Below are 115,343 nucleotides of genomic sequence, written 5' to 3'. Positions count from 1 at the left end.
GCGGACAGCAAGGCGACGGCAAGGCAGGACAGCAGGCGGCAAGCAGGCATGGGATTTTTCACAGGCATAAAGTGGGGCGCAATCGCGGCGCCCCATTCTACAAGATGGAAATTTCCCTACGCCATCAGCGCTGGTAATTCTTGAAGAAATTCCAGCTGATCACGGTGGCGTCCGGGCCCAGCTCGTCGCTGAATGGCCAGCCGGGAGGGCCGCCGCTCCACGCGTGGTTCATGCCCTCGACCGTGTACTTTTGCGCGATGACGGCGCCGTTGTGCAAATACGTATCGATGGAATAGCTGCGGCCATACGGCACGGTCTGGCGCACGATGCTGTCGGCACGGTAGCGCACGCTGTCATTGTCGAGGCCATCGTCGCCGTAATCGCTCGTTTGCAGGAATTGCTCGATGGTTTGCTCGCCGTTGATCGGGTTGACGACGATGTCGGAAGTGCCGTGGAACACCATCGTCGGCATCAATCGGCGCGGCGACCCCGAGCAGCGCCACGCATCCTTGCCGCGCACTTTCGGATCGAAGGAGCTGCCGTTGAACAGGGAATCGGCGGCCGTGACCATGCCCGTGGCGCCCTTGTACATGCCGCCCGAATGCACCATCACGGCGGCGAACACGTCCGAATAGCAGGCGGCCATGATGGACGCCATGGCGCCGCCGGCCGAGATGCCCGTCACATACACGCGGCTGTCCTGCACCGCATACTTGCTCTTGACCTTGTTCAAGATGCCCATCAGCACGGCCGGTTCGCCCGTGCCCCGCTCTTGGTTCAGCGGCAACATGAAATTCCAGCAGCGCATCGGGTTGGCCGTGACGTTCTGGCGCGGATAGACGACGATGAAGTTTTCGCTGTCGGCCAGTTCGTTGTAGCGGCTGACGGCGGCCATGCTGTTGGGCTCGGAGCCGCAGCCGTGCAGCATCAGCACGACGGGCAGCGGCGTATTCGGATTGTAGTTGCTCGGTAGCCAGACCTGGTATTCGCGCGAACCCCACAGGCTCGCGTACAGGCCGAAGTCCCACTGGCCTGCTGCGGCCGGCAGCGCGGCCAGCAAGCCGCAGGCGGCGATGAGTGCAGATAACAAGTGACGCAGTTGCTGATTCAGATGTGCCATGCCAGTCTCCTGATTATTATTAAGGACGAAAACAGCGACAACAAACCGGCTTGATGCATATCAAGCCGGCACTTCTACAAGCGCTTAAAATTTGTAGCCTGCCTTGGCGATGATCTGGCGCGGCGGGCCATAGAAACCGTCGAGGATGAACAGCGCAGGAATGTTGTAGCCATCCGTGCGGTAGCGTTTATTGCCCAGGTTGCTGCCATGCAGGCTGAAGGTCCAGTTCTTCGGCGCTTCCCAGACGACGCCAGCCGTCCAGATGCTGTAGCCGCCCTGCGCCAGGGTTTCGCTCAAGTCCGTGGTCGGATACACCTTGCTGCGGTAGCCGTAGCCGACCATGCTGCGCAAGGCGCCGCCAAACACGTCGCGGTCCGTGCGCGTCAGGTTCAGGCCCACTTGCCGGCGCGGCGTATTGCTGAACTTTTGCGTATCCGCAATGTTCTTGCCGCCGCTCATGAACTCGTCATAGCTGGCGTTCAGCAGCGCGAGGAAACCGTTGACTTCCCACTGGCGGTTCGGCCGCCATGAAAATTCGAACTCCGCGCCTTTGACTGTCGCCTTGCCCGCATTCGTGAAGTCGCCATAGAAACCGGGCAAGCCGCCCGGCTGCACGTAGCTGGTGAAGACGGACAACTGGATATCCTTGTAGCGGTTGTAGAACAGGGCGACGTTGGCGTCGAAGGTATCGTCCGGCGCCGCGTACTTCATGCCCACTTCCAGCGCATCGAGTTTTTCATCCTTGTACGGGCGCGCGGAATCGGGTACCACCAGGTTGTTGGCGCGCACGTTGTAGCCGCCCGACTTGAAGCCGCGCGACAAGTTGCTGTAGAAATTCGTCGTCTTCGACGCTTCATAGCGCACGGACAGTTTCGGCGAGGTATTGCTGACCGACAAAGATTTGTCGAAATCGGCCGCCGTCTGGATCGGGCGCGTAAAGCCCACGTCGGCAAAAGCACGGTTGAGCACGATGGCGCGCTTTTCCTCGCGCGTGTGGCGCAAGCCCGCATTGATGCTCCACGCCTTGCCCACGGGCCAGGTCCAGTCCGTGTACAGCGCCGTGCTGTCCGTCTCCACCGTGCTGACGGCGGCCTGGAACTGGCGTCCCAGGAAATTGTTGTAGATGCCGCCGCCGGCCGTGCCTTCGAAGCGGTACAGGCCGATCACACCGGCGCCATAGTCGCCGCTGTAGGACGCCTGCAATTCCAGGCTTTTCTGCTCGTCGCGCGAGTCGCCGAACACGTCGGCGATGGGTTGCGGCAAGCCGTCGAAGTCGATGGTTTGCTCGGACGTGCTGCGCCGCTTGGCACCGATCACTTTCACGGACCAGTCGTTCGACAGCGTGTAGTTGGCCACCAGCGAACCGCCCCGGTTGTGCGTGAAGTTGTTGCCCCGCATGCCGCTCTGGATATCGTAGGCGCTGGTGCTCGGTGGCCGCTTGAGCGGATCGAAAGCGCTCACGCCCATGCGCTGGAAACCGCGCACGCCCGATTTGTCGTCCGTGGCGTCCAGGCTCAGCACGACGGTCAAAGGGATGTCCTGCGGGAAGTAACCGACGGACAGGCGCGCGGCCGTGCTGTCCTGGTCGCTGACCTGTTCGCCGTTAAACGTGTTGCGGCCGAAACCGTCACGGTCCAGTTTGGCGGCCGCCAGGCGCGCGCGCCACGTGCCGTTTTCGTTGGCCACGTTGAAGGCGGCCTTGAAGTTGCGCTGGTTGTAGTTGCCGATGCCCACTTCCGCCGAAGCGCCGTTTTCCTTCGCCAGCGGACGCGAAATGTATTTGATGGCGCCGCCGATGGTGTTCTTGCCGTACAGGGTGCCTTGCGGACCGCGCAGCACCTCGATGCGCTGCACGTCGAACACGTCGAGCAGCGCGCCTTGCGGACGGGCCATGTAGACGTCGTCGAAATAAATGCCCACGCCCGGGTCCACGCCCCAGACGGGGTCGGCCTGGCCGACGCCGCGGATAAACGCCGTCAGGGTGGTATTCGTGCCGCGCGATGCGTACACGGTCAGGTTCGGCACGCGCTCCTGCAAATCGGCCAGGTTCTGGATATTCGCCCGTTCCAGGGCCTTGGCGGAAAACGCCGTGACGGCGAGCGGCACGTCCTGCAGCCGCTCTTCGCGGCGGCGGGCGGAGACCGTCACGGTTTCCATGCGTTCTTTCGCATCGCTGGCTTCCTGGGCACTGACGGCAGTTGCCGGGTTGGCTTCCTGCGCCTGGGCCTGGGTGGCAAACGCGCCGGCAACGGCGAGGGCGGCGGGCATCAATTTCAAAGCAAGTTTCATAGCGTCTCCAATGTCAGGCTTGCTTACCGCCAGGGAAAACGGCCGGATTCCGGAATCGCAAGACGTAACGGTACCCGCGCGCAAAAAGCGTGCACCTGCCCTGCGATGACTGTGTTCCGGCCCTCGGCCCGTGCGGCGAGTGGCCTGTTTATTTTGAATTTATGGTAAGGAAGGACTGCAACAAGGTATTCACACGCTGCGCCTGGTCCAGGGGCGTGGCGTGGCGCGAGTTCGCGATGATCTCGATCTCGCACTGCTGAAACTGTGCGGCAAAGGCCCGCTTGCTGGCGACGGGCGTGTAATCCTGGTCCGCCGCCATGATCAGGACGGGCATGGCCAGGGCCTGGAAATGGATGTCGATATCCCAGTGGAAAATGGCGTCCAGCGCGGCCATGTAGGCGCGCTTGTCCATGCCCGCCATCTGCGTGGCAAAGCGCTCGACCAGGGCTTGCTGTTCAGGATCGGGAAACAGTTTCTTGCCGATGATCTTGCCCATGGCTTTCAAGCCGAAGGTGGCGATCACCGTGCGGCGCAGCCAGTAGGCAAACAGCAGCGCGGCCGGTTTGCTGCCCTGGAACGGTTGGGAATTGATCAGGCACAAACTGACGACCCTGCCGGGGGCGCGGTTGGCCATTTCCAGGCCCACCATGCCGCCCAGCGAAAAGCCGACGATGTGCGCGCGCGCCACGTCGAGCTGGTCCATCAGGTTGAAGAGGTCGTTGGCGAAGTCGCCGATCTGCCAGTCGCCGTTGGGCGCGGGACTGGCGCCATGGCCGCGCAGGTCAGGCACAATCAGGCGATGGCTGCTGCCGAGGGCGTCGATTTGCGGGCGCCAGTCTTCGGCGCAGGAACCGAGGCCGTGCAACAAAAACACGGGATCGCCCTGCCCTGCCTGTGTGCCGGGACCGAGGTCGAGATAATGCAATGGAACATCGGATGTCGTGTGACGCCGCATTCTGTCTCCTTGCTGTTGAACATGCTTTGTGTTCAGGTGCAGGAATATATTTTCCTGCTGTTGGAAAACATAATACGGAATCCGAATTCCGATTTCAAGTTAAATCGGTAAATATCTCAAGTCAGGTAATTTAAAGCAACACGTACCAGCTCATCTTCCAGCGCGGCCGCCGACAGGAAGGACAGCGAACCCGACAACACGTGCTGGTTCAGGATGCCCAGCAGCACGGGCGGCACCACCATCATCGCCTGCGTGGGATTCGGATGGCGGATGCTGGCCGACTTGCTGGCCAGCACGGCGACCGTACGCTGCGAGATCAGATGGTTGATCTGGTGCACCTTGTCGCGGAACTGCGCGTCCTGCGAGCAGCGCGTGATCAGGGCGCGCAACACGCCGCGCCGGCCCATGTTGACGGCCACGAACATGGCCACCATGGCGCGGATGAAGTCTTCCAGGCTGCGCCCTTCCCACTGGCGCAGCTCCGTCAGGGTTTCGACCTTTTCCACCATGTCGGAAAAAAAGCGCTGCAGCAGCAAGCGGCTCAAGGTGTCCTTGTCGCCCAATAAACGGTAAAACGTGCCCACCGAGGTTTCCGCCAGTTTTGCCAGGTCGGCCACGCCGATTTCATCGAAACGGTTTTCCGCCAGCAACTGTTCCCCTACCAGCAGCAAGCGCTCGAAGGCCAGCTTGCTGCGCGCCTGGGTGGGCTCGGGTGGAACGATCAACTGCGGGAAGGGCATCGGGAAGGAAGGCATGCGGCGTCGGCGTCTCGGAATAGTGGAACCTAAGTTCCGTTATGGATGCGCGTATTGTAACGCGGGAGACGGCCGATGGGGAGCGCCGCGTGGCGCCCTCGCGTGCGCTAGCGGCCCTGCCACTCCATGTAGACGTCGGCGCGCTGGTAATGGGCGTCGCCGGCCGGCCGCGCCACGTGCGTAAAACCGCTGCTTTCATACAGGCGGATGGCTGGCGCCAGCTTGCTGTTCGATTCCAGGAACAGCAATTGCGCGCCGCTGGCCTCGAAGGCGTCGAAGGCCCGCTCGATCAGGCGACGCGCGATGCCCAGGCCCTGGCACTCGGGGGTGACGGCCATCTTCGACAGCTCGATGCTGGCGTCGCCGGCGCGGATCAGGGCGCAGGTGCCGACGATGCGGCCATCGAGGCGCGCGAGGAAGATCTGCCCGCCAGCGTCGAGAATCGAGCGTTGCGGATCGGACAGCACCTTGTCGTCCAGCGCCTCGACATAGAAATACCGCTCCAGCCAGGCGATGTTCAGCCGCTTGAAGTCTGCCGCGTATTGCGCGGCGTAATCGATGATTTCCACGGCCGCCCGCTCGCGCAGGCGCCGGCAGGCGGCGATCGTTTCGCCGAAACCTTGCGCCTGCAGGCGCGCTTCGGCCCGGTCCAGGCTGGCCATCAGCTGCGGCGTACCGTGCTCGAAGACGCTATCGACGGCCGCGCGCACATCGTCCCACAGGGGCGCCATGTTGCGCAGCAACGCTTGCCCGGCGTCGGACAGCGCCAGCAGCCGGCGCCGCTCATCCTTGGCGTCCGGCATCTCCGCCACCACGCCAGCGTCGAGCAGCTTGCGCCCCAGCTGCACCACCACCGGGTGCGTCTGCCCGATCTGCGCGGCCAGGGCCGTGATCGCCGTCGGGCCGTTGTCGCGCAGCAGCAATAACAAGGGGAAACAACGCGACGTCAGCTCGACGTCGGCGGCCAGATAGCTGGTATCGACGCCCGCATACAGTTGATCGGAAAGACGGCGCAGGCGGCTGGCCAGCATCAGGGAGCCGTAGGTTTGCAAGTTGGAAGACATGTTGGGCGGGATATATGTAAGTAGTTACGTATACCCTAACGTAAACGGGCTTTCCAGGTCAAGGGCAGGCTTGCTTAGTCCTCATCTTCCGCCAGCGCCTCCTGCAGCCTGGCTTGAAACACGGTCTCGACCAGCTCTTCCAGTCCCGGCCACACCTGCGTCAGCCAGCGCTTGCCCTCTGCGCTCACCGCCACATACGGCGCGTCGCGCGTGGCGCAGGCCAGGCCGATGGCGATGACTTGCCCCGCATCGTCCAGGCCGCCCGCGATCATGGCGTCGATCGGCAAGGCGATCAGCTCGGCGGTCAGATGCGGACGCAGCAGGCAGGCGGGCGCGATGATGGCGAACGATGCTTCCACGTAACTCCAGCAGTTGGTGGGCCAGTGGGCGGCTTTGACGGCGCCGAGGAAGGCCGCGTCGCCGATGGCATCCGGATGGGCTTGCGCCTGCGCATAAAAGGCGGCCAGGGCGACGAGTTGGGGCGGGGAAGTCCAGGTGGGCATGGGGTAGGAGGCAAGGTGGGCTGGCGAACGCGGAACCGAAGCCCGGCATTCGCCATATTACATCACTGGGTTACATCATTTAGTTACATCACTGAGTTACATCACTTAGTTTGACGTGAAGTCGGCGTTATAAACGAAAGACTGGCCCGTTTCCGCCACAAAGAACTTGTAGCTCAGTTTAGCCGTTGCGCCATTCGTCTTGGGCGACACCAGCGAGAAGGTGGCGCTGCTGCCGGCAGGAATGACCTGGCCCGACACCAGACCGACGATGGCCGGAACGACCTTGCCGGTACTGTCGACGGCCGTCACATTGGTAATCATGAAGCTCGTCCCGGCGGCGGCCACCTTGAAGGTATCGACCGTAAAGTTGGCCGCGCACGATCCCGAGCACGACCTCTGTACCGTCGCATTGGCGAGGTAAGGCAAGCCGGCCTTCGTCTCGACCGGACCGGCCCCATTGTCCTGCACCTGGTATAAATTGAGCAGATTCGGCGTCGCCGTTACCGTGACATTATCTTCGCCACTATTCACCGAGCCATCGTTGACGATTAATGTCGCGACATAATCACCGGCCATATCTGCGACAAATGTCGGCTGCGCGGCAGTCAATGACGACAGCACGGCCGCACTGCCAGCAGGCTTGCTCTTCAACTGCCAGCGGTATGTCAACACATCGCGGTCCGCATCCGTACTGCCAAGTCCCGTCAAACGCACGGTCGTTCCTGGAGCGACAACCTGATCTATGCCCGCATTGGCCATCGGCTCCGCATTGGTCGAGCTTGCAGTGGCAATAATGGTGGCGGTTGATGGTGCACTGTCGACCGTACCGTCATTGACGACAAGGCTGACGACATAGGTTCCCGGCACATTCGCCCAAAATCTGCTGACTGCCTGGCTGCGGTACAATTCGCCGGGAAACGGTTGCAGCATGCTATTTGGCGGCACGGAGATGAACGTCCATTTATAGCTGAGATTGTCGCCGTCCGCATCCGAACTGCCCCTGCCATCGAGGGTCACACCATACGCACCTGCCAGCACACGCTGATCCACCCCGGCATTCGCCACCGGAGCGGCATTCGTGGACGTCGCCGTAATCGTGACGCTCATTGAATCGCTCGATGTCGTTGCGTCCCACACACGCAACGTGGCGACGTACGTGCCAGCCTTGTCGGCGATAAAAGAGGGTTTCACCAGCGTTGCGGACGACAACGTGGCAGTACTCCCCGCAGGACGGTAAGTCAGGGTCCAGTAATACGTCAGGGCATCGCCATTCGCATCAGAACTTGCGCTGCCATCAAGAATGACGGTGTTCCCCTTGAGCACGTTCTGCGCCACGCCCGCATTGGCCAATGGCCGGGCATTGCCGACAACCGCCGTCGTCGTCACGAAAGCCGGCGCACTATCGACCTTGCCATCGTTGACAACCAGGCTCAGTTCATAGGCACCCGGCAAATCCACGCCGACATACGGACGCACGGAGTTTGCATCCACGATCCGTACAGTACTGCCGGCAGGCTTCGATACCAGGCTCCATTTATAGGTGAGGATATCGCCATTCGCATCGCTGCTTGCGCTACCATCCAACATGATACCCATACCCGCAACAATGGTCATTGACTGCCCCGCGTTGGCGACAGGCGGGGCATTGGCTACCGACGCGGCAACCGTCACCGACGACAGCTCGCTGCTGATCTTGCCATCGCTGACCAGTAAGGTGGCCACGTACACGCCCTCCACATCGGCGGTAAAGGTTGGTTTCACGGCGGATAAGGAATCCAGGACAGCGGCGCTGGATGCAGGTTTGGAGCTGATCACCCATTTGTAGGTCAAGGCATCGCCATTCGCATCGGAGCTGGTGCTCGCGTCCAAGGTCACGACGCTGCCGACCACCACGCTTTGGGCGGGCCCGGCCTGCGCGACGGGCGCCGTATTCGCCACCGGAATGGAAGGGGTAACGGGTAGCACGACTGCGCCGCCATTGTCCGCCGAGTTATTACTTCCGCCGCCACAGGCCGACAAGGCAGCAAAAGCCAGCGCACAAAATAAAATTCTACTATTCACGTGATATTCCGATCAGGTTAATGATATTTCACTCGACCCGAATTATTCACGATAAGTAAAAAATATGATAGGCAACTGCTGAATTGAACGGCATAAAAATATATTAATTCCAGCGCCGCCTTCTTATTATCCATTTCAAGCAGAGAAAAATATCGCACCACAACCATCTAATAAAATTCATTTGTAACGATGAGTCACCACAGGAAGCCGAATTAATAAACACGAAAACAAGGACGATGCATTTTGATCGAAGAGAAATCTGCCACCATCAATAAAATCACGGGCGGCACAGGTCATAATGGCAGCTCATCGCGATCATTTCATTCATGCCATGCCATCCTCATTCGAACACTGGAAAGCCGAACTTTTAATTTTGGGCAACATCATCCAGGACGACGACACCGCCACGCCGCCCGATGAAGCCCAGCAGCGCTTCCAGCGCTATTGCGCCATGCTCGATGCGCTGACGGGCAAGGAAGGCGCGCAATACGCACTGGCCATCTTTCAATCCGTGCAAGCCGAACACGATTACGGCGCCTACCAGATAGCCAACCGCGCCGCCTGGCGCTACGGCGAGACGGCGTATTGCATGGCACTGCTGCATGAACTGCCGCGCCTGATCACCACCTTGCCCGACTGGGCGGGCGAGTTTCTCGTCGGTATCGCCAATGGCGCCGGCACGCCCCACGCCTCGGCCATCAACTGCTTCAACTCCCTGCTGGCCGGCGCGCCGCCCGCGCCTCAAGCGCTGATCGCGGCCTTTATTGCCGAGGAAGAAGACGATGGCTGGTTCGAGCATTGCCCTGGCGTGCTGGGCGCCATTGCCGGCGAGCGCTACGCAGGCATCCTGCCTGGCCACGCTGGCGCCCCCGGCTACCAGCTGTTCCTGCTGCCCGGCGAAGCCGGCGCCCTGCCCTGGCAAGCCGCGCTCGACTGGGCCGCGGCGCGCGGCGCCTGCCTGCCCACGCGCAGCGAACTGGCCTTGCTGCACGCCAACTTGCGCGACGCCTTCCCGGATGCCTGGTACTGGTCGTCGGAAGCGGACGCCATCCTGCCCCGCCTGGCCTGGAGCCACGATTTCGATAACGGCACCCAATACAACTTTCGCAAGACCTACAGCGGCCGCGCCTGCGCCGTGCGCCGGGTCGAATTGGCGCCAGCGGCGGCCGCCCCCGTCCCCTTGCGGCAGGGCGAGCGCTATGCCGGCCTGATTCTCGGCAAGGATGGCGCGCCCGACTACCATCTGCTATTGCAGCCGGACAAGCTCGAGCCGGAGTACGACTCGTGGCAAGCCACGTCAGACTGGGCCGCCAGCCTCGGCCACAGCTTGCCGGATCGACGCGAGCAGACCTTGCTGTATGCGACATTGAAAGAGGCATTCCGGCCAAACTGGCACTGGTCGAGCGAGCCGGGCGACATCGAAGACGAAGCCTGGTGCAAGGACTTTGACACGGGCGTCGCCTATCAGACTTTGCGCGAGTTCGACGGCTACGCGCTCTGCGTGCGCCGGGTGCTTGTATAGTGCGCGTTTGCTCAGCCGAGCTGTCCCATCAAGGAAAACCATGCTGTTATCACTCGACGATCCTCTCTGGCCCACCCTGGAAGGCGGCTACCGCATGCCTTACGACGTGGCCGAGGCGCTCAAGGCCATGCAGGCGGGCGAAGACGTGTGGCATGAGCTGTGGGAAGAGCTGCACCACCAGGGCGACGTGGGCGTCGCCTCGTATGCGGCCGTACCCCAGCTCGTCGCCATGCTGGGCGGCGCGCAAGCGCGCGAAGAAGATTTCTATGCGCTCATCGCCCTGATTGAAATCGAGCGCCACCGCAAGCACAATCCGCCTCTGCCGGACTGGCTGGCCGACAGCTACCGCGATGCCTGGGCGCAATTGCCTACCATCGCCGCGCGCGACCTGCAGGGCCAGCTCGACCCCGTCATGCTGGAATCCGTGTTCGCCGTGCTGGCCCTGGCCAAGGGCAAGCTGCGGCTGGGCGCCGCCCTGATGCACATGGATAGCTCGGAAGTGGACGAGTGGCTGGAAGAGCGTCTCGGCTGGTCCGAGGTCTACGGCAAGGATGCCTGAGAGTCAGAAACGCTCGTCGCGCAGCGCGGGCATCACCAGTTCGCGCACGAACGAGGCGTTCGACAGGTTCAGCAGCATGCGCACGACGGCAACAACGTCATGCACGGGTATCAGCTCGCCTTCGCCGCGCGCGCTAGCGTCCGCCAGCGGCACGGACAAGCCATCATAGGTGTTCAGGTAACCCAGTTGCAGCGCCGTCACGGCCAGCCCCTGTTCGCGGAATCCTTCGCGCAAGGCGTCGGCGATGCCGTTCAAGGCGAATTTCGACGCGCTGAACGTCACTTCCGGGCGGCCGCTCTGGCGCAGGCCGGACGTTGACCCCGTGAGTATCAGTTGCGGCTTGTTGCTGGCCAGCAAGCGCGGCACCAGGCGCTTGAGCAGCAAGATCGTCGCCGTGATATTCGTATTGACCATGTCGACGATGGCGTCGTCCGCATCGCCGAGAAAAGCGTAGTCATCGCTGAAGGCCTTTTCTTCCCACACGCCCAGGTTGTAGATCACCGCGTCCAGCGCGGCCGGCGCCGCACGCGCGATGCATTCGACGGCCTCGGCGGGTGCGGCCAGGTCCGCTGCGATCCATTGCAGCTGCGTGCCCTGGCCGGCGGGCAAGTCGGCAGGCTGCTGGCGCGATATGCCGATGACGGCATGCCCGTCAGCGAGCAAACCGTCCACCAGCGCGCGTCCCAGGCCCCGGCTGGCGCCCACGATCATGATATGCATACTGTGTCCTTTGCAATGAAGTCAACGCTGATGATAGCGGCGTTGTATTAAGCACAGCTGAGGCGGCTCCCCCTCCCCCCGCATTTACTCACGCGGCGGAAATGCGTATGCTAGGTCTGGCAATCTCCCATAACACACAAGAACGAGACACATGCCTACCTCCGACACCGCCGCAAGCCGTCCCCTCACCCAGCAAGACTACAAGACCCTGTCGCTGGCCGCCCTGGGCGGCGCGCTGGAATTCTACGACTTCATCATCTTCGTCTTCTTTGCCAACGCCATCGGCCAGTTGTTCTTCCCGCCGGAAATGCCGGAATGGCTGCGCCTGCTGCAAACCTTCGGCATCTTCGCCGCCGGCTACGTCGTGCGTCCGCTGGGCGGCATCGTCATGGCCCACTTCGGCGACTTGCTCGGCCGCAAACGCATGTTCACCCTGTCCATCCTGATGATGGCCGTGCCGACCTTGCTGATCGGCCTGTTGCCCACGTACGCCACCATCGGCCTGGCCGCCCCGCTGCTGCTGCTGTTGATGCGCATCTTCCAGGGCGCGGCCGTGGGCGGCGAAGTGCCGGGCGCCTGGGTGTTCGTGTCCGAACACGTGCCCAGCCGTTTCACGGGCTTTGCCTGCGGCGTACTGACGGCGGGCCTGACTGTCGGTATTTTGTTGGGTTCGCTCGTGGCGACGGGCTTGAACACCGTCTACACGCCGGCGGAAATCACCGATGGCGCCTGGCGCTATCCGTTCTTGCTGGGCGGTATCTTCGGCTTCGGCGCCATGTATCTGCGCCGTTGGCTGCATGAAACCCCCGTGTTTGCGGAAATGCAGCAGCGCAAGGCGCTGGCGACGGAAATGCCCTTGAAATCCGTGCTGCGCAGCCACCGCGGCGCCGTCGTCGTATCGATGCTGCTGACGTGGATGTTGTCGGCCGGCATCGTCGTCGTCATCCTGATGACGCCTGCCCTGCTGCAAAAGATCCACCACATCGCGCCGCGCACCACCCTGGTGGCCAATACCGTGGCGACCCTGTGCCTGGCCTTCGGCTGCATCATCGCCGGCATGCTGGCCGACCGCCTGGGCGGCAAGCGCGTGATCTTCGTCGGTTCCGTGCTGCTGGCCATTTCCACGTACATTTTCTACACCACCGTCGGCACCCGCCCCGACCTGCTGCTTCCCCTGTACGCCATGACGGGCCTGTTCGTCGGCGTCGTCGGCGCCGTGCCCTACGTGCTGGTGCAAGCGTTTCCGGCCCAGGTACGCTTCTCGGGACTGTCGTTTTCCTACAACTTGTCGTACGCCATTTTCGGCGGCCTGACGCCCGTGGTCGTGACCCTGATGCTGAAGAACAACGTGCTGGGCCCCGCCTATTACGTGATCGGCGTGTGCGTGGTGGGCATGCTGACGGCGCTGTTCATCAAGGACCAGCGGCAGACGGTGGGACGCTAGCTTAGACTTGGGCAGCGCACGGGCTTGCCTCGTGCGCTGCAGCAACTGTCCCGGCAAGCGATCAAGAAAATAGCGATAGAAAGTCTTCAAAGGAGTTTGAAATCTTCCGCCAGTAATCATCGTCCCACAAGATGACGGATGGTGCGCCCCGGGCACCCCTGAAATCGAGACAGAATGGACTCCCGTCACCGGCCATGCCGAAACAGATGATTTCTGTAAAATCAACGATGTCCGGCATGGCTCCCGGGCCAGCACTGCCGCTTCCAGGCTCTCCATAGCAGCCATCGCCGACGAAATACGCCCCAAGCTGCGCTGTCCGGGCAGTCAATTCGACGGCATCCGTATGGATGTGCGCCAATTCCGTCTGCAGGACGCGACCGAAAGAATCGAGTTCCTCCTTCAGCCGCAAATTGCAGAATCCTGCTTCGTCCCGATATCTTGCCGCAAAAGCAATATACTCGACGGGTAAATCCATACCGTTAATCTGCATCGCTGACGTTACCTTTCACAAGCGGAGCATGATATTAAAACAAATGTACCGCTACGCCACCTTCGGGTGGCTCCTTTCGCCCCGATTTGTCGCGCTGCACCAAAATCTGAAAAGGCATTTCACATCGCGGGATTTCAAAAAGCAGACTCATCCATTAATGCTCTCACTTTTTGAAAATTCATTTCACATCCTGAAAAATTATAATTAAGTCGTTGAAAAAGAACGATTAAATTTAAGTTATATGTCTTATATAAGACTTGAAGATCGGCGCGAATCGGCCTACTATTTAGTCATGCAGTTTGCTTCGACAAGACGTTGTGGCGCACTCGGCGATTTTCTCAAACATAGCTTTTCTTTTTAGGAGATTCACATGTCCCAATATCAAGACGACATCAAGGCTGTTGCTGGTTTGAAAGACCAACAAGGTAGCGCCTGGAACGCCATCAATCCCGAGTCCGCCGCCCGCATGCGCGCCCAGAACAAGTTCAAGACCGGCCTGGACATCGCCAAGTACACGGCGAAGATCATGCGCAACGACATGGCCGCCTACGATGCGGACCCATCCAAGTACACCCAGTCGCTCGGCTGCTGGCACGGTTTCATCGGTCAACAGAAGATGATCTCGATCAAGAAGCACTTCAACAGCACCGACCGCCGCTACCTCTACCTGTCCGGCTGGATGGTCGCCGCCCTGCGCTCCGAGTTCGGCCCGCTGCCGGACCAGTCGATGCATGAAAAAACCGCCGTCTCGGCCCTGATCAAGGAACTGTACACCTTCCTGCGCCAGGCCGATGCCCGCGAACTGGGCGGCCTGTTCCGCCAGCTGGACGCGGCTCAAGGCGATGCCAAGCAAGCCATCCAGGCGAAGATCGACGGCCACGTGACCCACGTCGTGCCCATCATCGCCGACATCGATGCCGGTTTCGGCAATGCCGAAGCCACCTATTTGCTGGCGAAACAGTTCATCGAAGCGGGCGCCTGCTGCATCCAGATCGAAAACCAGGTATCCGACGAGAAACAATGCGGCCACCAGGACGGTAAAGTCACGGTACCGCACGAAGACTTCCTGGCCAAGATCCGCGCCATCCGCTACGCCTTCCTGGAACTGGGCGTGGACGACGGCATCATCGTCGCCCGCACGGACTCGCTGGGCGCCGGCCTGACCAAGCAGATCGCCGTCACCAATGAACCAGGCGACCTGGGCGACCAATACAACTCCTTCCTCGACTGCGAAGAAGTGTCGGCCGACGCGCTGGGCAATGGCGACGTCATCATCAAGCGCGAAGGCAAGCTGCTGCGTCCGAAACGCCTGCCGAGCAACCTGTTCCAGTTCCGCGCCGGTTCCGGCGAAGAGCGTTGCGTGCTCGACTGCATCACCTCCTTGCAAAACGGCGCCGACCTGCTGTGGATCGAAACGGAAAAACCGCATATCGCGCAAATCGGCGGCATGGTCAGCGAAATCCGCAAGGTCATCCCGAACGCCAAGCTGGTGTACAACAACAGCCCATCGTTCAACTGGACCCTGAACTTCCGCCAGCAAATCTTCGACGGCATGAAAGCGGCAGGCAAAGACGTGTCCGCCTACGACCGCGCCCAGCTGATGAGCGTGGAATACGACCAGACGGAACTGGCGATCGCCGCCGACGAGAAGATCCGCACCTTCCAGGCCGACTCGGCCCGCGAAGCCGGCATCTTCCACCACCTGATCACCCTGCCGACCTACCACACGGCAGCCTTGTCGACGGACAACCTGGCCAAGGAATACTTCGGCGACCAGGGCATGCTGGGCTACGTGGCCGGCGTGCAGCGCAAGGAAATCCGCCAGGGCATCGCCTGCGTGAAACATCAAAACATGTCCGGCTCGGACATCGGCGACGATCACAAGGATTACTTCAGCGGCGAAGCGGCGCTCAAAGCAGCTGGTAAAGACAACACGATGAACCAGTTCTGAGTTTTTGGTTTGGCTGTAGAGTGAGAAAGCCCGCTTTGGCGGGCTTTTTTGCGTCTGAACGTTGTGTAGCGTCAGATCTGGAATACACACTGATACACATTATAGGTATGCTTGCAGAGAGCAACATTTCTCCTCCGCGTTGCCGAGTTCAACAGATAGTGCATGAGGGAACAGCCATGAATATCCCCGTTGTCATTTTTAAAGATGCCGATAGTGTGTACGGCGTGAACGTCCCCGACATCAAAGGCGTCCACTCGTGGGGCGATAGCGTGGAAGATGCGCTCAACAACGTCCGGTCAGCCATCACCAGCCACATCGAGACACTGCTGGAGCTGGGCGAGCCAGTGGAAATCACGCAAAGCAAGATCGAAGCCCTCCAAGCCAATCTTGAGCATGCGGGTGGCATCTGGGCATTGGTCCACCTCGACCTTGAAAAGCTCGACAGCAAGCCCGAACGCATCAACATCAGCCTGCCGCGTTTTGTGTTGAGCAAGATCGACCGCTATGCGGCGGCGCGGCACGAGACGCGCAGCGGTCTGCTGTCGCGTGCGGCGCTCAGCTTGATCGAGGCCGAAGCCAAGGGAGGCGGTGCGCGGTGATGCCAATGACTTAACGGCAATCGATATCGATCTCGTTCTGCCCGGCCTTGCTGCCCTTCCTGTAGGTGAATTCACAAAGGCTGACACTGTCGTCCATTCTCTTCGACAGTGTCACCTCACCATGCGCGCCGTAACTGCATTGCAACCACTTGCCGTCAGGATAGGAGCCTTCCAGACGGTAGCTGAGTATCGTGCGCCCTTTCTTCTTGCGCTCCGCACTGGGCACGAGCTGCCCCCTGCGCTCCGGCGCGCCGTCGATCGGCGCTGCGGCACTGAGGTAGAGCGGGCTGCCGATATATGGCATCCAGCCAGCCGCCACGACGTTCAGGCTGATCGAAGTCGCAGGCACGCTCTCCGGGCAGGCATATGAGGCGGTCACGGCAGCATGCGTGAACACAGGGAAAATGCAGCAGGCGACGCCGGTCAACAAACGTTTATGTCGCATGGATGCTCCTCTATTCGATGACAAAAAAAGCATCAGCATTGTTGCTGGGATCGATATGCAGGCCATTCTTGTACTGGCCTTTGGAACGCAAGGTTCGCGAAGTCACGATGCCCAGGCGCTTGCCCGTCCACTGATCCATGACAATGATGCCGTCCAGCGTCTGCCCCATATACAGGGCGGCGTGATTGCCTTGTTGATGATTCGCATACTTCCCGTTGATAAATGTGGCAATGGCCGTACCCTTGCGCAGCAAGCGATTTCCCAGCACTGCTTCCCCCTGCTTCCAGGCCAACGCGGCAGGCGCACCCGCGTAGTGGCGAACCAGCGCAACGCATTGATGGTTGCCGACCATGGTGGTTTTTTCCAGGTCGTCGACTTTGCTGTAGGTGTAGGACATGAGACTCTCTCCATGGCTTTGTGGGAGATGCTTACGATACATGGGGGAAACTATGGGGGAATTGAGGAGGGACAAGGTTTGCAGGGGAATAAGGCTTACGCAAATTTGATTGCACATCTGTATTCGAATGAATACAGTTATCTCAGAAGATGATCACAAAAAGCCAAACACTTCAGCAACTGGTTGTCCGATATCAAGGACGACAAGACAAAGGCAATCATCGCTCAGCACATCGTTCGCCTGGAAAACGGATTGGGTGACGTGAAGGCAATTGGTGGCGGCGTCCGAGAACTACGCATTGATGTAGGGCCAGGCTGGCGTGTCTATTTCATTGAAGTTGAAGGGTACGTGATCGTGTTGCTCGTGGGAGGCAACAAGAGCACCCAGGCTACCGACATCAACAAGGCCAGGCAGATGGCCAAGAAGTTGAAGAAGTCTGCCGCAAAGAAAACCGTCGCAAAACCGACAAAATAATAGCGACCCGAAGCAATACAGGAGGTGCATCATGACTGAGCACAACATCAAACTGTCCGACCTTGAAGGGCTGGATCTGGAAGACTTCGACCCAGCGGAATACATCACCAGCGATGAAGCGGCTGCCGCCTACATCACGCAAGCACTGGAAACGAACGACGCCGCCATATTCGCCGCCGCCATTGGCGATATCGCGCGTGCGCGTGGCATGGCCGAGATCGCCAAGGCGGCGGGTTTGGGGCGCGAGAGTTTGTACAAGGCGCTTCGCCCGAATAGTCAGCCGCGCATGGAGACCATGACCCGTGTACTTGGTGCGCTTGGGGTGCGGCTGGTGGCGGAGGCTGTTGGGTCTGGGAAGGGGGAGGTGGTGGATGCCGCGCCCAAAAAAGCAGTGGCTGCGAAACCGCGCTCGCGGGTCAAGTCGGCGGTAGCGAAGCCAGCAGCTGCCTAGGGCTAGGGCGGTCGTTTGGGCACGGACTAATGCTTTGGGCGCCGTAGAGGCCTATTGGGGCCTTGTTGGCATAAGTTCATAGCCTAGCGGAGAAGTCGAAGGGGCGGACCTACCTGCCCTCTTCGAGTCGACCAACTGCTGCCCGCTGCGCGGGCAGCTTCGTGCGCAGAGGGTGTGTGTTCTTGGTTTTAATCAGGCTCTCGACAGAAGTGGCTTCTACCGTGTCCAATGCCTCAGTCCGTGTACGGATGGCGTACCTGAGCCCGCGTCGTGTAGCGATATGGAATGCGAGAAAGTGATTCTGTAAACTAATCTCATGTATCCTAGATGAACCGGTACGGATGCGATTCAAAAATACTATCCTGATTCAAAGCAAGTAGATCGTTGCGCGAGAATTCCTTGAGGGTGACATGAAGCAGTAGCTTAATTTGTTCCTGCGGAAGAGCTAGCTGACTAGCCCAATGAACAATTTCTCGTAGATAATCCATTGACCCCGGATATATTTTTTCATTAAGTATTGTCCCTGCGCTGTTTAATCTAGCTTTGCTTTCCTCAATCGGCTCATTTGAATTTAATGTTCTAAATAGCCTTAATGCTACTCTTCTTACCCAAGGATGATCATCAACCACGCCCCACGATAGGGCCTCAGCATTGCGGTTTGCAAGTTCCGGACTACTTTCCAGCTGCTCAAAAATTGCCATTCTGGCAGCAACAATTGGAACATGTTTCACCGCCTCAATAAATTCTGACAATTCTTTTGCGTTTAGACTATTAAACACCCAGAGAGGACTGTAAGCGCCGCGCCAGGAACCATAAAGACTTGAATGAAGCCATTTTCCAATTCCCATTTTTTGAGTGCTCCCACGTGTTGGGGTATCTCCAAAACAATCGATACCAATGGTGCCGATGAGACTTGAATCAAGCCACGCCTTCAAATCATCGTTAAGCTGATTGAAAACCTCTCGATACCTCAAATATATAAAATTTATCAAACTTGAGGTGTGCTGCTTTAATTTTCCAATGAAAATTTCGGTACGCTCTTTAGTGGATGAGATATCGCCCCCATTTTCCGCCACATTGACGCCTCGCTCCCATAACTCACATACACCCCAACTAGATTGATAAAAATTATTTAGACTAAATCTTTGAATTATTTTTTCGAATGAAGAATATCCATAAAAATCAGAAAGGTACAATAGTGCGAGCCAGCGAACATCCATGACTTCCTCTTCTGAGCTGAGTAGCTTCTCTAGCTGCAAACGAAAATCATCTTTCGAAACATCGCGTCGAACGGTCAATATTCCAATGCAGCGATTAACCCAATGATTAGAAGAAAACAACCGATTACAAAGATTCAACTGTTCATTTTTTAAAAACTTTATTTCCGATAGTGCCGAACCTGCAGCTCGACGCACTAACCATGATGGCTCAGTGTATTTATCATCATCGAAAAGAATTTTTGCTACTCCTAATAGAATATATTCTGGCTCTTCTGCCAAGGCATACCAGATAGACTCTCGTACCCCTTCAGTAGCTACACGAAGCCTATCTGAAATATCTAATTGAAGCTTTTGCGATTGCGGTACAGAAAGGGGGGCCGGTGCGATGACTAGATCGTGCATACCCTCGGGGAAAAGAATATGTGGATTCTGCTTCGGCATAACGTAGTTACCGAGTTCAATCTCCAAGTTCGCAACCGATATTTGCAAACCCTGCTGTTTAATTTTATATAAAGAGTTAGATAAACATTGAGTAAATATACTAAGGATCTCGCCGCTTTGCGATGGCTGAATCGGCTGCGATGACGCAATAAGAGTAGTCTTCTTTTTACTGAATCCTGTGTTGGCATAAGTGATTTTGTTTGCGGCTCCAGAGAAACAACAATCCAATATCAAAAGAACACGGGGATATTGGAAAATCCTAAGCATTTCACCAATCACGATGGTTGATATGCCATCTTGACCAAGCTTAGAATCAATGAAGTGCAAATCTAGCACTTCGTCGTAGGTGCTACCGTGCCCACTAAAATAAATAATCAAAAGGTCACTCGAAGGGCCATCTTTTTTTTGCTCTTTTAGAGCAGTGCGGATATGCGTCAGAAACTGATCACCTGTAATATCCAGTGCAACAATACTATGTCGGTGATCTAACGACTTCCCTAATACATCTTCAAATGTGTCATAAATTTTACGAGCATCATTTAACGATGCAGGAAGATCTTTTCGATGTGGCGCATATTCGCTGATACCAACAGATAGTAGGCGAACCTTCGGCGCTTTATTGGTCATATGAGGTGGTCTAAAACAACTTCAAGAATCTTCTCGCATTTCGTTTACTGTCCTAACTTCGTCGTCAATTTCTAACGGAGTTTCGCCATCGAGGCTATCGCCCAATCGTCTGAGTGAATATTTTAAGAAATCATAAACAGCATTTACAGCAATTCCTTCACCGAGGATAATAGCAACTTCAAGTATTAAACTGCCCTTTGTATCGTCTGATAAATTTTTTACTTTAACTTCGACTCCTTGGCTTTTTACTACCTCTACAAACTCGGATAGTGCAACTGAAAGTTCGGAACTGGCACTTAAGTTCTTTAAAATAAAAGTTTCCATAATCACCTTATATTGGAACGGAAGTCGTGGTTTGCGCTACCATTTTCTTAATTACATTAATATCATTACTAAGCAAAGATATCTTCTTGTCATCATTGCTACCATCGGTATGTTGCTGCAGAAATCCGTTCGGCTGGACATTCCAATATGTTGAATATAAAGAGTTCTCTCGTGTAATGACCTCAACATTTGATACCGCTTGACGAATTTCGCCTACTGCCAACAGAAAAGATTGATGATCCAATGCATATTCAAGATATTCATCCTTCTGGTTTGCAGGATGAGGTTGAATTAAACACCATTCGTTGACACCCATAGCATCAACTACAGGAGCCAATTTCCGGCTCCACTTATTTTCATAGTATTGTTTCGTAATAACCGTGTTGACCCTACACATTCTCTTTCGATCGCTGGAGTCTATCATGCCAACCAAGTTTACAGCATCATTCCATGCTCCAGGCTTTCTTCTTATTTCATCATGATCTTTAGCATAGCCATCAAGGCTAAATATTAATCTAGCGAACCGATTTGAATTGCCAATTAAAAACTGTTTATTTTTTTTCTTCCCCACCCCACTTGTAGTCAATGTAGTATGAATTCCCCTAGACCATAGATTAACACATACCTCTTCAAGAAAATCGTATGCAAGCGGCTCACCGCCAGAAAGGTCGACTTTCTGAACTCCTAACGCCAATAATGCATCAGATATATTTTCAATAAATTGAACAGGCAATCCAACTTCGGTTTTTGCTGCGAAACAATATGGACATGCTAGCGGGCATATATCTGTAATATGCCACATAACGTGTGGAATGCCCCCCACCACTAAGGGACCTTCTTGCGAGAGAAACTTATTGGTAACAGGGCAATATTTCATGAAAGGGAAAGGTGGTGATTGATTGCTGCGATCAAATCGGAATGTATATCTGCAACGCTCTTCATCATGCCGTCCGGATTTTGGCAAGTGACAACTATCGCATTGGCGTTATCTTTCGCCCACGACAAGTACATTAATTGGGCGCGATGCTGCAGAATTGCATCGCTCTCGTAAACGTCCTGAACTTTTTCTCCAATATATTCTCTTTCTTGTTTTTTGAAGACATTTTCTGATGCAATACGTGTACCAGTATCTAATATAATATACAAATCAGGGTGAGGCAGGCCAAGGATATCATGCTCAAGCTTCAATATCCAATCCCCAATTCCCAAATCTGCACCTGTTCGTGAACCTTGATATACAACGCTGGAAAGCGTAAACCGATTCAATAGCAGAACATCAATATCCTTGAGGGATTCTTCCAGTGATTGAAAGTCGTGCCATCTATCAAGTGCATACCACAACGACATTGATTTGGAATCAATTTTTTTAGCAGAATTTTCGTCGTCTCTACCAGCAAGAAGATTACCAATTTCTTTTCCTGTAAAGCTTGCATACTGAGGATATGAACGATTTACAACCTTCTTCCCAAGCGACAAGAAGTAATTTTCTAAAAGGTCAGTTTGTGTTTCTTTACCGCTGCCATCAATTCCTTCTACAGCAATAATAAACGTTCTATTATTGATTTTCCTCATATAGTATCACCTAAGCATTTTTCTAAGCTTAACATAGATGTTATTAGAATTTTCAGTATTTCGCCCGAGACCTGAAAACGCCGCGAAGCTCGCTCAATTGCTTCCATCCGCATTTCGTAACTAAAATCGGTAAGTGGGTCAGTACCGAACCTGCACCAGCTAGCAATATCGATACATCGTTTCAAGCTTGGGGGTGGCTCTTCCGTCAGAGCGCGTCGTTGAGCCTGCCTGAACCACTCGATGACACACTCCCCCTGCCTTTCGGTAAGTCGTTGTTTAAGTTCAGCCATATCAATGCCGCCAGCAGCGATTGATTGCCAATTTTGCAATAGTAAATTATGAGCGTTCATACATAGGCCATGTTGAGGGCAGAAGCGCATATTATGCCAGATCGACTTTTTCTTATCTCTTCGAATGTTCAGAATTCTGTATTACCATGGCTCAGGATAACATTGTGAGCAATTTTTACTTCCCGCAACTGACAATGGCTCGAAATTATCTCGCTGAGCGAGTCGCGACGCAGGAGGCAGGCCTGCCATTCAGACACAGGCTGAAGCACTGACCGCCGTAGAAGTCGGCTCAGCCGAAACCTAATTAGAACCACGAACGCGCGCCGCAGGCGCGCGGGGCTGCCGCGCAGCGGCAGCAGTTGGTCGATTCGGAGAGGGCCGGGCCGTTAGGCCCGACTCTTCGAATCCCCCGCGCAGGGCGCGCAGGCGCCCTGCTTCTCTCCGCCGGGCACAAAAACAAAAAGGCCACCCGAAGGTGGCCTTTTGCTTTTGTGTCTATGGCGGAGAGAGGGGGATTCGAACCCCCGATAGGCTATGAACCTATACACGCTTTCCAGGCGTGCGACTTCAACCACTCATCCACCTCTCCTGCAGGCAATGCGTCTACTTGCTCGCATTGCGTACTATTTCTCGCTTGTCGCGAAGCCGCAGATTATAGCAAAGATTCTACGGACTGCCAAAGTTATTTACCGTGGGGTAAAAGTTAAAGCGCACAGCGACAAGCAGCAGCCCAACAGAAGCCATGGTCGGCCCCCGCAGGGACCGACCTTCCATTACGACGCTTCCTTCAACTGCTCCAGGATGGCCGGGTTTTCCAGGGTCGACACGTCTTGCGTGATCGTCTCGCCCTTGGCCAGCACGCGCAGCAGGCGGCGCATGATTTTGCCGGAGCGGGTTTTCGGCAGGTTGTCGCCGAAACGGATTTCCTTCGGCTTCGCGATCGGGCCGATTTCCTTGCCGACCCAGTTGCGCAGCTCCAGGGCCAGCTTCTTCGCTTCCTCGCCCGTCGGACGCGCTTGCTTGAGCACGACGAAGGCGCAGATCGATTCGCCTGTCGTGTCGTCCGGACGGCCCACCACGGCCGCCTCGGCCACCAGCGGGTTGGCCACCAGGGCCGATTCGATTTCCATCGTGCCCATGCGGTGGCCAGACACGTTCAGCACGTCATCGATGCGGCCCGTGATGGTGAAGTAGCCCGTATCCTTGTTGCGGATGGCGCCGTCGCCTGCCAGGTACATCTTGCCGCCCAGCTCTTCCGGGAAATAGCTGGACTTGAAACGCTCGGGATTGTTCCAGATCGTGCGGATCATCGATGGCCATGGGCGCTTCACCACCAGGATGCCGCCCTGGCCGTTCGGCACGTCCTGGCCCGCTTCGTCGACGATGGCGGCCATGATGCCCGGCAATGGCAGGGTGCAGGAACCGGGGACCATCGGCGTGGCGCCTGGCAACGGGGTGATCATGTGGCCACCCGTTTCCGTTTGCCAGAAGGTATCGACGATCGGGCATTTCTCGCCGCCGATATGCTTGTAGTACCACATCCACGCTTCCGGATTGATCGGCTCGCCGACCGTGCCCAGCAAACGCAGGCTGGTCAGGTCGTAGTTGCCTGGATGAACTTTCGGATCCACGTCGGCTGCCTTGATCAGCGAACGGATGGCCGTTGGCGCCGTGTAGAAGATGCTGACGTTGTGTTTCTTGATGGTTTCCCAGAAACGGCCCGCGTTCGGGTAGGTCGGGATGCCTTCGAACACCACTTGCGTGGCGCCCACGGCCATCGGGCCATACGCGATGTAGCTGTGGCCCGTCACCCAGCCGATGTCGGCCGTGCACCAGAACACGTCGTCAGGCTTGATGTCGAAACTCCACTTCATCGTCAGCGCGGCCCACAGCAGGTAGCCGCCGCTCGAATGCTGCACGCCCTTCGGCGTGCCCGTCGAGCCGGAGGTGTACAAGATGAACAGTGGATGCTCGGCATCGACCCATTCTGGTTCGCATTGCGCGCTCTGGCCTGCGACCAGGTCGTGCAGCCACGTGTCGCGGCCAGCCACCATCGGCAGGTCGCTGCCCGTGCGTTTATACACGATGACGTTTTTCACGGTATCGCAGCCACCCAGCGCCAGCGCTTCGTCGACGATGGATTTCAATGGCAGCTTCTTGCCGCCGCGCAATTGCTCGTCGCCCGTGATGACGGCCACGGCGCCCGCGTCGATGATGCGTTCCTGCAGGGATTTGGCCGAGAAGCCGCCGAAGACGACGGAGTGGGTGGCGCCGATGCGCGCGCAGGCTTGCATGGCGGCAACCCCTTCGACGGACATCGACATATAGATGATGACGCGGTCGCCCTTGGCGATGCCCTTGGATTTCAGGCCGTTGGCGAACTTGCAGACTTTTTCGTGCAGTTCTTTATAGGTAGCCTTGGTAACGGTGCCGTCGTCCGCTTCGAAGATGATGGCCGTCTTGTCGCCCAGGCCATTTTCGATGTTGCGGTCCAGGCAGTTGTACGACACGTTCAGCTGTCCGTCCTCGAACCATTTGTAGAACGGGGCATTGTCTTCGTTCAGGGTGCGGGTGAATGGCTTTTTCCAGCTCAGGTTTTCGCGCGCCAGCTTGGCCCAGAAGCCTTCGTAGTCGGTTTCCGCCTCTTTCACCATGGCCTGGTACGCGGCCATGCCGGAAATGGTGGCTTGTGCGGCAAAGGCCGCCGATGGTTCAAATACGCGCGACTCTTCTGGTCCTTGCTGCTGCGTGCCCTGTCCTTGGTTTTCTGTAGCGGCCATGCTTGTCTCCAGTGTAGTAATTGTTTGCTAACACGATAAGCGCCCTGTCTTACGGACGCCTTACATTGCGCATTTTCTGCAGCGTTTTCCTCTGTCAAGACTAACCATAAGCGCCTTCGGCGATGGGCGTCAAGGGGACGCCGTACAGTATTTTCACTGGGAAAATGCCTGGCGCGCCGAAGCTTCAATACCACTTTGTGTTTCATCAAACCCAATAATACAGAGCAAGGCCATGCGCAGTAATCGACAGCAAGTGTAAAATGTCGGGCATGCCAAAAATTGGTATTTACTCCCCCAGGAACCCCTACATGATCGACCACCTACCACCGTCTGCCAAACATACCAAGCTGCATCCATTGTCCGCCTTCATCTTCATGTCGCGCTGGCTGCAGTTGCCGCTGTACCTGGGCCTGATCCTCGCACAATGCGTGTATGTCTTCCATTTCTGGGTGGAATTATCCGACCTGATCGGCGCCGTGTTCGGCAATGATGCAGCCCTGCAGCACGTACTGACGGCCGTCGCCGTGCCCGGCAGCGCCCTGCCGACCAAGCTGAACGAAGCGACCATCATGCTGGTGGTATTAGGCCTGATCGACGTGGTCATGATTTCGAACCTGTTGATCATGGTCATTATTGGCGGCTACGAAACCTTCGTTTCGCGCATGCACCTCGATGACCACCCAGACCAGCCGGAATGGTTGTCGCATGTAAATGCTTCCGTGCTGAAGACGAAATTGGCGATGGCCATCATCGGCATCTCGTCCATCCACCTGCTGAAGACTTTCATCAATGCCAACTCCTACAAGATGGAAGTGATCATCGCGCAGACGGTGATCCATATGGTCTTCATCATTTCCGCCATGGCGATCGCGTACACCGACCGCATCATGACGGTGACACAGAACCAGGCACGACCGCATTAAACCCGAAGCCCATGGCTGCCAGCAGCGGCCATGGGCTTTGTCATTCCACTGCAGTAACTAGTATTAGTAAAGAGTCTTACCCTTCTTATCTACCGCGAGAACACCATGACTGTCATAAAGCAAGAAGACCTGATCGAATCCGTCGCCGCAGCGTTGCAGTACATTAGCTACTACCACCCTGCTGATTACATCGAACACCTGGCGCGCGCCTATGCGGCCGAGCAAAGCCCGGCGGCAAAAGATGCGATCGCGCAAATCCTGACCAATTCGCGCATGTGCGCGGAAGGCAAACGTCCGATTTGCCAGGACACGGGTATCGTCAACGTCTTCCTGAAAATCGGCATGGGTGTGCGCTTCGAAGGTTTCAGCGGCACGGTTACCGACGCCGTCAACGAAGGCGTGCGCCGCGCGTACAACTTCGACGACAACAAGCTGCGCGCCTCCATCGTGGCCGACCCGCATTTCGACCGCAAGAACACCAAGGACAACACGCCAGCCGTCGTGCACATGGAATTGGTTGAAGGCAATACCGTCGACGTGAAAGTGGCTGCCAAGGGCGGCGGCTCGGAAAACAAGTCGAAGATGATCATGATGAACCCGTCCGACTCGCTGGTGGACTGGGTCATGAAGACCGTGCCGACCATGGGCGCCGGCTGGTGCCCGCCTGGCATGCTGGGCATCGGCATCGGCGGCACGGCCGAAAAAGCCATGCTGATGGCAAAAGAAGTGTTGATGGAAGACATCGACATGTTTGAGCTGAAACAACGCGGCCCGCAAAATAAACTGGAAGAATTGCGTATCGAGCTGTGCGACAAGATCAACTCGCTGGGCATCGGCGCGCAAGGCCTGGGCGGCCTGACGACCGTGCTCGATGTCAAGATCATGATGCACCCGACGCACGCCGCGTCGAAGCCCGTCGCCATGATCCCGAACTGCGCCGCCACGCGCCACGGCCACTTCGTGCTGGACGGCTCGGGCCCTGCCTACATGGAACCGCCATCGCTGTCGTCGTGGCCGGAAGTGCACTGGACGCCGGACACGGAAAAATCCAAGCGCGTCGACCTGAACACCCTGACGAAGGAAGAAGTCGCTTCGTGGACGCCGGGCCAGACCTTGCTGTTGAACGGCAAGATGCTGACGGGCCGCGACGCCGCGCACAAGCGCATCCAGGACATGCTGGCCAAGGGCGAAGAGTTGCCGGTCGACTTCAAGAACCGCGTGATCTATTACGTCGGCCCCGTCGATCCGGTACGCGACGAAGTGGTCGGCCCGGCCGGCCCGACGACCGCCACGCGCATGGACAAGTTCACCGACATGATGCTGGAACAGACGGGCCTGATTGCCATGATCGGCAAGGCCGAACGCGGTCCGGTCGCCATCGAATCGATCCAGAAACACCAGTCGGCCTACCTGATGGCCGTGGGCGGTTCCGCCTACCTGGTGTCGAAAGCCATCAAGGGCGCGAAAGTGCTGGGCTTTGCCGACATGGGCATGGAAGCCATCTACGAATTCGACGTCGTCGACATGCCGGTGACGGTGGCCGTGGACTCGAAAGGCACCTCCGTGCACAACACGGGCCCGAAAGAGTGGCAGGCGAAGATCGAGCAACTCAATAGCGTCAGCAAGATTCCCGTGACGGTCGCTTAAACAAGCACTACCATTAACGCCGCGCGGCAACACAGCGCGGCGTTTTTTTATCTTCTTCGGCTTTATATGACTTCTATTGCAAGCAATGCCCGCCCGGACGCCCCCATCGGCATTTTTGACTCCGGCGTGGGCGGCCTGTCGGTACTGCGCCATATCCGCGCGCAGCTGCCGCAGGAAGACCTGATTTACTTTGCCGATTCCGGCTATGCCCCGTATGGCGACAAGACGGAACAGCAAGTGATCGACCGTTCGCTGGCGATCACCGCCTTTTTATTGCAGCAAGGCGCGAAGGCGCTGGTCGTGGCCTGCAACACGGCCACCATCGCCGCCATCAAGGCGCTGCGCGCACGCTACCCCGACCTGCCCATCGTCGGCGTCGAACCGGGCTTGAAACCGGCGGCAGGCATCAGCCACAACGGCAAGATCGCCGTGCTGGCCACGGAACGCGCCTTGCGCGGCGACAAACTGCTGGCCTTGCGCGAGCAGGTCAGCGCCGCCACGGGCGCCACGTTCATCTTGCAGCCCTGCATCGGCCTGGCCGACCGCATCGAGCAATGCGAGCTGGGCACCGATCCGCTGGACGCCACCAGCGCCATGCTGGAACGCTACATCGCCCCCATGCTGGAACAAGGCGTCGACACCTTGGTGCTGGGCTGCACGCACTACCTGTTCGTGCAGGACGCCATCGAACGCACGGTGCGCGCCCACACGCAGGAACAGATCACCCTGGTGGACACGGGCGACGCCGTGGCGCGCCAGCTGGCCCGCCTGCTGGACGCGGCAAGTTTACGCCGCACCAACAACGACATGCCGCGACTGCAGGGCTACACGACGGCCAAGGTCGAATCCCTGGCGAAAGCCTTCGCCGGTTTGCTGGACTTACAACCTCCCGTCGAACACCTATCCGTGTGAGCGGCGTGAGCAAAAGCGACCGTTTTCATGCAATCTTTCGATTCTTTAAAAAAGACTGCATTTAGATTTGCCACTTTGCCGAGTTCTTTGTATAATTCGGCACCTGTTCAGCAAAACAGCTAAACAGGTAAGTAAGACAGTGGTGGCTGTAGCTCAGTTGGTAGAGTCCAGGATTGTGATTCCTGTTGTCGTGGGTTCGAGCCCCATCAGCCACCCCACAGAATAATGAAGAGCCCGGTTTTCGAACCGGGCTTTTTCTATTCCGGCGCCGCTTTTCTTCATTCTCCGATACCGGCCCCGGTATCGCTTCCTGCAAAAAATTCATTAGTGCAAATTTGACCATCGCCCTACTCTGGGGTGCGGCCTGGACCGCCCCATAAAAACAGTACGGAGACAACGATGAAGCAAATCCTGGCAGCACTCTGCCTGATGTTCTGCGCCCATGCGCAGGCGATCACCCTGACGGGCGTGCCGAACGCGCACGACCCCGGTACCCTGACAAAAGACGGCGACACGTATTTCAATTTCACCACGGGCGACGGCATCTGGTATTCCACCTCGACGGACCTGCTGAAATGGTCGGCCGGCCCTGCGCCCGTGTTCAGCACGCCGCCGGCCTGGATCGCCAATAAAATCCCCAACTTCAGCGGCTCGTACTGGGCGCCGGACGTGATCCACATGAATGGCTACTATTATCTGTATTACTCGGTGTCCACCTTCGGCACCTCCGTGTCGGCCATCGGCGTGGCCCGCTCGGCCTCGCTGAAAAATCCCAGCTGGACGGACCTGGGCATCGTCGTGCAATCGTATGGGGGTGGTGCGGAAATCAATGCCATCGACCCCGCCCTGTTCCGCGACTACGACGGCAAGGTCTATATGTCCTACGGCTCGTTTTTCGGCGGCATCGGCGTGACGGAAATCAACCAGGCGACAGGCAAGACGAGCGGCAACGTCACCACCATCCTCGGTGGCGGCGGCAAGGATATCGAAGCGCCCTACATCACGCGCGACGGCGAGTATTACTATCTGTTCGTCAACCGCGGCAAATGCTGCCAGGGCGCCGCCAGCACATACTATGTGGAAGTGCAGCGCGCCAGCAGCGTGACGGGACCGTACAGCGACACGCGCACGCTGCTGCCTAACCTCGATGGCAAATACAAGGGACCGGGCCATATCGGCATGCTCAAGCAGGATGGCTGCAACTACACCTCGATCCACTACTACGACGTCAATGACAATGGCGCGGCCAAGCTCGATATTTTGAAGATGACATATGACAGCGGCTGGCCCAGCCTGACGCGCAATTTCTCTGTCGCCAGCTGCGGCGGCATCTCGGACGGCCCCACGGTGCTACGCTCGCGCCTGAGCGGCAAAGCGCTGGCCGTGGCCGGCGCCGGCACGGCGAATGGCGCGCTGGTGCAGCAGCAAACCTATACGGGAGGGAAACACCAGCAATGGTATGTGGTGGGGCATGGCGACGGGTACTATAGCCTGATCAATGCGAACAGCCTGCTGGGCCTGGACGACTACAACAACTCGACCACGGCGGGCACGAATATCGCCCAATGGAGCTACTGGGGCGGACTGGGCCAGCAATGGCGCTTCGCCAGCCCCGCGTCCGGCTACCAGACAATTACCAACCGCTACAGCAACCTGACCCTGGACGTCCTGAACCTGAGCACGTTGGAAAACGCGCAAATCATCCAGTGGAACCTGACCAATGCGAATAATCAGCAGTGGTCGCTGAGCCGGCCCTAACAGACGAGCGGTATCCCGGCGGCATGGCACTGCCGGGGCGTCCTCTCAGCGGGCGGGGAGCAGGCCCAGCAAAAACTCGCGCGCCCGCGCCGCACTTGGCGAGCGCGACGAAGGATGCTGGATGCGGTAGCAATCCCTGTGGTCCAGCGGAAACTTCCACAATTGCGCATTGGGAATGTGCTGCTTGGCATATTCAGTGCCGATGGCCTTGCCCTGCGCATCGCGGGCCAGCGGAAAGAAATCGCGCCGGTGCCCGGCGGTGGCGCTGCCATTGGCAAAGATGATGATCTCGGGCTGGAAGAAATCGATTTGTACATCCAGCAGCAGTTTGGAGTACTTCTTGATGACCTCAAAATGCCGACATTTGACGGGACTACCTTTATTCCACGCCATGCACAGCAGATTGGCATAGATCAAGCCATCGCTGCCGGAACGCCGGGCCACCGCGCGCGTGAAATTATGAAAGGCACGGCCCTTGATATCCGCGCGTGACAATTGCTGCGCAAAATAAGCCTGATGCACGGCCATCGACCGCTCGACATAGTACTCCAGCGAACTAAAACGCTCCCCTACCGGCAACACATTCCATTGCCGCGTTTCGCAGCCCACGATCATGATGCGCTGCCGGGCGCCAAGCCAGTTGGGCGGCACGCTGGGGAGAAAGAGACCCGAGAGCTTTTCCGCATCGGCATGCGGCGCATGGCGGTCCAGCAAGGCCGTATCAAAATCGGCCAGTACGCCCAGATAGCGGCTGGCCAGGTCGGTGCTTGCAGCTTGCTTCGGGGAATGCATGGTCATTGCGTGCCTGTGTCCGGATGCCCGGGGATGGGCCGCAAACCATAGCACACATTTCAGCCCGCCAGCACCGACTGCACCGTCGTGGCCAGGTCTTCCAGGCGCACGGGTTTGACAAGGAAGTGGCGGAAGCCCACGGCCAGCGCGTCGTCCATGTACATGGGCAGGCTGTGGCCGGTGACGGCGATCAGCACGGCATTGGCCGTTTCGGGGTTGTGGTGCAGGCGGCGGCCGATTTCGATGCCGCTGATGCCGGGCATTTCGATGTCGAGGTAGACGGCGTCGGGCACGCACAGCTTGACTTGCTCGACGGCCATCTGCCAGTTGCGCACCACCACCGCGTGGTGGCCCAGCGCTTCGAGCAGCATGGCCAGCGATTCGCCCACTTCCTGGTTGTCGTCGACCACCAGCAGATTCAATTTGCGCGCAGCACTTGCCGGCTGGTCGCCCTGGCGGCGTTCCACGGGGGGATTGCCTGGTGTCGTTTCAGTTGTCTGGCTCATTGTACGTTCACGTCTGACGGCTGCAAAAACGGGAGTATACAAGAAGCGCGCACAATGCCGCCGCACCCGAGCACTGGTGCCAAGCGGCAATCAAGGCCGCCCGCTGTACCGCGCCAGCAACACTTCCCCACCCTGCGGGCAGGCATACCGCCACTACGCAATATTCGCAATTGACGGATAAAATGAGAATCATTATCATTCTTATCCCCTTGCGCAGGATGCCCACGCCACGATGTTGTCGCGCCGCCAAAAATGCCCGCGCAACCATTGTCCCTACGGAGATCCATGCATGGCCGCCACACTTTCCCCACTGCCTTTTTCGCTACGCCCGTGCGCGCTGGCCATCGCCCTCGCTTGCCTGGGCGCGTCCCTTGCCGCGCAGGCACAGGACGCCAATACGGCCAGTACCGCCAATGACGCCGGTCCCATCCTGGAATCCATCCAGGTCAGCAGCAACCTGCTGGGCACCAGCATGGCTGCCAGCACGAAGAATTTCGCGGGCGCCCGCACGGTGGTACAAAAGGATGACATCGAAAACTCGGGCGCGACCAGCCTCAGCGACGTGATGCGCCGCATTCCCGGCGTGCAGATCAGCGACAACTCGGGCAGCGCCGGCAGCGCCATTTCCCTGAATATCGGCGTGCGCGGCCTGGCCGGACGCTATTCGCCGCGCAGCACGGTCTTGCTCGATGGCATTCCGATGTCGGTCGCGCCATATGGCCAGCCGCAACTGTCGTTCGCACCCGTCAGCCTGGCCAATGTCGAAACGGTCGACGTGGTGCGCGGCGGCGGCGCCGTACGCTTCGGCCCGCAAAACGTGGGCGGCATCATCAACTTCAAAACGCGCCGCGTGCCCACCACACCCGGCATCACGGGCGACGCCACCGTACGCTACAACTCGTACAGCGAAGTGGGCCACAACACGCAGGCCAGCGTGTTTGCCGGCACCCAGCTCGACAGCGGCCTGGGCCTGGCGGTGCTGTATTCCGGCATCCGCGGCAGCGACTGGCGCGTGGGCAGCGATGAGAAGGTCAACGACTTCGCCCTCAAATTCCGCTACGACCTGAGCCCGACGGCCGAGGTGTACGGCAAGCTGTCCTACTATGACGTGACGTCGCGCACGCCGGGCGGCCTGACTGCCGCGCAATACAAGCAGGCCCCGTTCCAGAACACGCGCCCCACCGACTTCTGGAGCGGCGAGCGCAAGGCCTTCGACATCGGCTACCTGAATGCCATTTCCGGCACGCAAGAATTCGAGGTGCGCGCCTATTACAACAAGAGCTCGCGCGAAAGCACGCTGATCAGCGCCAATCTGAAAGGCCTGGGGCATCAGCCGCGCAACTATGAAACGACGGCCATCGAACCGCGCTACACGCAGCGCTTCATGACCGGCAAGGTCTCGCAGGACGTCACCGTCGGCTACCGCTACCTGGTCGAACGGGCCGATGAAAGCATCTACAACGTCGTCATCGCCAGCGGCGTGCAGCAGGCGCCGACGCGCTTCGCCAACAACTCCACCGATGCGCAAGCCGTGTATATCGACGACAAGATCGCCATCGACGCCTGGCGCATCACGCCGGGCGTGCGCTACGAGCATATCAAGACGGTACGCTTCAACCACTTGCCGACCGACCAGAAGATCGAGTTGCTCAACAACAAGGCCCTGCCGTCGCTGAACGTGGCCTACTTGCTCAACAACAACGTCACCCTGTTCGGCAACTACAACAGCTCGTTTGGCGCCGTGCAAAATACGCAGCTCAATGCACAGTCGAGCAAGAACCCGCTGCAGCCGGAACTGGCGAAAACCGCCGAGCTGGGCGCGCGCTGGAAGAGCGGCCAGCTATCTGCCGAAGCGACCTTGTTCAACATCAAGTTCGACAACCAGATCCAGTCCGTCGGCAGCGGCGAGAACGTCGTCTTCTACAACGTGGGCGCCACGCATCACCGGGGCCTGGAATCGGCCGTCGACTACCACTTCGACCAATCCGGCCCGCTGGCCGGCTTGAACGCCTACGCCACCTACACCTATACCAAGGCCACCTTGCAGGATGGCGTGAACGCGGGCAATGACGTGCCCTTCTATTCGCGCACCACGGACACCGTCGGCGCCCACTACCAGCTGGGCGCCTGGGGCTTCGACCTGTCGAGCAGCCACCAGAGCCGCCAGTTCTCCGACGAGGCCAACACCGTGGCGGAAAACCCGGCCGGCAGCGTGGGCGTCATTCCCGGCTTCCGAACGTGGAATACGCAAGTGAAATGGAAAGTACCGGGCCAGAACGGCCTGGAACTGGTTGCCGGCGTCAACAACCTCGCCGACAAGCGCTATTTCACGCGCACCTCGGACGGTAACCTGGGCAAGCTGGTGGGCGCGCCGCGCATGGTCTACCTGCAAGGACGGCTGGCGTTCTAGTCCCGCGCACGTCGCGGCTATGGCATCCATAGCCGGACCCGCACGCGGGCGGCACGCAAAAAACCTGCATCGTTGTTGTTTCGATGCAGGTTTTTTTACGTCCCGATGTCACAAAAATACTCCGGGGCAAGCAGCCTCAGGGCCGCGCTCACCCTGCGGCAGCACTGCAATTGGTTCATCATGGAAATTAATGCAATTTTGAACACAAATGATTTCACAATTACAAATATTTTTATCGTGCAGCAGTTTTTTTCGTGAGTTTTAGTGATATTCTTTAAATGTCATTTAGGAAATGAAATTAACTTTTAAATAATAGAACGGACCCACATGAAAATGCCTGCTACCCTCTTCAAGATCGCCGCACTGGCCTCCCTGATCACTGCCGGCGGCGCCAACGCCGCGACCGAACTGGTCGTCAACGGCAGCTTCGAAAGCAATGCCATCACCACCCCATTCGCACAATTGAGCGCCGTGACGGGCTGGACCTCATCCGTCAGCGGCAATACGGCCTTTGAAATCCAGAAGGGCGCCACGCAAGGCGGCCAGAGCGGCTTCAACCCCGTCGCTGCCGCCGGCACGCAATACCTGGAACTCAACGCCGAGCGCCTGACGTCCGTGTCGCAATCGCTCGCCACCACGGCCGGCGGCACGTATGCGCTGTCGTTTGCCTACTCGGGCCGCCCGAATACGCCAGGCGGCGCAAGCAGCCTGATGAACGTCTACTGGGGTTCGACCCTGCTGACGCCAACGGCCCTGGTCGGCAATACCACCGGCGTGTGGCAAACCTACAGCCAGAACGTCACCGCGCTCGGTTCGTCCACCTTGCTGCGCTTCGAATCGATCGGCCCGGCCTCCGCGCCAACCTATGGTTCCTACCTGGACAACGTGTCGGTGACGACGGCCGTGCCGGAACCGGAAAGCTACGCCATGATGCTGCTGGGGCTGGGCTTGCTGGGTTTCATGGCACGCCGCAAGACTGCCGCCTGAGTCTGAAGTCGTCGTGCAACAGCCGCTCCGCCACCAGGCCGGGCGGCTTTTTTTATGCCCCAAACGGAAGCATAATTCCCAGGAAATGTTGCCAAAAAGAATTAAATTGACGCTACAATAGCGGGATATCAAGCAATGCCAAGCATCGCTCCGCCAGGGCCACTACCCCGCCCTGATCATCAGCACGCATTTTTTGAACAGGATGACTGGCGCTGCCGGGCCCGATCGCGCTCCCGGCACGGCCACCACACGCACCATGTCTGCAGAAAAAACCATTACCGAAACGAGTTCCTACGGCAAGGAAACGCCCGTGGGACGTCCCGACATCGATGGCCGCGCCGGCATTTTCGTGCCCACGGCGGAATTTGACATCGACAACACCACCACCATCCGCAAGGGCGCGGGCATTGTCGGCTTCGGCAACCTCGATGGCACCCTGACCGTGTATTTCGAAGCGAACCGTTTCGACGAGAGCAATCTGCACAAATGGGAACACAAGGCGCGCAAGGCGTATGACCGCATGGTCATGGGCGCACCCACGGTGTCGAAGGCGAAAATCGATGCGCGCATGCTGGAACAGGTGGGCATCATCGATGGCATGGGCATCAATCTCAAGCACCCGGAACGCCTGACGCACTGGCTGGCGATCTCGAACGTGCCGGACACGGCGCCGGAAGAGCCTGTAGTGCGCTGGAAAAACCGCTAAACGGTCGGAGAGCGAGACGGGGCGCCAGGGACGAGGTGTTGTCCTACATCGTGGCGGACATTCATCCGATGCCCTAAGGCACCGAGTCATCCTATGATGAAAGCCTGACCACACCTCACACTACTCAGGAGTACGACATGTCCCGCCTCATCCCGATCAGCTTTGGCGCCTTGCAAATAGGTCTGGCAGCGGCGGCGATGTACATCCTGTGCTCGGCGGACGTGCTGCACCAGAGTTCCGTGTATTTCCACTGAGTTCATATTACGTCACAACTCTCACCAAATTGTAGCGAGCGGCAGTGAGTCGTGGGGGAGAAGCGCAGCTGTACTTTAGTACAGCGAGCATCGCAGCCCGCGAATCGCGACGCGCAGTAAATTTGGTGGGATGTTGACTAGCGGCGGCCGTAATAACGTCCGTGCCCACCCCAGCCACCGCGGTGTCCACCGTAGCGCCCAAAGCCAAACACGAAGTCCAGCCCGATCGATACGGGCGGATTGTAATAATACGGTTGCGGCGCGTACACGGGCGCCGGCACATACACGGGCTGTTGCACGTACACCGGTTGCTGCTGCACATACACGGGTTCATTCGTGTATTCCACGCGCGGCGCGCTCACCACGCGCGATGACTGCACCGGCTCGGACGAGACCGTATGCCATTCATAGGGATTGTAAGCCCCCTGTGGCGCGCGCGAACCGTAATACGCGGGACCAGGCGGCGCCACGACGCAGCCCCCCAGGGCGGCCAGCGAAATTACTGCCAACAGGGTTTTCATTGCAATTCTCCTCGGGTACCAATACTGGTGTACTACCTTAATTAAGTACTATAAGAAATTACGCCGCGCTTTGCTGTGCTTTTACCGATTGTTACACCCCGACGCACGCCGCAACATGAAGTGTCGCAAAGCCGCCACAAACGGCGCGCGCGGCATGTTTCCTCAAATAAACGGTATCGCGCAGGTATCGATGGCCTTGCCGGCCGCATCGTAGCGCTGCACGCACACCTGGTAGCGCACGCCGTAATCGAGCTCGACCTGCTCGACCTTTCCATACTTCAATTTCCAGCTGGGCTGCACCTGTTGCCGGCCAGCCAGCGCTGCCACATCCTGCGGAATCGCCATCGCCGTCTGCGTTTCGCCCTGGCGCGCATCCTGGCGCCGCGCCACGTCGATAGCCACGCTCACGGCCAGGTCGACGCCGCCGTCCGCATACTGCAAAGCGGGCGCGCCGCGCTGCGCCCGCATCACGCCCCAGGCGCAAGGCTTGCCGCCCGCCTCGCATTGCTTCAGCTGCGCCAGCGGAAAATACTCAGGGGCAATCTTGCCATCCTTGATGGGCCAACTGGTGCGCACGCCGTCGCGCTTGCCCGTCAGGGGATTGTCCCAGCTCAGGCTATTGACGACGGCCACGGTCTGCCCCGCCTGCAAGCCCACGGGCGTGCCCAGCGAGGCGCAGGCGGAAAGCAGCATGCCGCTGGCGGCAAGAAGGGAAAGTGTCAGGATGCGCTGCATGGTAGGCCTCTTGTGGTGGGATATCCCGAAGGTATGTTTCGAGGGTAACAGAATCGGCGGCGACAGTGCCGTTGGCTGGCGCACATAACACTACGGGCGGCACCCTTGCAGGCGCCGCCCGTAGCGGAAAACTCATGCCGGGAGCCAGGCTCCCGGCAATAGGTGGATCAGTCCAGCTTCCAGGCGTAGTCGACCTTGGTCCAGGTCTGCGCTGCGGCGCCATCCTTGGTGCCCGGCTTGAACTTGCACGCGGACAGGGCCTTGATGGCGGCCTTGTCCAGGTTCTTGAAGCCGCTGCTCTTCTCGACTTTCGAATCGGCAACGCTACCATCGGCATTGACCAGGAAGGACATCGTCACGGTGCCCTGCTCTTCGTTCATCAACGAAGCTTTCGGATAGTCGGCCTTGCAGTTCTTGGCATCGAACGACGCCGGCACCTCGGCAGCGAAGGCTGCGGAAGAAACGGACACCAGCAAGGCTGCTGCAACACTCATCAAACGCTTATTCTCAAACATGTGCTTCCCCATGATTATCAGATACGGTAATTACAACTTCCTGTGCGCTGTTGGCCGCGCTTAAAACTCTTCCCACTCGTCATTACTGCCGGCGCTTGCCGCCTTGCGCGGCGCCGGAGCAGCCACGGGAGCTGCCGCTTCCGCCTTGCGTGCCAGCGATTTCACCGGGCGCAATGCGGGCGCCGGCTTGCGCGCGGCAACGGGCGCAGCCACAGCCGCTACGGGGACCGGTACATACGCTGCCGGCTTTTCTTCGCCTTCGACCAGTTTGAAGATGCTGACCACGTGGGCCAGTTCGGCCGCCTGGTCTTGCAAGCTTTGCGCCGCGGCGGCTGCCTGCTCCACCAGGGCCGCATTTTGCTGCGTCATGCCATCCATCTCGATGATCGACAGGTTGACCTGTTCGATGCCGGCGCTTTGTTCCTGGCTGGCACTGGCGATCTCGCTCATGATGTCGGTGACGCGGCGCACGCTGTCGACCACTTCGCCCATCGTCACGCCAGCCTGACCCACCAGACGCGTACCGCGTTCCGTCTTCTCGGCCGAATCGTCGATGAGGATCTTGATTTCTTTCGCCGCGCCAGCGGAGCGCTGGGCCAGGTTGCGCACTTCCGACGCCACCACGGCAAAGCCGCGGCCTTGTTCGCCGGCGCGTGCCGCTTCCACGGCCGCGTTCAGCGCCAGGATGTTGGTCTGGAAGGCGATGCCATCGATCACGCCGATGATGTCGACAATTTTCTTCGCCGATTCATTGATCGAGCTCATGGTGTCAACCACTTGCGACACCACGGAGCCGCCCTTCAGGGCCACGTCCGACGCGGTGGCGGCCAGCTTGTTGGCTTCGCGCGCATTGTCCGCATTCTGTTTCACGGTCGAGGTCAGCTCTTCCATGGCCGACGCCGTTTTCTCCAGCGCGCTGGCCTGCATTTCCGTGCGCGACGACAGGTCGATATTGCCGTCGGCAATTTCACGCGACGCCGTGCCGATGGTTTCCGTACCGACACGTACCTGGCCGACGATGCCCACCAGGCTGTTGCGCATTTCCTTCATTTCCGCCAGCAGGCTGGAATTGTCCGATGGCTGCGTGTGGATGCCGATCGACAGGTCGCCATTGGCGATGCTGCCGGCGATCGATGCCGTGTAGTCAGGCTCTCCGCCCAGCTGTTTCAGCAAGCCGCGGGTGATCACCAGTGCCGCCGCCACGCCCATCGCCACGGCCAGTACGCCGAGGATGATCATGAACAGGCGCGCGCTGTCGAAGGCCTTGCGGGCGTCCGATTGCATCTGCTCATTGAGCTTGTCTTCCAGCACGGCCAGTTGCTCCAGCGCTTCCATCCATTTTTTCTGTACCGGGCGGATTTCCTTGATCATCACGCGCGTGGCGCCTTCCGCATCGTTGGCCATCCACAGCGCGGACGCCTTGGCGATGGCCGGCATGGCGGCGGCTTCGTATTCCTTGATCGAGGTCAGCAGGGCTTTTTCTTCAGAAGTCGACTCGACGGCAAATTTCTCTTCGAGCTTCTTCTGCGTTTCCTGATAGGTGCTGGTCTGCGTCTTGATACGCGCCATTTCCGGCTCCATATCGCCCGCGTCGGTCATCAGGGTCAGGATGCGCAGCGAGGTGATGCGGTCGCTGACGTTGCCACGCATATCGATCACCAGGCGGGTGACGACGTTATTGACATTGATCACGTGATCGAGACGTTCCTGGATTTGCGCCATGCGCGCGATGCCGAGGACGGTCACGGCCACCAGCAGAACCAGTACCAGGGCGAAACCCAGGCCCAGGCGGGTACCAACCTTCATTTTTGCTAAATTCATTTCGGCTCTTCGTAAATGAAACTATTGATAAGGATTTTTGCCCGGCACGACAAGACGAAGGCTGCGCAACACCGGCATCCGCCCTTACCCATTGGTATGCTGGCGGTATCCGGCCGCACGCAGCCTGGGGTACTTCCTGGTCTACAACAGCCCTGAAAACCACCAGTGACTGCGAATGCAAATTTGTTCCACGGACTGAATTTTTGACACCGATGATGTGAGATCAACATCAAACATTCATATGAGAAATATTTGTCTATAATCAATTATAGGTGTAAATTTTGCCTCAAAGCAAGCAATAAGTACCTGAATAAATGGCTGATTAACTTTCTTCGGGGAAATGGCAACAACGCCGTTTCTTGCCCCATAGAAATGCCCCACGACAGTGCGGCCGTGCGCCGAAACAGCGCATTTACAACACATGGCATAGCCATATGACATCGTTTCGGAAGTGGTATTCAGAGGAGGGGGTGGTACGGACAATACCAGTGCGCCGGGGCACCGGTATAGACAAGTTTGCTCAGCGGTCCCAGCTGCAATGCATCACATAGGCATGACGCTCTGTGCCAAAGACAAAGACGCTCCAGATGGCGCCCAATTGACTGGCCAGGCTGCGCTGACCGGATGATACCAGTTGATACCAGCGGGGCGCACTGCCCAGCAGTTCGGCCAGTTCGTTCTCGAAACCATCGAACAGGCGCGCATCGAGCGGCTGGCGGTCAGCCTCGCTCGCCGGGTGCAAGCGCTCGAGCAGCCACTGGCGCGGCGTGCACAGGACGCCGCTGCACACCACGCTCTCGATGGGCTGCAGGCGCATGCCGTCCGGTGCGATCTCCAGCGCGCGGCACAGCGCGTCGAACGCCGCCTGCGGTGCCACAGGGCCCAGACAGGAGCATGCGAAAAGGCTGCCATCGTCCTTCAGCGCGCTGACGGCTTGCAGGTAGCCGTCAATCTGGCGCGCAAGACCGTGGCAATCGCCGCTCATCAGGCAGGCAACGACAGGCGCGCCGCCGCTTCCAGCAGCAAACGGGGGTCGCCCGAAGCCAGCTTCTTCGAATCGGACAAGGTCTGGCGGAAGCCGCGCGCGCCGGGCAGGTTTTGCATCAGGCCCAGCATGTGGCGCGTGATGCTGTTCAGTTTCAAGCGCCCCGCCTCTTTCTCCAGCTGCGCACTAATATAAGGAATCATCGCTTCGAGCACCTGTTCGCGCGTCTTGACGGGAGCGTCGTCGCCGTAATAGCGCTGGTCGAACTGCGCCATCACGTACGGATTGTGATACGCCTCGCGGCCCAGCATCACGCCGTCCAGGTGCTGCAGGTGCAGGTCGATTTCCTCGAGCGTCTTGATGCCGCCGTTGATAATGAACTCAAATTGCGGAAAATCACGCTTCAAACGGTAGGCATAGTCATACTTGAGGGGCGGCACTTCACGGTTTTCCTTCGGACTCAGCCCTTTCAGGATGGCGTTACGCGCATGCACGATAAACGTCTTGCAGCCGGCGTCGGCCACGGTGCCGACGAAGTCGCGCACGAAGTCGTACGATTCGCTGTCGTCGATGCCGATGCGGTGTTTCACCGTGACGTCGATATCGACCACGTCGCGCATGGCTTTCACGCAGTCGGCCACCAGTTGCGGCTCGGCCATCAGGCAGGCGCCGAACGCGCCCTTTTGCACGCGCTCGGACGGGCAGCCGCAGTTCAGGTTGACTTCATCGTAGCCCCACTGCTGGCCCAGCTTGGCGCTGGTGGCCAGGTCCGTCGGGTCGCTGCCGCCCAGCTGCAGCGCCACCGGATGCTCTTCCTCATTGAAGCGCAGATAGCGCTCCACGTCGCCGTACACGAGCGCGCCCGTCGTCACCATCTCGGTGTACAGCCAGGTGTGGCGCGTGATTTCGCGGTGGAACTTGCGGCAATGGCGGTCGGTCCAGTCCATCATCGGGGCAACGGACAGGCGGCGGGAAGGCAAAGAAGAGGAAGTCATGGTGTCTACAAAAAACAGGAGCTGCAAATGACAAACCCGCTGCGCGCCTCACCAGTGACGGTGACGCGGCGCAGCGGGCCGGAGCGGCATGGCCCGCAGGCCATGCTCTACAACAGATTACGAATCACGCGACGCTTTTTTACGCTCGTGCTCTTTCAGGAAGCGCTTGCGCAGACGGATCGATTTAGGCGTGATTTCCACCAGTTCGTCGTCTTCGATGAATTCGACTGCGTATTCCAGCGACATCTGAATTGGCGGTACCAGGCGCACCGCTTCGTCGGTACCCGACGAACGCACGTTGGTCAGCTGCTTGCCCTTGATCGGGTTGACGACCAGGTCGTTGTCGCGCGAGTGGATACCGATGACCATGCCTTCGTAGACCGGGTCATTGTGCGACACGAACATGCGGCCGCGGTCTTGCAGTTTCCAGATGGCGTAAGCAACAGCGGCGCCGTCGTCTTGCGAGATCAGCACGCCGTTACGACGGCCAGCCATTTCGCCACGGGTGTTGTCGACTGGTGCGTATTCATGGAATACGTGGCTCATCAGGCCGGTGCCGCGGGTCAGGGTCATGAATTCGCCCTGGAAGCCGATCAGGCCACGCGCCGGGATCAGGTACTCGAGACGCACGCGGCCCTTGCCATCCGATTCCATGTTTTGCAGGTCGCCACGACGACGGCCCAGTTCTTCCATGACGCCGCCCTGGTTGGCTTCTTCCACGTCGACCGACAGGTTTTCAAACGGCTCGTGGCGCACGCCATCGACCATTTTGAAGACCACGCGTGGACGCGAAACGGCCAGCTCGAAGCCTTCGCGACGCATGTTTTCGATCAGAATCGTCAGGTGCAGCTCGCCGCGGCCCGATACTTCGAAGATCGTGTCGTCGTCGGTTGGCGCCACGCGCAGAGCAACGTTGGCTTTCAATTCTTTTTCCAGACGGTCACGCAGTTGACGCGAGGTAACGAACTTGCCTTCGCGGCCAGCCAGTGGCGAGTTGTTGACCATGAAGTTCATGGTCAGGGTCGGCTCGTCGACGGTCAGCATAGGCAGCGCTTCTGGCGTGTCCACTGCGCACAGGGTCGAACCGATACCGATTTCGTCGATACCGTTGATCAGGCAGATGTCGCCGGCGACGGCTTCGTCCACCAGCACGCGCTCCAGGCCCTTGAAGTTCAGCACCTGGTTGATGCGGCCCTTGATCGGGGTCGCGCCTGGGCCATTGATGACCAGCACGTCCTGGCCGACTTTGACGGTACCGCGGTTGACGCGGCCAATGCCGATCTTGCCGACGTACGACGAGTAGTCCAGCGAGGTGATCTGCATTTGCAGCGGGCCTTCCGGATTGTCGTCACGTACTGGAACGTGTTCCAGGATGGCGTCGAACATCGGCTTCATGTCGCCGCCGCGCACGTCTTCGGTCAGGCCGGCATAGCCGTTCAAGCCCGAAGCGTAAACGATAGGGAAGTCCAGTTGTTCATCGGTAGCGCCCAGCTTGTCGAACAGTTCGAACGTCTGGTTGATGGCCCAGTCCGGACGTGCGCCTGGACGGTCGATCTTGTTGACGATAACGATAGGCTTCAGACCCAGTGCCAGCGCCTTGCGCGTGACGAAACGGGTTTGCGGCATCGGGCCTTCTTGTGCATCGATCAGCAGCAGAACCGAGTCCACCATCGACAGAACACGTTCCACTTCGCCGCCGAAGTCGGCGTGGCCTGGGGTGTCGACGATGTTGATGTGGGTGCCTTCGTACTCAACGGCGCAGTTCTTCGACAGAATCGTAATGCCGCGCTCCTTTTCCAGGTCGTTCGAGTCCATGACTCGGGTGTCGACCGCTTGGTTTTCACGGAAGGTGCCGGACTGGCGCAGCAGCTGATCCACCAGCGTGGTTTTGCCGTGGTCAACGTGGGCGATAATGGCGATATTACGAATTGCGCGTTTTGTATTTGACATGGTCGTAGTAGTTACTGAAAAACTGCGGAGTGCGTACAAGATGTACGAGATACCCGAATGCTAATCTATTTCCGGAACCGCGTAGTATAGCATGTTGCGTTGCAACGCTATCTAAAAATGCTGGCGGCTCCCGCAGTCGGGGACGGTTTGTTTAAAAAAGCGACACTGTTTAACGAGTGTCGCTGGGTAATATGACGTTGCTGTGACTTATTGATACGCCGTGGCAATCAAGCGTTCTGGCGCCAGGATGCTGTATTCCTGCAACTGGCCCGTACCCAGCAGTTTGCTGTCGTGATACACGCGCACCCTGCCCGGCTCGGCTGGCACGGCGACGTCTTCCTTGCCCAGCGCAATGCGCTGGCCGTGCAGGAAACGCTTGGCCAATTCTTCCGTCAGCTGGACGGCGGGAAAGCTCGACAATAATGCATCGACGGGCGCCAGCAAGCTCAACGGCGCGGCGTGCGCCGTCAATTCATCGAGCGTGACGACGCCGTCAAGGGTCAGGTTGCCCACGTGGGTGCGGCGCAAGGCGTTCAAATGGCCGCCGCAACCCAAGGCATGGCCGATGTCTTCGCCCAGCACGCGGATATACGTGCCCTTGCTGCACATCACGGACAATTTCAGGAACGGGGCTTCGTAGCCGAGGAACTCGAGCTTGTGGATGGTCACCGGGCGCGCTTCGCGCTCCAGGGTGATGCCGGCCCTTGCATACTCATATAAGGGCTTGCCGTCTCTTTTCAAGGCCGAGTACATGGGCGGCGTCTGCAGGATAGGCCCGCGGAACTGCGCCAGCACGGCTTCGATCTGCTCTTCGGTGACGTTGACGTCGCGCGTTTCCAGCACTTCGCCTTCCGTGTCGCCCGTATCCGTCGTCTGCCCCAGGTGCACCAGGGTTTCGTAGGTTTTATCGGCTTCCAGCAAGTCCTGCGAGAATTTCGTCGCCTCGCCAAAGCACAGCGGCAGCAAGCCTGTGGCGAACGGATCCAGCGTGCCCGTATGGCCCGCCTTCTTCGCGTTCAGCACGCGCTTGGCCTTGATCAGGGCGTCGTTGCTGGACCAGCCGACAGGCTTATCCAGCAGCAAGACGCCATCGACCAGGTCGCGCACCCGCTTGATGCCCGGTGGTTTCTTCGGACCCGCCACTGTTATTGCTCGTCCGTCTCAGGTTTCGCGTCCGGCTCGGCGTCAGCCGCGCGCGTGGCGTTGGCCTTGTCGATCAGCAAAGACATTTCCATGCCGCGCGACGTCGAGCTGTCGTGCACGAAATGCAACATCGGCAAGGTGTGGATGTGCAGGCGCTTGCCCAGCAGGCCACGGATGAAGCCGGCCGCGGCCATCAGGCCTTCGGTGGTGTTCTTGATGGCTTCCTTGCTGTCTTTCAACATCGTGAAAAACACCTTGGCGTGCGCGTAATCGGGCGTGATCTGCACTTCGGTGATGGTGATCATCGTGCCGACGCGCGGATCCTTCAATTCGTAGGCGACGATTTCTGCCAGATCGCGCTGGATCTGGTCGGCCACGCGCAAGCCGCGCGCTGGCATGGTTTTGCTATGTTTAGCCATGATTTTATGCTGTCCTAAGTGCCGCAGGGCGCATGGGTCAAACGGTTGCCCGTTGACCAATGCGCCCCACGTGTTTGCGCGGACAAAGATATGTCCGCGCCATTACTGCTGTGATTACAGGGTACGAGCGATTTCCTGGACTTCGAACACTTCCAGCGTGTCGCCAACCTGAATGTCGTTGTAGTTCTTCAGCGACAGGCCGCACTCCAGACCGGCGCGAACTTCTTTCGCATCGTCCTTGAAGCGTTTCAGGGAGTCGATCTCGCCGCTCCACACCACGATGTTGTTGCGCAACAGGCGGACGGAAGAAGCACGCTTGACCACGCCATCGGTGACCAGGCAACCGGCAATCGCGCCCACTTTCGAGACCAGGATGACCTGGCGGATCTCGACCTGGCCGATGACCGTTTCGCGTTTCTCTGGTGCCAACATGCCCGACAACGCCGATTTGATCTCGTCGATCGCATCGTAAATGATGTTGTAGTAGCGAATGTCCACGCCATTCGACTCGGCCAGCTTGCGTGCCTGGGCATCAGCACGGGCGTTGAAGCCGATGATGACCGCTTTCGAGGCGACTGCCAGGTTGACGTCCGATTCCGTGATGCCGCCGACGGCAGCGTGTACCACTTGTACGCGCACTTCGGAGGTCGACAGCTTCTGCAGCGAACCGACCAGCGCTTCTTGCGAACCTTGCACGTCGGTTTTGATGATCAGTGGCAAGTTTTTCACTTCGCCTTCGGCCATCTGGTCGAACATGTTTTCCAGTTTCGCAGCTTGCTGTTTCGCCAGTTTCACGTCGCGGAACTTACCTTGACGGAACAGACCGATTTCACGCGCCTTGCGCTCGTCAGCCATGACGACGACTTCTTCACCGGCAACCGGCACTTCCGTCAGGCCCTGGATTTCGACCGGAATCGAAGGACCCGCTTCAGCGATGGCTTTGCCGTTCTCGTCCAGCATCGCGCGAACACGGCCATACGAAGAGCCAGCCAGGATCACGTCGCCGCGGCGCAAGGTACCGGACTGCACCAGGATCGTCGCGACAGGACCACGGCCCTTGTCCAGACGCGCCTCGACTACCAGACCGCGCGCTGGCGCTTCGACCGGTGCCGTCAGTTCCAGCACTTCGGCTTGCAACAGCACTTGTTCCAGCAGGTCGTCGATACCTTGACCCGTTTTGGCCGACACCGGCACGAATGGCGATTCGCCACCGTATTCTTCCGGCACGACTTGTTCAGCGACCAGTTCCTGCGTCACGCGGTCAACGTTGCCGCCTGGTTTGTCGACCTTGTTGATCGCCACCACCAGCGGTACGCCGGCTGCTTTCGCATGGGCAATCGCTTCTTTCGTTTGCGGCATCACGCCATCGTCGGCGGCAACCACCAGAATGACGATGTCGGTTGCCTTTGCGCCACGGGCACGCATGGCGGTAAACGCTTCGTGACCCGGGGTGTCGAGGAAGGTGATCATGCCGCGTGGCGTATCGACGTGGTAAGCGCCGATATGCTGCGTAATGCCGCCCGCTTCGCCGGAAGCAACCTTGGCGCGACGAATATAGTCCAGCAGCGAGGTCTTGCCGTGGTCGACGTGACCCATGACGGTGACCACCGGTGCGCGTGGCTTGGTTTCGAAGTGCGCGTGTTCGCCCACATCGGCCAGCAGCGCTTCCGGATCGTCCAGTTCGGCGGCGAACGCCTTGTGGCCCATTTCTTCCACCAGAATCATGGCGGTTTCCTGGTCCAGCACCTGGTTGATCGTGCACATCTGGCCCAATTTCATCAAATGCTTGATGACTTCGGATGCCTTGACGGACATTTTGTGCGCCAGTTCGGCCACGGTGATCGTTTCCGGTACGTGCACGTCCTTGACGACGGCTTCCGTAGGGGCCTGGAAGTTCGATTCACGGTCGTCATGGTGCGTCGGGCGACGGCCCTTCGCGCCACCGCGCCAGCTATCACGGCCGCCTGGGCCGCTGTTGCCGCGTGGTTTAGGACCACCGGTGGTGCCGCGTTTTTTCGCGTCATCGGACCAGGTGGACGACACATTCGCCGACTTGATGGATTTCTTGTCTGCAACAGCAGGCTTCTTGTCGCCCGGCTTGTCGCCAGGTTTCTTGTCCGCAGGCTTGTGCAGCGTGCCTTCCGGCGCCTTCGGCTTGACCGGTACCGGTGCAGGCTCAGGAGCCTTGATGGCGCGGCGTGGCGCGTTCATCATGGCCTTGATCTGGGCGACTTCGTCGGCTACGGCCTTGCGTGCACGCTCGGTGGCTTCCGCTTTGTCAGCGGCTTCCTTGGCGGCAACAGCAGCGGCGGCGGCTTTCTTCTTCGCTTCTTCAGCGGCAGCAGCTTTTTTCGCTTCGGCGGCGGCGTCGTCAACGACAGGCGCAGCGGCGCTGGCGGCAGGAGCGGCGGCAGCCTTGGCGGCCGCTTTCTTCGCTTCCGCTTCAGCTTCTTTCTTCGCAGCCAATTCAGCCTGTTGCGTGGCTTTCGCCTGGGCTTCTTTTTCCGCGTCGAGCTTGGCCAGACGTTCTTGCTTTTCGCGCAGATCGGCTTCCTGGCGGGCGATCAGTTCAGCCTGTTTACGGGCTTCTTCTTCACGGCGCGCCACGTCGGCGGGATCGATCACCGGTGCGGCAGGCGCGACCGGTTCAGCTGCGACCGGCGCAGCTTCGTCACGCTGGACGAAAGTGCGTTTCTTGCGCACTTCCACCTGGATGGTGCGCGATTTGCCGGTGGCGTCAGCTTGCTTGATTTCAGTCGTTTCCTTGCGGGTCACGGTGATTTTCTTCTTTTCTGTGTCAGCCGCTGCGCCGTGTGTGCGGCGCAGATGATCCAAAAGCTTGTCCTTATCATCTTTCGACAATGGATCTGACGTCGAACTTTTCTCGACGCCGGCAGAACGCAGCTGCGTCAGCAGCAAATCTGCAGGCATCTTCAGTTCGGTGGCAAATTGGGCTACGTTGTTACTCGCCATTCAGTCCTCTTTTCTATGTGTCGCGGAGATGATAAAGATACTCAAATTAAGCCTTTGCGGATTCGGCCAGACTCCATGCCTTGGCTTGCAACGCCTTGGCACGATCGTCGTATTTCGAGTCAACCAACTTCATCTCATCGTCGGTCACATCTTTAAATTCACTTGTAATCAGTTCACGCGCACGGTCCGCAGACAAGGCCAGGATTGCGCCAAATTCGTCGTATGCCAGTGCTGCAAATGCTTCAACGGTCTTGATACCAGCCAGACCCAGCTTGCCGGCGGTAATGCGGTCCATGCCTTCCAGACCGACCAACGCCTCGTCCATGCCTTCCAGACCCTCTTCCGAAGCAATCGCTTCGGTCACGAGCGCATCACGCGCACGGGTACGGAGTTCATTGACGGTATCTTCGTCAAACGATTCGATTTCCAGCATTTCGGAAATTGGCACGTAAGCGATTTCTTCCAGACTGGCGAAACCTTCTTCCACCAGAATATCGGCCACTTCCTGGTCGACATCGAGCTTTTCCATGAACAGGATGCGCACGGCAGCCGTTTCCTGGGCAGCTTTGTCAGCCGATTCTTCGGCCGTCATGATGTTGATCTTCCAGCCGGTCAGGTCCGAGGCCAGGCGCACGTTCTGGCCGGAACGGCCGATCGCGATTGCCAGGTTTTCTTCGTCCACGACGACATCCATCGCGTGTTTTTCTTCATCGACCATGATCGACGACACGTTCGCCGGCGCCAGGGCGCCGATGACGAACTGCGCCGGATCTTCCGACCACAGCACGATATCGACACGTTCGCCGCCGAGTTCGCCGGTCACGGCCTGCACGCGCGAACCGCGCATGCCGACGCAAGTACCGATCGGGTCGATGCGCTTGTCGGCCGTGTAGACGGCGATCTTGGCGCGGACGCCGGCATCGCGGGCTGCGGATTTGATTTCCAGCATGCCTTGCTCGATTTCCGGCACTTCCAGTTCAAACAGCTTCATGATGAAGTCTGGCGCGGTACGCGACAAAATCACTTGCGGGCCGCGCATATTGCGGTCGATGCGCAAGATGAAAGCACGCACGCGGTCGCCGATACGCAGATTCTCTTTCGGGATCATCTGGTCGCGTGGCAGACGCGCTTCGATCTTGCCCGATTCGACGATAGCGTCGCCGCGTTCCATGCGCTTGATGGTGCCGGTGACGAGCGAGTCGCCGCGTTCCAGGAAGTCGACCAGGATCTGTTCGCGCTCGGCGTCACGCACGCGCTGCAGGACGACCTGTTTGGTATCCTGGGCGAAACGGCGGCCGAATTCGACGGATTCGATCGGTTCTTCGATGTGGTCATCGACTTCGATATCCGGAATCTGTTCTTTTGCCTCGAAATGCAGGATCTCCTGATCCGGCAATTGCAGGCCCGCTTCATCGGGCACCACGTGCCAGCGGCGGAACGATTCGAATTCGCCCGTTTCGCGGTCGATCGAAACGCGGATGTCTACCTCACCCTCATACCGTTTCTTCGTGGCTTGCGCCAACGCGAATTCGAGGGCGCCGAAGACGACATCTTTATCGACGTTTTTTTCGCGCGCCAGCGCGTCAACCAATAATAAAACTTCGCGGCTCATGCTTTGCGTCCCTTAAAAACCACCTGCGGCACCAAGCGTGCCTTATCCACATCCGCGAGCGTAAACTCCAACATCGCCGGACCATCCTTACCTTCAAATTCCAACGACAATTTATCGCCCACGGGTTCTTGCAAGATCCCCTGGAACGATTTCCGGTTGTTCGTACCCGGCATCGCCACCATCAGCTTGACGATGATTTCCTGACCTGCGAAACGGACAAAGTCTTCCAGCTTGCGCACCGGACGATCCAGACCCGGGGAAGAAATCTCGAGGCGCTCGTAAGGAACGTTCTCTACCGTCAACACATGCGATAACTGGTGACTCACCGTGGCACAGTCTTCGACCGTGATCGGACCTTTTTCAGCGGCATCGGCGGCGCTGAAATCAATAAAGACGCGCAGCAGTCCGCGCTCGGCACGTTCGACATCAACGAGCTCATAGCCCAGACCTGTAACTGTCTTTTCAATTAATCCCAACTGCTGCAAGAAATTCTCCAGAAATAAGGCCCGTTTTCGGCATGACAGCGCCACATCGGGCGCCTACAACATGCAAAAACACGCATTCAAGTCATATATGGCCCCTTGCGGAGCCATTACAAACGGTTCAACAAAAAAAAAATGGGCATCTGCCCATCTTCTTGTATTTCCCCAACCAGATGAAAGCACTCCCCACCAAACAACCCTGCGGAGAACTTTTATTAGGCTGCAGATTATAACCTCTTATTAACTTCGCCGCAATGCCGCACACGCGGAGCGGCCCGGCTTACAACAGTTACAAGAGCGCGCACCCGCGGCAGATCGGCGGGCGCGCAAGAAGAAACTCTTCCCGATTAACCTTTGCTGCGGCGGCGCGGCATGCCATCCATGCCGCCACGATCCATGCCGCCACGCGGCTGACCACCGGAACGTTGCCCACCAGCACCACCGCCACCCGTATTGCGGCGCGGACCCGTGTTGGCGAAGCCGAACGCCGTTTGCAGCGGATCGGGCTGGCGCGGACCGCGCTGCGGCGCGCGGCCTTCGCCACCCGGACGGCCTTGACCCTGGCCTGCCGCACGCGGCGGACGACCCTGGCCTTGCGGCGCGCCTTCGAACGATGCCGACGAGCGGGGCTGACCACCCTGGAACGGACCTTGCGGCTGGCCACGGCCAGGACCACGCGCGTCGCCTGGACGACCGGCGCCGCCTGGGCGGCCCTGGCCTTGCGGACGGGCAAACTGGCCTTGCGGCTGGCCACGGCGCGGCGCGACCGGGAAAGGATCGGCGTTGCGGTTGCTCACATCGATGCGGTTGCCATTTGGCTCGTCATCGCGGCTGGCCTTGCGCGCTTCGCGGCCCTTGGCGGCGCCAGCGGCGCGGGGGTCGCCCGATGCCGGCATTTTCTTTTCGATGCCGTAGGCGGTCAGCAGGTCGCGCACGGTGTTTTCATCCATCTCTTCCCAGCGGCCGCGTTTCAGGCCGCTCGGCAGGGTCATGGCGCCGTAGCGGGTACGGATCAGGCGCGAAACGGTCAGGCCGATGGCTTCGAACATGCGGCGCACTTCGCGGTTACGGCCTTCGCCGATCACCACGCGGTACCACTTGTTGATGCCTTCGCCGCCGCCATCGGCGATCTTCGAGAACTGCGCCAGGCCGTCTTCCAGCTCGACGCCGGCCAGCAGTTTCTGGCGCATGCCCTCTTCCAGCTCGCCCAGGGTACGCACGGCGTACTCGCGGTCGATGCCGTAGCGCGGGTGCATCAGGCGGTTGGCCAGGTCACCGGAGGTGGTAAACAGCAGCAAGCCTTCCGTATTGAAGTCGAGGCGGCCAACGGCCAGCCACTTGCCGGCTTTCATGGTCGGCAAGCGGTCGAATACGGATGGACGGCCGTCCGGGTCATTATGGCTGACGATTTCGCCGGCCGGCTTGTGGTAGACCAATACGCGTGGCGGCTTCTTGCTGACGCGACGCTGGATCAACTTGCCATTGATGCGCACGTGATCGCTCGGCAGGATGCGCTGGCCGATGTGGGCTGGCTCGCCATTGACGGACACGCGGCCCGAAATGATCAGGTCTTCCATGTCGCGGCGCGAACCGAGACCGGCTTCGGCCAGCACCTTGTGCAGCTTCGGCGCATCGTCGTCGGACGTCAGATCGCGGCGCACGACGGCTTTCTGTACGCGGCCCGTGCCGCCTTCTTCGCTGTCGAACGCGTCGGAGGTGACGAACGAGAAGACAGCATCAGCGTCGCTGAGCTTGCCCGGCGCAGCCTGGCGGCCCTTGCCCTTCTTGCGGCTCTTGCCGGCATTCTTGCCGGCGCCCGGCACGTCGTTGCGCGGACCGCGCGGCAGGCGCGGGCCGGATACGAGGTTGCCTTCGGCATCGAACACATCGGCGACAGGCGCGGCAGCTTGCTCGGCGGCAGGTGCGGCTTCGGCTGCCTGCGGCGCTTCGGCGCGCGGCGGCTGGCGCAGCGCGCGCTCCGCCTGCACGCCACGCATCTGGCGCGGACCGCGCGTCGGGCGCGCTTCGGCCGGCTTGTCGGCGACGGCTTCCGGCGCCGTTTCAGCGACGGCGGCAGCGGCCTTGGCGGCGGCGCGGGCGCGCGGCGGACGCGGTGCCGGGGCGGCAACCGCCTCGGCAGCCGCTTCGGCGGCGTCGGCCACAGCCTTCAGGGCTGGCTTGGCGCGGGTTTTCTTGGCGGCTGGCGCCGCTTCAGCAGCGGCGACGACGACGGGCGCATCGGCAGCCACGTCGGCTTTCGTGCGGCGCTTCGGCTTGGCAGCGGCGGTGTCGCCTGCAGCGGCGACAGCGGCCGTATCGGCTTCGATCTGAGCCTTGGTGCGGCGCTTGGGCTTGGCAACGATGGCTTCGTCGCTGGCGGTTACTGTCTCGGGTGTGTTCGGATTATTCATTCTTCGTTTCTTGGCTGTGCTGACCTGGCGCAGCGTCAACCGTTAGTTCTGGCGCAGGGTCGTGAGTGTAGGCTTCGTCCGTGGGCGAAGCATCGGGGCCGGCATCAAGGCTTGCTGTCACATCTACATCTGTCACAGCCGTATTGCTACCTGCACCAAGCTGGGGGACAAGCTCATTGCTTGCCTTGTCAAAATTCTCTTGCAGGGCTGCTTCCAGGGCTTCCAGCCCATTGCCCTGCATTTCACTGATTTGCTGCAACGGCGGCAGCTGGGACAGCGAATGCAAACCCAGGTCATCCAAAAACTGCTTGGTGGTGGCCAGCAAGGCCGGCCGTCCCACCACATCGCGGTAACCGATGGCATCGACCCAGCCACGGTCTTCCAGCATCTTGATCGTCTGCGAATTGACGGCAACGCCGCGAATCTCCTCGATATCGCCGCGCGTCACCGGCTGGCGGTAGGCGATGATGGCCAGGGTTTCCAGGGTCGCCCGCGAATACTTGGGCGGCCGCTCGGGAGTCAAACGGTCCAGATACATCTTCATTTCCGGGCGGCTTTGAAAGCGCCAGCCCGAAGCGAGACTGACGATCTCGATGCCGCGCCCTTCCCACTCATCGCGCAACTCTTCCAGCAATTGCTTGATCGTGTCGGCGCCGACGCCGACGCCACGCACGCGACCATTCTCGTCCGCATCGACGAACAGCTTCTTCAAGCTGTGGATCGTCAGCGATTCACGAGCGCACAGCAACGCGGTTTCGAGGACTTTTTTAGCCTCAATTGTATTCATAGCAATTCTGTGCGGATGTGTGTTGCAATTCGTATGCAGAGAAAGAAATCAAAAACGTTCATTTCAACGTAACAGAGGGCAGACATCGATGATGACGCCGTGCTGGGTTACTAGTTGAGGCTGTTTTTCCGACGCCTTGGCCGATGCGCGCAAAGCGGGACTAAAGCGGATGCAGTGAAAGTCCTGCCATCCATGGTGCTGGCCTTAAATAACCAGCAATGAAACGAACTCCGGAGCAGCTGCTTTTCCCGTGGCGACGATGCAGCCAGACGGGAAAGCGACAGTCGTCGTTTCATCCAACGATGCCAATTGTACCTGATAAAAAGCGGAAAAGCGCAAAACCGGGTAAAACACGCGTTTTACCCGGCTCTGGCGCGACATCCCGCCCGCTGCCAACATCACAGGGAGGCGAGTTTCTCCGAGAGAATGGCCGATGCGCCCAGGAAAGCTGGGTACTGCGCCGTGATGACGAAGGTCGGCACTTGCGAGACATAATTGGCGAAGCGGCCCTTGCGCTCGAAGCGGGCGCGGAAGCCGGAGCGGTCGAAACGCGCGCCCAGGCGCGGCACGATGCCGCCGCCGATATAGATGCCGCCCAGCGCGCCCAGGGTGACGGCGACGTTGCCCGCCACGGTGCCCAGCATGCAGCAGAACGCTTCGATGACATCGTCGCACAGCTGGGATTCGCCAGCCAGCGCGCGGCGCGTGATTTCTGCCGCCGGCAAGTCTTCCGCCGGCACGCCCGCGCGGTCGGCCAGGGCGCGGTAGATCAATTCCAGGCCATCGCCGGAAATCAGGCGTTCGGCCGAGACATGCTCGTATTCGCGCCAGGCGAATTGCAGAATGCTCACTTCCGTTTCATTGAACGGCGCGAAGCTGACGTGGCCGCCTTCGCTTTGCAGGGCGATCCAGCCGCCATGCGAAGGAATCAGGCCCGATACGCCCAGGCCCGTGCCGGCGCCGATCAGGCCGATGGCCGTGTTCGGACGGGCCGTGCCCGCGCCCACCTGGTGCTTTTGCTCGTTGGACAGCTGCGGCAAGGCGCGCGCCAGGGCCGTGAAATCGTTGACCACGTCCAGGGTCGTGAAACCGCACTCTTCGCGCATGGCGCGGATCGAGAACGACCAGTGGTGGTTCGTCATGCTGAGGAAATCGCCGTCGACGGGATTGGCGATGGCGATCACGGCATGGCGCACGGCTTGCCCGCCGGCCGCGGCGATGTGCGGCAGGGCCAGGTAGGCTTGCAGGGCGGCGGACAGGCTCGGGTAATCGGCACAGGGCAACACTTCCACCAGGGTGATGTGGCCGGCGGCCACTTCCAGGGCGAAACGGGCATTGGTGCCGCCCACGTCGGCCAGCAGGCGCGGTCCATCGGCGAAGGCGGAAGTCGGCAGTACGGGAGAAGACGAAGCGCTCATGATTTTAAATGATGAAGTGGGACGCATGGGACGCCAAGCTTAAAGGATGAATGCGCCCGGAGGCAAGCAAAGTTTGTAGTTTAAGTACATCAAAACAAGCCTTTATTGGTAGTTCCACTCCAAATGCAACAGGCAGCGTCAAAATTGCTTAGAAACAATGATTTATAGTAAGTACTTGCACTCGCCAGGCACGCGAAAAGCATGCTGCACAGCAGCAGGAGTCACCTTGAAAACAGAGTATGCCGGAGTTTGCGCAAAGCCGCTTGGTACGCGGCGGCGCTGGTGCGGCGCTGCCGTCCTGGCCGGGCCGCAAAGGTGTTTTCGTATTATTACTACCGGTTTTTACTGCGGGCTTTATTGCCAGCCTGGCGTGCCGGCGGCAACCCGGATCAGGAGGGCAAGCCTTCGCCCAGCAGGCTGGCGGGCGCCGGCTGGTCCGAGCGGTAGGCGGCGTTCCACGCATCGAGGCCGCCATGCAGGGGCTTGGCCCGGTGGAAGCCATGCTGGTGCAGCAGCTTGGCCACTTGCGCGGCCGTCACGTCGTTGGGGCAGCTGCAATACACGATGATGTGGCGATCCTTGTCCATGGCGATCATGGCGGGCACCGGTTCCTTGCCATTGAAGAACAAAGCGCCCGGCACGGCCGGTTCCAGCGCCTGCGCCGTGGCGCTGCGCGCGTCGACCATCAGCGGCTCTTCGCCCTGCTCTATGAGTTCAAGCAATTCATCGATGCCGATGCGCTCGATCTGCAAGGCCTGGCGGAAACGCCGGCGTTCGAGGAATTTGTACAGCAGGAACAAGCCCAGCAAGGTGGCCAGCATCAGCAAGGCCGTGCTGCCCATGGTGCTGAGCAAGTCGAGCACCTGCTGCACGCTGGCATGGAAAATCACGCCGACGACGATGCCCGTGCCCGTCCACAGCAAGGCGCCCAGGCCCGCGTACAGGAAGAACAAACCCGGCGGCGTGCCCAGCGCGCCCGACATGGGCGCGGCCACGGTATTGAATCCCGGCACGAACTTGGAGACGATCAGGGCCTTCGGGCCCCAGCGCTTGAATTTGTCTTCCGTCTGGCTGACGCAGTAATCGGGCGACAGCGAGATACGGCACAGCAGCCGCAGGATGCGCTTGCCGAAATGGCGGCCCGCGCGGAACCACGTGAAGTCGCTGATCAGGCAGGCGCTGAGCGCGGCGGCCAGCACCAGCCCCCCATTCATGTCGCCATCGACGGCCAGCGCCCCCGCCACCACGAGGATGGGAAAGGCGGGAATCGGCAGGCCGAGCTGCTCCACCAGCACGATGCCAAAGACAATCAGGACACCGTAATGTTCGAGCAGGTAAATGAGGTTGGGCATGGCCGCTATCTTACCGTAAAAGCGTGTTTATATTTGCACGCCCTTCGGTATGGCGCTTAGTAACGTGCGCGTGTACGGATGCACGGGATTGCGGTACAGCTCATCCGAATCGGCCAGTTCCACCACTTGCCCCTTGTGCATCACCATCACCTGGTCGGCGATGTATTTGACGACGGACAAATCGTGCGAGATGAAGATGTACGACAATCCGAATTCATCCTGCAAATCCTGCAGCAAGTTCAATACCTGCGCCTGCACCGACACGTCCAGCGCCGACACGGATTCGTCGCAGACGAGAATTTCCGGCTGCATCGTCAGGCAGCGGGCAATGGCGATGCGCTGGCGTTGTCCGCCGGAAAACTCGTGCGGATAGCGGTGGAAAGCCTGCTCCGGCAAGCCCACTTTATCGAGCAGCCAGTAGGCCTTGGCGATGCGTTCCTGGTCCGTCGCGCCGATCTTGTGGATGCGCATGGGTTCCAGCAGGATCTGCCCTACCGTGAAGCGCGGGTTCAGCGAGGCATATGGATTCTGGAAGATGATCTGGATGCGGCGTTTATACGGCAAATACTCCTTGTTCGGCATGGCGATCAGATCCTTGCCGTGGAACATGGCCGTGCCGCCCGTCGCCTGGTGCAGGCGCAGCAGGGTCAAGCCCACCGTCGTCTTGCCGGAACCGGACTCGCCCACCACGCCCAGCGTTTTTCCGCGTGGCAAAGTGAACGACACGTCCTTGACGGCCTGGAATTCGCGCTTGCCGAACAGTCCCTCGCGCGTGTAAAAACTTTTACTCAAGTTATTGACCACCAGCACGGGCTCGTCGCCCGGCGTGTAGCCGCGCGTGCGCTGCTTCACCTCGATGCCGGGGCCCGCCTTGCCATCCATATAATCGGCGATGACGGGCAGGCGCCAAGGGCGCTCGTCCAGGGACGGACGGCAATGCAGCAGCGCCTTGGTATAACTGTCTTGCGGCGCTTCAAACACTTGCCGCACGTCCCCCGTCTCGCGCACTTCGCCGTGGCGCATGACGATCACCTGGTCGGCGATCTCTCCCACCAGGCCCAGGTCATGGGTAATGAAGAGCACGGACATCTGGTGTTTCTTTTGCAGCGCCGCGATGAGGTCCATGATCTGCTTCTGGATCGTCACGTCCAGCGCCGTCGTCGGCTCGTCCGCGATCAAGAGCTTCGGTTCGCAGGCGATGGCCATGGCGATCATCACGCGCTGCTGCTGGCCGCCCGACATCTGGCTCGGGTAGGCGTCGATTTTCGTGGCAGGGTCGGGTATGCCCACTTCCTCGAGCAATTCCAGGGTGCGCGCCCGCGCCTGCTTGCGGTTCATGCCCATGTGCTGGCGCAACACTTCGGCGATCTGGAACCCGACCGTGAAGACGGGGTTCAGGGACGACATCGGTTCCTGGAAGATCATCGAGATATCCTTGCCGCACATGGTGCGCCGCTCGGCGATCGACAGTTGCAGCAAGTCGCGCCCGCCGAAGTGGATGCTGGAAGCGGGATCGATGATGGTGTTATCCGGCGGCAACAAGCCCATCACGGCCAGGGAGCTGACGGACTTGCCGCTGCCCGATTCGCCCACCAGCGCGACGGTGCTGTTGCGCGGCACGTTGAACGAGATGCCCTTGACGGCTTCGAACGTGGTCTTCTTGTCCAGGCGGAAGGTGACGCGCAGGTCGCGCACTTCCAACAGGTTATTCTGGTCCATGAGCAACTCCTATTTCACTTTGGGGTCGAGCGCATCGCGCAAGGCATCGGTAAACAGCGAGAACGCCGTCACCAGCACGGCCATCGCCGTGGCGGCGGCTGTCAGCTGCCACCATTTGCCCAGGATCAGTTCATTTTGTGCCTCGTTGAGCATGCTGCCCCACGAGACGGTGCCCACCGGCACGCCAAAGCCGAGGAAACTCAGGATCACTTCCGCCTTGATGAAGCCCACCACGAGGATGGACATCTGCACCAGCGCCACGTGGCTGACGTTGGGGAAGATGTGCGAGAACATCTTGCGCCAGTGCGAGGCGCCGATGGCGTCGGCCGCCATCACGTACTCGCGCGCCTTGTGCTTGATGTATTCGGCGCGGATCAAGCGGTACGGCCCCGTCCAGCCCGTCAAGCCCAGGATCAGCACGATGGTCAGCACACCCTTCTGCTGCAGCACGGCCGCCACCGTCAAGATCATCAGGATGGACGGAATCGACGTAAAAATGCTGTAGAACCAGTTGAAGAAGTCATCGACGATGCCGCCGAAGTAGCCGGACACGGCGCCAAAGATGGTGCCCAGCACGACGGCCAGCAAGGCGGCCACCAGGCCCACGACGATCGACGTCTCGCCGCCCTTGACGGTTTTCTGCAGGATGTCGTGGCCCCACTTGTCGGCGCCGAACGGCAAGGTTGCCGCCTTGTGCGTGACGAGTTTCTTGGCCTTGCCCATGCCGGCGCGCAAGGCCGTCAAGTCGTCGGCCAGCGGGTCCGCGACGCCGTACATTTCCACGCCAGCCGATGGGTTGCTGCCCATCTGGGCGCGCAGTTCGGCGATATCATCGGCCAGCGGGTCGAGCACGTTGACGGGTGTGGGTGAGCTGCGCTCGTCGGCCAGGGGAATGGCCCCGTCGCCGGCCGCGGCGACGTCCTTGTCGGCGCCGACAAACGTGGGCGGCGCGTAGCTGACGGCCACTTCGTCTTCCCAGTTCGAAGCCACCAGGCCGCTGGCGGAAGCCAGTACCAGCAGGAAAAAGGCGCCGACCACGGCCAGCGATACCATTGCAATCTTGTCGCCGCGCAAACGGCGCCACGCCAGGGCCCACAGGCCGGGCGATGTATGAGGTTTCGACATCGTCTCTTTCTACTTCAGTTGTACGCGAGGATCGACCGCCTGGTACAGCAGGTCGGTGAGCAGGTTGAAGAGCATGGTGGCGGCGGCGACATACACGGTGATCGCCTTGATCACCGGAAAGTCGCTGCGCTCGACAGCCAAAATCACTTCACGCCCGATGCCGGGGATGCCGAAGAAGCGCTCGAGCAGGAAAGCGCCGATCAGCAGGGCCGGCAAGTTCGACATCACATAGGTAATGATGGGGATGCCGGCATTGCGCAGCACGTGCACCCACATGATGCGGCCTTCCTTCAAGCCCTTGGCGCGCGCCGTGCGCACGTAATCCTGGTTGGCCTCGTCCAGCACGAAGGTGCGGAACAGGCGCAGGGTCGGCGCGATCGACACGGCCAGGCCGATCAGGATGGGCAAGGTGGAATAGCGCAGCAGGTTTTCCCAGAAGCTGTCGCCCCAGCCCTGCACGGGGAACAGGCCCAGCTTGTAGGCAAAGCCGTACTGGAAGACGATGATGTAGACGAGGATGGAAATCGACATGCCCACCGTGCAGGCGATCATGACGGCGCGGTCCGTCAGCGAGCCGCGCACGAAAGCGATGGCCAGCGCCAGCGCCACGCCAAAGAACGTTTCCAGCACGGTCAGCGGGATCAGCACCATCATCGACGGCCCCAGGCGCGAGGTGATGATGTGCGACACGGATTCCCCCGTCGCCCAGCTCTGGCCGAAGTCAAACGTGACGATCTGCTTGATGAAGATCCACAGTTGCACGTAATACGGCTGGTCGACGCCCAGCTGGCGGCGGATGTTGGCGATGCTTTCCGCACTCGACATCTTGCCGGCCAGGATGTAGGCGGGGTCGCCGCCCACCCAGTTGAACAGGATAAACACCAGCAGGACGACGCCCAGCATGGTAGGCAGCATCTGCCACAAGCGGCGCAGGATATAAGCAAACATAATGATTCCTTGTTGTTATAAGCTGCGCTTATTTTTTAGCGGAATCGGCAAGGGGCGCCACTGGCGTGCCCGTGCTGTCGATATCCATGTACGCCCACTCCTGGAACAGGATCGGGTGCTTCTTGTAGCCCTGCACCGACTTTTGCGCCAGCATGTTGCGGTAGCGCGCGTAGCCGATCAGGGCGCCCGCATTGACTTCCAGGCGGCGCGCCATCTTGTGGAACAGCTCGTCGCGCTCGGGGCTGGCCGGCATGGCCTGGCTGGCGGCGTACCATTTATCGTACTCGGGGTCCTGGTAGCAGCCATTGTTGTTCTGGTGCGTGTTCGGGCCGTAGAACAACTGCATGAAGTTGTCGCCGTCCGGATAGTCGGCCAGCCATGGCGCCGTGCGCGTCTGCATCTTGCACTGCTTTTCCGTCTTCAAAATGTCGGAAAAGATCATGCGGTCGTTTTCCATGCGGATGCCCAGCGAGTTGTAGGTCTTGCGCCACATTTCCGCCTGCAGCACGCCATTGGCTTCGTTGCGCGAAGCGTAGCGGATCAGGAGCGGCTTGCCGTCCGGTAAGGTGCGCCAGCCATCGGCGCCCTTCTTGTAGCCGAATTTATCCAGCAATTTATTGGCCAGCACGGGATCGTATTGCAGCAGGCTCTTGTAGTGCGGATCGTAGCCGACGACGCCCGGCGGGATCGGATAGTCGAGACGCTTGGCCTGGCCATTCCAGATGATGCGGATTTCTTCATCGATATTGTGCGCCATGGCAATGGCACGGCGCAGCGCGATCTTTTCCTTGCTGAAGCCGCCGAGGGTGGGGTCTTCCATGTTCCAGTAGTAATAGCTGATCTCCGGGTCCAGCAAGCGCGACAGTTGCACGCCCTTCTCCGCCAGTTCGGGACGCAGCTTGCCGTTCAGCAATGCTTTCGGCGCCAGCGGGCCGTCGAGCCAGAACACGTCCGTGCCGCCGCTCTGGAAGGACAGCCAGCGCGACTGGTCTTCGATCATCACGGAAATTTCGATGCGGTCGATGGCGGGAATGCGTTTACCCTGCATCTGGCGCACGATGCGCTGGTCGTCCGGGTCGTCGCCGGCCATGAAATTCCACGTTTCCGGCAAGTGTTGCGGGTTGCGGTTCAGGACGATGCGGTTGCCGCGCGTCCATTCACCGAGCGTGTAGTAGCCGGTGCCGACGGGATTCGAGCCCACTTCGCCCTTCACGTCGCCGTATTTGTCCACCACTTCGCGCGCCACGGCGGCCGTCGGCACGTAGGCGAGGATCATGGGGAAGTTGAAATCCGTCTTGGTCAGCGTGATGCGCAAGGTGTACGGGTCGAGAATTTCCAGGCCGGCCACCTTCTTGTTGAAGTCCAGCTTGTTCGCCTTGGCCGCTTCCTTGGCCAGGTCGTCCAGCCCCACTACCTTGCCTTCGAACAGCCAGCTGTGCGGCGAAGCGAGGCGCGGGTCGAACAATCGTTTCCACGAATACACGTAATCGGACATCGTCAGTTCGCGGCGCTTGCCGCCGAACGCCGCATCGGGCGTGAACAGGATGCCTTTTTTCAGGCGGATGGTGTAGGTCTTGCCGTCGGCGGACACTTCCGGCATGGCGGCAGCCGCGCCGGGCACCACCTTGACGGGGCGCGCCAGGTAATCATAGGTGTACAGGGTGTCGAAGACAGCCTGCGTGATGTGGTTCGAATACAGGTCGCGCGCGGTGGCCGGATCGAAGCCCGTCTCGGCGGCCGGCAAGATATAGCGCAAGGTTTTGACCGGCGCGGCCGCGGCGCTGGGGGCATCGGCGGCAACGGCCGCCAGCGGCAGGGTGGCCAGGCAGGCGAGCAGCGCCACGCGCCGCATCCATGGTGACTTCATGTAATACCCTTCATCTCGATTATCTGTCGCACCGTATTGGTGCGCTTGTACTGGCTTCCCCCTGGGATACAGGATTCCACCGCCAAAACCAGTCCATCCTCGCAAGATCTATGCCTTGCTCATCGCCAGCCCCGTCCGCATGCAGGCGCGCTGGAAAAAGGCGTAACGATAACGCATATTTTGTTCGCCGGGCAAAAAGCCGCAGTACGGGCGTGGCGGGCAGCCACGGCTGCCTGCCGTGCAGGGGAAATCTTCCGCAGCGCAACAAAGACCGGTCGCCACCATGAAAAAACGACTTGGCAGTAACCGTTACGGCCCTGAATGACGACAGTTTTTATGGCAGTACGGAAAATATACGGCGCGGTGCAACATTAAAATAATTGCAAATATTAAAACAAGTCGGCGCCCTGGGCCTGGCCGTGGGCGCGGAACACCGCCGCGACAAGCTCGACAATCCATCGTTGTCGGGCACGGAAGACGGCGCCATCCATTCCAGCTATGTAGCCGCCAGGGGCGACAGCAAGGTGTCGGCCGTGTTCCTGGAAGTGCTGGCGCCCGTGATCAAGATGGTGGAATTGTCCGGCGCCTTGCGTGACGACAAATACGACCGTTTCTCGTCGACCACGCCGAAACTGGGCGCCAGCGACAATTTCTTCCAGCGTCCGCTCAGGCTGCCACGCACAGCCTGAACATCCGGCAGGCACAAGTCACTATCGTCATGCCATCCACACCAACGCCCGCTGCACTGCAGCGAGCGTTTTTTTATTTTGCGCACGAGGGGGGATCGCAGCCTCGTCAAAAATGCGGCACAAAATGCACCTTCTTTGTTCTAAATCAGTACCTCTGATGCACTGCGTTGTTTAGACACACAAACCTGTTTGCCACGTTGACAAGGACTTTTGCAGCTCATTACAGTGAATCTCTTGAAAAGATATAAATACTTTTCAATGTTCTCGGTGCGCCAACCAGCGCGGCCGTTCTTGCCCTTCTAGCCAACCGCTTTTCCAGGAGTCTTGAACATGATCAGAGAAACACGCTTGTCCCGTTCCATCCGTTTGATCTGCGCCAGCGGCCTTGCCGCAGGCCTGCTCAGCCAGCAGGTGCTGGCGCAAGAAGTCAGCGATACCAGCAGCATGCAACGCGTCGAAGTCACCGGTTCCTCCATCAAGCGCCTCGTCTCGGAAACGGCGACGCCCTTGTCCATCTTCAAGGCAGAGGATTTTGCCAAACAGGGCTTGACGACGGCCCAGGAAGTGCTCAGCAAGATCCCCTCGAATGCGTCCAGCATGGGCAGCGGCAATGCCGTCGGCGGCAATACCAGCGGCTTGCCCACGGGCGGCCAGGCCAGCGCCGACTTGCGCGGCCTGGGCGGCGACAAGACCCTGGTCCTGCTCAACGGCCGGCGCATCGCCAACCATCCGTATGACGGCGCCAGCGTCGACCTGAACATCATCCCCATCGCCGCCCTGGAACGGGTCGAAGTGCTGCGCGACGGCGCCTCGGCCATCTACGGCACGGACGCCATCGGCGGCGTCATCAACTTCATCACGAAGCGCTCCGTCAACGTCACGAATATCACCGCCGAAGTCGTCGCGCCCGAGCACAAGGGCGGCGGCGAGCACCGCATCAACCTGTCGACGGGTTTCGGCAAGCTCGACACGGACGGCTACAATATTTTCGGCGTGGTCGACTACCACAAGCAAAATGTGCTCACGTCGCAGGACCGCGATTTTTCCAAGACCGGCATCATTCCCGAGCGGGGCCTGTCGCTCACCAGCGGCACCACCTTCCCCGGAAACTACTTCGATGCGGCGGCCAACGGCGGCAAGGGCCTGGCCGGCAATCCGTACGCGGCCAGCGGCTGTCTGCCACCGCTGTCGGTGGCGGCCGCCAACGGCACTTGCCGCCAGGATTACACGCGCCAGATCGACGATCTGCCCGCGCAGGAGCAAGTGGCCTTCTTCGGCAAGGGCGCCTTCAAGCTCGGCGGCGGCCACCTGGCCACGGTGGAATATCTGCATTCGGAAAACAAGGTGAAGGCACGCACGGCGCCGCCGCCGCAAACGGGCTTGATCTTGCCCATTAGCAGCAAATATTATCCGGGCAATGCGGGCGGCGTGCCGGCGCAGCCGGGCTTGTCGGGCCAGCCGCTGAGCGTCAACTGGCGCCCCGTGGAAGCGGGCCAGCGGCAGATCGATTCGGACGGCAAGGCGGACCGCCTGGTGCTGGCTCTCGAAGGCGAACTGGCGGGCTGGGATTACAAGACGGGGCTGAGCCACGCGATCAGCAAATCGTCGGAGAAATTTACGGGTGGCTATGTGCAGGATGCCTCGTTCGCCGCCGGCGTGCTCAATGGCATCCTGAACCCGTTTGGCGTGCAGGATGCGGCCGGCAAGACTTATCTGGACAGCACCGCCCTGCGCGGCGAAGTGCAGAACGCCAAGGTCACCACCACGGGCTTCGACCTCAAGGGCAGCCGCGACCTGATGCAACTGGCCGGCGGCCCGCTGGCGATTGCGCTCGGCGGCGAAGTACGGCGCGAAAAGGCCGACTTCAACGTGAACCGCGACATCGCCGGCCAGGCCACCAGTTCAGGCCTGTCCGGCTCGCTGTCGAAGAGCGGTTCACGCACGATCCAGGCCGTCTTCGGCGAAGTTAACTTGCCGCTGATCAAGGACCTGGAAGTGCAGCTGGCCGCCCGCTTCGACCATTACAGCGACGTGGGCAGCACCACCAATCCGAAGCTGGCCCTGCGCTACCAGGCCAGCAGCGCGCTGGTGCTGCGCGGCTCGGCCAGCACGGGTTTCCGCGCGCCCACGCTGTTTGAAAAGAATGCGCCGCCGTCGAAGAACGATACCAACGATTCCTACGACGACCCGATCCTGTGCCCCGGAGGCGTGCCGCAACCGGGCGCCAATCCCTTGCGCGATTGCGACTTGCAGCAATTCAAGCTGCAAGGCGGCAATGAAAAGCTGAAACCGGAAAAATCCACCACCTTCGCCTTTGGCCTGGTGCTCGAACCCATCAAGGAAGTCACCGTCGCCGTCGATTACTGGAACATCCATTTGAAGGACAAGATTTCGTCCCTGCCCGAACAATCGATCTACGGCAACTATGAAAAATACAAGGCCTTGTTCCTGCGCAATCCCGACGGTTCGCCCTACGCCATCCTCGACCTGAACGACAACCTCGGTGAAGTGAAGACCGACGGCATCGACGTCAGCCTGAATGCGCGCCTGGGACGCGGCGCGTATGGCGATTTCAGCGTGTCGGTCGACGGCACCTGGACCCACAAGTATGATTACCAGAACGAGCGCGGCGGCGAATTCATCGCCAACGTGGGCCGCTACGCGGACAACAATCCCGTCTTCCGCTGGAAGCATACGGCGGCGCTGAACTGGCGCATGGGCAACTGGGGCGCCACCGTGTCGCAATCGTTCAAGTCCGGCTACACGGATCAGAACCAGGTGGATCCCCAGTACCGCCACGATGTGCCGTCCTACAGCCTGCTGAACGTGTCGGGCAGCTATGCATGGAAAGGCTTGCTGCTGACGGCCGGCGTGAAAAACCTGTTCGACAAGGAACCACCGTTCTCGAACCAGGGCACCTTGTTCCAGAAAGGCTATGACCCGCGCTACACGGACCCGATCGGGCGCGCCTGGTACTTGCGCGGCAGCTATACGTTTTAAGGGGGAATTGCGGGAAACGCGATCAGACGGGCAGCGCTGGCAGGCATTTGCCAGCGGAACCAAAGACGGCGCCATCAGCGATGATGTGCGCCGTTTTATTTTACGCATCTGAGCAAGTCTGACAAGGGTTCACGATATTTTATTGCTGAAGGATTATAAAAAAAACAGGAAAATGTTGCATTTCGTCCAAAAAGTCCGCACGAAATTGACAATCTGAATCGTGAATGTTTTGATGAGGCCCAAGAAAATTTACAGAATTTTCGTTGGTCAATTTTGAAATAAGCAAATAAATTGTCAGCAAGCAACATGTTATTTCAAAATAAATGCCATCTTTATCACAATAACAAGGAATTTCAGATGATGATAGAAAATGTAATATCGCGGTCGCTGCGCCTGATGTTTGCAGGCGGCATGGCCCTGGGCATGCACGCCGCGTATGCGCAAGAAACAACAGATGGCACCATGCAACGCGTGGAAGTCACGGGTTCGAGCATCAAGCGCATCGCTTCCGAAGCGTCGCTGCCGGTACAGTCGTTCAACCAGAAAGACATCAAGAAAACCGGCGTTACCACGGTTACCGATTTCATCCAGCAAATTCCTGCAATGCAGGGCTTCTCCGTGGCCGCCGATTCGGTGGGCGGCGGCGGCGGCGGTGTCACCACGGCCTCGATCCACGATATCGGCGCAGCCTACACGCTGGTGCTGCTGAACGGCCGCCGCTTGGCGCCATCCAATTCCGGCACCACCATCGACCTGAATTCGATCCCCCTGTCGGCCATCGAACGCGTGGAAGTGCTGACGGACGGCGCCTCGGCCCTGTATGGCGCCGACGCCATCGCCGGCGTGGTCAACTTCATCCTGAAAAAAGGCACATCGCCGCTGGAAATCAACGCCAAGTACTCGCGCCCTGAAGAAAAAGGCGGCGCCAGCAATTCGATTTCGATCAGCAAGGGCTTCGGCGATATCGACGAAGACGGCTACAGCATCTTCGTGTCGGCCAGCCACGACGAACAAAAATCGCTGAAAGCATCGCAGCGCAGCTTCGCGAAAAGCGGCATCATCAATTTCAACGATCCGAAGACCGGCAAGGCGCTGCAATTCATCAACGGTTCCTCGCGTTCGTCGGCAGCCAATGCCGCAGCCACCTACAACCGTACCGATGCAAACGGCAATGTGGTGATCAACCCGGAAACCAACAAACCATTCGTCGATACCGTCAACCTGGCCAATCCGTATGCACTGGCCCATGGCGGCAAGTGCGCGCCTGGCAATATGGACTTCTACGGCGATGGCAACTGCTATTTCGACTCGCCGTCGACCATTGAAATCAATCCCGAATCGAAGCGCGACTCGCTGTTCAGTTCGGGTACCGTCAAGCTGGGCAAGACCGGCTGGCAAGGTTTCTACGACTTCGCCTACACCGAAGCGAGCATCAAGGCCAGCATCGCGCCGTACCCGGCCGATTTCTCCATTTCCCCGAATTCGCCCCTGTTCAGCAAATACATTGCCTCGCAGTTGAGCCCGTCGCAGCTGGCCAATGCCGTGAGCGGCGTCGCCAAGTACCGCCTGTCCGAAATGGGTAACCGCGTGTACGACTACGGCAACAAGGCGACCCACCTCGTCGGTGGCGTGGAAGGCAGTGCATTCGGCTGGGATATCAACACGGCCGTGACGTACTCGAAAAACAAGCAGACGCAGGACTACGTCAGCGGCTTCCCGCTGTCCGACAAGTTCAACGCCCTGCTCGACGCCGGCACTATCGACCCGTTCGCCTACCCCGTGGGCGCCATGCCGGACACCATGCGTCAAGCCCTGCTCGGTACTGGCTTCAGCGGCACCTACAACACGCAAACCGTGGAAATGAAGGGCGTCGACGGCCGCGCTTCGCGCCCTGTGTTCTCGCTGCCAGGCGGCACCGCCATGCTGGGCGTGGGCGCCGACTACCGCAACACCTCGTTCAAGATGCAACAGGCGGATGTCGCCAAGCAGGCGCAAATCCTGTTTGACAATGCGCAAGTCGACAGCGAATACGCACGCGACAACGCTGGCGCCTATGCCGAGCTGATGCTGCCGATTTCGAAAAAACTGGAAGTAACCGGTTCGGTGCGTTATGACCAGATCGGCGCCATCGACGACAAGCTGACGGGCAAGACGGTAGGCAAGAAAGAAAACGCCACCACCTGGAAAATCAGCGGCAAGTATTCCGCGACCAAGAGCCTGATGTTCCGCGCCGCTGCCGGCACCGGCTTCCGCGCCGCCAGCATGCAGGAAATCGCCGGACCGCTGGAAGACTGGGGCGTCACGGGCGGTAACTACCAATGCCCATTGACGGCGGCAAACGGCATGGGCGGTCACCCGCTGGCCAGCTATTGCAGTGGCGTTGGACGCCAGCAATTCGAAGCCTTCCAGGGCGGCAATCCTGAACTGAAGCCGGAAACGTCGAAGCAATGGAGCATCGGTACCGTGTTCGAGCCGATCGACAGCCTGTCGATGTCGTTCGACCTGTGGAACGTGGAAATCCGCGACCAGGTCACGGCAGTCTCCGAAGGCTTGATCTTCAACAATCCAGCCAAGTATGCCAACCTGTTCACCACCAAGCACATCACCTCGACAGGCCTCGACGTGCTGGCCATCAAGCTGCTGCCGATTAACATCGGCAAGGTGGAAAACCGCGGTATCGACTACGACTTCACCCACAAGATGAAGTTGCTGGACGGCCGTCTGACGAGCCGCCTGATGGGTACCTACCTGCTGCGTTCGCGCTACACGACGCCGGGCACCGATGATCAGTGGGAAACCAGCCTGAATCGCTACGGTTCGAACGACAAGGTCAGCTTCCGCAACATCATCCGCGCCACCACCTCGTATGAGACGGCCAAGTTCACGCATACGCTGAGCGCCAGCTACCGCAATGGCTACACGGACAAGGAACAGACGGTCGACGATTGCGCCGTGATCGTCGCCGGCAGCCCTGGCGAATGCTATGGCATCCAGCTGGAAGTGCCGAGCTACACCACCTTCGACTTCCAGACGGCTTACCGTCCTATGAAGAACGTGGAAATCACGGGCGGCATCCTGAACCTGTTCGACCGCAATCCGCCGTTCACCCTGCGCAACACGGGTTCGCATCAAATTGGCTACAACCCATCGTACTCGAGCGCCCTGGGCCGCCAGTTCTACCTGAGCGGTTCCTACAAGTTCTAAGCTGATTGCATCGGCTGAAAACTGAAAAAGCCCGGAAAGCTTAGCTTTCCGGGCTTTTTTTCATGCTGCGCGCCACCTTATTCCGCGTCGCCCTGCAGGCGGCGCTGCCTGACGGCCGCCGCCAGGTTTTCCAGCACGGCCACGCTGGCGCTCCAGTCGATGCAGCCATCCGTGACGGACTGGCCATAGATCAGTTCCTTGCCCGGAATCAAATCCTGGCGGCCCGCCACCAGGTGCGACTCCACCATCACGCCCACGATGCGGCCATCGCCGCCGGCCACCTGGCTGGCGATGTCGGCGCACACGGGGATCTGGTTTTCCGGTTTTTTCGAGCTGTTCGCATGCGAGGCGTCGATCATCAGGCGCGCCGCCAGGCCTTGCGCGGCGATCGCCTTGCACGCCTCGTCCACGCTGGCCGCGTCATAGTTCGGGGTTTTTCCGCCGCGCAAGATGATGTGGCAATCCTCGTTGCCGTTGGTCGAAACGATGGCCGAGTGGCCGCCCTTCGTGACGGACAGGAAATGGTGCGGCTGCGAGGCGGCCTTGATGGCTTCCACGGCGATTTTCACATTGCCGTCCGTGCCATTCTTGAAGCCGACCGGACAGGACAATCCCGACGCCAGCTCGCGGTGCACCTGCGACTCCGTCGTGCGCGCGCCGATGGCGCCCCAGCTGATCAGGTCGGCGATGTATTGCGGGCTGATCACGTCGAGGAACTCCGTGCCGGCCGGCAAGCCCAGCTCATTGATATCGCGCAACAGTTCACGCGCCATGCGCAAGCCGTCGTTGATGCGGAAGCTGTTGTCCATGTACGGGTCGTTGATCAGGCCCTTCCAGCCCACCGTGGTGCGCGGCTTCTCGAAGTAGACGCGCATGACGATTTCCAGTTCGCCCGCGAAACGCGCGCGTTCCTTGACCAGCAGGCGCGCATATTCCATCGCCGCCTTGGTGTCGTGGATGGAGCAAGGCCCGATCACCACCATCAGGCGGTCGTCCTGGCCATGCAGGATACGGTGCAGGGCAATGCGGGCGCTGGCGGCAGTCTGTTCGGCTTGCTCCGAGCAGGCAAATTCGCGGATCAGGTGGGACGGCGGGGTCAGTTCCTTCATTTCGCGAATGCGCAAATCATCGGTGCGGGGCATCATTTTCTCCAAAATTTAAGGAAGGGTAAAACATCTGGGTAAAAAAAAACCGCCATCGGTGGCGGTTTTTTAGAATTTGCTGGGATCTCGTTTTGCTGCTACGTGAACCGACCGCTACTCCACCGCCTTTGGGTTGGAATTGCTAAAGTAAAAATAAGCGGTAAAAAAGTGGCGAGCGAACATGCGAGTCATCCGTAAGTGATGAACGACTATAAACCTAAATTGCAAGGGTTGGCAAGCATATTTGTCGGCAAAGCCGCATGCCGCTGCCGTTTTACACTGCATAACCCGCAAAAAAGCATAAAAAGTTGCGCGCTGAGAATCTCGCCGCGACTCTGCATCCCCGGCACCACCGTTGTGCCCGTCGTGGCAACCACGCCACGCCAGCCATTCTATCGACGACAAGCGGTGCACTCCTTGATCCAGGTCTAGTCCCGGCGTCGCCGCACGGACAAAACTCAAGGACGTATCGACGACCTTTGACTGCCTGACCTTTCCGGAGAACCGCATGATCCCTACACCATCCTTGCATTCCGCTGCCTTTTCACCACCCAGACTGGGCCTGGCACTGGCCAGTGCACTGCTGAGCCTACCCGTCCTGGCGCAGGACGCCGCGCCGATTGCGCGCGTGGAAATCACCGGCTCGAACATCCGCCGCGCGCAGGCGGAAACGGCGTCGGCCGTGCAAACCCTGAGCGCGGCCGACATTGAAAAATCGGGCAAGTCCAGCGTGGCCGAACTGCTGCAGACCCTGGCCGTCGACAACCAGGGCTCCGTCCCCACCACCTTCGGCAACGGCTTTGCCGCCGGCGCCTCCGGCGTGTCGCTGCGGGGCCTGGGCACGGCCTCGACCCTGGTGCTGCTGAATGGCCGCCGCGTCGCGCCATATGGCCTGGCCGACGACGGGCAGAAAGTGTTTGCCGACCTGAACATCATTCCCCTGGAAGCCGTGGAACGGGTGGAAATCCTCAAGGATGGCGCCTCGGCCATCTATGGATCGGACGCCATCGCCGGCGTCGTCAACGTGATCCTGCGGCGCGACTACCAGGGCACGGCCATCAAGGGCAATTACGGCAAGACGAAGGAGTGGGACGGGCGCGACGCGCGCGCCGCCATCACGTACGGCTTCGGCGACATCGACACGGACCGCTACAACGTGCTGCTGAACCTCGAATACAGCGAAAAGGCCGCCATCTGGAACCGCGACCGGGCCGGTCGGGGCGCCGTCGGCCGCAGCGACTTGCGCGACCTGGGCTTCAGCGCGCAGGAAACCCTCAGCGGCGCGGGCGCCATCACCACCAACAATGCGGCCGGCAGCGCCGTCAACGGCAATGTGCGCAATCCCGACACGCTCGACTACTACAACCGCGGCAACCTCGCTGGCGCGGGCTTTACGCGCACCTTCCCCGGCGCCGCCTGCGGCAACTTCACGACTCACCCGCAGGGAGATCCGGGCGGCGGCTGCCTGACCGATGCCGCGCAGCAATACGGCCAGATCCAGCCCAAGCAAAAGAACATCAATTTCTTCGGCCGCGGCGCCTGGCAACTGACGCCGGAGCTGCAAACGTATGCCGAGCTGAATCTGTATCACAGTGAATCGCACTCGGCCACCACGCCCTCGACGGTCAGCGGCTCGGTCGGCTATCCGGGCGGCCCCGTCAGCAATGCGGGCGTGTCGCTGGGCGCCGCCCACCCGGACAATCCGTATTTCGGCACGGCGGCGCGGCTGCGCTACCTGGCGGCCGACGTGGGGCCGCGCCTGTCGGAAGTCACATCCACCTTCATGCGCTTTGTCGCCGGCATCAAGGGCAGCGTGGCGGGCTGGGATATCGACAGCGCCCTGCTGTACTCGCAGAACAAGGTGTCGAACGACTTGGACGGCTACCTGCAACGCGACGTCGCCTTCGCCCTGCTCAACCCGAGCGCCGCCAATGTGGAGCGGGCCAGCCTGAACCCCGCGTATGCGGCCCTGCCGTCCGGCAGCCTGTGGCGCATCGCGGAAAACGCGGGCCTCAATTCGCGCGAGCTGTACGCGGCCCTGTCGCCGCGCATCTCGAACGACGCCAAAACGCATATCGCGCAGATCGACTTCAAGGCCAGCCGCGAGGTGGCCAAGCTGGACGGCGGCGGCCTGGGCGTGGCCGTGGGCGCGGAATTCCGCCACGAATCGACGGAACTCAAGCCCACCACGGGCACGGAACGGGGCAATATCATTGGTCTCGGCTATTCCGCCTACAAGGGCAGCCGCAACGCGTCTGCCATCTATGCCGAGGTGCTGGCGCCCGTGCTGAAGAGCGTGGAACTGTCGGGCGCCCTGCGCGCCGACCATTTCACCGACGTGGGCAATTCCTATACGCCGAAAGTGGGCGTGAAATGGACGCCCGTGCGCGAACTGGCCCTGCGCGGCACCTTCGCCAAGGGCTTCCGCGCCCCCAGCGCGGCGGAAAACGGCGTCGGCGGCCTGGCCGCGTTCTCCACCGCCAGCGATCCGCTGCGCTGCGCACTGGGCGTGGAAGCGGCCTGCGATCCGGCTTCCATCGCCGTCATTACCTCGCCCAATCCCAAGCTGTCGCCCGAACGTTCACGCAGCTATTCCGTGGGCGCCGTGTGGGACCCGTTGCCGCGCACCAGCATTTCCGTCGACCTGTGGCAAATCCGCCGCAAGAATGAAATCAACCAGGAGCAAACGGATACGGCCATCGCCGAAGGCCATGTGGCGCGCGACCCGTCGACGGCCACCGGCATCGCCGGCGATCCGGGCGCTATCACGGCCGTGCTGGCCAATTATGTGAATTCGGCGCAAACGACGGTGCGCGGCATCGATATCGACGCGCGCCAGCGCTTCAGCCTGGGCAGCGACTATGGCAACCTGACCTTCGACTTGAAGTGGACGCATCTGTACAAATGGCTGCGCACGGAACAGGACGGCACGCAGCGCGATTTTGCCGGCACACATGGCAATTGCGACGTGTCCAACTGCATGGGCACGCCGGACGACCGCATCAACCTGGGCGCCACCTGGGAACGCCAGAACTGGCGCATCACGGCCAACGTCAACTACCGCGCGCCGCTCGATAACCTGCTGTTCAAGAATGACCCCGACGGCTGCGCCACGCACTTCGCCGACGGCACGGACGCGCCGCGCGGCTGCCGCATCGCCTCGTTCACCACGGTGGACCTGACGGCCCGCTGGCTGGCCACGCCCAAGCTGGAAGTGTTTGCGACCATACAAAACCTGTTCGACAAGATCGCCCCGCTCGATCCGCTCACGTATGGCGCCACGGGCTACAACCCGCTCGACTACGCGGGCGCGGCGGGACGCTTCATCAGTGCGGGGGTGAAGTACAAGTTCTGAATTTCGTCATATTTTCAACGTATCAGGCGTTTCAGGAACCGTAGCGAGCAAGCCCAATATTGGGTTGAGTAGCGCAGCTGTACTTCAGGTACAGCGAGCAACGCAAACTCAAGAGTGGGCTGCGCAGTAGGTTCCTGAAATGGCGATCTAAGCCGTGCCGCCGACGGTAATGCCGTCCAGGCGCAAGGTCGGCTGTCCCACGCCCACGGGCACGCTCTGCCCTTCCTTGCCGCACACGCCCACGCCCGAGTCCAGGCGCATGTCGTTGCCGATCATGGAGACGCGGTTGAGCACGTCCGGGCCATTGCCGATCAGAGTCGCCCCCTTCACCGGGTAGCTGAGCTTGCCGTTTTCAATCATGTACGCTTCGCTGGCCGAAAAGACGAACTTGCCATTCGTGATGTCGACCTGGCCGCCGCCGAAGTTGACGGCATACAGACCGTTTTTGACGGAGGCGAGGATCTCGCCAGGGTCCTTGTCGCCGCCCAGCATGTACGTATTCGTCATGCGCGGCATGGGCAGGTGGGCGAACGATTCGCGGCGCGCATTGCCCGTCACGGGCATCTTCATCAGGCGCGCATTCATGGTGTCCTGGATGTAACCCTTCAGGATGCCATCCTCGATCAGGGTCGTGCACTGCGTGGGGTTGCCCTCGTCATCGATATTCAGGGAGCCGCGCCGGCCAGCCAGGGTGCCGTCGTCGACCACGGTGACGCCCTTGGCGGCCACGCGCTCGCCGATGCACCCGGAAAACGCAGACGAACCCTTGCGGTTGAAATCGCCTTCCAGGCCATGGCCGATGGCTTCGTGCAACAGTATACCGGGCCAGCCCGGCCCCAGCACGATGGTCATGGGGCCGGCGGGCGCCGGACGCGCTTCCAGGTTCACCAAGGCCGAATTGACGGCGTCCGCCGCGTATTGTTCCAGTACGGCATCGCTGAAATAGTCATAGCTGTAACGTCCGCCGCCACCTGCCGAGCCCGTTTCGCGGCGGCCATTCTGTTCCGCGATCACCGTCAGCGAGACGCGCACCAGCGGACGGATGTCGGCCGCCAGCACGCCGTCGCTGCGCAGCACCAGCACCACGTCATATTCGCCGGCCAGGCCCGCCATCACTTGCACGACCCTGGGATCTTTCGCCCGCGCCATCTTTTCCACGCGTTCGAGCAATTGCACCTTGGCCGTGGCGTCCAGAGAGGCGAGCGGATCGTTGGGCAGGTACAAGGACCGTCCGCCCTGCGGCTGCATCTGGCCCGCGATCTTGATCCTGCCGGCGCCGGCGCGGGCAATCGTGCGCGTGGCCGCAGCCGCTTCCAACAGGGCACGCTCGGAAATGTCGTCGGAATACGCAAACGCCGTCTTGTCGCCGGACACGGCGCGCACGCCCACGCCCTGGTCGATGGAAAAACTGCCCGTCTTGACGATGCCCTCTTCCAGGCTCCAGCCTTCGCTCTTGGTCGACTGGAAATACAGGTCGGCATAGTCGACCTTGTGCGTAAACATCGTGCCCAGGGCTTTCAACAGCTTGTCTTCGTCCAGGCCGAACGGCGTGAGCAGTATCTCGCGCGCCACGGCCAGGCTGGACAGATTGGGTTCAAATGGCTTCATAACTTTGCACTCGCTAATTATATTCAACTCATTCTCAGTACCTGACAGAAGCGTAGCGAGCGGCAGTGATTTGTGGCCGAGAAGCGCAGCCGTGCTTGAGCACGGTGAGCATCGCAGGCCGCAAAGCGCGACGCGCAGTAGCTTATGTCAGGTACCCTCACATAGTGCGGTGCGCCAGGGCTGGCAAGGATTCGCGCACGCCGGCCAAAAACAGCAGGTCGATCTCGCCGCTCACCACGCCCTCGCCTTCGGGCAACACGGCTTTCACTTCGCCCCACGGGTCGATCAGCATGCTGTGGCCCCAGGTGCGGCGGCCGTTCGGATGCAAGCCGCCCTGCGCCGAGGCCAGCACATAGCACTGGTTTTCGATGGCGCGCGCGCGCAGCAGCACTTCCCAGTGGGCGCTGCCCGTCGTATGGGTAAACGCGGCCGGCACGACGATCAGCGCGCAATCGCCCATGGCGCGGTAGAGTTCGGGAAAGCGCAAGTCATAGCAGATGGACAGGCCGACCCGGCCAAACGGCGTCTCGATCGAGCGCACCTGCGCACCCGGCACGATGGTGCGCGATTCGTTGTACGACTCGGCGCCGCGCGTAAAACCGAACAGGTGGATCTTGTCGTAGCGGCCGGCCGGTTCGCCTTGCGGGTCATACACCAGCGTGGTGTTGAGGACCTTGCCCTCCTCGCCGGAAATCAGGGGCAAGGTACCGCCGATCAGCCAGATGCCGTGCTGGCGCGCCATCTGCGCCATGCCATCCTGGATGGGTCCGCTGCCGGGCTGTTCCGCATGGGCCAGCTTGTCCGTTTCCTGCTTGCCCATGATGGCCCAGTACTCGGGCAGGACCACCAGCTGCGCGCCACCGGCGGCGGCCTGCGCCACCAGGCGGCGCGCCGTGGCCAGGTTGTCTTCCACGGAAGGCGAGGAAATCATTTGTACTGCTGCGACTGTATGCATCATTGCCACCTCTTCTCCATTCGAACGCCGCGCCTATTTCGCCACGGCCTCCGCCGCTGCGGCGGCAGGCACGGCGACAGGGTCCAATTTACCACCATCGAGCTTGGTCACGACGGGCGCTTTCCACGGCCCGGCGATCTGCATATGGTAAGTGAGCGCCTTCATCACGGGCGCACGCAGGAACAATTGCGCCAGGAAACTGCCCAGGCCGATGACGGGGTTGACGGCCAGCGCGTACACGAGCGGCCCCGTGCCCAGGTTGAATTCCGGGATCACCACCACGTGCAAATTCGTCGTTTCATTGGCGATATCGGCCGTGCCATCCATCAGTACGGTTGCCGCCACGCCATGCATCTTGAGGTTATCGGTGCTCACCACGCCGCGCTTGATGCTGGCGTTGGCCGTGATGCCGTCGAAGGCCAGGCCTTCGGAAAACACGTCGTGGAAATCGAGTTTCAGCAAGCGGGGCAAGGCTTGCAGGCTGAGCACGCCCAACAGCTTGGCCGCGCCCGGATCCTGCTTGAGGAACTGGCCCGATTCCACGTTCATCTCGATCTGCCCCGACAAGGTGGGGATGTCGAGCGAATACGGCAAGCCGTTCCAGGCGATGTCGCCGCTCAGGCGGCCCTTGCCGCGGCGCACCGTGTCGGCAAAGCCGAAGCGGTCGAGCAGCTTGCCCGCATCGACGATATCGAGGCCGAAACGCAGGCTGGTCGTGCTTTGCCCATCCTTGATGACCCATTTGCCATTGCCGCTCAGGGCGCCATCGGGATTCGACAGTTGCAGCTTGCCCACGCGCCACTCGCGCCCGCCCGCCGCCATGGTGTTATAGGCCTGCAACTCCAGCCGGCCGATCTTCTTGTTGAACAGTTCAAATTGCTCGGCGACGATATCGAGCGAAGGAATCGACTGCGCGCCGTTCTTTCCCTCCAGCAAATTCTTCACGTCGTTGGCGGCCGACTCCGGAATGATCAGCGACGACAGGCGCGCCGTCATCTTGCCCAGGCCGGACGGCGTTTCCAGCCAGGTCACATAGCCTGACACTTGTTTTGCATCAATATTAGCTTGCCACACATCCTTCTGGTGCGTGGCGCCCACGACCACGTTTTCCAGCTTGCGCTCGCCCAGCATCAGTTCGCTGGCACGGGCGGCCATCATGTCCGGCACCACGTATTGCGCGATATCGGGGGCATCGTCGGCGGCGCCGCTGTCGGTGGGCGCCGAGCCGCTGCCGGCGATCTCGCTGCCGGCGGCGATCCAGCTGTCCACGTCCAGGGTTTTCATGTTGACGTTGAACATCATGCCGCTGTCCGGTTCCGGCGCCGGCACGTTCACGCCGATGCCGCCACGCACCAGGCGCCAGGCGTCCTTGCCCTGCTTCTGGCGCTGGTAACGCGCGGCAATGCCGGATCCCAGCGCGATGCGGATATCGTCCGTGCGCAGGCCCGCGCCGTTGGCCGCATTGCCCGTCAAGGTGAATTTCACGGGCAGGCTGTCGCCGGCCGGCTTCTTCAGGGGAGCGGGGAAATCCAGGCCCAGGCCCGTCAGCGGCGACTCCACATTGACCACCACCTGGTGGTCGCGCGCCGTGATCAAGCCGCTGTAGCGCGCGCCGCCATTCAAATGTTTCGCCAGGCGCTGCAGCACGGGCGCCGGATACGTCTTGCGCAAGCCGTCGATGGTCATGTTGCCGGCAATCTTGACCTGGATGGAACTGTCCGCCTGCGTGCCGCCCGAGATGGCCAGCGGCCCGCCCAGCAGGCTGCCGTTCAAGCCGTTCAGGTTGACGCCCTTTTCATTGAATTCGATCTTGCCCTGCGTACCCAATACGGGCGGCATGTCGTGGAACAGCACCACGTCGTTGCCCGCCAGCTGCAAGCTGCCCTGCACGGTCGATTCGAGCATGCGCTCGATCGGCAAGTGCAATTTGAGGGCCAGCCTGGCGTTGCCCGTCGCCGTCGTTTCATCCGTGAAATGCTCGATCCAGCCCAGCACGGGGCTGGCCGTCACGTACTTGAGGAATTCCTGCATGGGGCCGGCCGCGTTGCCTTCAATGTCGAGCAAGGTGTCGAACACAGTCAGGTCGGGGATCACGGCTTTGACATTCGTCAAGGCCACGCCGCCCGTGATGGCCGTGTCGCCGCGGATTTCCATACGCGCCCGTTCAAACACGAAACTGCCCTTGATCTTGTCCGCCTGCGGCCACAGGGGCGCCTTGCCTGCCAGCGGGCCGCTTTCCGCAAATTCGCCGGGCGCGTAGTTCAGGGTGCCATTCTCGAGCTTGCCGGCCACGCGGAAATCGCCCCGATTACGCTGGGCCGGCGTGTCGGCCTTGAAGGGGAAATGCTCGAGTTCGCCGCGCAGGCGCAGGCTGACATCGCGCGCCACGCCGCCTTCCAGCGCCCCCGTCAGCCAGTGGCGCAGGTGTTCGGGCGTTTGCAGCGGCAGGTAACGGCCGATGGTGTTGATCTGGAAATTGTCTATCGTGCCCGTCAAGTCGACCTGGCCCAGGTTCTTGCCGTCGAGCGGCATGCGGTGCGTGCCTTGCAAGGCGACGCGCAAGCCTTGCTGATTGAAGTCGAGCTTGTCCAGCTCGACTTGCAACATATTCTCCGCTTCAAACGTCCAGCGCGCCTGCATGGCGAATTGTTCGAACGGCATGGCCGGTTCGCTCAGGTACGATGGAAACTGCAGCACCAGGTCTTGCGCATCGATAGCGATGCTGCCACCCTTGTCGTTGGCGTCGATGGTGCCGCTGAGTTTGTCAAAGCCGGGAATGGCCGGTGCGGCCGCCTGCGCGGGGCTGCTCGCCGTCTTCGCCACGGCCAGGCGCGCCGGCTGCGCATTCAGGCCCAGGTCGATGAGCTTGCCGCGCAGCCGGTAGCTGGCAGGAGTCGCCATCTCGCCTTCCCATTGCGCCGAGAAATCCTGCAAACGCCCGCGCGGCGCCAGGGCGTCGAGGCGCTGGCGCTGCTGTTCGCCCAGCGGCAGCTTGTCGGCCAGCGCGGCCAGGGTTTGCAAATCGAGCGACTTGGCCGTGATTTCCGTGCGCGCCGGCTTGCGCTTGGTGGCGGCAATGAAACGCTCGGACAGGGTCGTGGGCGGCAGGCTGAGACCGTCGCGTGTTTCTACCGCGAAATTCGTCAACTCCACCTGATGGCCATTCGCGCCAAAGGTGGGCTTGCCGTCCGGCACCTGCGCCGACAGCTCTTCTTTTGCCGAAATACGCCCGCTGACCGACAGCAAGTCGAGCGGGGCGATATGCTCGCCCAGCTGTGCCTGCACATCCGTCAAGCCCACGTCGGCCGTGAAGCCGGCCAGGCGCGCGTGATCCAGGCTCAACCAGGCGCGCAAGGCGCCCTTGCCCTGGCTCAGCTCGAACGGGTAATCGAGGTAGCGGCGCCAGGCGGCCAGGTCGGCGTTTTTCAGGTCCGCATACAGCTCGCCCTTCCACATCGACACATCCGAGATGCGCGTGCTGAAAGGCGGATGCGTGAAGTGAGCGCGCACATCGATGGGTGCGGCCAGGCTGGCGGGCGGCGTGGCCTGCAAGCCCAGCCGGTGGCTGCGCCAGCGGTTGCGCAGCAGCAAGTTGACCTGGGTTAAAGCCAGCTCCGGCGTGCCGCGCGCTTCGTCCGTCCAGCGCACCTTGCCGTCGCGAATGATGATGTCATGCTGCGACAGCAGCCAGTCGGCGCCCTTGCCGTCGCTGCCCTGGCTGCTGTCGACGAGCACGCCAGCCACATACAGCTTGCCATCCATGCTGCGCCGCACGTCCAGGTCGGGCCGCGTGATTTCCAGGGTAGTGAAGCGCACGGAACCGAGCACGCTCCACCACGACACGGTCGCCGAAATGCTCGGCAGGCTCAGCGCCTGGCGCCCCGCCTGGTCGCGCAGGGTCACGTCGCCGAGGAAGAGATTCGGCCGCACGCCATGCCAGGAAGCATAAATGCGCGCGATACTGACAGGGTTGCCCAGCGCGCGGCTGGCCGCCCGCTCGATATCGCCTTTGTAATAGTCGATATTCGGCAAGATAGCGTAGCGCAGGAATAAAAACAGCACGGCGAAGGCGAAATACGCCAGCAGCACCAGTTTGATGGTAAAACCCAATACATGGTGGGTGGCCAGGTTGGCCATGCGATAGGCGGCACGCAGCCTCTGCCAGCGCAGGGCCAATGGCACATGTTCTGTCACGCTTGCTTCTGGCGGTTTTTGCATCAATAAGCTAATAAACTGGCCCGGCGTCAAATAATGGCAAAAATCGTCTGCATTCGTGGTGCGCGCCTGCATCCTTGCGCTTGCGTCTGAGCAAAGCCTCCCTTACCATCGTCCGGAAGAGCACGCACTACCGGCGGTATACGGCCAGCGGCACAATTTTACCGCATCCCCCGCCGTTCGCAGCCAAGTTAAACAAGAACATGCACGCAGCATCCACGAGACCCTTACCGATACCATGAGCACACAGCCTTTGATTTCCGCCTCCCGTTTCTACCAGCGCTGGCTGGACGCCGCCCCCGAGCGCGCCGCGCAGGTGGCGCAACTGGTGCGCGCGCCGCTGGACGGGCTCGACTTTGCCGCCGAGCTGGCCGCCCAGGCGAACGCCGCCACGCCGCCGCTGCCGCCAGAACGGGCCATGCGCCGCCTGCGCAACCTGCTCGTCTGCGGCCTGATCGCGCGCGATCTTGGCGGCCAGGCCGACTTGAACGAAGTCGTGACCGCCATGACGGGTTTTGCCGATTTCGCCATCCGCACGCATGTGGACGCCATCATGGCCGAGATGGTGGCCCTGCACGGCATGCCCGTCGGCGAGGAATCGGGCGAGGAACAAGCCTTGATGGTGCTGGCGATGGGCAAGCAGGGCGGCGGCGAGCTGAACGTCTCGTCGGACATCGACCTGATCTTTGTCTACCCGGAAGATGGCGATACGCAAGTCACCTTGCCGGGCCAGCGCAGCCTGTCCAACCACGAGTTTTTCATTCGCATGGGCAAGAAACTGATCGCCGCCCTGGCGGAGATCACGCAAGACGGTTTTACTTTCCGTGTAGATATGGCCCTGCGTCCGAACGGCAATTCCGGCCCGCTGGCCGCCAGCCTGGGCATGGTGGAACAGTACCTGATCGTGCAAGGGCGCGAATGGGAGCGCTACGCCTGGGTCAAGGCGCGCGCCGTGACGGGCAAGCCGGAAGACATCGCCGCGCTCGACGCCATCGTGCGCCCCTTCGTCTTCCGCCGCTACCTCGATTTCGGCGTCATCGATGCCATCCGTACCATGCATGGCCAGATCCGCGCCGAGGTCAACCGCCAGGAGCGGCTGCATCCGGACCGCAGCAACAACGTCAAGCTGGGCCGTGGCGGTATCCGCGAAATCGAGTTCCTCGCGCAAGTGTTTCAATTGATACGGGGCGGGCGCGACGCCGAGCTGCGCGAACGTTCCACGCGTGCCACCCTGCGCACGGTGGCAGACAAGGGGCTATTGGAGCCGGCCATCGTGGAACAATTGCTGGGTTCCTACACTTTCCTGCGCAACCTGGAACACCGGCTGCAGTATCTTGACGATGCGCAAACCCATACCTTGCCCGCGAACGAGGCCGACCGCCTCACCGTGGCGCAGATGATGGGTTTACCCGACACGCCCACCCTGCTGGCCCAGCTGGAAGCGCACCGCGTGTTTGTCGCCGGCCAGTTCGACGAAATGTTCAGCGACAAGAGCAGCGGCACGCCGCCGGCCGACACGGACATCGACCCGCAAACGTCGAACGACTGCGCCGCCTCGGACCAGCAGGAAGCCATCGAGGCGCGCTTCGCCGCCCTTGGTTTCCATGAACCGGCCGCCTGCGCGCGCCGCCTGCTGGCCACGTGGCAGGCGCCGCGGCTGCAATCCTTGCCCGAGGCGAGCCGCACGCGTTTAGTGGCCCTCGTCAATTCCGCCCTGCCCCTGATCACCGATTGCTCCGTGTCCAACGGCAACGCCAGCCAGCTGGCCACCCTGGGCCGCCTGCTCGATTTCCTGGAGGCCATCGCGCGCCGCTCGGCCTATCTGTCGCTGTTGACGGAATACCCGCATACGCTCGAGCGCGTCGTGCGCATGGTGTGCGCCAGCGGCTGGGCCGCCACCTTCCTCACGCAGCATCCGATACTGCTCGACGAGCTGCTCGATGAACGCATCCGCAATACGGTGCCTGACCCGGCCGCGCTGGCGCTGGACTTGCAACGCCAGCTCGACGACGCGCCCGGCGACACGGAGCGGCAGATGGATATCCTGCGCGAAACACACCACGCGCAGCTGTTCCAGTGCCTAGCGCAAGACCTGGCGGGCGACCTGAGCGTGGAGAAGCTGGCCGATTACCTGTCCCAGCTGGCCGACATCATCGTCGCCGCCACCGTGCAAGCCGTCTGGCAAACCTTGCCCACGCGCCACCGCGAGGTGCCGAAATTCGCCGTCATCGCGTACGGCAAGCTGGGCGGCAAGGAGCTGGGCTATGTCTCGGACCTCGACGTCATCTTCCTCTTCGACGACGACGACCAGGAAGCGCCCGGCCTGTACGCCAAGCTGGCGCAGCGCTTCATTACCTGGATGACCTCGCACACCTCGGCCGGCATTCTGTTCGATATCGACATCGCCCTGCGTCCCGACGGCGCCTCGGGCATGCTGGTTTCCAGCGTGCAAGCCTTCGAGCGCTACCAGGGCAGCGCGGCCTGGGTGTGGGAACACCAGGCGCTCACGCGCGCGCGCTTCTGCGCCGGCGATGTCGGCATCGGCAAGCATTTCGAGCGCATCCGCGACACGATCTTGCGCAAGGAAAGGCCGGAAAACGGCCCCCTCAAGGGCGAAGTGGTGGCCATGCGCAAGAAGATGCTGGACGCCCACCCGCCCCGCCCCGGTAACTTTGATCTGAAACAAGATCCGGGCGGCATGATCGACATCGAGTTCATGGTGCAATACCTGGTGCTCCAGCATGCGGCGCAGTACCCGCAGCTGACGGCCAACTCGGGCAATATCGCCCTGCTGCGCCTGTGCGGCGAACTGGGGTTGATCGACGCCCAGCTGGCCGCCCTGGTGGCCGACGCCTACCGCGCGCTGCGCAAGCTGCAGCACCAGCTGCGCCTGCAAGGACAGGACCTGGCCCGCGTGGAACCGGAAAGAGTGCGCGTGCATGCGGACCACGTCATGCGCCTGTGGCAAGCCATCTTCGGCGCCACCGCCTGAGGCCGGCCCGGGCATGCCGCTTCATTACCTGTCCCGCCTGAGCGGATCGGCGCGCGATACGCAAGCCAATCTGCAGCTGGGCTGCGTGCTGGCGCTGGTGGCCGGCGCCGTGAATGCGGGCGGCTTTCTTGCCATCGGCGGCTATACCTCGCACATGACGGGCATCGTCTCGGGCATGGCGGATGACTTGGCGCTGGGCAATATCACGCTGGCCCTGGCGGCGCTGGGCGCGTGGCTGGCCTTTGTCAGCGGCGCGGCCGTGACGGCCATCATGGTGAACTGGGGCAAGCGGCGGCGCCTGCACAGCCAGTTTGCCGCCAGCCTGCTGCTGGAAGCGGCCCTGTTATTGCTGTTCGGCTTGACGGGCAATTACCTGGCCACCATGCCCGACGTGCTGGGCCCCGTCACCATCTTGCTGCTGTGCTTTGTCATGGGTTTGCAAAACGCCATCATCACCAAGATTTCGGGCGCCGTCATCCGCACCACGCACGTGACGGGACTGTCCACCGACATCGGCATCGAACTGGGCAAGATGGCGTATTACAACCGGCGCCACCTGCCGGACCGGATGGTCAAGGTCAACCGCGGCAAGCTGAGAACCCACAGCCTGCTGATCGCCTGCTTCTTCATCGGCGGCGTCAGCGGCGCCCTGGCCTTCAAGCACATCGGCTTTCCTGCCGCCACCATCCTGCTCGCCGGCGTGCTGACCCTGCTGTCGGGCGTGCCCGTGCTGCGCGATTTGCGCCTGCTGTGGCGCTTTTACCGGCGCCGCCTGCACATCCTCCGTTAGCAAAAATATTTTTCTTTAAAGCAATAAAATACTGGTTTTAATGCTAATATTTTTCTGCGTCTGGCCGGTTCACCATGCCTGCCGTGGCGGCCTTTTGATTTGACACCCTACCGTTGTCCAATTGTGAAAGCGAGAAAAATGATTTCCATCAAAAAAGCCCTGTTTGTCTTTGCCACTGCCGTCGGCATCGCTGCCTCGTTTGCCAGTAACGCGACCGAACATGCACGCAGACCGCCGGATACGTGCACCTATCTCTTGAACAGCTGCTATCAGGGCAATAACAATGACTGCGAACTCTGGTACGCACAGTGCGCCAACGTCGACCCTGAGTAAGCGGACTAAAGCAACAGACGAAAAAAAACGCCCCGAAGGGCGTTTTTTTATGCGGTCAAAAGATTACTTGGCCGACATCAATGCAACGGTGGTGTCGAGCATGCGGTTCGAGAAACCCCACTCGTTGTCGTACCACGACGACACTTTTACCAGGCGGCCCGACACTTTGGTCAGGGTCGAATCGAAGTTCGACGACGCCGGGTTGTGGTTGAAGTCGATCGAGACCAGCGGTTCGGTCTGGTACGTCAGGATGCCTTCCAGGGCGCCTTTCGAAGCGGCCTTCATCAGCGCGTTGACTTCTTCCACGGTGGTGTCGCGCTTGGCGATGAAGGACAGGTCGACCAGCGACACGTTGATGGTCGGCACGCGGATGGCGAAACCGTCCAGCTTGCCATTCAGCTCAGGCAGCACCAGGCCCACGGCGGCAGCAGCGCCCGTCTTGGTCGGAATCATGCTCATGGTGGCCGAACGGGCGCGACGCAGGTCTTCATGCATCACGTCGGACAGCACCTGGTCGTTGGTGTAGGCGTGCACGGTGGTCATCAGGCCCGTTTCGATGCCGATGGCGTCGTTGAGCGGCTTGACCAGCGGTGCCAGGCAGTTGGTGGTGCACGAAGCGTTCGAGATGACGGTGTCCGTCGATTTCAGCACGGAGTGGTTCACGCCGAACACGACGGTCGCATCGACATCCTTGCCGCCTGGTGCCGAAATGATGACTTTTTTCGCGCCGCCCTTCAAGTGAGCCGAAGCTTTCTCTTTGGTGGTGAAGAAGCCCGTGCATTCCAGCACGACGTCCACGCCCAGCTCGCCCCATGGGATTTCAGCCGGGTTGCGCTGTGCGAATACGCGGATCGGATCGCCATTGACGATCATGTTGTCGCCTTCGACGGTGACCGTGCCCGGGAACTTGCCGTGCGCGGTGTCGTAGCGGGTCAGGTGGGCGTTCGATTTGGCATCGCCCAGGTCGTTGATGGCAACGATCTGGATATCCTGTTTCTTGCCGCCTTCGTAGAAAGCGCGCAATACATTACGGCCGATGCGGCCGTAGCCGTTGATTGCAACTTTGATCGTCATACTCTGCTCCTGATTAAAAAAAAAGGTATCAGCACAGCACCCCGGCCAGCACATGACCAGGGTCTGCTCAAAATCAATATTAGCCAGCGATAACGGCTTTAACCTTGGCTACGACATTCTCGACCGTGAAGCCGAAGTGCTTGAACAGCACGCCGGCCGGAGCCGATTCGCCAAACGTGTCGATACCGACCACGGCGCCTTCCAGGCCCACGTATTTGTACCAGAAGCTGGTCACGCCCGCTTCGATGGCCACGCGCGGCACGCCTTTCGTCAGCACGCTGGCCTTGTAGGCGGCGTCCTGGCGGTCGTACACGTCGGTCGACGGCATCGACACCACGCGCACGGCGATGCCTTCGGCAGCCAGCGCGCTGGCGGCGGCGACGGCCAGTTCCACTTCGGAACCGGTGGCGATCAGGATCGCCTTGGCATCGGCCACGTCGTTCAGCACATAGCCGCCGCGGTAGATGTTCTCGATCTGTTCGGCGCTACGCTCCTGGTACGGCAGGTTCTGGCGCGAGAAGATCAGGGTCGACGGACCATCCTTGCGGCGCACGGCGGCGCCCCAGGCAGCAGCCGACTCGACGGTGTCGCACGGACGCCAGTTGTCCAGGTTCGGGATCAAACGCATCGACGAGACGTGCTCGACCGATTGGTGCGTCGGGCCGTCTTCGCCCAGGCCGATCGAATCGTGGGTGAACACGAAGATCGAACGCAGTTTCATCAGCGCGGCCATGCGCAGCGCATTGCGGCTGTAGTCGGAGAACGTCAGGAACGTGGCGCCGAACGGAATGTAGCCGCCGTGCAAGGTAATGCCGTTCATGATGGCGCTCATGCCGAATTCGCGCACGCCATAGTTGATGTGGTTGCCAGGCTGGCCCGAACGCACGGCCACGCACTCTTTCCAGTTGGTCAGGTTCGAACCGGTCAGGTCGGCCGAGCCGCCCAGGAATTCCGGCAGGGACGACGCCAGCGCCTGGATGGCGTTCTGGCTGGCCTTGCGGGTGGCGATGTTTTCTTTCTTCTCGACGCAGGAAGCGATGGCGGCCGACAGCGCCGTTTCAAACGCGGCTGGCAAGTCGCCCTGCATGCGGCGGCTCAGTTCCGCGGCTTGCTGCGGGAATTCGCGGCCATAGGCGGCGAAACGCTCGTTCCAGTCCGCTTCCAGCAGGGCGCCTTGCTTCTTGGCATCCCAGGCTGCGTACACGTCGGCCGGCATCTCGAACGGGGCGGCATCCCAGCCGATGTATTCGCGTACGGCAGCGATTTCCTTGTCGCCCAGCGCGGCGCCGTGGACCTTGTCGCCGCCTTGCAGGTTCGGCGAACCCTTGCCGATGATGGTCTTGCAGCAGATCAAGGTTGGCTTGCTGGCCTTCTTGGCGGCGGCGATGGCGGCAGCCACGGCGGCAACATCGTGGCCGTCGACGGCGCGGATGACGTTCCAGCCGTACGCTTCGAAGCGGGCCGGGGTGTCGTCCGTAAACCAGCCTTCGACTTTGCCGTCGATGGAAATGCCGTTGTCATCGTACAGGGCGATCAGTTTGTTCAAGCCCAGGGTGCCGGCCAGCGCGCACACTTCGTGCGAAATACCTTCCATCAGGCAACCATCGCCCACGAACGCGTAGGTGTAGTGGTTGACGATATCGTAGCCAGGCTTGTTGAATTCAGCGGCCAGCAATTGCTCCGACAGGGCCATGCCGACGGCGTTGGCGATACCCTGGCCCAGCGGGCCGGTGGTCGTTTCCACGCCTGGCGTGACATCGACTTCCGGGTGGCCCGGGGTTTTCGAATGCATCTGGCGGAACGCCTTGATGTCATCCATCGACAGTTCGTAACCGGTCAGGTGCAGCAGCGCGTAGTGCAGCATCGAGCCGTGGCCGTTCGACAACAGGAAACGGTCGCGGTTCTGCCATTTTGGATTCGCGGGATTGTGGCGATAGTGACCGCTCCACAGGGCAACTGCAATCTCGGCCATGCCCATCGGCATGCCTGGATGGCCGGAGTTGGCCTTTTGTACAGCGTCCATTGCCAGTGCGCGGATCGCATTGGCCATTTTGGTAGTCGGGAGCGTAGTTGTCATGATGGTATGGGTCAGTCGCGAGTTTGGAATTCGTTTGCAACAGCACGGACAGGGAAGCCGGCTGCTTTCTGTGGTCAAGTATTTTACCAGACTGGGGGGCCGCAAATTAGAATTGCGGCGTACTGGCCCGCCAAATGGCTATACTTTGACGTCTTTCCACCCCACTTATACCCCCGTTGAGGATTTGCATGCCGCGTTTTTTCTGTCCCCAGCCGCTCGTTGCCGGCACCACCATCGCCCTGCCGGAGGCTGTCGCCCACCATATCCAGGTCGTGCGCCTGGCGCCGGGCGACCTGATCACCCTGTTCAATGGCGAAGGGGGCGAAGTGCAGGCGAGCCTGGTGACGGTCGCCAAGCGCAGCGTGACGGCTGAAATCCAGACGCACGTGGCGCGCGAAGCGGAGCTGCCGTATGCCGTGACCCTGGCGCAGGCCTTGCCGGAAGCGTCCAAAATGGACTGGATCATCGAAAAAGCCATCGAACTGGGCGCGGCGGGCATCGTGCCGCTGTCGGCGCAGCGCTGCGTCGTGCGCCTGTCCGCCGAGCGGGCCGAGAAAAAACTCGCGCATTGGCAAGGCATTATCGTTTCCGCTTCGGAACAATGCGGGCGCAACCGCCTGGCCCAGCTGGCGCCATTGCAGGATTTCAATCACTGGAGCCGCCAGCAAGATTTGCATAAACGCATCATTTTGACGCCGCGCGCGGAGCAGTCGCTGGCCGACTGGGCCCGCCACCAGCCGCCGCAGGCGATCACCGTGATGGTGGGCCCGGAAGGCGGCTTTTCGGAAGCGGAAGAAAAGGCAGCGCTGGCCGCCGGCGCCATCGGCCTGGCCATGGGCCCGCGCATCCTGCGCACGGAAACGGCAGGCCTGACGGCGCTGGCCACCCTGGCGGCATTGTGGGGCGGGATGTAAGAGGCCAGAAACCATATTGAAGGCAACGCCGGGGGCGTTCCCACGCCTGCCGTGGACATAGCCAAAAAAAATGCCGCCCCCTGTCTGACAGGGGGCGGCATTTTTACTGAAATCGTGTCTTTTGCAAGCCGCCGGCAAGCCGGCGGCCATCACACAATTAGAACTTCTTGTTGAACTCAGCGGTGAACTTCATCGAACGAGGTGCGGTGTAGCTCAGTACCGATTCATACAGAGCATAGCGTCCCTGGTTGGTGTTGTAACGCTCGACCACTTTTTGCGTGGTTTGCGTGTCGAACACATTGAAGATGTCCAGTTTCACAGACAGGCCTGGCACATACGCTGGTTTGTACGCCACGTTCAAGTCCAGGTTTTTGTCCCATGGCAGATTGCCCACGGCGCCACGTGGCGAAGGAACGTTCTGATTGCCAGTTGCACCGAAGCAATAGTGCGAAGCGGACTGATAGTTAAAGTCCTTATCTTCGACCGACTGCGTGTTCGGGTTGGTACCAACGCACGAACGTGGGCGGCCCGAAGCGAGCAAGGCGGCTGCACCCACGGTCCACTCTGGGGTCAGGTCGTAGAAGCCGTAAGCCTTGATCTGATGCTTACGATCATTTGGCAGGCGGCCATCCGCATAGCGCATCAGTGCTGCGTAATCCCAGGTCTGGGTAGCGGCAACGTCTGCCTGGCCAGTCGTGGTATCAGACAGCGTCTGACCTTCGGTATTGCCGCTGCTGCGCGACAGGGTGTAGTTGACCTTACCATACCAGCCGTTACGGTATGGATGCTCAGCAAACACATCAAGTGCAGCGTAAGTACGCTTGGCCTTGTCGAAGCCCAGGTCTTCCTTCGTCAGGTGGACGCGGGTGTAGTTGGACTGCGTACCTGCAAAGTCAACCAGGAAGTCATTTGCTTCGCCCGGGTTGAACGATGCGCAGTTAAAGCCGCCGTAGTTCGAAGTATCGATACCATTACGCTTGGCGTATTTAATGAGCACGCGGCCATCGCAGAAGTCATCGATCGTCGATTTCAGGGTACGGTAAGTAACCTTGGCACCGAAATTCAGGCTAGGGTTGTAGGCCTTTTCAAAGCCCAGGGTCAACTCATCCTGGAACGATGGTTTCATGTCCAGTGCAGCAACGGTTTTCGGATCTTTTGCTTGACCGAATTCATTGTTTGCAGACAAGACATCCGTCAACTGGGTCAAGCCCGTTGGCGCACCATGCGCATCCGTACCCGTGTAAGCGTAGTACTGGTTGGTGTTCAGCGAACCGTTTGCACCGCGCAGAGCGATCACGGTTGGCATTTGCAGGGTGTAACGGCCAGCGCTACCGAATACTTTGAACGATGCATCGCCATTCACGTCCCACACTGCTGCTACGCGTGGAGCGTATTGGTTCTTCATCTCAATATACTTGGTGCCGTCCTGGTTGGCATTGTAGAAGCCTTCGCGACGCAGACCTGCGGTCAGCAAGACGTCCTTCGTCACTTGCCAGCGATCTTCAATGTACTGAGCATCCTGACCAGCGAAAGCATTCGATACGGTCGAGGACAGGACACGCGACACATAAAAACCTTGCGATGCGAGCGGGCCCTTGCCTGCCAGCACGCCAACTTGGCCGCCAGGAACGTTAAATGGCTGAGTGGCATCCGGTGTCTTGCCGTACAACCACAGTACGCCACCGGCCAGGGCGTCGCCAGCGTCTGTCGAGGACATCTTGTTATTGTCCAGACCAGCACGCAGGGTATGGTTGCCAATCTTGTATTCCAAATCCAGACGCTTGGACGTTACGCGATCGATGGCACCATTGACTGGTTGATTGGTCGAGAACGGCTGGCCGCCCGTGTAGTTCAAGCCTTGCGCCTGATCCGCCTTTGCCGCACTCACTTGTGCCAGCGTTGGATCGTAGCCCGTAGGCTGATAGATATGCTTGGCACGCGACTGGCCATACAGGGCCGTGACGGTCAGGTTATCGGAAATGTTACCAACGTAGCGCGCAATGTTGGCTTCGCCGCCGTTCGGGTTGAATGGGCCGTATTCTTCGTGGGTAGACGAATTGACCTTGCTGCCGACGGCGCGGGTATCGTATTTGTACGAACGGAATTGCGTATCGGTCTCTGGCAAGTCACCGATCGTGGTGAACTCGATGCGATGATTATCGGAAATATTCCAGTCCAACTTACCGAAGTAGCGCTGCGTGGTGGTCTTGTAGTCGCGCCAGCCGTTACTATCGTTAGTCAGCGCGGTACGGCCGCCGAAGACGCCATTGCTTTCGGCGCGAGTTTGTTCCAGTGCAACGAAACCGAACAAGGTATCCTTGATCAGCGGACCACCAACATAGGCGGAGTACTGTTTTTGCTCGAATTCATTGTCTTCGCGGCGAATACGCAGGGTCCCGTCTGTTTGCGGGAACACGCCGGTATTGGCGTAGTACATGTCACGCGACTTGGCGCGCAACGACTTCGGTGCGATCGAGACCAGGGCACCGGCTTCCCAGGTGTTGGTACCGGATTTGGTCGTGACGTTGACCACGCCGCCAACCGAACGGCCAAATTCAACGCCGTAACCGCCCGTCAAAACCTGAGCCTGAGCGATCGCGCCAAATGGCAGTTCCATCGCGCCCAACTGCGACAGCGGGTTGGTTACCGGGAAACCGTTGATGTAGTAGGCATTTTCCGAAGCGCCGCCACCACCGAAGCTGGCTCCGGCGGGATAGGTCGGATCGCCACGGGTGGTATTCGGGGAGAGTTGAACGATTGCCTCGACGTTACGTGCGATCGGCAACTTGTCCAGCTCGCGCGCGGTGAAGGTCGCGCCATTGGTCGAGCTCGAGATATCGATGCGGTTGCGACGACCCGTCACTTGCACGGCCTGAACGCCGCCAGCAACAGGGAAAATCGCCTCGACGCCTTGACCGGCCAGCACTTCCAGCGACGTGGTGCCAACAACCGATTCGCCCTTCTTCAGCGTCACGGTATAGGTGCCGATAGGCAGACTCGTGGCACGGAATGCACCGTTTGCATCAACTGCCGTGGAACGCGTCTGGTTGGTACCATTGTTTTGCAACACGACGGTATCGCCAGCGCCGCTGCCGACCTTACCAAAAATACTACCTGCTGCGTTTGACTGCGCCATGACGGGAGCAACGACCATGGCGGACATGGCGCCGGCGCTGAAGGCCAGCGCCAGCGCACGAACTAAAACTGTTTTTCTCAACATGTGGTTTCCTAATTATTAGATTAAGCGTCTCTGGTAGAGTTGCTTGGTAAATTTTAAGCACTAAATCATGTTTAATACGTTTTTATTTCCGGTTTTAGTTTTTGATGATTTGACACTCTCCCACCACTGATATGGCAGGCTTCAGACAAAACAGGAAAAACCTACTTGCCTAAGCGATACATAAAACCATATGCGATTGTTCACTGTCAACATAGTAGGAAAATATGATGCAAAGATACAACAAAAATGAATGGCGCCGGACAATGGCAAATGCGTCCAAGATTGTGCGGCAATGCACCAATTTGATGCACTGCAAAAAAACGCATATTAATATGCGAAAAATTATTGTTTGAAAACACACGACGTTGCGCTCGCCTCACGCCCATGGCCAGAACGTGGAATACCTGCCATGGCGCTCCTGCAGCCCTTGAAACGCCGCCTTCCGAGCATGCGAAGCATGCGGGATGGCAGCAGACCTGTTGCAGATTGACAACACCCGATGGAATTGAACTATTCAAACCTGAAGTTTTCAATTACATTGTATGAATACTTCTCACGGAGTTATTTGCGTTTGAATATAAGTTATTAGACGCACCAACGATTATCAGTATCCGGAAATAGAATTTCCATATTCATTATCAGAATAAAAAAAATAAATAGAAACACACCCTGCATTCTCCCCTCCGAGAAATAAAAAATCAGCGCCATCAAAAAATCCATATCTGGGCAATCAGAACATATAACGCAATAACGCAATAACGCAATGCTCTTATTTCTCGATGAGAATCGCATGGAATAACATCTGCAGTTATTGCATACAATAATCTGGAATTAAAAACAGGTTTTGATGGCCGGTGCCGGCTCGCAGCTTCCCTCCCATGCGCGCATGGTTAAATGTGGCAACGCCAGCAGCACGCTGACCCGCCATGCCACGATGGCAGCCTTCCCGCGGCTGCGGAACATCCCCTCTCCCCGCATCGCTGCAGCACCTCTTGTCCATTCAACTTGGCAAGAAAATTCATAATTTGCCTATACATATTGATATTCAACTTCTTATCGCAGCTTCAAAAATCGTCCGATCAACAAGCATGTAATTTGATATCGCAACAACAGCGCACCGTGCACAAAATAGGCAATATCTAAAAACAGGCAACGGCCCCGGCCATCAAGCCTTCGGACAAAGTCAGTCTGTCGCATTGCCCATGCCTGCCGTGGCGGCGAAACGACAGGCTGGCGCACCAGAATGGTGCGCTGCGGAAGCGCGCTGTCGTGCCGCGCCATCGCGTCAGGCATCGGCGCGAACGCGGCGTCAGGAGACGCGCCGCTTCCCCTGCGGCACCCGGCCGCCGACAACGCCCATGCGACAGGAAAATGGCCCGATATCCGCCCAGGCCGCCATGCATTGCCCGCAAGAAGGAGTAAAATGCCGCCTTGCGCCGCGCCACGCGGCTGCCCACTCTCCGCTAGATACGGAGCCCTGCACTTTTCGGATAGACACCATGCTGCGACTCAACGAAGTAAAACTCCCTCTCGAACACGACGAAGCGGCCCTGCCCGCCGCCATCCTGGCGCGCCTGGGCATCGCTGCGGCCGATTTGCTCGGCTTTACCGTCTTCAAACGCAGCTATGACGCGCGCAAGCGCAGCGCCGTGGTGTTGATTTACTCGCTGCATGTGGACGTCAAGAATGAAGCGGCCGTGCTGGCGCGCCTGCAGCACGACGTGCACCTGATGCCCGCGCCCGACACCGACTACAAATTCGTCGCCGGCGGCGAACAGCTGGCTGGCCACACCAATGAACCGCGCCCCATCATCATCGGCACGGGTCCGTGCGGCCTGTTCGTGGCGCTGATCCTGGCGCAGATGGGCTTGCGCCCCCTCATCCTGGAACGGGGCAAGCAGGTGCGCGAACGCACGGTCGACACCTTCGGCTTCTGGCGCAAGCGCGAGCTCAATCCCGAATCGAACGTGCAGTTCGGCGAAGGCGGCGCCGGCACCTTCTCGGACGGCAAGCTGTACAGCCAGATCAAGGATCCCAAACACTACGGCCGCAAGGTCTTGACGGAATTCGTCAAGGCGGGCGCGCCCGAGGAAATCATGTATGTGAGCAAGCCACACATCGGCACCTTCCGCCTGGTCAAGATGGTGGAAGAAATGCGCGCGAATATCGAGCGGCTGGGCGGCGAATACCGTTTCAGCAGCAAAGTGGTCGACCTCGACATCGTGCCAGGTGCCGACGGCGGCCAGGTGCGCGGCGTGGTGCTGGACAATGGCGAAACCATCGCCAGCAACCACGTCGTGCTGGCCATCGGCCACAGCGCGCGCGACACCTTTGAAATGCTGCACAAGCGCGGCGTGTACATCGAAGCGAAACCGTTCTCGATCGGCTTCCGCGTGGAACACCCGCAATCCCTGATCGACAGCTGCCGCTTCGGCCCCAGCGCCGGCCACCCGATCCTGGGTGCGGCCGACTACAAGCTCGTGCACCATGCCAGCAATGGCCGCTCCGTCTACAGCTTCTGCATGTGCCCGGGCGGCACGGTGGTGGCGGCCGCCTCGGAACCGGGCCGCCTGGTGACGAACGGCATGAGCCAGTATTCGCGCAACGAGCGCAACGCCAACAGCGCCATCGTGGTCGGCATCACGCCGGCCGACTATCCGGGCGATCCGCTGGCCGGCATCGCCCTGCAGCGCGAACTGGAAGAGCGTGCATTTGCCTTGGGTGGCGGCAACTACGATGCTCCAGGGCAATTGGTCGGCGACTTCGTCGCTGGCCGCGCCTCGACGGAATTTGGCAGCGTGGTGCCGTCGTACAAGCCGGCCGTGCACCTGACGGACCTGGCGCCTTCGCTGCCCGAATACGCGATCACGGCGCTGCGTGAAGCGTTTCCGGCGTTCAACAAGCAAATCAAGGGCTATTACAAGGCCGACGCCGTGCTGACGGGCGTGGAAACGCGCACCTCGTCGCCGATCCGCATCAAGCGCCGCGACGACGACCTGCAAAGCCTGAACACGCGGGGCCTGTTCCCCGCCGGCGAAGGCGCCGGCTATGCGGGCGGCATCCTGTCGGCCGCCGTCGACGGCATCAAGGTGGCCGAGGCGGTGGCCCTGTCGATGGCGGCGCGCGGCTAGGCCACGCTGCCTCCGCCCTGCGGCGGGACGAAAAAAAACCGGCACCATGTGCCGGTTTTTTTATACCTGTACCTGACGATTAAAACTTGTACGAGGCATTCAGGTAGCCAGTACGGCCGCGCGGATCATAGTAGCGGTCGTCATAGCCGAATTGCTGGCCGCGGTTCGCGCCGGACGTCGATGGCACGAACGGGGGGCTCTTGTCGGTCAGGTTCAGCACGCCTGCGGTGAAAACCCAGCTCTTGCTGGGAGTCCAGACCGTCTGCCAGTCAAGCGTCGAATAGAACCCGACCCGCATCCGGATATCTTCCTGGCCCGTCACGGCGCCGGAAGCGTCGATCACGTCGACCGTCGTTTTCTGATCCTTGTAGCCGGACAGGAAGTTGACCGTCAGCGAATTGGCCCAGTTGCCCGTTTTCAGGGTGTTCGTCCACTGGCCGCGCGTGCGGAAAGTCACGGTGCCCAGTTCGGCATAGTTACCCAGCGCAGAATAATACTGACCACCGCGTTCCAGCTGTATATCCTCGCGCAACATCTGCGTCGCGTTCAACTGCGAGGTAAACAGGCCGATACCCGAGCGGTAACGGGCGCTGATATCGATATCGACGCCGGTGGCGAACGATTTGCCCAAGTTCTGGTTATCGGCCAGGAAGGCCAGGTAGGTCTTGCCCGTACCGACGTCCGTATTCACGCCCCACGATTTCGGATATGCCGCGGGATTGGCGAACACCAGCTGCTCGGTCAACTGGCCGAAGGAATCGCGGATCTGTACATGCCACAGGTCGGCGCCCAGGGTAATGGCGCTGATCGGCTCGTAGCGGAAGCCCAGGGTGGCCTGTTTCGACTTCTCTGGCTGCAAGTTGCGGTTGCCGCCGGCCAACTGATCGTACTGGTGGTTGCCTGGCTGGCATTGGGCATTGAGGCGCGTGGCAATCGCTTGCAGGGCCGGCGTACACGTGTACTTGTCGCTGGTAACGCCATAGCCGCGCTGCAAGGCGTTGACTTGTGGCACTGTCGGCGCATGGAAACCATTGCCAACGGAGCCGCGGATCAGCAAGGTGGGTGCCGGCGTCCACTTGAAGCTGGCCTTGGCCGTGGTGGCGCCGCCGAAGTCCGAGAATTCATCGAAACGCAGGGCCGCGCCCAGTTCCAGTTCCTTCAGCACCGGCGCGATAATTTCGCTGAACACGCCCTTCGACGTGCGACTGGCGCTGTACGGCTTGCTGCTGGCGGCATCGCCGAAACGCTGGTCGCACTCCAGTCCCGCCGCGCCGCCGCACAGGGTGCCCTTCACTGGGTCGGCCAGGATGCCCTGTGCAAACGGGCTCGGTTTGGAAGAGAATTCCTCGCGATTGATGTTGGCGCCCACGCCCAGCATCATGGCGCCGCCCGGCAAGCGTCGTATTTCCGTCGAACCATTCAAATTGATGGTTTGCAGGCGCGACGTGCCGCCATCCCAGTAGCCGGTGAAGGCGGCCGCCTTGATGGCTTCCTGCGCCGCAGCCGATTGCTTGCCCGGACCGACGAAGGGATCGAGTAAACCGCTCGATGTCAGGTTGCCGACGGCAATCGCGCCAGGATAACCGGAAATACTGCCTTTTACGCGGCTTTCCGAGAAGTTGTAGGAGGCATTGTAATCCCAGCCGGCGGCCACGCCGCGCGTGCCCACCACCACACTGGCGAAGTCGGCCGTATCCTTCGAGGTGCGCTGTCCCATGTCGAACAGGCGATAGGCCGCCACGCTGTCACCGGTAATACCGATCGGCAACAAATACTTGTCATGCAGCGGCGTTCCCTTATCGATGGAAATCTCGCCCGGCACGGGGGCGATACGCGAGGTCTGCTTGGTGCGCGACAAGAGTACGTCGGCATACACTTCGTGACCGGCGACTTTGAAGGTACCGGACGCCATGAAATTGTCGCGTTTGCGTTCCGGATAGATCTCCAGATCCTTAACAAAATCATAACCGCAGTAGTCATTCAAGCGCGGGGTGCCATCCGGGTCCGCATACGGTTCAAGCACGCGGAAAGTCTTGGCGGGGCAGGAGCCGTTGAGCTTTTGATAGGGACTGATCAACTGACCATTGTCATCAACGGCGTTGGCGGGAATCGGGCTGACCGAAAACTGCTGCTTCTGATAGCGTTTGCCGTTGGCCGAGAATTGCACCTTGCCCGTGTTGGCGAACGAGCGGTCGACCGAGGTCAACTTGTCGCGTTCATCGTGGCCAAAGGTCAGCACAACGTTGTAGCCATCGTCTTCCAGGTTGCCGAAGCCCTTGGTGGCACTGATACGTTTCTCACGCGCACCGTTCTTTGGCGCCGAATAGCCGATGGAGACGTCGCCTTCCGTCGTGTCGTGCTTGGTAATGAAGTTGACCACGCCGGCAATGGCGTCGGCGCCGTACAGGGCGGACGCGCCGTCGGTCAGCAGTTCAACCCGCTGAATGGCGGAAATCGGGATCGAGTTCAAGTCGAAACCGGCGGCAAAGCCAGTCAGGGTCTGACCGCCGAACTGGGCCAGGCGCTTGCCGTTCAGCAAGACGAGCGTACGCGTCTCACCCACGTTATGCACAGAAATACCGGAGAAACCGAAGGTGCTGCCGCCGACCGAGGAACTTTCGCTGGTGGCGCCCTGGGCGGAAGAGAGTTTCTTGACCAGGTCGGTGACCGAAGTGGCGCCCGAGGTGCGGATGGCTTCGGCGGTCAACACGGTGACGGGCAAGGCACCTTCGGCGGCGATGCGCTTGATCGACGAGCCGGTGACTTCCACGCGCTGTATCTGCGTATCTTGCGCCACCGCAGACTGCGAGGCAACGGACAAAGCCGCTGCCATGCCACCGGCACAGACAATGCGAACGGCACGGGAGATGACGGTTTCTTTAAGCATGACGAACCCTTTTCATTTTTGCATTATGTAAGCAACAAAGCTGCTATCCGGACTGCATCCACTCTCCTAAAGGCACTCTTCCTGCACCGCACGTTCGACAGTGTGCCAGCCCCGCTCCCGCATGAGGGAAGGCGAACCACGATGTCGGTACAACAGCCGAGGCCAGCCAACTGAAAGTTAGCTAGACAACTACATAGAATCACGGGGATATTCTTGGTGTCAACAGAACTCACGTCGCGTATGGCATACATACAACATTGTGAAAAAAATAGAAGTCAGGCAGGCATGCCACCCAAAGATAGCGTACAGAGCAGCCGTGGTCAGCTGGCCAGCGGCAGCCTGATCTGTATATGACAGCCGGGCGTGCTGTCGATGGCGCACACCTGGCCGCCCAATTGCTGCACGATGGTGTAGACGATGTGCATGCCCAGGCCGGAGCCGCCCTGGCCCCGCTTGGTGGTGAAGAACGGTTCGAACATGTGTTCGCGCACGGCCGGCGCCAGGCCGATGCCGTCGTCGGAAAAATCGAGCAGCAGCCAGCGCGCAGCCGCGTCGGTGTCATCCTCCTCGATGCGCGCGCGTATCGTGATGCGCCCCGGCCCGCCCTGCGGATAGCCATGGCGGGCGCTGTTCATCAGCAGGTTCGAGAGGATTTGCGACAGCTTGCCGGCCGCCAGGCGCACCTGGCAATCGGGGGCGATATCGAGTTCCACGCCCAGCGCCGCCTTGCGCAATTCCGGACTGTGGGCCGACACCAGGCCGTGCACATAGTCGTGCAGCGCCAGGTCGGCCACGTATTCGCTGACCTGGTCCACGGCCAGTTGCTTGAAATTGCCGATCAGGTCGGCGGCGCGCGCCAGGTTGCGCTCGATCAAGGCGGCCGCTCCCTTGAGCGACTCGGCAATGTCGATCAGTTCGGCACGGCTGACCTTGGCGCCGCCCAGCAGCTGCACCAGCTGGTCGGCATAGCTGCCCATGCTCGACGCGGCCGTCAGCGCCACGCCGATGGGCGTGTTGACTTCATGCGAGACACCGGCCACCAGCGAGCCGAGGGCCGCCATCTGCTCTTGCTCGATCAGGTTGGCCTGCGCCGCCAGCAGCGATTCGGTGCGCACGCGCACGATTTCTTCCAGCTGCTGGGTGCGCTCCTGGTGCTGCAGCTCGGCCGCGCCGCGGGCCGAGAAGATCGACAGCAGCAGCAGCGCCAGCAAGCGCTTGTTTTCATCGATGGGCCGCGTGTCGATGGCCGACAGGATGCCCAGCGTCTTGCCATCGGTGTCGATCAGCGGCATGCCGACATAGCTTTCCGCCTGCATGTCGACGAGGAGGGTATCGAATGGAAAGCGACGCTGGATATCGCTGCCATGAAAACACATGCTCTGGCACGTCACGTCCTGGCATGGCGTGTGCTGCAGGCTGTATTCGATATTCGGCTGGTAACCGTCGCCGCCCCACAGGGCGAGGGTGCGGATGCCTTCGCTGCCATCTTCCAGGCGCACCAGGCGTCCGGCGATCACATAGTGCACGTCGAGCGCTTCGGCCAGGTCCTTGACGAGGATGCGCAGGAAGTCGTCGCCCCGGGCGTGCGCCGTCGAGGCGGTAATCGAGCGCAGGGCCGCTTCCGCCAGGGTGCGCCGCTGCTCGGCATCGAACAGGGGTTCTTGCGAATTCACATCAAACAACGGAATACTCATGAATGCTCCTGCACGGCACCGGAAGCGCAGGCACACCTGCCGGCGCGGCGACTCTCAGCCATGGCCCGCCCCAGCGGACCTGCCGCGATTGTACCCCTGGCTATTGCTTAATAATACAGATACACAGGAATTTTTTACAGCCAGCCGGAACGCTTGAACAAGTAATACATATAACCGCAGACACAGCTCATCACTGCCACGGCGGCCGGATAGCCATAGTGCCAGTCCAGCTCAGGCATGAACTTGAAGTTCATGCCCCAGATACCGGCAAACGCCGTAAACACGGCGAAGATGGCCGCCCAGGCCGCCAGCTGCTTGTTCACTTCGCTCTCGTCGATGGCCACCATCGACAGATTCACCTGGATCGCCGTGCTGATGGTGTCGCGGATGGTGTCGAGCGTGCCATTGATGCGCGCCAGGTGGTCGTGCACGTCGCGGAAATACTCCTGGGTATCGTGGCACAGGGGCGGCACGCGCCCGCCGTGCAGCTTGCCCACCGCTTCCATCAGGGGAGCCACCACGTGGCGCAAGACCATGACCTTGCGCTTCAATTGATACAGCCGTTCGATATTGTCGCGCTCGGTGCCACGGTCGAAGATGCGGTCCTCGATCAGTTCCAGCTCCGATTCCAGCGCGTCGAGGACGGGAAAGTAACGGTCGACGACGGCGTCCATCAGCGCGTACAGCACGAAGGCCGAGCCCTGGCGCAGCAGATGCGGTTCGCGCTCGGCCCGCGCGCGCACGCCGAGGAAACCTTGCGAGCTGTTGCTGCGCGACGAAAGCACGTAATTGGCGCCCACGAAAATGTCGACTTCGCCCAGCACCAGTTCATTCTCGACCATTTCCACGGTTTTCACGACGGCAAACAGGGAATCGCCATATTCCTCGATCTTCGGGCGCTGGTGGCCCCGCTGCGCGTCTTCCACCGCCAGTTCGTGCAGGCAAAACTCGTGCTGCATCTGTTTCAGCTCGTCCGGCGTGGCGTCGAGCAGGGCGACCCAGACGAAACAATCGGGGCGCTCGACGTAATCGCTGATATCGTCGATCGGCAAGTCGGCCAGTTTTTTGCCATCCTGGTAGGCCACGCAGTTTATGAGCATGCTATTCCACAGTTCAAGTTAACACCGGACGAAACAGTCCGGCAGGCGCCAGCTTACCTTATCGCCTGCAGTGCGTGTTGTGGCGTGCGAAGGACGCCGCGTGGAAAAGCGGACGGGGGAGCCCCCGTCCTGACCTGCGTCAATCGTCCTTGGCGCCGTCGATGCCCAGTTCCGAGATCTTGCGGGTGATGGTGTTGCGGCCGATGCCCAGGCGCACGGCGGCGTCGTTCTTGCGCCCGTGCGTATGCTTGAGCGCCGTCTTGATCAGGGCCGACTCGAACTGGCGTCCCAGCACGGCCATGACTTCCTGCTGCCCCGCGCCCAGCATGCCGGCCGCCTGCAATTCCAGCAAACCGATCCAGCCCGGCGGCGCGCCGTTGGCGGGCGCGGCCGCCTCGAAGACCTGGCCGCCATGCACATGGGCAACGGCCGCCGGCGCAGGCTCGCCCGCCGCCGTGGCCGCGCCATCGCCCTGCCCCTGCGTCAATTCCAGCGGCAAATCCTTGATTTCCACCGTCTGGCCCGGCGCCATCACGGTGATCCAGTTGCACAGGTTTTCCAGCTGGCGCACATTGCCGGGCAAATCGAGGCTGCTGAGGAACTGCATCGTCGGCTCGCTCATGCGTTTGGCTTCCACGCCCAGCTGGCGTGCGCTTTGCACCAGGAAGTGGCGCACCAGGATGGGGATATCTTCGCGCCGCTCCCGCAAACTGGGCAGGCGCAAACGGATCACGTTCAGCCGGTGATACAAGTCTTCGCGGAACAGGCCGTCGCGCACGCGCTGTTCCAGGTTCTGGTGCGTGGCCGTAATCACGCGCACGTTCGCCTTCATGGGCTGGTGGCCGCCGACGCGGTAGAAATGCCCGTCGGACAACACGCGCAGGAGGCGAGTCTGCAGGTCGAACGGCATGTCGCCGATCTCGTCGAGGAACAGGGTGCCGTTCTCCGCTTGCTCGAAGCGGCCCCGGCGCGTCGTCTGGGCGCCCGTAAACGCCCCCCGTTCATGGCCGAACAGTTCCGATTCCAGCAAATCCTTCGGGATCGCCGCCGTGTTGAGGGCAATGAAAGGCTGCGCTGCGCGCGGGCTGTGCTTGTGCAGCGCGCGCGCCACCAGTTCCTTGCCGGAACCGGATTCGCCCGTGATGAGCACCGTCACGTTCGATTGCGACAGGCGGCCGATGGCGCGGAAGACTTCCTGCATGGCCGGCGCCTGGCCGAGGATTTCCGGCGTTTCCGACGGACCCGACTCGACGCTCGTCTCGCGCAGGCTTTCTTCCAGCGCGCGGCGGATCAGCTCGACTGCCTTGTCGATGTCGAAAGGCTTGGCCAGGTATTCGAAGGCGCCGCCCTGGAAGGCTGCGACGGCCGAATCGAGGTCGGAAAAGGCCGTGATGATGATGACAGGCAAGCCAGGAAAGCGCGACTTGACCGTCTGCAACAATTCCAGGCCGGAGGCGCCCGGCATGCGGATATCGGACACGAGCACTTGCGGCGTGTCAAATTCCAGTGCGGCGATGGCGTCGCGCGCATTGGCAAAACTCTTGGTGGCGAGATTTTCCCGCGCCAGGGCTTTTTCCAGCACCCAGCGGATTGATTCGTCGTCGTCAACTATCCAGATTGGCTTCATTAGTGTGTGCGTCCCGCAATGGATTTCATGGGTGGGATACCTCCTCGCTTATGGCAAGGGTAGAACGATCCTGAAATCGGTGTATCCAGGCCGGCTTTCGCACTCGATCACGCCCAGGTGCTGTTGCACGAAGGTTTGCGCCAAGGTCAGTCCCAGTCCGCTGCCGCCTTCCCTGCCCGACACCAGCGGGTAGAAAATCCGGTCGCGGATCTGGGGTGCGATGCCCGGTCCATTGTCAATGATATGCAAGTCTAATGCCAGGCCGTAACGGACCTTGGCCAGGGTCACCTGGCGCGCCACGCGCGTCTTGAAAATCAGCTCCGCATCGCCCGCCTCGATGCGCTCGGCCAGCGCCTGCGCCGCGTTGTGCGCGATGTTGAGCACGGTCTGTATCAATTGCTCCTTGTCGCCGCGAAACTCGGGGATCGAAGCGTCGTAATCGCGCGCAATGGTCAGGCCGCTGGGGAATTCGGCCAGGATCAGGCTGCGGACCCTTTCGCACACTTCGTGGATATTCACGTCGCCCACGATGTGCGGACGGCGGTGCGGCGCCAGCAGGCGGTCGACCAGGGTTTGCAGGCGGTCCGCTTCCTTGATGATGACTTGCGTGTATTCGCGCAGTTCGCTCAGGTGCAGGGCCGGCAATTCCAGTTCCAGCAGCTGGGCCGCGCCGCGGATGCCGCCCAGCGGGTTCTTGATTTCATGCGCCAGGTTGCGGATCAGCTCCTTGTTGACCTGGCTCTGGTCGAGGATGCGCTCCTCGCGGTCGAGCTTTAACTGCTGCACGTTCTCGCGCAGCTCGATCAGCACGCCGTCGCTCGGCGCGTCGAGCGCGCTGACGATGCTGTGCACGCGCAGCGGCTCGCGCCCCAGGCGCTCCAGGCTCAGGTCCTGGCGCAAGTCGGAAAACTTGTGTTCGAGCGCCTGCGCGCAAATGCCGGCCAGCTCCTCGGGATTGAGGAACAGCGCCGTCAGCTTTTGCCGCGACAGGGCCTTCAAGGAGCTTTCCAGCAGGTTTTCCGCCGCCGCGTTGGCGTAGCTGATGCGGCCGTCGCCATCGAGCAGGATCACGGCCGAGGCCAGCAAATCAAGGCCGGCCAGGTGGGCGGGACGGCTGGAATGGTTGTCTAGTGTCATGTGCTTTACCGGATATTCGCGATCTCGCGTTTCAGGGCCTCGACGTTTTGCTGTGTCCGGCTAATGTTGTCCTTCAACTGCGCCACTCTTTCCTGATATTTCGCGTAGTTACGCTCATTGCCCTGGCGCTCGGGCTGGCCGCCGTTAAATTCCAGGCGCTGCGCCGCCAGTTTCTGCTCTTCGCTGCGCAACTCGTCCTGCAGGATCTGGCGCCGGTCCAGGTCGCGCGCGCGCTGCTCCGCGCCATCGACCTTGGGAAACGCGCCGGCGGCAGGCGCCGCCGTGGCCGCCGCCTGCAGGGCGGGCCTGACAGGCGCACCGGCCAGCGGCGCCGTCCTGCGTGGCGGCTCCGTCATGGCGCCCGGCAAATCGAGCAACTGGCAATGTTTGCCAGCACTCCTGTCCGTGTATGTCTTGTGTCCTTGCGCATCGGCGCACACATACAGCTGCCCGTGCGCCTGTGCCGCCGCGCCCAGCAATCCTGCCATCAGCGCCATTCTGTAATGCTTGGTCAATCTTCACTCCTGTCGGCTCGTGCCGCATCGTTCCTGGGCCGACTATACAACACCGCACTGTCACCGCCTTGGCGCCTTGCATAAAAAAACGCGGGCAAGACCATCGCCTCACCCGCGTTTTTTATTCACTACCGGCACATTGCCGGCGTGGCGCCATTACAGCGAGTAGTACATGTCGAACTCGGCAGGATGCGTGGTCATGCGCATGCGCTGTACGTCCTGCATTTTCAGTTCCAGGTAAGCGTCGATCATGGAATCGCTGAACACGCCGCCACGGGTCAGGAACTCGCGGTCCTTGTCCAGGGCTTCCAGTGCTTCTTCCAGCGAAGCGCACACGGTCGGGATCAGTGCATCTTCTTCCGGCGGCAGATGGTACAGATCTTTCGAGGCGGCTTCGCCCGGATGGATCTTGTTGGCAACGCCGTCCAGGCCGGCCATCAGCAGTGCGGCGAAGCACAGGTACGGGTTCGCCAGTGGATCCGGGAAGCGCGCTTCGACGCGGCGGCCTTTTGGATTGGCCACGTGCGGAATACGGATCGAGGCGGAACGGTTTTTCGCCGAGTATGCCAGTTTCACTGGCGCTTCGTAGCCTGGTACCAGACGCTTGTACGAGTTGGTGCCCGGATTCGTGATCGCGTTCAGTGCCTTGGCGTGCTTGATGATGCCGCCGATGTAGTACAGGGCGAAATCGGACAGGCCGGCATAGCCGTCGCCAGCGAACAGGTTTTTGCCATCTTTCCATACGGATTGATGCACGTGCATGCCCGAACCGTTGTCGCCAACGATAGGTTTCGGCATGAAGGTGGCGGTCTTGCCATAGCTGTGCGCCACGTTCCACACCACGTATTTCAGGTTTTGCGTCCAGTCGGCGCGCTCGACCAGGGTCGAGAACTTGGTGCCGATTTCATTTTGACCGGCGCCGGCCACTTCGTGATGATGTACCTCAACCGGGATGCCCAGCGATTCCAGGATCAGGCACATTTCCGAACGCATGTCCTGGAAGCTGTCCACTGGTGGTACTGGGAAATAGCCGCCCTTGACGGTAGGACGGTGGCCGCTGTTGCCGCCTTCGATGTCCTTGCCGGTCGACCACGAACCTTCGTCCGAACCGATCTTGACGAAGCAGCCCGACATGTCGATCTTCCAGCGCACGCTGTCGAAGATGAAGAATTCCGGCTCAGGGCCGAAGTAGGCGGTGTCGCCCATGCCCGACGATTTCAGGTAGGCTTCGGCGCGTTTCGCGATCGAGCGCGGGTCGCGGTCGTAGCCCTTGCCGTCCGACGGTTCGATCACGTCACACTGCATGAACAGGGTCGTTTCTTCCATGAACGGGTCGATATTGGCCGTGTTTGGATCCGGCAGCAAGATCATGTCGGACGCTTCAATGCCTTTCCAGCCAGCGATCGAAGAACCGTCAAAGGCGTGGCCCGACTCGAATTTGTCCATGTCGAAGTGCGACACGGGAACCGTCACGTGCTGCTCTTTACCACGGGTATCGGCAAAGCGGAAATCAACGAATTTGACTTCGTTTTCTTCTACCATCTTCAAGACTTCTGCGGCTGTCATTGCCATGCGTATCTCCTAAATGAATGTGGGGTGAGCCGACCTTAGTGCGTCTGGGCTGATGAAGCGAAGCAAACATTGCGTGCCACCAAAACTCATAAGGATCATAGCAGATTCCATGCCAGCTCCCGGAGCCCCCTGGTGCCGGCAACAAAATTGCTGCCATCCCAGTGAAAGTTTTCCTGCCCGCGATTTTGACACGCGTTTGCGTCAAATCAAGAATGCACTAAGCAAGTGCAAAAAACGAATAACGCACCATTATCGTGCATTTTGTGCGAATTACCGAAAAATGCCTCCTTGTGGTGCATGCGCCGTGCACCACGGATTCCCGTTTGCGGGGCGCGGACGGCGCACTATAATCGTACACACACCTGCCCACTTTCATCGAGGACGCCATGACCACCGCCGCCGACATCCTGACCACCGCCCGCAGCCGGGCCAATGAAGGTACGCCGTATGCCGGCGCCGTCACGCCGCAGGAAGCGTATGACTTGCTGCAAGGCGATGCCGCCGTCAAGCTCATCGATGTGCGCACGACTGCCGAGCGCGACTGGGTGGGCCGCGTCGACATCGCCGATACCCAGCATGGTGCGGTGCAGTGGGCCACCTACCCGGGCGGCGTGCCGAATCCCGACTTCCTCGCGCAGCTGGCGGCCCAGGCCGGCAAGGACGAGGTACTGCTGTTCCTGTGCCGCTCCGGCGTGCGTTCGCGCCATGCGGCCAAGCTGGCGACCGAACACGGCTATATCAACTGCTTCGACATCCTCGAAGGTTTTGAAGGCGACAAGGACGCCGACGGCCACCGCAAGCAGATCGGCGGCTGGTGCAAGGCGGGCTTGCCGTGGCTGGGCGCCTGACGCTGGCCGCTTGACGCTGGCTGCCGAATTATCTGAACAGTGTTTGATCTGGCGGGCCACCATGCGGCCCGCCATCGGCTACAACCATCCATGCGCGCCCGCTTTTCTCAAGAGCGGCGCAGATTTACCTTGCGAGTATGTACCTTATATAGTACAACGTAGAGGTGCGTCATGGATGCTTCCGGCTTGCGGCAGATTACCCTGCGGTTCTATGCGAACGGCAATGGCGGCGAACCCGTGCGCGACTGGCTCAAATCCTTGCCCGTCGAAGAACGTCATGTGATCGGGCAAGACTTGATGCATGCGCAATGGCGCTGGCCCGTGGGCATGCCCTTGTGCCGCCACCTGGGGCAGGGCTTGTCGGAGGTGCGCAGCAGCTTGCCCGGCAACCGCATCGCGCGCGTGCTGATCTGCCATCACGGCGATTGCCTGGTGGCGCTGCACGGCTTTATCAAGAAAACCCGCGCCACGCCGGACGACGACCTGGCGCTGGCCCGCAAACGCCACAAGGAATTGACATGAACGCCACCGCTCCCCACCTCGGCAGCAGTCTCGACGACTTCCTCAAGGAAGAAGGCATCTTTGAGCAAACGCAAACCCGCGCCATCAAGGAAGTGATCGCCTGGCAACTGACGCAGGCGATGCAGGAACAATCGCTGTCGAAGACGCGCATGGCGGCGCTGCTGCAGACGAGCCGTTCGCAACTCGACCGCCTGCTCGATCCCGGCAGCGACGTGACGCTCTCCACCCTGGAGCGGGCCGCCGCGCTGCTCGGGCGCAAGCTGTCGATCACCCTCGTTTAAGCGGTTAAGCGCTCAGGCCGGCTCGCCCGCCTCCGCGGCCGGGTGCTCGCCCATCAGGGTCAATATGCGCTTGCGCACGAAATTGATGTGGCTGCGCAAGCCATACAGGCCATCGGCAAACGACAGGGGTATCGATATCTGGTTGACCATTTCCTCGATCTGGTCGAGCCGTTTCAATTGTTCCGCATACACGTGCGCGCGCCGGTCTTCCGGCACGTCTTCCAGCGCCTGCTCCACCGTGCGCAGCTGGCCATACCAGCGGTACACGCGCGAACGGATGCGCCACACGTACAGCGGCGGCACGACGCGCGACAGGGGCAGGATCAGGGCGCCCAGCGCTACCACCAGCACCCACATGCGGTCAAAGAAATTAGCCAGCCAGAAACTCATGTAACGCTGCAACACGGGCGCGCCATCCTTGTAGAATTTCAACGCTTCCGGCGCCACGGGAATTTCCGTGTAGCGCGCGGACGGGAACTGCCCCTGCTGCTGGAACCAGCCCGTGCCGCCATGGATGCCGGCCGCCGCCTGCACGAACAGGTCGACCAGGGCCGGATGCAAGTCTTCGCGCGCGACCAGGGTGGCCGTCGGCGCGATCAGGTGATAATCCTGCGCGGGAATGTTTTGCCCCAGGTCGACGATGCCACGCGGCAAAACGACATGCGTGAGGAAAGGCAGGCGCCGCGTGTACGCTTCCGCTTGCGAAAAATCAAACAGCTTGATGCCCGGCGTTTGCAGCAGCATCTGGATCAGCGGCGCTTCCGGCGCCGAGCTGAACACGAGACCGTCGATGCGCCCTTCCAGCAGTTCCACCGTGGCGGGCGTGTTCTGCAAGTCGCTCACCGTCAACTCCTTGGCTTCCACGCCATTCACGGACAGCAACTGCCGGAACAGGCCGGGCACGCCCGTGCCTTCCGGCCCCAGGTTGATCTTCATGCCCTTCAATTGCGTCAGCTCCGTCACGGCCTTGTCGTCGCGCATGAACAGCCAGACGGGTTCCGTAAACAGGCTGCCCAGGGAAATGAGGCCGTGGCGCTCGGCATCGTCGTGTTCCGTCGAGCCACTTTGCACGAAGGCGATATCGGTCTTGCCCGCGTTCAAGCGCTGCAGGTTTTCCTGCGAGCCCAGCGACGGCTGCAAGGTCACCTTGATGCCGTGCCTGGCCAGGGTGGCCGCGTACTTCTTGCCGAACTCTTCGTACGCGCTATTGTCCTGCCCTGTCGACAGGGTTACCTTGCGCGGCGGCGCCGGGTCGACCAGCCAGTAAGCGAGCGCGCAAAACGCGCCGACCAGCAGCAAGGTGGGACCGGCGGTGGCGAGGAAATCGCGCACGGAAAAGCGGCTGAACGCGAGGATTTTGGACATGTGGTGGCGCATAGGTTTCATGGGTGGCTACGATGCCAAGAAAAGCGCAACTATGCAAGGCACTTTCACATGCGCGGCGTGGTCATTTCCGCTACAGTGGCAGATCACTCATTCGCCCTTCGGAGCCCTGCATGCTGAAAATTCTTGGAAAAGCCGCCTCGATCAATGTCCGCAAAGTCTTGTGGACGTGCGAGGAACTCGACCTGCCGTACGAACGCGAAGACTGGGGCAGCGGCTTTCGCGCCACGGACGACCCGGCCTTCCTGGCCCTGAACCCGAACGCCATGGTGCCCGTGCTGCTCGATGGCGACCTGGTGCTGTGGGAATCGAATACGATATGCCGCTACCTGTGCGCGCAGGCGGGCCGCGACGACTTGCTGCCGAGTAATCCGCGTGCCCGCGCGGAAGTGGAAAAATGGATGGACTGGCAAATGGGCGACCTCAACAATAGCTGGCGCTACGCCTTCATGTCGCTGGTGCGCCACAGCCCGGCACACCAGGATGCGGCCCAGCTGGCGGCAGGTATTGCCGGATGGAACAAGATGATGGGCGTGCTGGAACAGCAGTTGCAGCGCACAGGCGCCTTCGTCTGCGGCGAGCAATTTACCTTGGCGGATATCGTGCTGGGCCTGTCCGTCAAGCGCTGGCTGATGGCGCCCATGCAGCGCCCCGAGTATCCGGCCATCGCCGCGTATCACGCGCGCCTGGAAGGTAAAACGGCCGTGTTTGCCGGTTAATCCAGTTCGATTGCCTCGACCGTGCCGCCGATGACGTAGCAATCGCCATCGCGGCGCACCTCCTCCAGGGTCGCCGGGTCGTCGTGCGCATACGTGCCGTCGACATCCACGCACCACACGTCGCCAAAGCGCAGCAGCTTCACGCCACAGCAGATGCGGTTGATGAAGTTGCCCGGCGTCTTCATCATCAATTCCCGCACCTCTCCCACCGTGATGGCGACTTTGCGCCAGATGTTGCCCTCCAGTTCATGATTCCTCGCGTACAACACGATGCGCACGCGCTGCACGCCCCGGGGTCCATATGCTTGCTCGAATGATACGAGCGCGCCATCGTCAAAGCGGTGATATTGCGCAAAGATCTGCTGTGTTCTTTCCATGGATTCTTTCTCCTCCATAAAAAAACCGGCCCATTCAGGCCGGCTTTTTAATGCAGCAACGATTTAATTCGTGCACTGCTTGGCCACGCCCTCGGCTGGCGCAGGCGGCTCGATCAGCGGCATCAGGCTCGGCGCCAGCGACACCAGCAGTTGCACGGGCAAGGCGCTGGTGAAATCGTAGTTCTTCGATTCCGGCCCGCGCACATACGCCGTCATGCTGCCATAGAAGCGCTCGCCGATATTGAAGACGAACGTGGCCGAACGGTTCACATAGCGCGACTCGATCAGGCGGCCACCGGCGCCATACACGTCGAAGCGCTGGTCGCCCGTGCCCGTCTTGCCGCCCATCGGGATCGGCACGCCGTCGGCGCCGACAAATGCCGTCTTCGCCCGTTTCGCCGTGCCGTCCGACACCACTTCGCGGATGGCCTTGGCGACTGCCTTGGCCACGTCCGGCGACAGCACTTGCTCCGCTTCCACCTTCGTGCCCCGCTTGACCATGGTGTCGTACGGCGTATTGGCGGCGAAATGCATGGAATCGATGCGCACGCTGGGTTTGCGCACGCCATCGTTGATGATGATGCCCATCAGCTCGGCCAGCGCGGCGGGACGGTCGGCCGACGCGCCCAGGGTGGTCGCATACGACGGCACGAGCGAATCGAACGGGTAACCCATCTTCTTCCACTGGCGGTGGATTTCCAGGAACCCTTCCACTTCCAGCAAGTTGGCGATGCGGCGGTCCTGCGCATGCTTGCGGTGCGTATTGAACAGCCATTTATACACTTCCTGGCGTTCCTTTTCGCTGGCCGCCACCATCTGCGACAGGGTGGAACCTTCGTGCTGGCGCAGATACGCCACCATCCACAGTTCCAGCGGATGCACATTGGCAAGGTATCCCCGGTCGGCCAGCGACCAGTTTTCCATCGCATACTGCTGGTACATCTTGGCCACGCGCTCGGGCGGTACTTCGTTTTGCGACGGTAAATTGGCGTTGAGGAAATCGCCGAATTCGGCGACGGTGCCCTTCGGATTGATGGTGCGGAAGATATTCGCCAGGCGTACGGGGGTCGGGCGGATACTGGCCAACAGGATCTTTTCCTGCTCGTCGACGCTCTTGCCGCGGTACTTCTGGTAGAAGCGGTGCAGGAATTCGCGCCCTTCCTTGTCGGCAAAACGGCTCAGGTACTGGGCCCGGCGCGGATCGTCCGCGTCCGCCAGCAGCGAGGCCGAGGAATCGGGACGCGAAAACATGTAATAGCGGGCCACGTCGCGCATCAGGCGCACGAACACCAGGTTGGTCGACTGGCGCAGCGCCTGCTGCACCGTCATGATGCGGCTGTCGTCGAGCTTGGAGAAGTTGCCGAAATGGTGCAAGCCACCGCCCGTGAAGAAGCCTTCGCCCGGGTTGCCCGAATATTTGCGTTCCATGGCGGCCGCCAGCATGGCGGGCAGGTTGCGCGCCTCGCCCAGCGGCAAAGGTTTCAGATAGGCAATTGCCCACTGCGACAGCATATCCTTCGGATCGACGGCAATCTTGCCCAACTCGGCGGCGCCCATGCCGCTGTAGCGCTGGTGCAACTGGTCGATGATGTCCATGTACGTCACCAGAGTGCGCAGCTTGGCCGTGGAACCCAGGTCCAGCTTGGCGCCTTCGTTGATGTCGAGCGGCTGGTCGTAGTTATCCGTCTGCACGCGCAGCAAGTTGGCTTGTTCGCCCTTTTGCAGCAAAGTAAAACTGTAGACCACATTGGCGGGGTCGCCATTGCCCAGCATGCCCTTGCCCGTCAAGCCGGCTGCTTTCGCCACTTCCGGGTCGCGCAGCTCGCGCAAGACCTTGGTGACGGCGTTTTGCGCCTGCGCATCGAGCGTGCTGACCACTTTCAGGTCGAGACGGTCGAGGTTGTACAAACGCGGATCGCCCAGCATGCTGGCCAGGTGGTTGCGCACGGCATTCGAGGCCTTGCGCGTGACGAACGAGGTCGACGCTTCCGATTGCACGCCCGAGGCCGTCGACGGGCGCAGCTTCTCGGCGATGGCCGCATTGCGCAGCTGCGGCGAGATCACGCCCGCTTGCGCCAGCAGGCGCAGATGACTGTTGGTCAATTCTTCCAGGTCGGCGCCGCCTGCCACCAGGTAATGCGAGGGACGGCGCTGCGCGATCAGCAGGCTCAGCGCCTGCTTGTAGGCGAGCGCACTGCCCGGCTGGTCCATATTACCTTTGAGCAAAGTTTTCACTTCGGCAAATGGACGGCCATACCAGACCCACATGCCGTCGCCGATGCCGTTGACCTCGCCAAAGCCGCTCTTTGCCGACAGCGGCACGGTATTGAGGTAATTGACGACGATCTTGCGCCGCGCTTCCATGGTATTTTCGCCATCCTGGTACGAGCGCAGGCTGGCCGACAGCATCTGCAGCAGCTTGTCCTGCATGGAACTGGTGCGGCCGTCTTCCGAATGGCGGTATTTTTCAATTTGCGTGGCCAGCGTGCTGCCGCCGCCGCCGCGGTGGCCGCCGAACAGGTTCAGCGCCTTGTCCAGAATCGCCTTGCTCAGGCGGTCCCATTCCACGGCCGGATTGCGCTCGGGCGTACCCGGATCGAGCAATTCGCGGTTTTCGATGAACAGCAGGCTTTGCACGAGCGCGGGCGGCGCTTCGGCGAAGCCGTCGAACATGCGCTCGGGATAGCTGGCCGCGAACAGGGGCGCGGCGCGGCAATCGAGGATGCTCAGGCCCGCGCGGTTTTTCTCGTGATACGTGGCAAAGATGCCCCGGTCGACCAGTTGCACCATCTTCGGCGACATGCGCGCCTGCGCCGTCACTTCATAGTCGCGCGCATTGAGCTTGCTAATAAAATCCGGCAAGCTGGCATAGCCGAGGCGCTCGTCATACGGGCCGTGCTGCGGATAGCGGATGGCGCCCGCCGGTGCGGGGCCGGGTTCGACCTTGAACGACAGCTGGCGGTCCAGGCGCGTGAAAAATTCCGCCTGCAGGGCCGACGTGCGCACTTCGCGCATGACGAACCAGGCCACGCCGGCAATCAGCGCCAGCAGGATGATGGCAAAGATGGGCCAGATGCGCGAACGGCGCTTCTTCGGCGGGCTCGCCGGCGGCGGCGCCTCGGCAGCTGGATCAGAGGGGGGCCGCTCTTGCGCGGCCAGATTGACGCCTGTGTCTTTCATGGGATGCTGGGGTAAGGTTGGGTTTGGACGGCGCGGGAAATGCGGCAGCGATACCGCTCCGCGCAGGGTAAGACGAGGGCCAGCCAGGGCCGGTCACAACAAAGCTTGCTTAACATGATGTCCATACCGGTAAATCGAAAAAACACGCTACTGCACAGGCAGGCGACCCCGCGTTTGACACGCAAGGCCCCTGTTCACCATTCCACCACATCGGCATGAAAACGACTGACGAGCGCGCACAAAAATCTTGCTTCATTGAAGATTTTCGCAAAAAAACAACGTCTTGGAATGTACGCTTGCGTACATAGATGCACGGCGGGCTGGACGCCGGCAAAAAAGCCGCCGGCGCCGGGCTGGCTGCATGTCAGATGGTGGTGTATTCCGCCTGCAAGGTATCGAGTGCGGCGCACATCTGTGCGAAGGCGGCCGCCGCTTGCGCCGGCTCGCCCTTGACGCCCAGTTCGATATGCCGGCGCGTCTGCGCGTCGCCCACGCTGGGTAAGCTGAAAACCTTAATCAACGGAAACTCCGCTTCCAGCCGCACCATCAGCGGCGTCAGCAGGGATTCGGCCGTTTCGTACACGAGCAAGGCATGTTCCGCGTGCGGCACCTGGTTAAACAGGTGCGCATAATGCGTGTCCAGCACCCATTCGATCATGGGCCAGGACATGATGGGAAAGCCGGGCACGAAGTAATGCTCGCGCACGGCAAAGCCGGCAATCTTGTTGTACGGGTTCGGAATCAGCTCGGCGCCTTCGACAAATTCCGCCATTTTCAGGCGGTGCAGGTTTTCCGGCGAGTTCAGGTCGGCCGGCGCGCCCGCCTCTACGCCCATTTCCGTGATGCGCTGCTGGATATTCTTCTTGCCCTGCGGATGCAGCACCAGCGGCAAACCCAGCGCATCGGCCGCCGCCTGGCGCGTATGGTCGTCCGGCGTGGCGCCGATGCCGCCAAAGCTGAAGACGATATCGCCGCTGGCAAAGCTGCGCTTGAGCAAGGCGACCAGGCGGGCAGGCTCGTCGCCCACGTATTCCGCCCAGCTCAGCTGCAATCCCCGCGCCTTGAGCATTTGCACCACTTTCGGGAAATGCTGGTCCGTGCGCTTGCCCGACAGGATTTCGTCGCCGATGATGATCAATCCGATAGCCATGAAGCTTCCTCGTAGAATTCGATAAAAATACTCAAGCGTCCGCTGGCGCCACGTCGGTCATGCCGCGTACGCCCCGCAAACGCGACAGTGCTTCCAGGCAGTAATACTGGAACCACAGCCCCGTAAAGATGAAGATCAGCACATACAGCCAGATGGCGAACGCCGCCAGGAAGGGGAAGAACACCACCGACATCGCGCCGCCCATCCACAGCAAGCCCGGCACGGCGCCGGCCGCGCCGGACACCATGCCGATGGCCAGCAGGGGCCAGCGCTGCGTGCGCATGATGGCGTGGCGCTCGTCCACGCTGGCGTAGTCGGCCATGGCGTCGTACGCCATCACGCGGTAGGTCAGCCAGCCCCACAGCACGGCTTGCCCCGCCAGGGCGGCCGGCGGAAACGCGTACAGGGGCAGCAGGATGACCCAGGCGACGATAAAGAGTAAAAACGTGGCCAGCGAAGTACCGACGCTGCCCAGCAGGCTGCCGCCATGCTTCTTTTCCAGTTGCGGAAAGTGCCGCCCGCCGATATGGCGGCCGATGGCCGGCATGGCGAACAGGCCCATGAAGATCAGCGCCGTCAGGATCATCAGCGGCAGCAGCATGAACATGGCGATCAGCGGCACGATCACGGCTTTCAGCACGCCCAGGCCGAAAGTGGTCAGCACCTGGCCGCTGGTGCGGAAGAAATCGTACTGCGTGAACAGCGCATGCAGGCTGTCGATCAGCGGCTGCAAGCCCACGTACAGCAAGCCGCCCCACAGCACCAGCGACAGGATGAACGGCGCCACGCTCAGCAGCAGTATCCTGCCATGCAATTGCGACAGGAAAGCACGGCCATACGAATTCAACACATTACGCATCAACGGCGTCCTTTTCGTTTAATTCTTGCAAATTCCACCATGCGACGCAGGCCCAGCCATTGCTGCTGCCAGAAACCGCGGCCATAGTTGCGCCCCGGCCGGCCGACACCGTTGCTGTCGATGCGGGCCAGCTGGTCGCGCACGCCCGTGCGCGCATAGCCCGCCGAGAAATTCGCGGTGCCCAGCAGCATATCCCAAATCGGCAAGACCACGCCGAAGTTGCAACCACCCATGCTGCCCTTGCCTTTCGACTCGTGCCCCACGCCGATCGCGTGATGCGTGCGGTGGAAACGGGGCGAGATCAAGAGCCGCTCGCCGATGCGACCGAAGTGTATCCTCACATTCGCATGCTGCAAGCTTTGCAAAATGCGCGAAATCGACACCAGCAGCACATACTGGCCCGGCGGCACGCCAATGCCGAGCGCCACCAGCGCCATCACCACGTCGCGCAGGAAGTCATCGAGCAAGTGATTGCGGTCATCGCTCCACAAATTCATGTTTTGCTGGCTGTGATGCAGGCTGTGCAAGCCCCACCACCAGCCGAAATGGTGCGAGGCCCGGTGGTAGCAATAATCGACGAAGTCCAGTATCACAAAATAAATGATAAAACTGAGTAAGGGGCTGATGCCGGGCAACAGCGATTCCAGGTTCAATGGATGAATATTGTCGAAGCGCAAGGCGCCTGCCAGTGCATCCATCAGCGGATCGAGCGTGAAGAACACCACGACGGAAAACAGGCCGATGCGGTGCAGCACCGTATAGATAAAATCGTTCCAGCGGGCGCGCGGGTCCGTCATCTTTTGCGCGGGAATCAAGGCTTCGAGCGGACGCAGCACGAGAAACAGCAGCACCAGTTCGCACAGGCCGATCAGCAGCCACTCCGTGCCCTCGAACGCTTCTTCCGTGAATTCGCCAAAGCCCAGGTGATATACGAGCGGGTTCACCACCGTCTGGAACAGCCATCCTTGCGCCGCGCCAAAGGCGTCGACCACAGCATCGATGACGGGCGTAACGAAGCTGACGATGTCGGCGGCGATCATGGCTGGCCCTTCTTCTGCGCATAGGCA

General features: G+C 60.4%; 86 protein-coding genes, 2 tRNA genes and 1 pseudogene (2 of these 89 cut by a window edge). 28 read left to right on the top strand and 61 right to left on the bottom strand.

Annotation, left to right across the window (positions count from 1 at the left end; translation table 11 throughout):
- From O3300_RS24325 to O3300_RS24290, 8 genes are all read right to left on the bottom strand, one after another.
- Positions 1–50, bottom strand: the beginning of a protein-coding gene (locus O3300_RS24325) for a hypothetical protein (RefSeq protein WP_305054352.1). Its footprint begins 814 nt before the window's first position; only the first 50 of its 864 coding nucleotides appear in the window; its start codon is at positions 48–50; its stop codon lies beyond the left edge, outside the window.
- Between the two features lie 74 nt (positions 51–124).
- Positions 125–1,120: a PHB depolymerase family esterase gene (locus O3300_RS24320; RefSeq protein ID WP_305054351.1), complete on the bottom strand. Its 996-nt coding sequence runs from the start codon at positions 1,118–1,120 to the stop codon at positions 125–127.
- An 84-nt stretch (positions 1,121–1,204) separates the two neighbouring features.
- A complete protein-coding gene (locus tag O3300_RS24315; protein WP_305054350.1) occupies positions 1,205–3,409 on the bottom strand; it encodes a TonB-dependent receptor in 2,205 nt (734 codons plus the stop codon).
- A 148-nt stretch (positions 3,410–3,557) separates the two neighbouring features.
- Positions 3,558–4,364 (bottom strand): alpha/beta fold hydrolase, encoded by an 807-nt coding sequence (locus O3300_RS24310; RefSeq protein WP_305054349.1) that lies wholly within the window; start codon positions 4,362–4,364, stop codon positions 3,558–3,560.
- Positions 4,365–4,480: 116 nt separating this feature from the next.
- On the bottom strand, positions 4,481–5,119 hold the full coding sequence (locus O3300_RS24305) for a TetR/AcrR family transcriptional regulator (RefSeq protein ID WP_218965280.1): 639 nt from the start codon (positions 5,117–5,119) through the stop codon (positions 4,481–4,483).
- Positions 5,120–5,226: 107 nt separating this feature from the next.
- Positions 5,227–6,183 carry a bifunctional helix-turn-helix transcriptional regulator/GNAT family N-acetyltransferase gene (locus O3300_RS24300; RefSeq protein WP_305054348.1) on the bottom strand — a complete coding sequence of 319 codons (957 nt, stop codon included), beginning with the start codon at positions 6,181–6,183 and terminating at the stop codon, positions 5,227–5,229.
- Positions 6,184–6,257: 74 nt separating this feature from the next.
- Positions 6,258–6,686, bottom strand: coding sequence for a hypothetical protein (locus tag O3300_RS24295; protein ID WP_305054347.1), 429 nt, complete (start codon positions 6,684–6,686; stop codon positions 6,258–6,260).
- Between the two features lie 105 nt (positions 6,687–6,791).
- On the bottom strand, positions 6,792–8,747 hold the full coding sequence (locus O3300_RS24290) for a PKD domain-containing protein (RefSeq protein ID WP_305054346.1): 1,956 nt from the start codon (positions 8,745–8,747) through the stop codon (positions 6,792–6,794).
- A 331-nt stretch (positions 8,748–9,078) separates the two neighbouring features.
- On the opposite strand from O3300_RS24290, the gene O3300_RS24285 reads away from it, so the two are divergent.
- Together O3300_RS24285 and O3300_RS24280 are read left to right on the top strand one after the other, a co-directional pair.
- Positions 9,079–10,269: a hypothetical protein gene (locus tag O3300_RS24285; RefSeq protein WP_305054345.1), complete on the top strand. Its 1,191-nt coding sequence runs from the start codon at positions 9,079–9,081 to the stop codon at positions 10,267–10,269.
- A gap of 40 nt (positions 10,270–10,309) precedes the next feature.
- Complete coding sequence (locus O3300_RS24280) at positions 10,310–10,828, top strand: hypothetical protein (RefSeq protein ID WP_305054344.1); 519 nt, start codon at positions 10,310–10,312, stop codon at positions 10,826–10,828.
- A gap of 3 nt (positions 10,829–10,831) precedes the next feature.
- Here the strand turns inward: O3300_RS24280 and O3300_RS24275 are convergent, their stop codons facing one another.
- A complete protein-coding gene (locus O3300_RS24275) occupies positions 10,832–11,548 on the bottom strand; it encodes an SDR family oxidoreductase (RefSeq protein WP_305054343.1) in 717 nt (238 codons plus the stop codon).
- A 151-nt stretch (positions 11,549–11,699) separates the two neighbouring features.
- On the opposite strand from O3300_RS24275, the gene O3300_RS24270 reads away from it, so the two are divergent.
- Entirely contained in the window at positions 11,700–12,992 is a 1,293-nt protein-coding gene (locus tag O3300_RS24270) for an MFS transporter (RefSeq protein WP_305054342.1), read from the top strand.
- A gap of 61 nt (positions 12,993–13,053) precedes the next feature.
- Here O3300_RS24270 and O3300_RS24265 read toward each other — a convergent pair whose 3' ends face one another.
- The gene (locus O3300_RS24265) at positions 13,054–13,467 is read right to left on the bottom strand and encodes an SMI1/KNR4 family protein (RefSeq protein WP_305054341.1); all 414 of its coding nucleotides are present in this window, start codon (positions 13,465–13,467) and stop codon (positions 13,054–13,056) included.
- Positions 13,468–13,852: 385 nt separating this feature from the next.
- Between O3300_RS24265 and O3300_RS24260 the strand changes: the two genes are divergently transcribed.
- Positions 13,853–15,433: an isocitrate lyase gene (locus O3300_RS24260; RefSeq protein WP_034784508.1), complete on the top strand. Its 1,581-nt coding sequence runs from the start codon at positions 13,853–13,855 to the stop codon at positions 15,431–15,433.
- 176 nt (positions 15,434–15,609) lie between these two features.
- Positions 15,610–16,032: a type II toxin-antitoxin system HicB family antitoxin gene (locus O3300_RS24255; RefSeq protein WP_099665269.1), complete on the top strand. Its 423-nt coding sequence runs from the start codon at positions 15,610–15,612 to the stop codon at positions 16,030–16,032.
- Between the two features lie 10 nt (positions 16,033–16,042).
- Here the strand turns inward: O3300_RS24255 and O3300_RS24250 are convergent, their stop codons facing one another.
- Entirely contained in the window at positions 16,043–16,477 is a 435-nt protein-coding gene (locus O3300_RS24250; RefSeq protein ID WP_143451380.1) for an STY0301 family protein, read from the bottom strand.
- A 10-nt stretch (positions 16,478–16,487) separates the two neighbouring features.
- Positions 16,488–16,874 carry a BPSL0067 family protein gene (locus O3300_RS24245; protein ID WP_099665271.1) on the bottom strand — a complete coding sequence of 129 codons (387 nt, stop codon included), beginning with the start codon at positions 16,872–16,874 and terminating at the stop codon, positions 16,488–16,490.
- A gap of 168 nt (positions 16,875–17,042) precedes the next feature.
- Here O3300_RS24245 and O3300_RS24240 point away from each other — a divergent pair.
- Together O3300_RS24240 and O3300_RS24235 are read left to right on the top strand one after the other, a co-directional pair.
- Positions 17,043–17,348, top strand: a pseudogene (locus O3300_RS24240) (type II toxin-antitoxin system RelE/ParE family toxin); the annotation flags it as partial.
- A gap of 31 nt (positions 17,349–17,379) precedes the next feature.
- Positions 17,380–17,799, top strand: a complete 420-nt coding sequence (locus O3300_RS24235) for an addiction module antidote protein (protein WP_099665273.1) — start codon at positions 17,380–17,382, stop codon at positions 17,797–17,799.
- 323 nt (positions 17,800–18,122) lie between these two features.
- On the opposite strand, the gene O3300_RS24230 is transcribed toward O3300_RS24235, so the two are convergent.
- The 6 genes from O3300_RS24230 to acs all read right to left on the bottom strand — a co-directional run bounded on the left by O3300_RS24230 (position 18,123) and on the right by acs (position 25,053).
- Positions 18,123–20,087, bottom strand: a complete 1,965-nt coding sequence (locus O3300_RS24230; RefSeq protein ID WP_099665274.1) for a caspase family protein — start codon at positions 20,085–20,087, stop codon at positions 18,123–18,125.
- 21 nt (positions 20,088–20,108) lie between these two features.
- Positions 20,109–20,411, bottom strand: coding sequence for a hypothetical protein (locus tag O3300_RS24225; protein WP_143451381.1), 303 nt, complete (start codon positions 20,409–20,411; stop codon positions 20,109–20,111).
- A 7-nt stretch (positions 20,412–20,418) separates the two neighbouring features.
- Positions 20,419–21,288 (bottom strand): radical SAM protein, encoded by an 870-nt coding sequence (locus O3300_RS24220; protein WP_099665275.1) that lies wholly within the window; start codon positions 21,286–21,288, stop codon positions 20,419–20,421.
- Positions 21,285–21,983 (bottom strand): hypothetical protein, encoded by a 699-nt coding sequence (locus O3300_RS24215; RefSeq protein WP_305054340.1) that lies wholly within the window; start codon positions 21,981–21,983, stop codon positions 21,285–21,287. The genes O3300_RS24220 and O3300_RS24215 overlap by 4 nt, the downstream gene beginning before the upstream one ends.
- 788 nt (positions 21,984–22,771) lie before the next feature.
- Positions 22,772–22,862: transfer RNA gene (locus tag O3300_RS24210), tRNA-Ser, on the bottom strand.
- 184 nt (positions 22,863–23,046) lie between these two features.
- Entirely contained in the window at positions 23,047–25,053 is a 2,007-nt protein-coding gene (gene acs / locus O3300_RS24205; protein WP_289906323.1) for an acetate--CoA ligase, read from the bottom strand.
- Positions 25,054–25,361: 308 nt separating this feature from the next.
- Here acs and O3300_RS24200 point away from each other — a divergent pair, with 308 nt between their 5' ends.
- From O3300_RS24200 to O3300_RS24180, 5 genes are all read left to right on the top strand, one after another.
- Positions 25,362–25,976: a YqhA family protein gene (locus tag O3300_RS24200; RefSeq protein WP_077400355.1), complete on the top strand. Its 615-nt coding sequence runs from the start codon at positions 25,362–25,364 to the stop codon at positions 25,974–25,976.
- A 105-nt stretch (positions 25,977–26,081) separates the two neighbouring features.
- Complete coding sequence (locus O3300_RS24195) at positions 26,082–27,623, top strand: fumarate hydratase (RefSeq protein WP_099665278.1); 1,542 nt, start codon at positions 26,082–26,084, stop codon at positions 27,621–27,623.
- Positions 27,624–27,689: 66 nt separating this feature from the next.
- Positions 27,690–28,535 (top strand): glutamate racemase, encoded by an 846-nt coding sequence (gene murI / locus O3300_RS24190; protein WP_305054339.1) that lies wholly within the window; start codon positions 27,690–27,692, stop codon positions 28,533–28,535.
- A gap of 142 nt (positions 28,536–28,677) precedes the next feature.
- Positions 28,678–28,753: transfer RNA gene (locus tag O3300_RS24185), tRNA-His, on the top strand.
- Between the two features lie 181 nt (positions 28,754–28,934).
- Entirely contained in the window at positions 28,935–30,293 is a 1,359-nt protein-coding gene (locus O3300_RS24180) for a family 43 glycosylhydrolase (RefSeq protein WP_305054338.1), read from the top strand.
- Positions 30,294–30,338: 45 nt separating this feature from the next.
- On the opposite strand, the gene O3300_RS24175 is transcribed toward O3300_RS24180, so the two are convergent.
- Together O3300_RS24175 and O3300_RS24170 are read right to left on the bottom strand one after the other, a co-directional pair.
- Positions 30,339–31,139, bottom strand: a complete 801-nt coding sequence (locus tag O3300_RS24175) for a hypothetical protein (RefSeq protein WP_305054337.1) — start codon at positions 31,137–31,139, stop codon at positions 30,339–30,341.
- A gap of 5 nt (positions 31,140–31,144) precedes the next feature.
- A complete protein-coding gene (locus tag O3300_RS24170) occupies positions 31,145–31,591 on the bottom strand; it encodes a response regulator (RefSeq protein WP_099665282.1) in 447 nt (148 codons plus the stop codon).
- Positions 31,592–31,880: 289 nt separating this feature from the next.
- On the opposite strand from O3300_RS24170, the gene O3300_RS24165 reads away from it, so the two are divergent.
- From O3300_RS24165 to O3300_RS24155, 3 genes are all read left to right on the top strand, one after another.
- Positions 31,881–34,001: a TonB-dependent siderophore receptor gene (locus tag O3300_RS24165; RefSeq protein WP_305054336.1), complete on the top strand. Its 2,121-nt coding sequence runs from the start codon at positions 31,881–31,883 to the stop codon at positions 33,999–34,001.
- A 327-nt stretch (positions 34,002–34,328) separates the two neighbouring features.
- Positions 34,329–34,988: a PEP-CTERM sorting domain-containing protein gene (locus O3300_RS24160; RefSeq protein ID WP_099665284.1), complete on the top strand. Its 660-nt coding sequence runs from the start codon at positions 34,329–34,331 to the stop codon at positions 34,986–34,988.
- A gap of 256 nt (positions 34,989–35,244) precedes the next feature.
- Positions 35,245–35,694 carry a hypothetical protein gene (locus O3300_RS24155; RefSeq protein ID WP_035825219.1) on the top strand — a complete coding sequence of 150 codons (450 nt, stop codon included), beginning with the start codon at positions 35,245–35,247 and terminating at the stop codon, positions 35,692–35,694.
- A gap of 391 nt (positions 35,695–36,085) precedes the next feature.
- Here O3300_RS24155 and O3300_RS24150 read toward each other — a convergent pair whose 3' ends face one another.
- From O3300_RS24150 to O3300_RS24055, 20 genes are all read right to left on the bottom strand, one after another.
- Positions 36,086–36,469: a hypothetical protein gene (locus O3300_RS24150; RefSeq protein ID WP_077400334.1), complete on the bottom strand. Its 384-nt coding sequence runs from the start codon at positions 36,467–36,469 to the stop codon at positions 36,086–36,088.
- Positions 36,470–36,631: 162 nt separating this feature from the next.
- Positions 36,632–37,204 carry a hypothetical protein gene (locus O3300_RS24145; protein ID WP_099665285.1) on the bottom strand — a complete coding sequence of 191 codons (573 nt, stop codon included), beginning with the start codon at positions 37,202–37,204 and terminating at the stop codon, positions 36,632–36,634.
- A gap of 167 nt (positions 37,205–37,371) precedes the next feature.
- On the bottom strand, positions 37,372–37,719 hold the full coding sequence (locus O3300_RS24140; protein ID WP_077408994.1) for an energy transducer TonB: 348 nt from the start codon (positions 37,717–37,719) through the stop codon (positions 37,372–37,374).
- Between the two features lie 60 nt (positions 37,720–37,779).
- Positions 37,780–39,540, bottom strand: a complete 1,761-nt coding sequence (locus tag O3300_RS24135; protein ID WP_305054335.1) for a methyl-accepting chemotaxis protein — start codon at positions 39,538–39,540, stop codon at positions 37,780–37,782.
- A 520-nt stretch (positions 39,541–40,060) separates the two neighbouring features.
- Complete coding sequence (locus O3300_RS24130) at positions 40,061–40,525, bottom strand: hypothetical protein (RefSeq protein ID WP_305054334.1); 465 nt, start codon at positions 40,523–40,525, stop codon at positions 40,061–40,063.
- Positions 40,525–41,520: a tRNA dihydrouridine(20/20a) synthase DusA gene (gene dusA / locus O3300_RS24125; protein WP_305054333.1), complete on the bottom strand. Its 996-nt coding sequence runs from the start codon at positions 41,518–41,520 to the stop codon at positions 40,525–40,527. The genes O3300_RS24130 and dusA overlap by 1 nt, the downstream gene beginning before the upstream one ends.
- A 117-nt stretch (positions 41,521–41,637) precedes the next feature.
- On the bottom strand, positions 41,638–43,470 hold the full coding sequence (gene typA / locus O3300_RS24120; protein WP_076569139.1) for a translational GTPase TypA: 1,833 nt from the start codon (positions 43,468–43,470) through the stop codon (positions 41,638–41,640).
- A gap of 207 nt (positions 43,471–43,677) precedes the next feature.
- On the bottom strand, positions 43,678–44,613 hold the full coding sequence (gene truB, locus O3300_RS24115; protein WP_305054332.1) for a tRNA pseudouridine(55) synthase TruB: 936 nt from the start codon (positions 44,611–44,613) through the stop codon (positions 43,678–43,680).
- Between the two features lie 2 nt (positions 44,614–44,615).
- Positions 44,616–45,032 carry a 30S ribosome-binding factor RbfA gene (rbfA, locus tag O3300_RS24110; protein WP_099665290.1) on the bottom strand — a complete coding sequence of 139 codons (417 nt, stop codon included), beginning with the start codon at positions 45,030–45,032 and terminating at the stop codon, positions 44,616–44,618.
- A 114-nt stretch (positions 45,033–45,146) separates the two neighbouring features.
- On the bottom strand, positions 45,147–48,005 hold the full coding sequence (gene infB, locus O3300_RS24105) for a translation initiation factor IF-2 (RefSeq protein WP_099665291.1): 2,859 nt from the start codon (positions 48,003–48,005) through the stop codon (positions 45,147–45,149).
- 46 nt (positions 48,006–48,051) lie between these two features.
- Complete coding sequence (gene nusA, locus O3300_RS24100) at positions 48,052–49,617, bottom strand: transcription termination factor NusA (protein WP_077400312.1); 1,566 nt, start codon at positions 49,615–49,617, stop codon at positions 48,052–48,054.
- The gene (gene rimP, locus O3300_RS24095) at positions 49,614–50,102 is read right to left on the bottom strand and encodes a ribosome maturation factor RimP (RefSeq protein WP_035828693.1); all 489 of its coding nucleotides are present in this window, start codon (positions 50,100–50,102) and stop codon (positions 49,614–49,616) included. Before rimP ends, nusA begins: the two co-directional genes overlap by 4 nt.
- Before the next feature lie 344 nt (positions 50,103–50,446).
- Complete coding sequence (gene rluB, locus O3300_RS24090; RefSeq protein WP_305054331.1) at positions 50,447–52,510, bottom strand: 23S rRNA pseudouridine(2605) synthase RluB; 2,064 nt, start codon at positions 52,508–52,510, stop codon at positions 50,447–50,449.
- Complete coding sequence (scpB, locus tag O3300_RS24085; protein ID WP_077400306.1) at positions 52,503–53,297, bottom strand: SMC-Scp complex subunit ScpB; 795 nt, start codon at positions 53,295–53,297, stop codon at positions 52,503–52,505. The genes rluB and scpB overlap by 8 nt, the downstream gene beginning before the upstream one ends.
- A 398-nt stretch (positions 53,298–53,695) precedes the next feature.
- Positions 53,696–54,715, bottom strand: a complete 1,020-nt coding sequence (locus O3300_RS24080) for a glucokinase (RefSeq protein ID WP_077400303.1) — start codon at positions 54,713–54,715, stop codon at positions 53,696–53,698.
- A 389-nt stretch (positions 54,716–55,104) separates the two neighbouring features.
- A complete protein-coding gene (locus O3300_RS24075) occupies positions 55,105–56,067 on the bottom strand; it encodes a VTT domain-containing protein (protein ID WP_251349817.1) in 963 nt (320 codons plus the stop codon).
- A 27-nt stretch (positions 56,068–56,094) separates the two neighbouring features.
- Entirely contained in the window at positions 56,095–57,786 is a 1,692-nt protein-coding gene (locus O3300_RS24070) for an ABC transporter ATP-binding protein (protein WP_305054330.1), read from the bottom strand.
- A 9-nt stretch (positions 57,787–57,795) separates the two neighbouring features.
- Positions 57,796–58,911: an ABC transporter permease gene (locus O3300_RS24065; RefSeq protein WP_305054329.1), complete on the bottom strand. Its 1,116-nt coding sequence runs from the start codon at positions 58,909–58,911 to the stop codon at positions 57,796–57,798.
- Between the two features lie 9 nt (positions 58,912–58,920).
- Complete coding sequence (locus O3300_RS24060) at positions 58,921–59,859, bottom strand: ABC transporter permease (protein ID WP_034782513.1); 939 nt, start codon at positions 59,857–59,859, stop codon at positions 58,921–58,923.
- Positions 59,860–59,887: 28 nt separating this feature from the next.
- Positions 59,888–61,726 carry an ABC transporter substrate-binding protein gene (locus O3300_RS24055; RefSeq protein WP_305054328.1) on the bottom strand — a complete coding sequence of 613 codons (1,839 nt, stop codon included), beginning with the start codon at positions 61,724–61,726 and terminating at the stop codon, positions 59,888–59,890.
- 380 nt (positions 61,727–62,106) lie between these two features.
- Here O3300_RS24055 and O3300_RS24050 point away from each other — a divergent pair, with 380 nt between their 5' ends.
- From O3300_RS24050 to O3300_RS24040, 3 genes are all read left to right on the top strand, one after another.
- Positions 62,107–62,415 carry a TonB-dependent receptor gene (locus O3300_RS24050; protein ID WP_305054327.1) on the top strand — a complete coding sequence of 103 codons (309 nt, stop codon included), beginning with the start codon at positions 62,107–62,109 and terminating at the stop codon, positions 62,413–62,415.
- Between the two features lie 330 nt (positions 62,416–62,745).
- On the top strand, positions 62,746–65,415 hold the full coding sequence (locus O3300_RS24045; RefSeq protein ID WP_305054326.1) for a TonB-dependent receptor: 2,670 nt from the start codon (positions 62,746–62,748) through the stop codon (positions 65,413–65,415).
- Between the two features lie 357 nt (positions 65,416–65,772).
- A complete protein-coding gene (locus O3300_RS24040) occupies positions 65,773–68,619 on the top strand; it encodes a TonB-dependent receptor (RefSeq protein ID WP_305054325.1) in 2,847 nt (948 codons plus the stop codon).
- 77 nt (positions 68,620–68,696) lie between these two features.
- Here the strand turns inward: O3300_RS24040 and aroG are convergent, their stop codons facing one another.
- Entirely contained in the window at positions 68,697–69,761 is a 1,065-nt protein-coding gene (aroG, locus tag O3300_RS24035) for a 3-deoxy-7-phosphoheptulonate synthase AroG (protein ID WP_099665300.1), read from the bottom strand.
- Between the two features lie 508 nt (positions 69,762–70,269).
- Between aroG and O3300_RS24030 the strand changes: the two genes are divergently transcribed.
- Positions 70,270–73,116 carry a TonB-dependent receptor gene (locus tag O3300_RS24030; protein WP_305054324.1) on the top strand — a complete coding sequence of 949 codons (2,847 nt, stop codon included), beginning with the start codon at positions 70,270–70,272 and terminating at the stop codon, positions 73,114–73,116.
- Positions 73,117–73,263: 147 nt separating this feature from the next.
- Here O3300_RS24030 and tldD read toward each other — a convergent pair whose 3' ends face one another.
- The 3 genes from tldD to O3300_RS24015 form a co-directional block, all read right to left on the bottom strand.
- Positions 73,264–74,724 carry a metalloprotease TldD gene (gene tldD, locus O3300_RS24025; protein ID WP_289899860.1) on the bottom strand — a complete coding sequence of 487 codons (1,461 nt, stop codon included), beginning with the start codon at positions 74,722–74,724 and terminating at the stop codon, positions 73,264–73,266.
- A gap of 157 nt (positions 74,725–74,881) precedes the next feature.
- Complete coding sequence (locus O3300_RS24020) at positions 74,882–75,682, bottom strand: carbon-nitrogen hydrolase family protein (protein ID WP_077400273.1); 801 nt, start codon at positions 75,680–75,682, stop codon at positions 74,882–74,884.
- A 30-nt stretch (positions 75,683–75,712) separates the two neighbouring features.
- Positions 75,713–79,873, bottom strand: a complete 4,161-nt coding sequence (locus O3300_RS24015) for a YhdP family protein (protein ID WP_369812322.1) — start codon at positions 79,871–79,873, stop codon at positions 75,713–75,715.
- A gap of 259 nt (positions 79,874–80,132) precedes the next feature.
- On the opposite strand from O3300_RS24015, the gene glnE reads away from it, so the two are divergent.
- The 3 genes from glnE (at position 80,133) to O3300_RS24000 (ending at position 84,009) form a co-directional block, all read left to right on the top strand.
- The gene (glnE, locus tag O3300_RS24010) at positions 80,133–82,886 is read left to right on the top strand and encodes a bifunctional [glutamate--ammonia ligase]-adenylyl-L-tyrosine phosphorylase/[glutamate--ammonia-ligase] adenylyltransferase (RefSeq protein WP_369812321.1); all 2,754 of its coding nucleotides are present in this window, start codon (positions 80,133–80,135) and stop codon (positions 82,884–82,886) included.
- A gap of 13 nt (positions 82,887–82,899) precedes the next feature.
- A complete protein-coding gene (locus O3300_RS24005) occupies positions 82,900–83,676 on the top strand; it encodes a YoaK family protein (protein ID WP_251349804.1) in 777 nt (258 codons plus the stop codon).
- 138 nt (positions 83,677–83,814) lie between these two features.
- Positions 83,815–84,009, top strand: coding sequence for a hypothetical protein (locus tag O3300_RS24000; RefSeq protein WP_251349803.1), 195 nt, complete (start codon positions 83,815–83,817; stop codon positions 84,007–84,009).
- A 63-nt stretch (positions 84,010–84,072) separates the two neighbouring features.
- Here the strand turns inward: O3300_RS24000 and gap are convergent, their stop codons facing one another.
- Together gap and tkt are read right to left on the bottom strand one after the other, a co-directional pair.
- A complete protein-coding gene (gene gap / locus O3300_RS23995) occupies positions 84,073–85,083 on the bottom strand; it encodes a type I glyceraldehyde-3-phosphate dehydrogenase (RefSeq protein ID WP_305054321.1) in 1,011 nt (336 codons plus the stop codon).
- 79 nt (positions 85,084–85,162) lie between these two features.
- Positions 85,163–87,160: a transketolase gene (gene tkt, locus O3300_RS23990; protein ID WP_099665305.1), complete on the bottom strand. Its 1,998-nt coding sequence runs from the start codon at positions 87,158–87,160 to the stop codon at positions 85,163–85,165.
- A gap of 188 nt (positions 87,161–87,348) precedes the next feature.
- On the opposite strand from tkt, the gene O3300_RS23985 reads away from it, so the two are divergent.
- On the top strand, positions 87,349–88,074 hold the full coding sequence (locus O3300_RS23985) for a 16S rRNA (uracil(1498)-N(3))-methyltransferase (RefSeq protein WP_305054320.1): 726 nt from the start codon (positions 87,349–87,351) through the stop codon (positions 88,072–88,074).
- A 157-nt stretch (positions 88,075–88,231) separates the two neighbouring features.
- Here the strand turns inward: O3300_RS23985 and O3300_RS23980 are convergent, their stop codons facing one another.
- On the bottom strand, positions 88,232–91,294 hold the full coding sequence (locus O3300_RS23980; RefSeq protein WP_289899854.1) for a TonB-dependent receptor plug domain-containing protein: 3,063 nt from the start codon (positions 91,292–91,294) through the stop codon (positions 88,232–88,234).
- A gap of 1,499 nt (positions 91,295–92,793) precedes the next feature.
- Between O3300_RS23980 and O3300_RS23975 the strand changes: the two genes are divergently transcribed.
- Positions 92,794–94,425, top strand: a complete 1,632-nt coding sequence (locus tag O3300_RS23975) for an NAD(P)/FAD-dependent oxidoreductase (RefSeq protein WP_305054319.1) — start codon at positions 92,794–92,796, stop codon at positions 94,423–94,425.
- Between the two features lie 79 nt (positions 94,426–94,504).
- On the opposite strand, the gene O3300_RS23970 is transcribed toward O3300_RS23975, so the two are convergent.
- From O3300_RS23970 to glnA, 7 genes are all read right to left on the bottom strand, one after another.
- A complete protein-coding gene (locus tag O3300_RS23970; protein ID WP_305054318.1) occupies positions 94,505–97,258 on the bottom strand; it encodes a TonB-dependent siderophore receptor in 2,754 nt (917 codons plus the stop codon).
- Between the two features lie 374 nt (positions 97,259–97,632).
- Positions 97,633–99,006, bottom strand: a complete 1,374-nt coding sequence (locus O3300_RS23965; RefSeq protein ID WP_099665309.1) for a GAF domain-containing sensor histidine kinase — start codon at positions 99,004–99,006, stop codon at positions 97,633–97,635.
- Positions 99,007–99,140: 134 nt separating this feature from the next.
- Positions 99,141–100,106, bottom strand: a complete 966-nt coding sequence (corA, locus tag O3300_RS23960; protein WP_034760218.1) for a magnesium/cobalt transporter CorA — start codon at positions 100,104–100,106, stop codon at positions 99,141–99,143.
- A gap of 139 nt (positions 100,107–100,245) precedes the next feature.
- A complete protein-coding gene (gene ntrC / locus O3300_RS23955; protein ID WP_251349797.1) occupies positions 100,246–101,733 on the bottom strand; it encodes a nitrogen regulation protein NR(I) in 1,488 nt (495 codons plus the stop codon).
- Between the two features lie 48 nt (positions 101,734–101,781).
- Positions 101,782–102,870, bottom strand: a complete 1,089-nt coding sequence (gene glnL, locus O3300_RS23950; RefSeq protein WP_099665311.1) for a nitrogen regulation protein NR(II) — start codon at positions 102,868–102,870, stop codon at positions 101,782–101,784.
- Positions 102,871–102,875: 5 nt separating this feature from the next.
- Positions 102,876–103,358: a DUF4124 domain-containing protein gene (locus tag O3300_RS23945; RefSeq protein ID WP_099668212.1), complete on the bottom strand. Its 483-nt coding sequence runs from the start codon at positions 103,356–103,358 to the stop codon at positions 102,876–102,878.
- A 183-nt stretch (positions 103,359–103,541) separates the two neighbouring features.
- Positions 103,542–104,957: a type I glutamate--ammonia ligase gene (gene glnA, locus O3300_RS23940; RefSeq protein WP_070219258.1), complete on the bottom strand. Its 1,416-nt coding sequence runs from the start codon at positions 104,955–104,957 to the stop codon at positions 103,542–103,544.
- 386 nt (positions 104,958–105,343) lie between these two features.
- Between glnA and O3300_RS23935 the strand changes: the two genes are divergently transcribed.
- From O3300_RS23935 to O3300_RS23925, 3 genes are all read left to right on the top strand, one after another.
- Positions 105,344–105,805 (top strand): rhodanese-like domain-containing protein, encoded by a 462-nt coding sequence (locus tag O3300_RS23935; protein ID WP_099665312.1) that lies wholly within the window; start codon positions 105,344–105,346, stop codon positions 105,803–105,805.
- 171 nt (positions 105,806–105,976) lie between these two features.
- Positions 105,977–106,327 (top strand): type II toxin-antitoxin system RelE/ParE family toxin, encoded by a 351-nt coding sequence (locus O3300_RS23930; RefSeq protein ID WP_305054317.1) that lies wholly within the window; start codon positions 105,977–105,979, stop codon positions 106,325–106,327.
- Entirely contained in the window at positions 106,324–106,608 is a 285-nt protein-coding gene (locus O3300_RS23925) for a Fis family transcriptional regulator (RefSeq protein ID WP_289906350.1), read from the top strand. Before O3300_RS23930 ends, O3300_RS23925 begins: the two co-directional genes overlap by 4 nt.
- Positions 106,609–106,620: 12 nt before the next feature.
- On the opposite strand, the gene O3300_RS23920 is transcribed toward O3300_RS23925, so the two are convergent.
- Positions 106,621–107,973, bottom strand: a complete 1,353-nt coding sequence (locus O3300_RS23920) for a TAXI family TRAP transporter solute-binding subunit (RefSeq protein WP_305054316.1) — start codon at positions 107,971–107,973, stop codon at positions 106,621–106,623.
- A gap of 131 nt (positions 107,974–108,104) precedes the next feature.
- On the opposite strand from O3300_RS23920, the gene O3300_RS23915 reads away from it, so the two are divergent.
- Entirely contained in the window at positions 108,105–108,710 is a 606-nt protein-coding gene (locus tag O3300_RS23915; RefSeq protein ID WP_289899848.1) for a glutathione S-transferase family protein, read from the top strand.
- Here the strand turns inward: O3300_RS23915 and O3300_RS23910 are convergent.
- The 6 genes from O3300_RS23910 to O3300_RS23885 all read right to left on the bottom strand — a co-directional run.
- Complete coding sequence (locus O3300_RS23910; protein ID WP_289899847.1) at positions 108,707–109,087, bottom strand: hypothetical protein; 381 nt, start codon at positions 109,085–109,087, stop codon at positions 108,707–108,709. The two genes, O3300_RS23915 and O3300_RS23910, sit on opposite strands and share 4 nt — an antisense overlap.
- Before the next feature lie 63 nt (positions 109,088–109,150).
- The gene (locus O3300_RS23905; RefSeq protein WP_305054315.1) at positions 109,151–112,267 is read right to left on the bottom strand and encodes a transglycosylase domain-containing protein; all 3,117 of its coding nucleotides are present in this window, start codon (positions 112,265–112,267) and stop codon (positions 109,151–109,153) included.
- 364 nt (positions 112,268–112,631) lie between these two features.
- Entirely contained in the window at positions 112,632–113,417 is a 786-nt protein-coding gene (locus tag O3300_RS23900) for a molybdopterin-binding protein (protein WP_305054314.1), read from the bottom strand.
- A gap of 31 nt (positions 113,418–113,448) precedes the next feature.
- Positions 113,449–114,276 (bottom strand): EI24 domain-containing protein, encoded by an 828-nt coding sequence (locus tag O3300_RS23895; protein WP_099665319.1) that lies wholly within the window; start codon positions 114,274–114,276, stop codon positions 113,449–113,451.
- Positions 114,276–115,316, bottom strand: coding sequence for a sterol desaturase family protein (locus O3300_RS23890; RefSeq protein ID WP_099665320.1), 1,041 nt, complete (start codon positions 115,314–115,316; stop codon positions 114,276–114,278). Before O3300_RS23890 ends, O3300_RS23895 begins: the two co-directional genes overlap by 1 nt.
- Positions 115,313–115,343, bottom strand: the 3' portion of a protein-coding gene (locus O3300_RS23885) for a polysaccharide deacetylase family protein (RefSeq protein ID WP_305054519.1). The gene runs 776 nt beyond the window's last position; the window shows 31 of its 807 coding nt (coding positions 777–807); its start codon lies off the right edge, out of view; it ends in the stop codon at positions 115,313–115,315. Before O3300_RS23885 ends, O3300_RS23890 begins: the two co-directional genes overlap by 4 nt.

Source organism: Janthinobacterium sp. SUN206, from assembly GCF_030587305.1.
Lineage (GTDB): Bacteria > Pseudomonadota > Gammaproteobacteria > Burkholderiales > Burkholderiaceae_D > Janthinobacterium > Janthinobacterium kumbetense.
The sequence above is the reverse complement of the archived record's forward strand: the minus strand, read 5'-3'. Positions and strand labels throughout refer to the sequence as shown.

Coding starts and splice junctions, on each gene's coding strand:
- O3300_RS24320 (WP_305054351.1), bottom strand. CDS start 1,120: ATGGCACATCTGAATCAGCAACTGCGTCACTTGTTATCTGCACTCATC.
- O3300_RS24315 (WP_305054350.1), bottom strand. CDS start 3,409: ATGAAACTTGCTTTGAAATTGATGCCCGCCGCCCTCGCCGTTGCCGGC.
- O3300_RS24310 (WP_305054349.1), bottom strand. CDS start 4,364: ATGCGGCGTCACACGACATCCGATGTTCCATTGCATTATCTCGACCTC.
- O3300_RS24305 (WP_218965280.1), bottom strand. CDS start 5,119: ATGCCTTCCTTCCCGATGCCCTTCCCGCAGTTGATCGTTCCACCCGAG.
- O3300_RS24300 (WP_305054348.1), bottom strand. CDS start 6,183: ATGTCTTCCAACTTGCAAACCTACGGCTCCCTGATGCTGGCCAGCCGC.
- O3300_RS24295 (WP_305054347.1), bottom strand. CDS start 6,686: ATGCCCACCTGGACTTCCCCGCCCCAACTCGTCGCCCTGGCCGCCTTT.
- O3300_RS24285 (WP_305054345.1), top strand. CDS start 9,079: ATGCCATCCTCATTCGAACACTGGAAAGCCGAACTTTTAATTTTGGGC.
- O3300_RS24280 (WP_305054344.1), top strand. CDS start 10,310: ATGCTGTTATCACTCGACGATCCTCTCTGGCCCACCCTGGAAGGCGGC.
- O3300_RS24275 (WP_305054343.1), bottom strand. CDS start 11,548: ATGCATATCATGATCGTGGGCGCCAGCCGGGGCCTGGGACGCGCGCTG.
- O3300_RS24270 (WP_305054342.1), top strand. CDS start 11,700: ATGCCTACCTCCGACACCGCCGCAAGCCGTCCCCTCACCCAGCAAGAC.
- O3300_RS24265 (WP_305054341.1), bottom strand. CDS start 13,467: ATGGATTTACCCGTCGAGTATATTGCTTTTGCGGCAAGATATCGGGAC.
- O3300_RS24260 (WP_034784508.1), top strand. CDS start 13,853: ATGTCCCAATATCAAGACGACATCAAGGCTGTTGCTGGTTTGAAAGAC.
- O3300_RS24255 (WP_099665269.1), top strand. CDS start 15,610: ATGAATATCCCCGTTGTCATTTTTAAAGATGCCGATAGTGTGTACGGC.
- O3300_RS24250 (WP_143451380.1), bottom strand. CDS start 16,477: ATGCGACATAAACGTTTGTTGACCGGCGTCGCCTGCTGCATTTTCCCT.
- O3300_RS24245 (WP_099665271.1), bottom strand. CDS start 16,874: ATGTCCTACACCTACAGCAAAGTCGACGACCTGGAAAAAACCACCATG.
- O3300_RS24235 (WP_099665273.1), top strand. CDS start 17,380: ATGACTGAGCACAACATCAAACTGTCCGACCTTGAAGGGCTGGATCTG.
- O3300_RS24230 (WP_099665274.1), bottom strand. CDS start 20,087: ATGACCAATAAAGCGCCGAAGGTTCGCCTACTATCTGTTGGTATCAGC.
- O3300_RS24225 (WP_143451381.1), bottom strand. CDS start 20,411: ATGGAAACTTTTATTTTAAAGAACTTAAGTGCCAGTTCCGAACTTTCA.
- O3300_RS24220 (WP_099665275.1), bottom strand. CDS start 21,288: ATGAAATATTGCCCTGTTACCAATAAGTTTCTCTCGCAAGAAGGTCCC.
- O3300_RS24215 (WP_305054340.1), bottom strand. CDS start 21,983: ATGAGGAAAATCAATAATAGAACGTTTATTATTGCTGTAGAAGGAATT.
- acs (WP_289906323.1), bottom strand. CDS start 25,053: ATGGCCGCTACAGAAAACCAAGGACAGGGCACGCAGCAGCAAGGACCA.
- O3300_RS24200 (WP_077400355.1), top strand. CDS start 25,362: ATGATCGACCACCTACCACCGTCTGCCAAACATACCAAGCTGCATCCA.
- O3300_RS24195 (WP_099665278.1), top strand. CDS start 26,082: ATGACTGTCATAAAGCAAGAAGACCTGATCGAATCCGTCGCCGCAGCG.
- murI (WP_305054339.1), top strand. CDS start 27,690: ATGACTTCTATTGCAAGCAATGCCCGCCCGGACGCCCCCATCGGCATT.
- O3300_RS24180 (WP_305054338.1), top strand. CDS start 28,935: ATGAAGCAAATCCTGGCAGCACTCTGCCTGATGTTCTGCGCCCATGCG.
- O3300_RS24170 (WP_099665282.1), bottom strand. CDS start 31,591: ATGAGCCAGACAACTGAAACGACACCAGGCAATCCCCCCGTGGAACGC.
- O3300_RS24165 (WP_305054336.1), top strand. CDS start 31,881: ATGGCCGCCACACTTTCCCCACTGCCTTTTTCGCTACGCCCGTGCGCG.
- O3300_RS24160 (WP_099665284.1), top strand. CDS start 34,329: ATGAAAATGCCTGCTACCCTCTTCAAGATCGCCGCACTGGCCTCCCTG.
- O3300_RS24155 (WP_035825219.1), top strand. CDS start 35,245: ATGTCTGCAGAAAAAACCATTACCGAAACGAGTTCCTACGGCAAGGAA.
- O3300_RS24150 (WP_077400334.1), bottom strand. CDS start 36,469: ATGAAAACCCTGTTGGCAGTAATTTCGCTGGCCGCCCTGGGGGGCTGC.
- O3300_RS24145 (WP_099665285.1), bottom strand. CDS start 37,204: ATGCAGCGCATCCTGACACTTTCCCTTCTTGCCGCCAGCGGCATGCTG.
- O3300_RS24140 (WP_077408994.1), bottom strand. CDS start 37,719: ATGTTTGAGAATAAGCGTTTGATGAGTGTTGCAGCAGCCTTGCTGGTG.
- O3300_RS24135 (WP_305054335.1), bottom strand. CDS start 39,540: ATGAATTTAGCAAAAATGAAGGTTGGTACCCGCCTGGGCCTGGGTTTC.
- O3300_RS24130 (WP_305054334.1), bottom strand. CDS start 40,525: ATGAGCGGCGATTGCCACGGTCTTGCGCGCCAGATTGACGGCTACCTG.
- dusA (WP_305054333.1), bottom strand. CDS start 41,520: ATGACTTCCTCTTCTTTGCCTTCCCGCCGCCTGTCCGTTGCCCCGATG.
- typA (WP_076569139.1), bottom strand. CDS start 43,470: ATGTCAAATACAAAACGCGCAATTCGTAATATCGCCATTATCGCCCAC.
- rbfA (WP_099665290.1), bottom strand. CDS start 45,032: ATGGCTAAACATAGCAAAACCATGCCAGCGCGCGGCTTGCGCGTGGCC.
- infB (WP_099665291.1), bottom strand. CDS start 48,005: ATGGCGAGTAACAACGTAGCCCAATTTGCCACCGAACTGAAGATGCCT.
- nusA (WP_077400312.1), bottom strand. CDS start 49,617: ATGAGCCGCGAAGTTTTATTATTGGTTGACGCGCTGGCGCGCGAAAAA.
- rluB (WP_305054331.1), bottom strand. CDS start 52,510: ATGAATAATCCGAACACACCCGAGACAGTAACCGCCAGCGACGAAGCC.
- scpB (WP_077400306.1), bottom strand. CDS start 53,297: ATGAATACAATTGAGGCTAAAAAAGTCCTCGAAACCGCGTTGCTGTGC.
- O3300_RS24080 (WP_077400303.1), bottom strand. CDS start 54,715: ATGAGCGCTTCGTCTTCTCCCGTACTGCCGACTTCCGCCTTCGCCGAT.
- O3300_RS24075 (WP_251349817.1), bottom strand. CDS start 56,067: ATGCCCAACCTCATTTACCTGCTCGAACATTACGGTGTCCTGATTGTC.
- O3300_RS24070 (WP_305054330.1), bottom strand. CDS start 57,786: ATGGACCAGAATAACCTGTTGGAAGTGCGCGACCTGCGCGTCACCTTC.
- O3300_RS24065 (WP_305054329.1), bottom strand. CDS start 58,911: ATGTCGAAACCTCATACATCGCCCGGCCTGTGGGCCCTGGCGTGGCGC.
- O3300_RS24060 (WP_034782513.1), bottom strand. CDS start 59,859: ATGTTTGCTTATATCCTGCGCCGCTTGTGGCAGATGCTGCCTACCATG.
- O3300_RS24055 (WP_305054328.1), bottom strand. CDS start 61,726: ATGAAGTCACCATGGATGCGGCGCGTGGCGCTGCTCGCCTGCCTGGCC.
- O3300_RS24045 (WP_305054326.1), top strand. CDS start 62,746: ATGATCAGAGAAACACGCTTGTCCCGTTCCATCCGTTTGATCTGCGCC.
- O3300_RS24040 (WP_305054325.1), top strand. CDS start 65,773: ATGATGATAGAAAATGTAATATCGCGGTCGCTGCGCCTGATGTTTGCA.
- aroG (WP_099665300.1), bottom strand. CDS start 69,761: ATGCCCCGCACCGATGATTTGCGCATTCGCGAAATGAAGGAACTGACC.
- O3300_RS24030 (WP_305054324.1), top strand. CDS start 70,270: ATGATCCCTACACCATCCTTGCATTCCGCTGCCTTTTCACCACCCAGA.
- tldD (WP_289899860.1), bottom strand. CDS start 74,724: ATGAAGCCATTTGAACCCAATCTGTCCAGCCTGGCCGTGGCGCGCGAG.
- O3300_RS24020 (WP_077400273.1), bottom strand. CDS start 75,682: ATGATGCATACAGTCGCAGCAGTACAAATGATTTCCTCGCCTTCCGTG.
- glnE (WP_369812321.1), top strand. CDS start 80,133: ATGAGCACACAGCCTTTGATTTCCGCCTCCCGTTTCTACCAGCGCTGG.
- O3300_RS24005 (WP_251349804.1), top strand. CDS start 82,900: ATGCCGCTTCATTACCTGTCCCGCCTGAGCGGATCGGCGCGCGATACG.
- O3300_RS24000 (WP_251349803.1), top strand. CDS start 83,815: ATGATTTCCATCAAAAAAGCCCTGTTTGTCTTTGCCACTGCCGTCGGC.
- gap (WP_305054321.1), bottom strand. CDS start 85,083: ATGACGATCAAAGTTGCAATCAACGGCTACGGCCGCATCGGCCGTAAT.
- tkt (WP_099665305.1), bottom strand. CDS start 87,160: ATGACAACTACGCTCCCGACTACCAAAATGGCCAATGCGATCCGCGCA.
- O3300_RS23985 (WP_305054320.1), top strand. CDS start 87,349: ATGCCGCGTTTTTTCTGTCCCCAGCCGCTCGTTGCCGGCACCACCATC.
- O3300_RS23980 (WP_289899854.1), bottom strand. CDS start 91,294: ATGTTGAGAAAAACAGTTTTAGTTCGTGCGCTGGCGCTGGCCTTCAGC.
- O3300_RS23975 (WP_305054319.1), top strand. CDS start 92,794: ATGCTGCGACTCAACGAAGTAAAACTCCCTCTCGAACACGACGAAGCG.
- O3300_RS23970 (WP_305054318.1), bottom strand. CDS start 97,258: ATGGCAGCGGCTTTGTCCGTTGCCTCGCAGTCTGCGGTGGCGCAAGAT.
- O3300_RS23965 (WP_099665309.1), bottom strand. CDS start 99,006: ATGAGTATTCCGTTGTTTGATGTGAATTCGCAAGAACCCCTGTTCGAT.
- corA (WP_034760218.1), bottom strand. CDS start 100,106: ATGCTCATAAACTGCGTGGCCTACCAGGATGGCAAAAAACTGGCCGAC.
- ntrC (WP_251349797.1), bottom strand. CDS start 101,733: ATGAAGCCAATCTGGATAGTTGACGACGACGAATCAATCCGCTGGGTG.
- glnL (WP_099665311.1), bottom strand. CDS start 102,870: ATGACACTAGACAACCATTCCAGCCGTCCCGCCCACCTGGCCGGCCTT.
- O3300_RS23945 (WP_099668212.1), bottom strand. CDS start 103,358: ATGGCAGGATTGCTGGGCGCGGCGGCACAGGCGCACGGGCAGCTGTAT.
- glnA (WP_070219258.1), bottom strand. CDS start 104,957: ATGGCAATGACAGCCGCAGAAGTCTTGAAGATGGTAGAAGAAAACGAA.
- O3300_RS23935 (WP_099665312.1), top strand. CDS start 105,344: ATGACCACCGCCGCCGACATCCTGACCACCGCCCGCAGCCGGGCCAAT.
- O3300_RS23930 (WP_305054317.1), top strand. CDS start 105,977: ATGGATGCTTCCGGCTTGCGGCAGATTACCCTGCGGTTCTATGCGAAC.
- O3300_RS23925 (WP_289906350.1), top strand. CDS start 106,324: ATGAACGCCACCGCTCCCCACCTCGGCAGCAGTCTCGACGACTTCCTC.
- O3300_RS23920 (WP_305054316.1), bottom strand. CDS start 107,973: ATGTCCAAAATCCTCGCGTTCAGCCGCTTTTCCGTGCGCGATTTCCTC.
- O3300_RS23915 (WP_289899848.1), top strand. CDS start 108,105: ATGCTGAAAATTCTTGGAAAAGCCGCCTCGATCAATGTCCGCAAAGTC.
- O3300_RS23910 (WP_289899847.1), bottom strand. CDS start 109,087: ATGGAAAGAACACAGCAGATCTTTGCGCAATATCACCGCTTTGACGAT.
- O3300_RS23905 (WP_305054315.1), bottom strand. CDS start 112,267: ATGAAAGACACAGGCGTCAATCTGGCCGCGCAAGAGCGGCCCCCCTCT.
- O3300_RS23900 (WP_305054314.1), bottom strand. CDS start 113,417: ATGGCTATCGGATTGATCATCATCGGCGACGAAATCCTGTCGGGCAAG.
- O3300_RS23895 (WP_099665319.1), bottom strand. CDS start 114,276: ATGCGTAATGTGTTGAATTCGTATGGCCGTGCTTTCCTGTCGCAATTG.
- O3300_RS23890 (WP_099665320.1), bottom strand. CDS start 115,316: ATGATCGCCGCCGACATCGTCAGCTTCGTTACGCCCGTCATCGATGCT.